This window comes from Chromobacterium sp. HL1, assembly GCF_057418835.1.
On the sequence record NZ_CP162399.1, the window covers coordinates 4,409,355 to 4,521,722 of the forward strand.

The 112,368-nt window shown below is 65.1% G+C and carries 107 protein-coding genes and 1 tRNA gene (2 of these 108 running past the window's edge); 49 read left to right on the top strand and 59 right to left on the bottom strand.

Annotation, left to right across the window (positions count from 1 at the left end; genetic code table 11):
* From AB1Z25_RS20070 to AB1Z25_RS20090, 5 genes are all read right to left on the bottom strand, one after another.
* A protein-coding gene (locus tag AB1Z25_RS20070) for a hypothetical protein (RefSeq protein ID WP_486636028.1) crosses the window boundary here: on the bottom strand, positions 1-124 show its start. It extends 266 nt beyond the left edge of the window; 124 of the gene's 390 nt are visible here — the first part of the coding sequence; the start codon lies at positions 122-124; its stop codon lies off the left edge, out of view.
* Between the two features lie 23 nt (positions 125-147).
* Positions 148-429 (bottom strand): DUF1484 family protein, encoded by a 282-nt coding sequence (locus AB1Z25_RS20075; RefSeq protein ID WP_486636029.1) that lies wholly within the window; start codon positions 427-429, stop codon positions 148-150.
* A 458-nt stretch (positions 430-887) separates the two neighbouring features.
* Positions 888-2,417 (bottom strand): hypothetical protein, encoded by a 1,530-nt coding sequence (locus tag AB1Z25_RS20080; protein WP_235086022.1) that lies wholly within the window; start codon positions 2,415-2,417, stop codon positions 888-890.
* A 175-nt stretch (positions 2,418-2,592) separates the two neighbouring features.
* Entirely contained in the window at positions 2,593-5,196 is a 2,604-nt protein-coding gene (locus AB1Z25_RS20085) for a hypothetical protein (RefSeq protein WP_486636030.1), read from the bottom strand.
* Positions 5,197-5,254: 58 nt separating this feature from the next.
* A complete protein-coding gene (locus tag AB1Z25_RS20090; RefSeq protein ID WP_486636031.1) occupies positions 5,255-5,656 on the bottom strand; it encodes a hypothetical protein in 402 nt (133 codons plus the stop codon).
* A gap of 614 nt (positions 5,657-6,270) precedes the next feature.
* Here AB1Z25_RS20090 and AB1Z25_RS20095 point away from each other — a divergent pair.
* The 10 genes from AB1Z25_RS20095 (at position 6,271) to AB1Z25_RS20140 (ending at position 13,710) form a co-directional block, all read left to right on the top strand.
* Positions 6,271-7,965 (top strand): HilA/EilA family virulence transcriptional regulator, encoded by a 1,695-nt coding sequence (locus AB1Z25_RS20095; protein WP_256477528.1) that lies wholly within the window; start codon positions 6,271-6,273, stop codon positions 7,963-7,965.
* Positions 7,962-8,426, top strand: coding sequence for a type III secretion system invasion protein IagB (iagB, locus tag AB1Z25_RS20100; protein WP_486636032.1), 465 nt, complete (start codon positions 7,962-7,964; stop codon positions 8,424-8,426). Before AB1Z25_RS20095 ends, iagB begins: the two co-directional genes overlap by 4 nt.
* Complete coding sequence (locus AB1Z25_RS20105) at positions 8,423-9,217, top strand: hypothetical protein (RefSeq protein WP_486636033.1); 795 nt, start codon at positions 8,423-8,425, stop codon at positions 9,215-9,217. Before iagB ends, AB1Z25_RS20105 begins: the two co-directional genes overlap by 4 nt.
* A gap of 192 nt (positions 9,218-9,409) precedes the next feature.
* Entirely contained in the window at positions 9,410-10,591 is a 1,182-nt protein-coding gene (locus tag AB1Z25_RS20110; protein ID WP_486636034.1) for a PrgH/EprH family type III secretion inner membrane ring protein, read from the top strand.
* Between the two features lie 17 nt (positions 10,592-10,608).
* The gene (locus tag AB1Z25_RS20115; protein WP_486636035.1) at positions 10,609-10,860 is read left to right on the top strand and encodes a type III secretion system needle complex protein; all 252 of its coding nucleotides are present in this window, start codon (positions 10,609-10,611) and stop codon (positions 10,858-10,860) included.
* A gap of 42 nt (positions 10,861-10,902) precedes the next feature.
* A complete protein-coding gene (sctI, locus tag AB1Z25_RS20120; protein WP_486636036.1) occupies positions 10,903-11,208 on the top strand; it encodes a type III secretion system inner rod subunit SctI in 306 nt (101 codons plus the stop codon).
* The gene (locus AB1Z25_RS20125) at positions 11,205-11,960 is read left to right on the top strand and encodes an EscJ/YscJ/HrcJ family type III secretion inner membrane ring protein (protein ID WP_486636037.1); all 756 of its coding nucleotides are present in this window, start codon (positions 11,205-11,207) and stop codon (positions 11,958-11,960) included. Before sctI ends, AB1Z25_RS20125 begins: the two co-directional genes overlap by 4 nt.
* Entirely contained in the window at positions 11,953-12,540 is a 588-nt protein-coding gene (locus AB1Z25_RS20130; RefSeq protein WP_486636038.1) for a type III secretion apparatus protein OrgA/MxiK, read from the top strand. Before AB1Z25_RS20125 ends, AB1Z25_RS20130 begins: the two co-directional genes overlap by 8 nt.
* Positions 12,497-13,192: an oxygen-regulated invasion protein OrgB gene (locus tag AB1Z25_RS20135; protein WP_146176733.1), complete on the top strand. Its 696-nt coding sequence runs from the start codon at positions 12,497-12,499 to the stop codon at positions 13,190-13,192. Before AB1Z25_RS20130 ends, AB1Z25_RS20135 begins: the two co-directional genes overlap by 44 nt.
* On the top strand, positions 13,189-13,710 hold the full coding sequence (locus AB1Z25_RS20140; RefSeq protein ID WP_486636039.1) for a hypothetical protein: 522 nt from the start codon (positions 13,189-13,191) through the stop codon (positions 13,708-13,710). The genes AB1Z25_RS20135 and AB1Z25_RS20140 overlap by 4 nt, the downstream gene beginning before the upstream one ends.
* Position 13,711: 1 nt before the next feature.
* On the opposite strand, the gene AB1Z25_RS20145 is transcribed toward AB1Z25_RS20140, so the two are convergent.
* Complete coding sequence (locus AB1Z25_RS20145) at positions 13,712-14,722, bottom strand: questin oxidase family protein (RefSeq protein WP_486636040.1); 1,011 nt, start codon at positions 14,720-14,722, stop codon at positions 13,712-13,714.
* Between the two features lie 72 nt (positions 14,723-14,794).
* Here AB1Z25_RS20145 and soxR point away from each other — a divergent pair, with 72 nt between their 5' ends.
* The 3 genes from soxR to AB1Z25_RS20160 all read left to right on the top strand — a co-directional run bounded on the left by soxR (position 14,795) and on the right by AB1Z25_RS20160 (position 16,908).
* Positions 14,795-15,289 (top strand): redox-sensitive transcriptional activator SoxR, encoded by a 495-nt coding sequence (soxR, locus tag AB1Z25_RS20150; RefSeq protein WP_486636041.1) that lies wholly within the window; start codon positions 14,795-14,797, stop codon positions 15,287-15,289.
* Between the two features lie 227 nt (positions 15,290-15,516).
* Complete coding sequence (locus tag AB1Z25_RS20155; RefSeq protein WP_486636042.1) at positions 15,517-16,410, top strand: hypothetical protein; 894 nt, start codon at positions 15,517-15,519, stop codon at positions 16,408-16,410.
* Between the two features lie 63 nt (positions 16,411-16,473).
* Positions 16,474-16,908 (top strand): CesT family type III secretion system chaperone, encoded by a 435-nt coding sequence (locus tag AB1Z25_RS20160; RefSeq protein ID WP_227105424.1) that lies wholly within the window; start codon positions 16,474-16,476, stop codon positions 16,906-16,908.
* A gap of 95 nt (positions 16,909-17,003) precedes the next feature.
* Here AB1Z25_RS20160 and AB1Z25_RS20165 read toward each other — a convergent pair whose 3' ends face one another.
* Positions 17,004-17,537 (bottom strand): carboxymuconolactone decarboxylase family protein, encoded by a 534-nt coding sequence (locus tag AB1Z25_RS20165; RefSeq protein ID WP_486636043.1) that lies wholly within the window; start codon positions 17,535-17,537, stop codon positions 17,004-17,006.
* 107 nt (positions 17,538-17,644) lie between these two features.
* Here AB1Z25_RS20165 and AB1Z25_RS20170 point away from each other — a divergent pair, with 107 nt between their 5' ends.
* Positions 17,645-18,472 (top strand): helix-turn-helix domain-containing protein, encoded by an 828-nt coding sequence (locus AB1Z25_RS20170; RefSeq protein WP_235085996.1) that lies wholly within the window; start codon positions 17,645-17,647, stop codon positions 18,470-18,472.
* Positions 18,473-18,568: 96 nt separating this feature from the next.
* The gene (blaOXA, locus tag AB1Z25_RS20175; protein WP_486636044.1) at positions 18,569-19,402 is read left to right on the top strand and encodes a class D beta-lactamase; all 834 of its coding nucleotides are present in this window, start codon (positions 18,569-18,571) and stop codon (positions 19,400-19,402) included.
* Here the strand turns inward: blaOXA and AB1Z25_RS20180 are convergent.
* Positions 19,384-21,423 carry a prolyl oligopeptidase family serine peptidase gene (locus AB1Z25_RS20180; RefSeq protein ID WP_486636045.1) on the bottom strand — a complete coding sequence of 680 codons (2,040 nt, stop codon included), beginning with the start codon at positions 21,421-21,423 and terminating at the stop codon, positions 19,384-19,386. The genes blaOXA and AB1Z25_RS20180 overlap by 19 nt on opposite strands.
* A gap of 89 nt (positions 21,424-21,512) precedes the next feature.
* A complete protein-coding gene (locus AB1Z25_RS20185; RefSeq protein ID WP_486636046.1) occupies positions 21,513-22,577 on the bottom strand; it encodes a saccharopine dehydrogenase NADP-binding domain-containing protein in 1,065 nt (354 codons plus the stop codon).
* Positions 22,578-22,683: 106 nt separating this feature from the next.
* Here AB1Z25_RS20185 and AB1Z25_RS20190 point away from each other — a divergent pair, with 106 nt between their 5' ends.
* A complete protein-coding gene (locus AB1Z25_RS20190; protein WP_486636047.1) occupies positions 22,684-23,265 on the top strand; it encodes a TetR/AcrR family transcriptional regulator in 582 nt (193 codons plus the stop codon).
* On the opposite strand, the gene AB1Z25_RS20195 is transcribed toward AB1Z25_RS20190, so the two are convergent.
* The 3 genes from AB1Z25_RS20195 to AB1Z25_RS20205 are packed head-to-tail and all read right to left on the bottom strand — an operon-like array spanning position 23,262 to position 25,680.
* Positions 23,262-23,966, bottom strand: coding sequence for a substrate-binding periplasmic protein (locus AB1Z25_RS20195; RefSeq protein WP_235085985.1), 705 nt, complete (start codon positions 23,964-23,966; stop codon positions 23,262-23,264). The genes AB1Z25_RS20190 and AB1Z25_RS20195 overlap by 4 nt on opposite strands.
* Before the next feature lie 55 nt (positions 23,967-24,021).
* Positions 24,022-25,050 carry a low-specificity L-threonine aldolase gene (gene ltaE / locus AB1Z25_RS20200; protein WP_107800859.1) on the bottom strand — a complete coding sequence of 343 codons (1,029 nt, stop codon included), beginning with the start codon at positions 25,048-25,050 and terminating at the stop codon, positions 24,022-24,024.
* A 15-nt stretch (positions 25,051-25,065) separates the two neighbouring features.
* The gene (locus AB1Z25_RS20205) at positions 25,066-25,680 is read right to left on the bottom strand and encodes a TetR/AcrR family transcriptional regulator (protein WP_486636048.1); all 615 of its coding nucleotides are present in this window, start codon (positions 25,678-25,680) and stop codon (positions 25,066-25,068) included.
* A 150-nt stretch (positions 25,681-25,830) separates the two neighbouring features.
* On the opposite strand from AB1Z25_RS20205, the gene AB1Z25_RS20210 reads away from it, so the two are divergent.
* Positions 25,831-26,175 (top strand): darcynin family protein, encoded by a 345-nt coding sequence (locus AB1Z25_RS20210; RefSeq protein WP_253315170.1) that lies wholly within the window; start codon positions 25,831-25,833, stop codon positions 26,173-26,175.
* Between the two features lie 133 nt (positions 26,176-26,308).
* Here the strand turns inward: AB1Z25_RS20210 and AB1Z25_RS20215 are convergent, their stop codons facing one another.
* The gene (locus AB1Z25_RS20215) at positions 26,309-26,533 is read right to left on the bottom strand and encodes a hypothetical protein (protein WP_048413080.1); all 225 of its coding nucleotides are present in this window, start codon (positions 26,531-26,533) and stop codon (positions 26,309-26,311) included.
* A 230-nt stretch (positions 26,534-26,763) separates the two neighbouring features.
* Between AB1Z25_RS20215 and tcdA the strand changes: the two genes are divergently transcribed.
* Positions 26,764-27,564, top strand: coding sequence for a tRNA cyclic N6-threonylcarbamoyladenosine(37) synthase TcdA (tcdA, locus tag AB1Z25_RS20220; protein WP_253315171.1), 801 nt, complete (start codon positions 26,764-26,766; stop codon positions 27,562-27,564).
* A gap of 25 nt (positions 27,565-27,589) precedes the next feature.
* On the opposite strand, the gene AB1Z25_RS20225 is transcribed toward tcdA, so the two are convergent.
* The 9 genes from AB1Z25_RS20225 to AB1Z25_RS20265 all read right to left on the bottom strand — a co-directional run bounded on the left by AB1Z25_RS20225 (position 27,590) and on the right by AB1Z25_RS20265 (position 36,474).
* Positions 27,590-28,243 (bottom strand): ATPase, encoded by a 654-nt coding sequence (locus AB1Z25_RS20225; protein ID WP_486636049.1) that lies wholly within the window; start codon positions 28,241-28,243, stop codon positions 27,590-27,592.
* Positions 28,240-28,566, bottom strand: a complete 327-nt coding sequence (locus AB1Z25_RS20230; RefSeq protein WP_199225935.1) for a type II toxin-antitoxin system prevent-host-death family antitoxin — start codon at positions 28,564-28,566, stop codon at positions 28,240-28,242. Before AB1Z25_RS20230 ends, AB1Z25_RS20225 begins: the two co-directional genes overlap by 4 nt.
* Positions 28,567-28,886: 320 nt before the next feature.
* Positions 28,887-29,630 carry a M48 family metallopeptidase gene (locus tag AB1Z25_RS20235; protein ID WP_107800865.1) on the bottom strand — a complete coding sequence of 248 codons (744 nt, stop codon included), beginning with the start codon at positions 29,628-29,630 and terminating at the stop codon, positions 28,887-28,889.
* A gap of 176 nt (positions 29,631-29,806) precedes the next feature.
* The gene (locus AB1Z25_RS20240; RefSeq protein WP_486636050.1) at positions 29,807-30,652 is read right to left on the bottom strand and encodes a CDP-diacylglycerol diphosphatase; all 846 of its coding nucleotides are present in this window, start codon (positions 30,650-30,652) and stop codon (positions 29,807-29,809) included.
* Positions 30,653-30,755: 103 nt separating this feature from the next.
* Entirely contained in the window at positions 30,756-31,748 is a 993-nt protein-coding gene (gene oppF, locus AB1Z25_RS20245) for a murein tripeptide/oligopeptide ABC transporter ATP binding protein OppF (protein ID WP_107800867.1), read from the bottom strand.
* Positions 31,741-32,742 (bottom strand): ABC transporter ATP-binding protein, encoded by a 1,002-nt coding sequence (locus AB1Z25_RS20250; RefSeq protein ID WP_107800868.1) that lies wholly within the window; start codon positions 32,740-32,742, stop codon positions 31,741-31,743. The genes oppF and AB1Z25_RS20250 overlap by 8 nt, the downstream gene beginning before the upstream one ends.
* Positions 32,743-32,760: 18 nt before the next feature.
* Complete coding sequence (locus tag AB1Z25_RS20255; protein WP_081575942.1) at positions 32,761-33,675, bottom strand: ABC transporter permease subunit; 915 nt, start codon at positions 33,673-33,675, stop codon at positions 32,761-32,763.
* Positions 33,676-33,700: 25 nt separating this feature from the next.
* On the bottom strand, positions 33,701-34,621 hold the full coding sequence (oppB, locus tag AB1Z25_RS20260) for an oligopeptide ABC transporter permease OppB (protein WP_227105445.1): 921 nt from the start codon (positions 34,619-34,621) through the stop codon (positions 33,701-33,703).
* Positions 34,622-34,857: 236 nt separating this feature from the next.
* Positions 34,858-36,474 (bottom strand): peptide ABC transporter substrate-binding protein, encoded by a 1,617-nt coding sequence (locus tag AB1Z25_RS20265; protein WP_107800870.1) that lies wholly within the window; start codon positions 36,472-36,474, stop codon positions 34,858-34,860.
* Between the two features lie 720 nt (positions 36,475-37,194).
* Here AB1Z25_RS20265 and AB1Z25_RS20270 point away from each other — a divergent pair.
* The 4 genes from AB1Z25_RS20270 to AB1Z25_RS20285 all read left to right on the top strand — a co-directional run bounded on the left by AB1Z25_RS20270 (position 37,195) and on the right by AB1Z25_RS20285 (position 42,200).
* The gene (locus tag AB1Z25_RS20270; RefSeq protein ID WP_158274363.1) at positions 37,195-38,328 is read left to right on the top strand and encodes an efflux RND transporter periplasmic adaptor subunit; all 1,134 of its coding nucleotides are present in this window, start codon (positions 37,195-37,197) and stop codon (positions 38,326-38,328) included.
* Entirely contained in the window at positions 38,328-41,414 is a 3,087-nt protein-coding gene (locus AB1Z25_RS20275; protein ID WP_107800872.1) for an efflux RND transporter permease subunit, read from the top strand. Before AB1Z25_RS20270 ends, AB1Z25_RS20275 begins: the two co-directional genes overlap by 1 nt.
* 153 nt (positions 41,415-41,567) lie before the next feature.
* Entirely contained in the window at positions 41,568-41,780 is a 213-nt protein-coding gene (locus AB1Z25_RS20280; protein ID WP_019103136.1) for a FitA-like ribbon-helix-helix domain-containing protein, read from the top strand.
* A 3-nt stretch (positions 41,781-41,783) separates the two neighbouring features.
* On the top strand, positions 41,784-42,200 hold the full coding sequence (locus AB1Z25_RS20285; RefSeq protein WP_227105451.1) for a type II toxin-antitoxin system VapC family toxin: 417 nt from the start codon (positions 41,784-41,786) through the stop codon (positions 42,198-42,200).
* A 5-nt stretch (positions 42,201-42,205) separates the two neighbouring features.
* Here the strand turns inward: AB1Z25_RS20285 and AB1Z25_RS20290 are convergent, their stop codons facing one another.
* Entirely contained in the window at positions 42,206-42,703 is a 498-nt protein-coding gene (locus AB1Z25_RS20290; protein WP_158274364.1) for a CNP1-like family protein, read from the bottom strand.
* A gap of 14 nt (positions 42,704-42,717) precedes the next feature.
* Positions 42,718-43,497 (bottom strand): NRDE family protein, encoded by a 780-nt coding sequence (locus tag AB1Z25_RS20295; RefSeq protein WP_107800874.1) that lies wholly within the window; start codon positions 43,495-43,497, stop codon positions 42,718-42,720.
* Between the two features lie 189 nt (positions 43,498-43,686).
* On the opposite strand from AB1Z25_RS20295, the gene AB1Z25_RS20300 reads away from it, so the two are divergent.
* Together AB1Z25_RS20300 and pyrC are read left to right on the top strand one after the other, a co-directional pair.
* A complete protein-coding gene (locus AB1Z25_RS20300; RefSeq protein ID WP_043589636.1) occupies positions 43,687-43,917 on the top strand; it encodes a sulfurtransferase TusA family protein in 231 nt (76 codons plus the stop codon).
* Positions 43,918-44,113: 196 nt separating this feature from the next.
* Positions 44,114-45,151 carry a dihydroorotase gene (pyrC, locus tag AB1Z25_RS20305; protein ID WP_486636051.1) on the top strand — a complete coding sequence of 346 codons (1,038 nt, stop codon included), beginning with the start codon at positions 44,114-44,116 and terminating at the stop codon, positions 45,149-45,151.
* A gap of 114 nt (positions 45,152-45,265) precedes the next feature.
* Here the strand turns inward: pyrC and AB1Z25_RS20310 are convergent, their stop codons facing one another.
* Complete coding sequence (locus tag AB1Z25_RS20310; RefSeq protein WP_486636052.1) at positions 45,266-45,607, bottom strand: FKBP-type peptidyl-prolyl cis-trans isomerase; 342 nt, start codon at positions 45,605-45,607, stop codon at positions 45,266-45,268.
* Between the two features lie 308 nt (positions 45,608-45,915).
* Between AB1Z25_RS20310 and AB1Z25_RS20315 the strand changes: the two genes are divergently transcribed.
* From AB1Z25_RS20315 to AB1Z25_RS20365, 11 genes are all read left to right on the top strand, one after another.
* Positions 45,916-46,665: a sulfite exporter TauE/SafE family protein gene (locus AB1Z25_RS20315; RefSeq protein WP_048413068.1), complete on the top strand. Its 750-nt coding sequence runs from the start codon at positions 45,916-45,918 to the stop codon at positions 46,663-46,665.
* Positions 46,666-46,825: 160 nt separating this feature from the next.
* Positions 46,826-48,352, top strand: a complete 1,527-nt coding sequence (locus AB1Z25_RS20320; protein ID WP_199225936.1) for a 4-hydroxyphenylacetate 3-hydroxylase family protein — start codon at positions 46,826-46,828, stop codon at positions 48,350-48,352.
* A gap of 23 nt (positions 48,353-48,375) precedes the next feature.
* Positions 48,376-49,422 (top strand): aromatic ring-hydroxylating dioxygenase subunit alpha, encoded by a 1,047-nt coding sequence (locus AB1Z25_RS20325; protein WP_235085969.1) that lies wholly within the window; start codon positions 48,376-48,378, stop codon positions 49,420-49,422.
* A gap of 13 nt (positions 49,423-49,435) precedes the next feature.
* On the top strand, positions 49,436-50,809 hold the full coding sequence (locus AB1Z25_RS20330) for a diaminobutyrate--2-oxoglutarate transaminase family protein (RefSeq protein ID WP_486636053.1): 1,374 nt from the start codon (positions 49,436-49,438) through the stop codon (positions 50,807-50,809).
* A 16-nt stretch (positions 50,810-50,825) separates the two neighbouring features.
* Positions 50,826-52,142 (top strand): lysine N(6)-hydroxylase/L-ornithine N(5)-oxygenase family protein, encoded by a 1,317-nt coding sequence (locus AB1Z25_RS20335; RefSeq protein WP_227105462.1) that lies wholly within the window; start codon positions 50,826-50,828, stop codon positions 52,140-52,142.
* Positions 52,123-53,424, top strand: coding sequence for an NAD(P)/FAD-dependent oxidoreductase (locus tag AB1Z25_RS20340; protein ID WP_486636054.1), 1,302 nt, complete (start codon positions 52,123-52,125; stop codon positions 53,422-53,424). The genes AB1Z25_RS20335 and AB1Z25_RS20340 overlap by 20 nt, the downstream gene beginning before the upstream one ends.
* The gene (locus AB1Z25_RS20345; RefSeq protein ID WP_486636055.1) at positions 53,421-54,053 is read left to right on the top strand and encodes an FMN-binding negative transcriptional regulator; all 633 of its coding nucleotides are present in this window, start codon (positions 53,421-53,423) and stop codon (positions 54,051-54,053) included. Before AB1Z25_RS20340 ends, AB1Z25_RS20345 begins: the two co-directional genes overlap by 4 nt.
* Complete coding sequence (zapE, locus tag AB1Z25_RS20350; protein ID WP_486636056.1) at positions 54,046-55,122, top strand: cell division protein ZapE; 1,077 nt, start codon at positions 54,046-54,048, stop codon at positions 55,120-55,122. Before AB1Z25_RS20345 ends, zapE begins: the two co-directional genes overlap by 8 nt.
* Positions 55,113-55,502 (top strand): tautomerase family protein, encoded by a 390-nt coding sequence (locus tag AB1Z25_RS20355; protein ID WP_107800885.1) that lies wholly within the window; start codon positions 55,113-55,115, stop codon positions 55,500-55,502. The genes zapE and AB1Z25_RS20355 overlap by 10 nt, the downstream gene beginning before the upstream one ends.
* 2 nt (positions 55,503-55,504) lie before the next feature.
* Entirely contained in the window at positions 55,505-56,008 is a 504-nt protein-coding gene (locus AB1Z25_RS20360) for a flavin reductase family protein (protein ID WP_107800886.1), read from the top strand.
* On the top strand, positions 56,005-56,886 hold the full coding sequence (locus AB1Z25_RS20365) for an isocitrate lyase/PEP mutase family protein (protein WP_235085959.1): 882 nt from the start codon (positions 56,005-56,007) through the stop codon (positions 56,884-56,886). Before AB1Z25_RS20360 ends, AB1Z25_RS20365 begins: the two co-directional genes overlap by 4 nt.
* Before the next feature lie 44 nt (positions 56,887-56,930).
* Here the strand turns inward: AB1Z25_RS20365 and AB1Z25_RS20370 are convergent, their stop codons facing one another.
* Positions 56,931-57,614 carry a response regulator transcription factor gene (locus AB1Z25_RS20370; protein WP_107800888.1) on the bottom strand — a complete coding sequence of 228 codons (684 nt, stop codon included), beginning with the start codon at positions 57,612-57,614 and terminating at the stop codon, positions 56,931-56,933.
* 479 nt (positions 57,615-58,093) lie between these two features.
* Here AB1Z25_RS20370 and AB1Z25_RS20375 point away from each other — a divergent pair, with 479 nt between their 5' ends.
* On the top strand, positions 58,094-60,556 hold the full coding sequence (locus tag AB1Z25_RS20375; protein WP_107800889.1) for an ATP-binding protein: 2,463 nt from the start codon (positions 58,094-58,096) through the stop codon (positions 60,554-60,556).
* Between the two features lie 137 nt (positions 60,557-60,693).
* On the opposite strand, the gene AB1Z25_RS20380 is transcribed toward AB1Z25_RS20375, so the two are convergent.
* The 9 genes from AB1Z25_RS20380 to AB1Z25_RS20420 all read right to left on the bottom strand — a co-directional run bounded on the left by AB1Z25_RS20380 (position 60,694) and on the right by AB1Z25_RS20420 (position 72,875).
* On the bottom strand, positions 60,694-61,356 hold the full coding sequence (locus tag AB1Z25_RS20380; RefSeq protein ID WP_486636057.1) for a fimbria/pilus periplasmic chaperone: 663 nt from the start codon (positions 61,354-61,356) through the stop codon (positions 60,694-60,696).
* Between the two features lie 60 nt (positions 61,357-61,416).
* Positions 61,417-66,126 carry a hypothetical protein gene (locus tag AB1Z25_RS20385; RefSeq protein WP_486636058.1) on the bottom strand — a complete coding sequence of 1,570 codons (4,710 nt, stop codon included), beginning with the start codon at positions 66,124-66,126 and terminating at the stop codon, positions 61,417-61,419.
* Positions 66,127-66,180: 54 nt separating this feature from the next.
* Positions 66,181-68,667 carry a TcfC E-set like domain-containing protein gene (locus AB1Z25_RS20390; protein WP_486636059.1) on the bottom strand — a complete coding sequence of 829 codons (2,487 nt, stop codon included), beginning with the start codon at positions 68,665-68,667 and terminating at the stop codon, positions 66,181-66,183.
* Positions 68,668-68,728: 61 nt separating this feature from the next.
* Complete coding sequence (locus AB1Z25_RS20395; RefSeq protein WP_486636060.1) at positions 68,729-69,424, bottom strand: EcpB family pilus assembly chaperone; 696 nt, start codon at positions 69,422-69,424, stop codon at positions 68,729-68,731.
* A 63-nt stretch (positions 69,425-69,487) separates the two neighbouring features.
* Positions 69,488-70,123: a hypothetical protein gene (locus tag AB1Z25_RS20400; protein WP_486636061.1), complete on the bottom strand. Its 636-nt coding sequence runs from the start codon at positions 70,121-70,123 to the stop codon at positions 69,488-69,490.
* Between the two features lie 325 nt (positions 70,124-70,448).
* A complete protein-coding gene (locus tag AB1Z25_RS20405; RefSeq protein WP_486636062.1) occupies positions 70,449-70,973 on the bottom strand; it encodes a hypothetical protein in 525 nt (174 codons plus the stop codon).
* A gap of 575 nt (positions 70,974-71,548) precedes the next feature.
* The gene (locus tag AB1Z25_RS20410; protein WP_486636063.1) at positions 71,549-72,136 is read right to left on the bottom strand and encodes an HD domain-containing protein; all 588 of its coding nucleotides are present in this window, start codon (positions 72,134-72,136) and stop codon (positions 71,549-71,551) included.
* 103 nt (positions 72,137-72,239) lie between these two features.
* Entirely contained in the window at positions 72,240-72,527 is a 288-nt protein-coding gene (locus AB1Z25_RS20415) for an HNH endonuclease (protein ID WP_486636064.1), read from the bottom strand.
* A 3-nt stretch (positions 72,528-72,530) separates the two neighbouring features.
* The gene (locus AB1Z25_RS20420; protein WP_486636065.1) at positions 72,531-72,875 is read right to left on the bottom strand and encodes a hypothetical protein; all 345 of its coding nucleotides are present in this window, start codon (positions 72,873-72,875) and stop codon (positions 72,531-72,533) included.
* A 335-nt stretch (positions 72,876-73,210) separates the two neighbouring features.
* On the opposite strand from AB1Z25_RS20420, the gene AB1Z25_RS20425 reads away from it, so the two are divergent.
* Complete coding sequence (locus tag AB1Z25_RS20425; protein ID WP_486636066.1) at positions 73,211-75,709, top strand: TIR domain-containing protein; 2,499 nt, start codon at positions 73,211-73,213, stop codon at positions 75,707-75,709.
* A gap of 183 nt (positions 75,710-75,892) precedes the next feature.
* Here AB1Z25_RS20425 and glmS read toward each other — a convergent pair whose 3' ends face one another.
* The 16 genes from glmS to mnmG form a co-directional block, all read right to left on the bottom strand.
* Positions 75,893-77,722, bottom strand: a complete 1,830-nt coding sequence (gene glmS, locus AB1Z25_RS20430; RefSeq protein WP_486636067.1) for a glutamine--fructose-6-phosphate transaminase (isomerizing) — start codon at positions 77,720-77,722, stop codon at positions 75,893-75,895.
* Positions 77,722-78,513 carry a DeoR/GlpR family DNA-binding transcription regulator gene (locus AB1Z25_RS20435; protein WP_227105517.1) on the bottom strand — a complete coding sequence of 264 codons (792 nt, stop codon included), beginning with the start codon at positions 78,511-78,513 and terminating at the stop codon, positions 77,722-77,724. The genes glmS and AB1Z25_RS20435 overlap by 1 nt, the downstream gene beginning before the upstream one ends.
* A gap of 174 nt (positions 78,514-78,687) precedes the next feature.
* On the bottom strand, positions 78,688-80,055 hold the full coding sequence (gene glmU / locus AB1Z25_RS20440; RefSeq protein ID WP_107800955.1) for a bifunctional UDP-N-acetylglucosamine diphosphorylase/glucosamine-1-phosphate N-acetyltransferase GlmU: 1,368 nt from the start codon (positions 80,053-80,055) through the stop codon (positions 78,688-78,690).
* A gap of 75 nt (positions 80,056-80,130) precedes the next feature.
* Positions 80,131-80,553: a F0F1 ATP synthase subunit epsilon gene (locus AB1Z25_RS20445; RefSeq protein ID WP_019103740.1), complete on the bottom strand. Its 423-nt coding sequence runs from the start codon at positions 80,551-80,553 to the stop codon at positions 80,131-80,133.
* An 11-nt stretch (positions 80,554-80,564) separates the two neighbouring features.
* Positions 80,565-81,962 carry a F0F1 ATP synthase subunit beta gene (atpD, locus tag AB1Z25_RS20450; protein ID WP_019103741.1) on the bottom strand — a complete coding sequence of 466 codons (1,398 nt, stop codon included), beginning with the start codon at positions 81,960-81,962 and terminating at the stop codon, positions 80,565-80,567.
* Positions 81,963-82,003: 41 nt separating this feature from the next.
* Positions 82,004-82,870, bottom strand: coding sequence for a F0F1 ATP synthase subunit gamma (atpG, locus tag AB1Z25_RS20455; protein WP_048410022.1), 867 nt, complete (start codon positions 82,868-82,870; stop codon positions 82,004-82,006).
* A gap of 43 nt (positions 82,871-82,913) precedes the next feature.
* Positions 82,914-84,458, bottom strand: a complete 1,545-nt coding sequence (gene atpA / locus AB1Z25_RS20460) for a F0F1 ATP synthase subunit alpha (RefSeq protein ID WP_107800956.1) — start codon at positions 84,456-84,458, stop codon at positions 82,914-82,916.
* 8 nt (positions 84,459-84,466) lie between these two features.
* On the bottom strand, positions 84,467-85,003 hold the full coding sequence (locus AB1Z25_RS20465; protein WP_043589588.1) for a F0F1 ATP synthase subunit delta: 537 nt from the start codon (positions 85,001-85,003) through the stop codon (positions 84,467-84,469).
* Between the two features lie 7 nt (positions 85,004-85,010).
* Positions 85,011-85,481, bottom strand: a complete 471-nt coding sequence (locus tag AB1Z25_RS20470; protein ID WP_048410019.1) for a F0F1 ATP synthase subunit B — start codon at positions 85,479-85,481, stop codon at positions 85,011-85,013.
* A gap of 50 nt (positions 85,482-85,531) precedes the next feature.
* On the bottom strand, positions 85,532-85,819 hold the full coding sequence (atpE, locus tag AB1Z25_RS20475; RefSeq protein WP_019101091.1) for a F0F1 ATP synthase subunit C: 288 nt from the start codon (positions 85,817-85,819) through the stop codon (positions 85,532-85,534).
* A 77-nt stretch (positions 85,820-85,896) separates the two neighbouring features.
* Positions 85,897-86,709 (bottom strand): F0F1 ATP synthase subunit A, encoded by an 813-nt coding sequence (atpB, locus tag AB1Z25_RS20480; RefSeq protein WP_048413016.1) that lies wholly within the window; start codon positions 86,707-86,709, stop codon positions 85,897-85,899.
* Positions 86,710-86,720: 11 nt separating this feature from the next.
* The gene (locus AB1Z25_RS20485; RefSeq protein ID WP_048413015.1) at positions 86,721-87,083 is read right to left on the bottom strand and encodes an ATP synthase subunit I; all 363 of its coding nucleotides are present in this window, start codon (positions 87,081-87,083) and stop codon (positions 86,721-86,723) included.
* A gap of 90 nt (positions 87,084-87,173) precedes the next feature.
* Positions 87,174-88,031 carry a ParB/RepB/Spo0J family partition protein gene (locus AB1Z25_RS20490; protein WP_227105520.1) on the bottom strand — a complete coding sequence of 286 codons (858 nt, stop codon included), beginning with the start codon at positions 88,029-88,031 and terminating at the stop codon, positions 87,174-87,176.
* Positions 88,032-88,036: 5 nt separating this feature from the next.
* Positions 88,037-88,828, bottom strand: coding sequence for a ParA family protein (locus tag AB1Z25_RS20495; protein WP_107800958.1), 792 nt, complete (start codon positions 88,826-88,828; stop codon positions 88,037-88,039).
* Positions 88,825-89,466, bottom strand: coding sequence for a 16S rRNA (guanine(527)-N(7))-methyltransferase RsmG (gene rsmG, locus AB1Z25_RS20500; RefSeq protein ID WP_048410014.1), 642 nt, complete (start codon positions 89,464-89,466; stop codon positions 88,825-88,827). The genes AB1Z25_RS20495 and rsmG overlap by 4 nt, the downstream gene beginning before the upstream one ends.
* The gene (gene mnmG, locus AB1Z25_RS20505; protein WP_227105522.1) at positions 89,463-91,358 is read right to left on the bottom strand and encodes a tRNA uridine-5-carboxymethylaminomethyl(34) synthesis enzyme MnmG; all 1,896 of its coding nucleotides are present in this window, start codon (positions 91,356-91,358) and stop codon (positions 89,463-89,465) included. The genes rsmG and mnmG overlap by 4 nt, the downstream gene beginning before the upstream one ends.
* A gap of 198 nt (positions 91,359-91,556) precedes the next feature.
* Here mnmG and AB1Z25_RS20510 point away from each other — a divergent pair, with 198 nt between their 5' ends.
* The 4 genes from AB1Z25_RS20510 (at position 91,557) to AB1Z25_RS20525 (ending at position 95,860) form a co-directional block, all read left to right on the top strand.
* On the top strand, positions 91,557-92,306 hold the full coding sequence (locus tag AB1Z25_RS20510; RefSeq protein ID WP_107800960.1) for a GNAT family N-acetyltransferase: 750 nt from the start codon (positions 91,557-91,559) through the stop codon (positions 92,304-92,306).
* Between the two features lie 468 nt (positions 92,307-92,774).
* On the top strand, positions 92,775-93,476 hold the full coding sequence (gene tsaA, locus AB1Z25_RS20515; protein WP_227105524.1) for a tRNA (N6-threonylcarbamoyladenosine(37)-N6)-methyltransferase TrmO: 702 nt from the start codon (positions 92,775-92,777) through the stop codon (positions 93,474-93,476).
* 56 nt (positions 93,477-93,532) lie between these two features.
* Positions 93,533-94,522 (top strand): Tim44 domain-containing protein, encoded by a 990-nt coding sequence (locus AB1Z25_RS20520; protein ID WP_486636068.1) that lies wholly within the window; start codon positions 93,533-93,535, stop codon positions 94,520-94,522.
* A 144-nt stretch (positions 94,523-94,666) separates the two neighbouring features.
* Positions 94,667-95,860, top strand: a complete 1,194-nt coding sequence (locus tag AB1Z25_RS20525) for a sensor domain-containing phosphodiesterase (RefSeq protein WP_107800963.1) — start codon at positions 94,667-94,669, stop codon at positions 95,858-95,860.
* A 17-nt stretch (positions 95,861-95,877) separates the two neighbouring features.
* Here AB1Z25_RS20525 and AB1Z25_RS20530 read toward each other — a convergent pair whose 3' ends face one another.
* The 5 genes from AB1Z25_RS20530 to AB1Z25_RS20550 form a co-directional block, all read right to left on the bottom strand.
* On the bottom strand, positions 95,878-96,675 hold the full coding sequence (locus AB1Z25_RS20530; protein WP_486636069.1) for a DNA-binding protein: 798 nt from the start codon (positions 96,673-96,675) through the stop codon (positions 95,878-95,880).
* A 235-nt stretch (positions 96,676-96,910) separates the two neighbouring features.
* Positions 96,911-97,492, bottom strand: coding sequence for a BON domain-containing protein (locus AB1Z25_RS20535; RefSeq protein WP_227105528.1), 582 nt, complete (start codon positions 97,490-97,492; stop codon positions 96,911-96,913).
* On the bottom strand, positions 97,492-98,082 hold the full coding sequence (locus tag AB1Z25_RS20540) for a phosphoheptose isomerase (RefSeq protein WP_107800966.1): 591 nt from the start codon (positions 98,080-98,082) through the stop codon (positions 97,492-97,494). Before AB1Z25_RS20540 ends, AB1Z25_RS20535 begins: the two co-directional genes overlap by 1 nt.
* A gap of 39 nt (positions 98,083-98,121) precedes the next feature.
* On the bottom strand, positions 98,122-98,457 hold the full coding sequence (locus tag AB1Z25_RS20545) for a YraN family protein (RefSeq protein WP_107800967.1): 336 nt from the start codon (positions 98,455-98,457) through the stop codon (positions 98,122-98,124).
* Entirely contained in the window at positions 98,457-99,575 is a 1,119-nt protein-coding gene (locus tag AB1Z25_RS20550; protein WP_253313909.1) for a penicillin-binding protein activator, read from the bottom strand. The genes AB1Z25_RS20545 and AB1Z25_RS20550 overlap by 1 nt, the downstream gene beginning before the upstream one ends.
* Here AB1Z25_RS20550 and rsmI point away from each other — a divergent pair.
* Both rsmI and AB1Z25_RS20560 read left to right on the top strand, forming a co-directional pair.
* Positions 99,570-100,466: a 16S rRNA (cytidine(1402)-2'-O)-methyltransferase gene (rsmI, locus tag AB1Z25_RS20555; protein ID WP_370646568.1), complete on the top strand. Its 897-nt coding sequence runs from the start codon at positions 99,570-99,572 to the stop codon at positions 100,464-100,466. The genes AB1Z25_RS20550 and rsmI overlap by 6 nt on opposite strands.
* A gap of 82 nt (positions 100,467-100,548) precedes the next feature.
* Positions 100,549-100,633, top strand: a tRNA-Leu gene (locus tag AB1Z25_RS20560).
* An 80-nt stretch (positions 100,634-100,713) separates the two neighbouring features.
* Here AB1Z25_RS20560 and AB1Z25_RS20565 read toward each other — a convergent pair.
* The 3 genes from AB1Z25_RS20565 to AB1Z25_RS20575 all read right to left on the bottom strand — a co-directional run bounded on the left by AB1Z25_RS20565 (position 100,714) and on the right by AB1Z25_RS20575 (position 104,381).
* Positions 100,714-101,274, bottom strand: coding sequence for a DUF2939 domain-containing protein (locus AB1Z25_RS20565; RefSeq protein WP_486636070.1), 561 nt, complete (start codon positions 101,272-101,274; stop codon positions 100,714-100,716).
* Between the two features lie 256 nt (positions 101,275-101,530).
* Positions 101,531-103,801, bottom strand: a complete 2,271-nt coding sequence (locus AB1Z25_RS20570) for a TonB-dependent receptor domain-containing protein (RefSeq protein WP_486636071.1) — start codon at positions 103,799-103,801, stop codon at positions 101,531-101,533.
* Positions 103,802-103,910: 109 nt separating this feature from the next.
* Positions 103,911-104,381: an Lrp/AsnC family transcriptional regulator gene (locus AB1Z25_RS20575; RefSeq protein WP_107800972.1), complete on the bottom strand. Its 471-nt coding sequence runs from the start codon at positions 104,379-104,381 to the stop codon at positions 103,911-103,913.
* Positions 104,382-104,521: 140 nt separating this feature from the next.
* Between AB1Z25_RS20575 and kynB the strand changes: the two genes are divergently transcribed.
* The 6 genes from kynB to AB1Z25_RS20605 all read left to right on the top strand — a co-directional run.
* The gene (gene kynB, locus AB1Z25_RS20580) at positions 104,522-105,175 is read left to right on the top strand and encodes an arylformamidase (protein ID WP_486636072.1); all 654 of its coding nucleotides are present in this window, start codon (positions 104,522-104,524) and stop codon (positions 105,173-105,175) included.
* Positions 105,176-105,183: 8 nt separating this feature from the next.
* A complete protein-coding gene (gene kynU / locus AB1Z25_RS20585) occupies positions 105,184-106,437 on the top strand; it encodes a kynureninase (RefSeq protein ID WP_486636073.1) in 1,254 nt (417 codons plus the stop codon).
* Positions 106,438-106,722: 285 nt separating this feature from the next.
* A complete protein-coding gene (locus AB1Z25_RS20590; RefSeq protein WP_227105538.1) occupies positions 106,723-108,111 on the top strand; it encodes an amino acid permease in 1,389 nt (462 codons plus the stop codon).
* A 143-nt stretch (positions 108,112-108,254) separates the two neighbouring features.
* Positions 108,255-110,027 (top strand): ABC transporter transmembrane domain-containing protein, encoded by a 1,773-nt coding sequence (locus AB1Z25_RS20595; protein WP_107800976.1) that lies wholly within the window; start codon positions 108,255-108,257, stop codon positions 110,025-110,027.
* Entirely contained in the window at positions 110,017-111,774 is a 1,758-nt protein-coding gene (locus tag AB1Z25_RS20600) for an ABC transporter ATP-binding protein (protein ID WP_107800977.1), read from the top strand. Before AB1Z25_RS20595 ends, AB1Z25_RS20600 begins: the two co-directional genes overlap by 11 nt.
* Before the next feature lie 18 nt (positions 111,775-111,792).
* On the top strand, positions 111,793-112,368 hold the 5' portion of the coding sequence (locus AB1Z25_RS20605; protein ID WP_107800978.1) for a TatD family hydrolase. It continues 219 nt past the right edge of the window; 576 of the gene's 795 nt are visible here — the first part of the coding sequence; its start codon is at positions 111,793-111,795; its stop codon lies beyond the right edge, outside the window.

The window sequence follows — 112,368 nt, forward strand, 5'->3', positions numbered from 1 at the left end:
TGTCGGCCGGATGGTCCGGGTGCTCGTCCGTCAACGCAATGGCCCCGATGCGCTCTTCATAGGCGGAGATCAAACTGGCGGCGCGTTTGAGGACGTCGTGGTGCTGGATCAGCAGCCTCATCATGACAATGCTCTCCTTGGCCGCCATCACAACACTCCGTTGACGTGCTCCAGACCGCGTTGCAAACGCTGCTGTATCGGCTCCAGCAAGGCCAGCGCCTCCTCGCTGCTGAACAGCAAGGGCTCGTCGCGGCGTTCCAACAAGGTGATCAAGGCTTGTAAACCAGTGTGGGCGGCGCGCATGTCCATCACGCCCCGCAGCAGGGCGGTGTCCAGTTCGATATAGCAATGGTCCAGTTGCCGGCCCAATTCGCCCAGTTTCGTCACATCGCCGGCGGCGGCGGGCAAACGCTGGGAACATGAATACAACTGCTCCATCACCGGCACAGTGGCGGGCGTGGGGTGTTGGCCTGCGCAGTGAGGACAGGCGGGCGGCGGCATGGCGGGGGAAAAGTAGAGAAGGTCATCACGGTCTCCATGTCATCTTTGGAAACCTGCCCAGGCGAGGCTGGGACAGGCACATGACAAGGTTGCAAAACCGGCTCGTTTAACCAATAGACCGGCAGTCCATAGGACTCCCTGCCACGGCCCATCCCGAATGGGTACTGCGTGGCAGCAGACGTAGCAGTGCCAAAGGCGGACGGCTCGTCTGCGGTTAAACGACTTTGGGTTTGCAAGCCCTGCGCTGTGTGATTGAGCACCGCGCGGAACCAAGCCTAAACAGGCTGGCGAAGGGCGTCAAGAACGCGGGACGGGGCCGCCCCCGCCCGCAGCGTGAAAAAGCCGCGGCGTGGAGGCCGCGGCCTTTCGGTGGCTGGAGTCGCCAATCAGGCGCGCCACTGCTCGATCTGCGCCGGTGTGCCGTGAAACTCGGCATCATGCGCACGCGGGCTCAAGTCCAGATCGGGATGCTGGCTCAGTAGCGGCGCCAGCGTGCCCACATGCGCACCCAAGAAACGCCCCATCTGCTCGCTGCCCTCCGGGCAATGCGTTTCCGCCGTCGCCTGCATGCGCTGGTACAACTCCGGCTGATTCACCGCGGCCAGATTGGTCGGCACATAGGGGCGGTTGGCGGCGGCGGCCTCGGCGATGGGGAAGGTTTCGGCAAAGGTATGATAGCCGCCAAAATTCATGAAGGCGGCAATCCCCAGGCCCGCCGGCAGCGCCAGTTCGGGCTTGCCGTAAATCCGTTCCTCGCCCAGGGTGTTGAGCGCCAGCAAAATATCGCAGGTGCCTCCGGATTGGGCACCGGCGGAAGGCAGACCCTGCTCATTGCTCTCCATCGCAAACGCGCCGAAGGGCTGCCAACGGTTGATGCCGGTGCCGTGCGTCATCGCGTGCTGTTCCAGCATCTGGCCGATGCCCAGCTGTGCGTAGGCCTCCGGCACCGCGCCCATATCCGCCTCCGACATGGTGAACGGACGGCTCAGGTCGGCGATCGGCGCGCCTTCGCGCGCAATCGCGTTGATGTTCTGGTTGCGGTCGCCCAAAGCCTGGCGCAAAGCCGCGTCGTCCGCGCCGTCAACGGTGCGCTGCACCACCTGGCCGAAACCCAGCCCGTATTTGGCGGCGTCTTCGTACACCCCATTCACCGCGCGCGCGCCGCCTTCGTCAGTGGCCACCATGGGCATGCGCTCGCTGCGCGCACGGCTCAATGGATTGTCGAAGCCTGGCGTGCGGGTCTTGCCGGCGAACTCCTTGAAACGAGCGGCGAAGTCATCCGCCTGCGCGGACAGCCCGGCCTCTCGCAGCAAGGCGCCGCAGGCGTCGGCGTTGGCCTGCTTGTGCTGGGAGAACAGCTCCGGCTTGGCCTGATTTTCCACCGGGTTCATCAATTGCCACACCGTGGTACCGAACGCGCTCAAGGTACGGATCTTGGTCAGCAGTTCGGCATGCCCTTGCTTGCCGGAACCATCGGCGCGGCCTTGCAACGGCGTGCTCAGGGTATCCAGCAACCAGGGCTGGAAGTCCTGGCCGCCGCCCATCTGCCGGCCGATCTGGTCGGACTCCGCCGACAGCGGCTTGATCGCCGCCTGCAGCACCGCGCCCAGCGTCTGCTCGCGGCCCTGGAAGTACACGGTGCGGCCGGCGGCTTCTCCCTGCCCATCCAGCGTGTGGCGCAACAGACCCGCCAATTGCCGCGCATGCTGATCGAACACATCGCCCATCTTGCCCGGCCGGTCCAGCAAGGACATGCTGGCGCCCGCTTCGAAAAACTTGCTGTTGCTGACCGCCTGCTGCTGGGCAGCCGACAAGGCCACGCCCTGGGGCCCGCTCTTGGCCGTCGCCTCCGGCTTGCCTTGGGCGTCCATGCCGAACACCGCGTTCAAGGTACCGCCTGATCTGGATACAAACATGGGGAGCTTCCTTTCAAGGTTGAATTCAGCCTCCAATCTCCCACCAAGCGCCAATGCAAACTTTCAGAAAAAGACCACTGCGACAAGAAGGCCAACCGCAGAACGGAATGCCGGCGCAATAAAACGGCGCGCCGATTGAGCGCGCCGCATTCTTCTTGCTTGTCCGCCACCGCCGCTAGCGCGCCAGCGGCAGTTCTTCCCAACCGGCGAAACTCTGCTTGTCCGCCTGCCATAAGGGAAGCTGGCGCTCCATCATCGCGTCCAGTTCCTTCAGCGCTGCGTCCCCGGCGGGCCTGGAGCCGCCGACAGCGTAAGCTTCCATCGCGGCGAAGAAATCCGCGCCGTCCGCGCCCTGGCGCCGCAGGTAGTAATCAGCCTCCCGCCGCACCGCCGAGCCCGGCTCGGCCAGCTTGCGGCACAAGGCTTCCAGCGCCGGGCGCTGCGCCTCTCTCATCGCAGGCCAACGCTCGCTCTCGTCCACCGCCTTCAGGTGCAGATAATGCATCAGCGGCGCGCTCAGGCTGTTGTCGCCCCAGCGCTCGCCCAGCACCGCGGTGGCGGAGGCGCCGGCGTTAAGGCCCAGCTCCAGGGACACGCCCGGCTGCAGCGGCACGCCGCCGGAGGCGGACAGGCCAAGGTTGCCGCTGGCGCTGACCCGGCTCAGTTGCAGCCGAAAGCCGGCGGCTTCTGCCGGGAAATCGGCCTGGGTCTGGTATTGCGGCCGATAAAAGCGCAGCAGCAGGGTCAGCGCGCCGCCGCCTTGCAGCCCCGCGGAACTTTGCAGGCCGGCCAGCGCCGCCGGCACTTCGGCGGCCAGGCCGTGCGGCGCCAGCTGCGCGCTCAGCGCGTCGCGCAAGGCGTCCAGCGGCCAAGAGCCGCTCAGATTGCCGGACAGGCTGATCCTCACGTCCTTGTAATCCCCGGCTCGCACCGGATTGTGATGCACCCGGGTGCGTTCGGTCAGCGAGGCTTCCGCTTTCAGGCCCAGCGGTCCCAGCGCGCCGCCCAGATCCAGCGCGATGCTGCGGTCGCGGATCTGCAGGCGCAGCACATCGTGGAAGCTGGTGCGCTTGGCCAGCGCCGCCGCGTCGTGACGGACGGGCGGCGCGTACAGCCGAGGCGCCAGCTCGTCCAGGCTCTGCAACAAGGCCTCGTCGCCCTTGCCCGCCGCGCTCAGGGTCAGCGCGGCGTGGGCCAGCGCCATATTGGCCAGCGTTTCCTCGCGGCTTCCCGCGCGCCAGGCGGCCTGGATGGAGCGTTCCACCGCCGCGCCGCCCTGACGCTTGCCGATGCCGGCGTCCAATTGCTGGGCGACGGCGCAGAAATGTTCGAATTCGGCGCGCAGGCCGTCCGCGGCGTCGCGCAGCCGCTCCGGCGTCTGTTCGCGCAGCGCCGCCATGCTCTGCGCGCCGCTGAGCCAGCTCAGCGGATGATTGCGCGCGTCCGCGCCCATCAGCGCGGCGGCTTTTTGTTCGATGCCGGCCAGCCGCTGTTGCGCAATCGTCGCGTTGCGCGCCGCGCCCTGCTCCTGGCGCAGGCCTTGCCAGATCGGGGTCAGCGCGTCGGCCTGGATGTCGATGCGCTCCACCGCCGCGCCAACGCCGACGCCGACGCCCGCGGCTTCGGCGCGCGCCGAGGCGCTGCCCTTGACGCTGTCCACCGTGCTGGGCGGCAGATAGGGCGTCTGCGCGCCGGGCAGGGACGCGGCGCTGTCGCGCTGCCCCAGCCAGCCCAGCAATACGCCCAGCCGCTGCTGCTGATCCGCCGCCTGCTGTTGCAATTGCTGATACTGACGCAATTCATTGCCGTGGCCGGGACGGAACAAGCGGATCAAGGCGCCCACCGCGGTGCGGGCGCTGACGCCCAGGGTGTCTCGGCGCGAGCCGTGAGCTAGTTGGTCCGCCTTCAGTTTGACGAAGGCGGTGGCGCTGGCGTATTCGGTCGCCACGGTGCGTTGGCGGCGCCCCTCCACCGCGCCGGACAAGGAGGCGACGCCGACGCCGCCCTGAATCCCGGCGCGCGCGGACACCGCCTTGCCCTGGTTCTGGAACACGAAGCCTTCGTCGTCGTTGTCCATGCCGCGGCTCCAGGCCAGGCCCACGCTGAAGGTGGCCTTGGCGCCGGCGCCGGCCTCGCCCAGTCCCAGGCCGACCCCGACCGAAGCGCCGACATTGCGCTCCTGGCTGGCGCCCGGCTGATCAAAGCGCTGGAATTGCGGCAGCAGCTGCGCTTCCGCCTCCGTCCGCGCCAACTGCGCCCAGGCCGCCTGGCCCAACAGGGCCAGCCGCTGGCCCAGTTCCGCCAGCGGGCTGCCCGGCCTCGCCGCGCGCGCCAGCGCTTCCATGTCCAACGACAGCCGCGCGCATTCTTTAATGTCCAGCGGCGTCTGCGCGTCGCCGGCCGCCAATTTCTGCCGCAAGCTTTCCACGATGGCCACCGTCTTGGGTGCCACCGCGTGGCTGCGCGGCAGGATGTTCAGCGCCTGCACCCAGCGCGGCCAGCGCGAGCGTTCCGGCTCCGCCTGGCGATACGCTTCGCGTTTCATCGCCAGCAGGGTCTGGCCCAGGTCTTCGCGCCGCAAGCGCAGCTTGTCGTCGCTGAGGATCACCTGGCTGCCGCGCGCCAGCGGCGCGTCTTCCACGCGGCGTTCCGCCGCGCCGCGCGCGCCGCTCAAGGCGGCGGCCAGGCCCTGCGCCGGCCGCGGCGCCGAAGATTCCGATAAGCGGCGGAAGCCCTGCAACCGCACCGTACCCGCCCCGCTTGCAACTGTGTCCAACATGGATGCCTCCTCGCGCCGCATCGCGGCTCAAACGCCGGGCCGGGCCCGGAGCGCCTGCCTAGTTTTCGCCGTTGCCGGCTTTCAAGTTCGCGGCCAACGCCAAGGGCGACGGCCTTTCCGCTTGCAACTCCCGCCCCATCTCCGTCCAGCCCAGCAGCAGCCCCTGCAATTGCCCGCGCGCCTCGGGACTGACTGCCCCGTCTTTCACGCCCTGGGCCGCCAAATCGCAATATTTAGCGCAGTCCCGAGCCAGCTCGGCCATCACGGCCTGCCAGGCGTCGGCCTGCTTGGACGCCGGCTTCTGTTCGACAGCCGGCGCCTGCGCCGTCATGCCGCCGCCGCGCAGCGCGGCCGCGAACGGGCTCTGCGCCGGCGCGGACGGCGCGCCTGGCTGCGGCTCGGACAGCGTCGCCAAACGGGGGGAATTGGCGGTCGGCTTCGACGAAACATTAAAAGACATTTCAAACGCTCCTGATTTGGCGGCGAGGCCAGAACAACGGTGATGAGGGGCCGCCGGCGCATGCTCGGCAACAGCGTCAAACTACCCCAACGCCGGTAACCGAACTTGCATAAATCGGCCGCGGCCTCGTCCGAGCCGCCCCCCTCGTTTTTGAGAGTTTTCCCATTTGTAGCAAGCACTCCCTCACGTAGTATTCCTACATACATCAATTTATGCGAAGGAAATCAAAAACCTCCCTAACAACCCGATGACATAACAACAGGACAAACAAGACCATGTCATTCGCTGAACATTTTTTGCAAGCTGGCCCTCGGCGGCAAAAGTACCATCCACTCTCTCTGTTTTTATGACCGGATAAAGGCTTTGAGCGCCAGTTGACGACACTGGCAATTCCAGGCGACAGCGGGCGGGAAGCGGCGGACACACGCCGCGCGATGCGAATCCGCAGCCGGCCCCAAGAACCAGCGCAAATCACCCAACAGATCCACCGAACAAAAAACACGCCGACATGCCGCGATGCTACGGGGAATAGCACACAAGTCGCGGCATTGGTCGACTCGATCCGCATGGTCCGCCATGCGCTATTGCGCCGTGCGCGCAAGAGGAACTAGAAGATGGCGTTACATAAAGATGGCTTCATGAACAGGCAATTTGTTTTTGGCGACTTCGTCCTTCACTTCGACGGCATGCTGCTGCACCGCGAGCAGCAGATCAGCATTCCGCCCAAGGAACTGGCTGTGCTGACCACCCTGCTGGAAGCGGCGGGAGAGCTGGTCAGCAAGGACGCGCTGCTGGACCGCGTCTGGCCGGACGGCGAAGTCAACGAAGAGTCGCTGACCCGCTGTATCTACGCGCTGCGGCGCATCCTGCTGGAAACCAAGGATTGCCGTTATATCGACACGGTGTACGGCAAGGGCTATCGCTTCAGCCGCCCGGTGGCCATGGTGTCCAAACCCACGCCGCTGGCGGCGCAATGCTCGGTGGCCGTGCTGCCCTTCCGCACCCATCCGCAGCTGGACGCGGTCAGCCTGCACAACGCTCTGGTGCAATGCCTGTCGCGCTACTCGCCGTTCGGCCTGATCGTGCTGCCGGCCACCATCACCCAAAACTGCCGCGACGTCACCGACATCGTGGCGATGATCGATCAGCTGCGCCCGGACTACTACCTGGCCGGCCAGACCCTGCAGCAAGGCGGCGTCTGGAAGCTGCGGGTGGAATTGGTGCGCGCCGCCGGCCATCAGCTGATCCACCATGAAAGCATAGAGCTGAGCCCGGAACAGCCGATCACCGCGCTGCAAACCCGGCTGGCCAGCCTGTTGCCGCAACGCATTCCCGGCCTGCGCTGGAATCAGGGCCAGAACAACGAGCTGGGCTCGCTGGACATGGCCATCACCTATCTGAACGGCCGCCACGAACTGCAGCAGCACACCCCGTCCAGCCTGCGTCGCGCGCTGATGCTGCTGCGCCAGTGCGTCAACGCCGGCCCCAGCCACGCGCTGCCTTACTGCAGCCTGGCCGAGTGCTATCTGACCCTGGCCCAGCTGGGCCTGTTCGACCAGGCCCAGGCGCTGATCCAGGCGCAACAGGCGGTGAACAAGGCGGTGGAACTGGACGCGGCCAACCCGCAGGCGCTGGGACTGCTGGCCTTGCTCAGCAGCATGCGCTCGGAGCAGGCGGTGGCCGAGGCGCTGTTCGAACAGGCGCGGCTGCTGGCGCCGGACGCCGTCGACATCCATTACTACCACGCCTGGCATTTATTCCTGTCCGGCAAGCTGGCCCAGGCGCAGCAGGCGCTGGACGCCTGCCTGGAACGCGACCCCTCGCGCATCTCCGCCAGCATTCTGAAGCTGTGGCTGACCTATTACGAACACCGCATCGACGACGCGGTGTCGCTGGGCAAACGCCAGCTCTGCCAATACGGCCAGAACCACCCGGTGCTGCAAAGCGTGCTGGCGCTGCTGCTGGGGCTGCAAGGCCAGCACGCGCAAGCCGACGAGCTAGTGCAGGCGGTGCGCGACTCCGGCGAGGAAGCCGGCCTGCTCGCCCTCAATCACAGCTACGTGGACTATTGCCGTCGCGGCGACGCCGCGGTGCCCGCCTTGCGCGCCTTCCTCGCCAAGGTGGACAGCCGCCAGGTGCGCTCCAGCCTGCTGCCGCTAATCCTGGCCGCGCAGGGCCCGGAGGCCGCGGTCCAGCATTGGCGCCAATTGCAGGCCGAAGGCTATCTGTGGATCAAGGCCTGGCGCCACGATCCGCGACTGAGCGAGCTGGCGGAACACGCTCAGCCCTGCCAGCCGGAGGCGGCGTGATCCGCGTCTGTCTGTTGTCCGCCCTCTTCTTGTGCGCCGGCGCGGCGCGGGCGGACTGCTGGGATCGCGCCGGCCGCATGTTCAATATCGCGCCGGACTTGCTCTACGCCGTCGCCCAGCAGGAGTCCGGGCTCAAGCCGGACGCGGTGGGCCGCAACCGCGACGGCAGCCGGGACCTGGGCCTGATGCAGATCAACAGCACCCATCTGCCGCGGCTGCGCCAGCTGGGCGTCACCGAACCACAGCTGATGGGCGACGCCTGTCTGTCCGTGGTCGTCGGCGCCTCCATCCTGGCCGAGATGATGAAACGTTACGGTTATTCCTGGGAGGCGGTGGGCGCTTACAACGCCGGCACCGCGCCCAGCCGCCGCGCCTTGCGCATGCGTTACGCCGAGCAAGTGTGGCGGCGCTACCAGAAGCTGCGCCAAGCCGCCCCACCCCCAAGCAAGGAGCTCTCATGATTCGCTCGCTTTCTCCCGCCCCGCGCGCGCTGTCCGCGACGCCGCCGCCCACCGCCCCCAAGCCCAGTCCCTCCTCGGCCTGGACCGCCCAGTTGCGCGGCGTCAGCCAGGGCGCTGCGCCCCAGCCCGCGCCGCGCACGGCGCAGCCCGGCCGCTCGGTAGGCCTGCTGCGGCAAGCTTTCCAGCAAGCCGCGCCCCAGGCCCGCGCGGAAACGTCGGCTCGGCCCATGGCCAAACTGCGGCAGCCCGCGCCCCTGGCGGACGGCGGCCCGGCCCGCGCCGACGCCGCGCCGACGCCCAAACGCGACCCGATGGCATTGCTGCGCCAACGCATGACGCCCGAGGCGCTCAAGGATTTCGAGCAGAAACTGGCGGACACCGCCGGCAAGCGCGCCCCGGCCAAGGCGCCTCAAGCGCCGGCCGCCGTCGTACAAGCCGCGCCGGCCGCGGTAGCCCCGCCAGCAGCCCCGCCAGCAGCCCCGGTCCTGGCCGCCGCGCCGCAGCCGACGCAGCCCGGTCAGATTCCACCGCCGCCTCCGCCTCCCCCACCACCGCCGCCGCCCGTCAACGCCGCGGCCCCGGCGGCCGGCCCGGCGCGCGCCTGGAACAAGATCGCGGCGGCCAGCGCGGCCGATATCCAGCAACTGCGCGACGAACAAAGCCAAAAACTGCGCAAGGAGCCGGGTTCCAAGCCCTCCGCCGCCTCGCCGGCGGGAGCGGAGCTCATCAACGAATTGAAAGAGCGACAGCAAAAAATGGCGGCGCGGGCCGCCGGCGCTCAGCTGCGGTAATTCCGCAACTCTCCCGATCCCCCTTTACATGGCGGCCGCCGCTTCCGCGGCACGCCGCCATGCTTTTTCCCTCCTCCCCGAATCTGATTCCCCTCCCGAGATTTCATCGGTTTTCCATCAGGAATCCGTCCCCGCATGTCCGTAAAGTGGATGCCAACATCGCAGAACCTTGCGCACTCACCGACAGACACCATGGCAGCTGAAGACATCACTCTCTCCGCGCCGGCGCCCATCGTGGTCCGCCTGCTCAACAGCCCGCTGCGCGGCTGCGAATTCCTGCTGCAGCCGGGCAAGACCCTGTTCCTGGTCGGCCCCGCCGCCGCCCTGACCGAGGCCGGCCAGTTGCCGGAATTGCCGGCAGACGCCCTGTTCATTCCTCTGGAGCAAGGCGGGGTCAATTTCGAAGTGCTGATCGACCGCGCCGAACCCGACCGGGTGACGCTGCGCGAACTGCGCGACGCCGGCGTGGACGAGCGTCCGGCCGAATTCAACCGCCCGCTGCGCATCGGCGCGCTGGAACTGGCCTTGCGGCCGGAGTACCTGTCCTGGTCGCCGGAAGTGCTGGGCCACGGCCAGGACGCGCCGCCGCCGGAACAAAAACCGGCGCGCCGCCACGCCGCCGCCGCGGTGGCGCTGGCGGTGATCGCCGCGCTATTGCTGGCCGGCGGCGGCTACTGGCTGTGGAACACCCCGCAACGCCAGGCCTCGGAATTGAACGCGCTGCTGGGACGAGACAGCCAGCGCTTCCAGGTGCTGCCCGGCCGCGACGGCGTGTTCTACGTCTCCGCCGCCAATGAGCGCGACAGCGCCTGGGCGCGGCAAGTGCTGGCGCGCGGCGACTACAACCGCCCGGCGCAGGTGCTCAGCCCTCAGCAGGAAAACGAACGCATGGGCCGCTGGCTGGCGGATAACTACCCCCACCTGCCCTATTACCGCTTGCAGCTGGACAACCCTCGCCGGCCGCAACTGTGGGTCAGCCAACAGCGCGCCGCGCTGGGCGGGCCGGCCAGCCAGGCGCTGTCGCAGCGGCTGGCCGAGCAGATGCCCTACGCCGACGCGGTGGACATCGTGCCGGTGGACGACGCCGCCGCCGCGAGCCAGGCCGAAACCGGCCTGTCGCGCCAGGCGCTGCCCTTCACCCGCAGCGAGCAGCCCAACGGCGTCACCTTCGTGATCCAGGGCGCGCTGGACGATGGCGAGCTGCTGCGCGCGCGCCGCTTCGTCGACGACTACTACCGCCAATGGGGCGGCCGCTACGTGCAATTCGCCATTGAATTGAAGGACGACTGGCTCAAGGGCAAGTCCTTCAAGTACGGCAACCAGGGTTACGTCAAGATGGCGACCGGCCACTGGTACTTCCCCAAACCCCTGTAAACAAAAGGCAAACCACCATGGCAATCGACCTCCCTTCCCAAAACTGGACGCTCAGCGATATGTCCGTCGCATTCGACAATGGCGTCGCGCAACTACAAGCCGACTTGAAAACCGCTCTGGATAATCTGAACAAGAACCCGTCCAACCCCAAGATTCTGGCCGACTACCAGAGCAAACTGTCCGAGTACAACCTGTACCGCAACGCGCAGTCCAACACCGTCAAGGTGTTCAAGGACATCGACGCGGCCATCATCCAGAACTTCCGTTAAACCCCGGCGCCGGCCACGCGCCGGCGCTCCTGGAACCTGCCCATGACCCCCATCGCCGCCCGCTCGCTGGATGCGCTGACCTCCCAGGTCAGCGACATCACCCGCTCCGAGCACAATCTCGTGTCGCTGGACGACCGCCTGATCCAGGCCTTCTCGCAAAACGCCGTTGGCGTAGGCATGGAGAAGGACTCCATCCTGCAACGGCTGGAACAGCCGGACCTGTTGAGCAATCCGGCCGTGCTGATGGAGCTGCAGCAGCGCACCTCCAATTACAACCTGGAGGTGTCCATGATCAGCACCCTCACCCGCAAGACCGTAGGCGCGGTAGAAAGCCTGCTGCGCTCATGATCCGCCCTGGTTTCAAAGCCGTATTGCTGGCCTTGCTGCTGACCGGCTGCCAGCAGAAGGACTTGCTCAAGGGCCTGGATCAGCAGCAGGCCAATGAAGTGATCGCCGTCTTGCAGCGCCACAATATCGAGGCCGACAAGACCGACCGCGGCAAGACCGGCTTCAGCATCGCCGTGGCGCAGCCGGACTTCGCCGCCGCCGTGGACTGGCTGAAGGCCTACAACCTGCCGTCGCGGCCACGGGTGGAAGTGGCGCAGATGTTCCCGGCGGATTCGCTGGTGTCCTCGCCGCGCGCGGAAAAGGCGCGGCTGTACTCCGCCATCGAGCAGCGGCTGGAGCAGTCGCTGCAAACCATGGACGGCGTGCTGTCCGCGCGCGTGCACGTCAGCTACGACCTGGATTCCGGCGAAGGCGGCCGCGCCGCCAAACCCATCCACCTGTCCGCGCTGGCGGTGTACGACCGCGACGTGGACCCAGAGCAAATGGTCAACGACATCAAGCGCTTCCTGAAGAACAGTTTCGCCGACATCGATTACGACAATATCTCGGTGGTGCTGTCGCGGCGCAGCGAGGCGCAGCAGCAGGCGCCCACCGCGCCGGCGGAAGAGCGCGGCTCCGGCCTGAGCTGGCTGATGGCCGGCGTGGCGCTGATCGCCCTCCTGGGCGCGGCGGCGGCCTGGCTGTGGCAGCGCCGCGCGCCCAAACCCGTTGCGCAGCCGCCGGCCGCCGAGCCGCAGGCCGGACATGAGTAGCCGGCCCGCGGCCCGCTCGCCGGCGCTGCAAGCGCTGCTGTACGACCCGCTGGCCTATCTGCACCCGCGGCGCTTGGTTCTGCCGCCGGCGCTGACCGCCTCCGCCGCCGCGCGCGCGGCGGCCAATGAGCTGCTGATCTCCGCCTATCGGCTGGACAGCGACTGCGCCGACGCCCAGTTGGACCCGCTGGCGCGGCAATGGCTGCGCCACTGGCGGCGCTTGCCGCAAACCGCCTATTTGCTGGGTTGCCACGCGCTGCGCGCCGGCCTGGGCTGGCAGGCGGGCCTGCTGCGGCTGCCGGACTGGGCGCAGGACTTCGCTGCCGTGGCGCTGCCGCCGGACGCCGCCGCCGCGCAGCGGCCGGCGCTCAGCCACGGCGCGCTGCTGCTGACCGGCTACGGCCACCTGCAGGCCTGGCGCGAGCGTCTGCCGCGCCCCTTGGCGCAACGCTTGCCGCTGCAGTTCCCGCCGGAGGCCGACGCCGCGCCGCCGCAGCCGCCCGCCGACGCCCTGATTCTGACCTTGGCCCTACAACATGCCCAGAGACATCCCCACATCCCGCCCTCCGACCGCCGCTGAAGGCGTGCTGGTGCGCCGCGGCCAGCTGCGCCGAGCCGAACGCGCCGATCAGCTGGAACGCGAGGCGCGACAACAGGCGCAGCGCGTGCTGCGCGACGCCGAGCGCCAGGCTGAAGCCCTGCGCCGGCAAGCCTGCCAGGACGGCTATCAGCAAGGCATGCTCGCCGCGCTGGAACACGCGGCCGCCCATCTGGCCGCCGGCCAGGCCATGGCCTGGAACTGGCGGGAGCGGCTGGAGCAAGAGGCCCGCGCCATGCTGAGCGCCGCCGTGGACCATCCGGACACCCTGCTGCTGCTGCTGGACGAATGGCTGCGCGGCCTGGATCAGCCGGACGCCACCCTCTATCTGCAGCTGCCCAAGCGCGCCCGCGCGCTGCAGCCGCAGTTGATGACGCTGCTAACGGAAAACTGGCCCGGCGCCATCCAGATCGACTATCACGCCGACACGCGCTTCATGATGCGCTGCGCGGACCAGGCGGCGGAATTCTCGCCGGAACAATACGTGGAGCCGGCCAGCCGCCAGTTGCTGCAATGCCTGGAGCCCTTGCCTCAGGACTGCCGCCGTTTGTCGGAGCAGGCGCTGCGCGGCTTGATCGCACAACTGGAACAAGACCTGGCGGCCTTGACCGCCGTAGACAGGAGCCCGGAATGATCCCCTCGCTGACCCCTTCCGCCATCGGCCGCGCCGCCGCGGCCGGCGACGACATCGTCCCGCTGCAGCAACGGCTGCTGGCCGCGGCGCCAAACACCGACGACGCCGCGCCGCCAACGGACACGCCAAAGACCGACGACGCCAAGCCGGTGGAGCCGCCGCACAAATGGCCGGACTTCCAGTCCGACCCGGTAGCGGTGGCCTTCCTCGCGGCGCTGCACGGGCTGCCGCCGCCGGCGTCCGACTCGCAAGAAGACAAACAGCGCTACGCCGACGCCGTCGGCAAGCTGCTGCGCGACTTCAAAGACCCGGCCACCGGCGAACTGGCCTTCACCACCTTGAAGCAGAAGAACGACATGATCCAGCGCACGCTGGAACAGATCGACGAGAACTCGCCGCTGCACACCGCATTACTGACATCGCTGGTGAGCAATATCGGCATTGAGAGCATGATGACTCAATGGATGCAGGACGCGATCCTATCCGGCGGCGTGCCCAAGGAGATGGAGGACTGGTGACTCACACCGCGTCCCACAAGGCCCTCCCCGCGGCCGCGTGATAAAAGACGTCGCCGCTGCGCTGGAACTCGCGATGGCAGGCGTACACCAGCTTGATCACATGCTCGTTGCGCACGTTCAGCACGCGCTGCAGCAATAAGGGCCAGGCCGGCTGCGCGTCCGGCAGTTCCTCCGACTCCAGCGCCGGCGCGCCGATGGACACATAGGCGACGCAGAAGGTCTGCCACAAAGCCGGGTACCAATCCTCCGCCGGCAAGCCGGGCAGATGCTCCAGCACGTCGCGCAGCGCCAGCGTCGCCGTCACCATGTGCAGCGCGGTGAAGTTGTCGGTCTGCCAGTACACCCGCAGCGCCGCCCGCGCCAGCGCGTCCAGCCAGTCCGGCGTTTGCGGCGCACTGGGCAAGGCGGCGGCAAAACGCGGATCGGCCAGCACCGCGTCGAAGCGATCGTGTATCCAGTAATCCGGGCTGTTCCAGCCGGCCAGCGCCCGCGACAGCCGCGCCAGCCCGTCCTCCGCCGAATCCGCCGGCGCTTGCGCGTCCAGGCCGGCGGGCAGGCGCAGATAGCCGCTCAGATAATAGGCCAGCCCCGCCGCCGCTTCGCCGGCGTGGCCGGCGCGCAGGGCGAAAGCCAGGCGGATCAGCGGGTGGAAGGCGCCGCCGCCCGGCGAGAACGGCAGGCTGGCCAACACTTGCCGCGCGGTGTCCTCCACCCCGCGCGCCGCCACCCGCTCCTCCATCACCCGGAGCAGCGCCGGGAAGGCGTCCAGCCGCCCCAAGGCCGCGTCCCAGCGGCCCCAGCCGATATCGTATTCCACCGGCTCCGCCGGCTCGGCGCGCTCGCTCTCCCAGAAGTCGAAGAATGCCCGCAGCTGATGCGGCTCCGCCCCCATTTCCGCCAGCGCGGTCAGCGCCATCGGACAATGGTTGGTGGTGTCGCTGTGCATCAGCGAAAACTCATGGTTGGCGTCCAACAAGGCATGCAGTTCAGTGTGACGGCTTGGCGCGTTCATGGCGTCCTCCTTGAAAAATCCATGCGCTTACGATAAAAGTTAAAGTCAACTTTAAGTCAAGCGAGTCCGCGCATGCCCGCAGCCCCCATGGCCAAACCCTCTCCCTGGCTCAGCATAGGCGAGCTGGCGAGCCGTTCCGGCGTCGCCGCCAGCGCCCTGCGCTACTACGAAACCCAGGGCCTGCTGCACAGCGTCCGTTCCGCCGGCGGCCAGCGCCGCTACCCGCGCGACGCGCTGCGCCGCATCGCCTTCATCCGCGCCGCTCAGATCGTGGGCATCAGCCTGGACGACATCCGCGGCTCGCTGGCCGCGCTGCCCAGCCAGCGCACGCCGACGCCGCGCGACTGGGAGGCCTTGTCCGCGGACTGGCTGCCGCGTTTGCAGCAGCGCATAGACGAGCTGACCCGGCTGCGAGACCGGCTGGGCAACTGCATAGGCTGCGGCTGCCTGTCTCTGAGCCAGTGCGCGCTGTACAACCCCGGCGACTGCGCGGCCAGCCTGGGCGACGGACCGCGTTACCTGATAGGCGAACCGCCGGCGGAAGCGCCGGGCCAACAACCGGGCTGAACGCCTGTTCTAAAGTCTCGCGTGCAAGAGCGAGACAAGGCGAAAACGAGCGAAAAAGCGGAATGTGCACGTGGTGCATGAGCATTTTGAGCTTGGTTTCAACGCCCATTTCTATCCATCCCGCCGACGCGCAGCAGATCGTAAACAGGTTCTGAGCGCTTCCTGAAAGCCGCTGTTGCAACGGCGCGGTGTAATAGCGCCCATTTCAACGCCACTGGAGCGCCACCATGCTATTGCCTCTCGGCTTTCCCTCCGTCCGGCCCAACGCCAGCCCCTCGCACGCCCCTGCCCAGGCCCCGGAGCCCCCCGTCGCCCAGACCGGCAGCCTCAAGGGCAAGCCGGTGCGCATAGACGACAGCGCCGAAAGCCGCGGCAAAGCCCATGCGGTCTTGAGCGAATGCCTGTCCGACGTGCGCCGCTTCTTCCAGCCGCTGAGCGGCCGGGTCGCCCGCTTCTTCGGCGCGATCCCGGACTGGGTGCGCAAGCTGACGGGCCAGGCCAAGCCGGCCGCGGCCAGCGCGCCGCAAGCGCCCGTGTCTCCTCTCACCGCGTCGTTCGCCGCCAATTTCTGCCGCCTGTGCGACACGTTCCAGGCCAGCCTGGCGGATAAGCGCAATATGGACGGCGCCTTCCGCGTGCCGGCATCGCACGAGAAATTGCAGAACGTGAAACAACAGATGGCGAATGGAGAGATGGCGCCGGACTCGCTCAGCCACATTGAGATTGCCGCGCTAATCAAGGACACCCTGAAACAATTGCCGCTGCCCAGCGATCAAGACCTGCACGCGCTGCACGCCAGCGGCGCAGACGTCACCCGCCTGCACCGCGAGATGTTGTCGCAATTGCCGGAAGGGCCGCTCAAGCAGTGCGGAAGCGCGGCGATGCGCACCCTGGCCTTGAGCCATCGCCATGCCGACGCCGGCACCGGCAGCGCGTTCAGCAAAACCTCCATCGAGGTTTCCGCGCCGCTGTGGCAGATGACCGAGCTCCAACTGGCCAAGACCATGCCCGCGATTGGCGGAGCGCTGCTGCAAGGCTGGCTGGATGAGCCATCCGCCCCGGCGGGCCCGCAAGCCGCGCTGATGCAGGAGCTGCGCGCCAAGCTGAACGCCGGACAGTAAGCACCATGCCGCCGGCCGCCGCGCGCGGCCGGCTTCCCTTCCCTCATCCAAAAAAGAAAAACCATGTCCACGCCTTTCCAACACGCCGTCGCCCAGCTTTGCCAGTCTCTGTCCCTGCAGCCGCCGGAACGGATGGACGACAGTCTGTTCACCTTGCAAGTGGGCGAACACGCGGTGCACCTGAGCGAACAGCCGGCGCGCCAGTTGCTGATGTTCTGCTGCCTGTCGCCGCAACAGGCGCAAACGGACGCGCCGCCGCTGCGGCAGAATCTGTTCAGCGACGATCCGCTCAAGCCGGTGATCGGCCAATCCGAGCACAGCCAGGACTGGGTGCTGTGGAACCGCCAGCCGCTGGCCGATTGCGACGCCGCCGCGCTGCAGCGGCAGTTGGAGCGCATCAGCGATTGCGCCGAACAGTGCTGCCGCGCGCCGGAACCGGCGGCGTCGACCTTCGCGCCGCAGGCGCTGCGTCAGCGCCACGCCCGGCTGCATTGCTGAGCAGGACAAAACCCGCACGAAAACGGCTGAGGCCGCCGGCATACCCCAGTACGCCGGTCAAGCCTCGGCCGCGCTCAATCAACGGCAAGCGCCGCCTACAAGTCCACCACCGGGAAATCGATCTCGGTGCCGGCGATCAGATTGGCGTAATTGGTCAGCGTGTTCAGCGCCACCGCGGCGATCACCTCCACCAGCAGGCCGTCGTCGACGCCGGCGGCGCGCGCCGCGGCCAGGTCCTGATCGGACAACACGCCGCGCTGGCTGACGATTTGCCCGGTCAGCCTGGCGATCGCGGCGGTCTGCGCGTCGGCGGCCTGGCCGGCCCGCGCCGCCTGGATGTCGGCCTCGCTCAGGCCCGCGCCCTTGCTCATCAGGGTATGGGCGGACAGGCAGTACTGGCAGGCGTTGGCCTGAGCGGCCGCCAAGGCGATCACTTCGCGCTGGCGCGCGCTGAGCTTGCCCTTGGCCAGGGCTTCGGAGAAGCCCAGATAAGCGTTCAACACCGCCGGAGACTGGGCGAAGGTGGCGAACAGATTGGGCACCTTGCCCAGCTTGGCCTTGACGGCGTCCAGGGCGGCGCTCAGTTCCGGGCTGGCTTGATGGCGGTCTACGGTGGGGATGCGGGGCATGATGGGCTCCTGACTCTCGAGTTGAACGACGATGGGGACTGCACAGAAGTCATCTTGCAATACAATCAGAAGCCTATCGTCTCGAAAACTTTGCAGATCGTATCGAAATGGACCTATTGACGCCCTTGCTGCAGCAAAGCGCCTTCTCCGCGCGCGTATTCCATCATGGCAATCTATGTCATCTGGCGGACTTCGACCCTGGCGCAATGGCCGGTCATCTGCATCTGCTCAAGGGCGGCCGCCTGCGCTGCACCTTGCGCGACGTCCTGGTGCTGGACACCGACCGCCCCTGCGCCTTGCTGTTTCCCCGCCCCAGCGCCCACATTCTGCTGCCGGAGGGCGAGCGCGGCGCCGACTTGGTCTGCGCCAAGCTGGACCTGGGCTTCCAGACCGGCGGGCCGCTGGCGCTGGCGCTGCCGGAATGCCTGGTGCTGTATCTGGACGATACGCCCAGCCTGCTGCCCACGCTGCGGCTGCTGTTCGACGAGGCCTTCTCCGAACGCTTCGCCCGCCAGGCGGCGCTGGATCGTTTGATGGAGTATTTCCTGATCCAGGCGATACGCGTGGTGATTGACGGCGGCCAGATCCACAGCGGCATCTTCGCCGCCATGTCCGACCCCAAATTGGCGCGCGCCGTCAACGCCATCCACGCGCGGCCGGAGCGCGGCTGGACCGTGGAACTGCTGGCGGAGCAGGCCGGCATGTCGCGCGCGCGTTTCGCCGCCCGCTTCCGGCAACAAGTCGGCCTCGCCCCGCTGGATTATCTGACCGACTGGCGGCTGGCCGTCGTCCGTCATCAGCTGCGCCAGGGCCAGCCGATCAAACGCATCGCCGCGCAAGTGGGCTACGCCAGCCCCGCCGCGCTCAGCCGGGTGTTTGCCCAGAGGCTGGGGCTGCCGCCCAGCGATTGGCTGAAGCGGCAAGCGGCCTCCTGAGCGGCCCGCGCGTGGAACTTTGGAATCCGGCGCCCCATCTGACTTCAGACCGCGCGGTCCAAGGGATGCCGCGCTGAATCCATCAAGGGAAACATCATGAACACACCACGCCTCGCCGGCGCCGCGCTGCTCTGCGCCGGCCTATTCAGTCTGCCCGTCCACGCCGCCACGCTATGCACGCTGCTGGCCGACGCCAAGAGCGGCGAAATCCTGCTGCGACAAGGCAGCTGCGAACAACGCTACACCCCGGCCTCCACGTTCAAGATTCCGCTCAGCGTGATGGGCTTCGATTCCGGCTTCCTCAAGAGCGAACACCAGCCGGCCTTGCCCTACCGGGACGGCTATGTGGACTGGGGCGGCGACAACTGGAAACAGCCCACCGATCCGGTGCGCTGGCTGAAGTATTCGGTGGTGTGGTATTCGCAGCAGATCGCCCAGTCGCTGGGCGAGGAGAAGCTAGGACGCTACGCCGACGCCTTCGGCTACGGCAACGCCGATTTCAGCGGCGACCCGGGCAAGCACAATGGACTGGAACGCGCCTGGATCGCCTCCTCGCTGCAGGTGTCGCCGCTGGAGCAACTGGCCTTCCTGCGCAAGCTGGTCAATCTTGAACTGCCGGTGTCCAAGCGCGCGCAGGAACTGACGATGAAGATCACCGAAACCAGCGCGGCGGCGGACGGCTGGCAGGCGCACGGCAAGACCGGCATGGCCTATCCGCGCAAGGCGGACGGCGAGTTCGACGAGGAACACCCGTACGGCTGGTACGTGGGCTGGGCCAATAAGGGCGAACGCTCGCTGGTCTTCGTGCGCCTGATCCAGGACGACAAGAAGGAACCTGGCACCGCCGGCGTGCGCTCGCGCGCGGCCTTCCTGGAGGAATTGCCGGCGCTCGCCGCAGCGCCCGCCCCCGCTCAATCCATCAGCCGCTGATACAGATAGACCAGCACCCGCGCCAACTCCTGCGCGGTCTGCTCCTGGCCGGCGTTGCCGCTATGGCCGCCGGCCTCGGTTTCCAGCAGCAGCGCGTCGTGGCCCAGCTCCCGCATCCGCGCCACCATCTTGCGCGCATGCGCCGGGTGCACGCGGTCGTCCTTGGCGCTGGTGGTGAACAGGGCCAGCGGATAGGCCAGATCGCCGCGTAGCCGGTGGTAGGGCGAATACGCCTCCAGCGCCGGCCGCTGCGCCGGGTCCTCCGGATCGCCGTATTCGTCTATCCAGCTGGCGCCGGCCAGCAGCTCGGTGTAGCGCAGCATGTCCAGCAGCGGCACTTCGCACACCACCGCGCCGAATAATTCCGGCCGCTGCGTCATGCAGGCGCCCACCAGCAGGCCGCCGTTGCTGCCACCCTCTATGCCCAGCTTGGCCGGCGCGGTCAGGCCGCGCGCCACCATGTCTTCCGCCACCGCGATGAAGTCGTCGAAGCCCACTTGGCGGTTCACGCCCTGCGCCGCCTGGTGCCAGCCGGGGCCGAACTCGCCGCCGCCGCGGATGCAGGCCAGCGCGAAAGCGCCGCCGCGTTGCAGCCAGTGCGGGCCGAAGTTCTCCACGTAGTAAGGCATCATCGGCACTTCGAAGCCGCCGTAGCCGTACAGCAAGGTGGGCGTGGCGCCGTCCAGCGGCGCGTCGCGGCGGCGCACCACGAAATAGGGAATGCTTTCGCCGTCCGGCGCGCGCGCCTGCCATTGCTCGGCGACGAAGTCGGCCGGATCGAAAGCCTCCGGCTGACGACGCAGACATTCCTGCTGACCGCTGGCCACGTCCAGCCGGTACAGGCCGGTGGGGGTCAGGAAATCGCTGAAGCTGTAGCACAGGATGTCGCTGTCCCAGGGCTGGTCGGCGAACTCGATCACCCCGCCACTGGGCGTGGGCAGCGCGCGCTCGCGCCAGACGCCGTCGATCTTGTCGAAGGCCAGCAGCCGGCTCTTGACCTGGTCCAGCAGATTGACCACCACGCTGGCGCGCGTGGTCTCCACCGACTCCACCGCCAGCCGAGGCTGCGGCGCCACCAGCAATTGCGCGTCTATCTGTCCCTGCCGCAGTGGCTCCAGCGCCACCGCCAGCAAGGCGCCGGCCGGATAGCGGGCCCCGGCGGCGTCCCAGTCCTCGGCCAGCTTGACGATCAGATCGCCGTGCAGATAGGCCTCCAGCTCCGCCTTGGGCGGCAAGGGCAGCGCGTGGGTTTCCAGCGCTTCGTCGATCAGATGGTAGGTCTTGCTGTAGAAGCTGTCCGAGCACTCGATCAGGTCCAGCGTCGCGCCGTCGGCGTCGAGGAAACGCCAGGCGGCCACCATCATCGCGTCTTCGCCGGCGGAGAACACCTGGCTCCAGGCATGCCGCCCTTCCTCGCCGCGCTCCACCAGCCACACTTCGCGCGGATAGCCGGAACGGGTCAGCGGCGCGCCCGGCCAGCCGGGGCAGGCCCAGGCGCTGTCCGGATCGCGCCAGGCCACATGGCTCTTGCCTTCCGGAAAACTGAAACCGTCCGGCCGCCACGCGCCGGCGGCCAGATCGTATTCGCGCGCGATGCCGGCGTCGCCGCCGCCCGCGGTCAGGTGCACCATGGCTTGCAGCGGCGCCAGCGTGCAGTGGGACACCCCGTCCAGATACCAGTCCTCACCGGCCTCGTCGGCCAGCGCGTCGATGTCCAGCACCGTCTGCCAGTCCTGCTCGGCGGCGCGGTAGGCCGCCAGCGTGCTGCGGCGGTAAATGCCGCGCGGATGGGCTTCGTCCTGGTGGAAGTTGTACAGCCAGCCCTCATGCTCGGCGCAGAACGGGATCTGGCGGGTATCGCGCAGATGGGCGAGGATTTCGTCGCGCAGGCCGGCGAAACGCGGGTCGGCGTCCAGCCGCGCCTGCGCGCGCGCGTTCTGCTCGGCCACCCATTCGGCGGCGGCGGGATCGTCCAGGTTTTCCAGCCAGGCGTGGGAATCGAGGGCGTTATAGTCGGACATCGGCGTCATCACAATTGCGGATCAATGGCCGCGAGGTTAGCACCCCGCGCCGCCAACGCCAAATGCGCCATGCCCGCTGCGCCCGAAGTTCAGACCGCGCTGATCTCCACCCCCTCCCCCCGCAGCTGGCGGCAGGCGTGCTCGGGGTCCAGCAGCGCTTCCCCCAGATAGACGCCGGCGGGCGGCGCGTCCGCCCCCAATAAATGCTCGATCTGCAAAACGGCGCCCAAGGCCGTCAGATGCGCTTGTCCCAAAGGGTCCGCCAGTTGCACGGTTTTTCCGCACGGCCTGCCGGCGGCGTCCTTGCCCTCGACGGCAATGCGGATGCGGTGAGCCGCGCCCGGCCCGGGGTTGTAGAGCAGCGCCTGCCGCGCGCTGTTGAACATCGGCCGCGACAGCAGCCGCCATACGCCGCTGCGCACCAGCACATGCAGCAAGGCAGTGGCTTTGCCGTCGTCGAAGCCGATGCGCGCATCCACCTGCGCGGCGCCGACGATGGCGGGCAGATTCGCTTGATCCGGGGTATCGAAACGGTAAACCCTGTGACGGCCGGCGGCGCCGAAGTCCGCGACGCGGCCATCGAGAAAACCGCCGCGCTTGACCCACTTCCCCCCTTCCATGGTGTGGAACGGTTCGGATAGGCGGTCCATGTATGCGGTCGAATTCGGCCCCGCCTGATCCGCCATCGCGAACAGGATGTCGATGCCGACGCGCTCGACCTCGGCGACGGCCCTCGCCGCGTCGCGCGCCGCCAGGCTGGCCGCGCCGGCCATCCAGGCCGATGACAAGACCACCGGCGCGCGGGGAGGCCCGTAGGCGGCCGTCGTCAGCAAGGCCTGCTTCAGCCGCTCCGTCCAGCGGGTGACGTCAAGGTAGGCGTGACCTTGGGCCAGGGCCAGGCGCAACAGCCGGTCATGCGCATCGTTGACCAAGCCCACGATGAGCGCGCCCTTGTGAGCCTCCGGCAGCGCCGGCGCGTCCACGTCCATCGCCATCGCCTCGGCGCCATATCGCTGCGCCACCGCCTGGGCCGCGTCGAGACGCCGGCCGGCGATGACGAGTTTGAGATCCGGCCTGCGCCGCGCCAGCAAGGACGCCACTTGCGCGCCCACCACGCCGCTGCCGCCGACAAGAACAACGCTGGAAGAAGTCATGCCCACCTCAGTTTTGGTCAATTGACCAATATTAAAACATGAACTTGGTCGTTTGAACAATTAAACTGGCGCTTCAGCCATGCCGGACGATCACGAAGGAGGAAAGATGTCGGCCAAAGGAGAGGAAAGACGGGAAGCGATTCTGCGCGCGGCGATGCGGGTGCTGACCCGCGACGGCGGGCAGGGCTTCCGCATGCGCGCCATCGCGGCGGAAGCCGGGGTGGGCATCAGCCATGTCCAGTACTACTTCAAGAATATCGACGCGATGATGGAAGGCGTCATGGTTCGTTACCTGGAAGACTGGGATGAACTGATGCTGGACGCGCCCGCCAGCCTGGCCGGCGCGCTGGACTTTGTGCTGGCGACCCAGCTTCAACACGGCGGCTGCGCCTTGCTCTGGGAGCTGTGGGCGCTGTCCAGCCGCAACGAGGCCGCCGATGCGGCGCTCAAGACCTTCTACGCCGGCTATACCGACCGGGTTTGCGCGCTGCTGCGCCGCGAGGCTCAGACGGACGCGCCCGACAGTGTCGTCAGGGAACGCGCGGCGCTCATCGTCGCCTTGATCGAAGGCCTCTCCATTCTGCGCGGCAACGGCCGCGAGCAAACGCTGGCGCCGCAAGGCCAGCGCCATGCCGTAGACGCCGCGCTGGCCTTGGCGGCCTTGCCGCTGCCGCCTGCCAAGGCCTAATCCGCGCTCCGCGCGGCGGCCTTGAAACGGGCGATCACCGCCGGCGCGGTGCCGCGGTTGAAGGCGGCGTACAGCGCGCTGTCCAGCTGCGCCAGCTTCATGCCGCGTCGCACCAGCGACGCGTCCAGCCCCAGGGACTTGAGCTTGCTGCGCATGCCTATCTCGGTGGCGGGCAGCAGATCGCAGCGGCCGGAAACCAGCTTTTTGACGTTGATGCTGGAGTCCGAGGTCGGGTCCAGTCTTGGAAAACCTTCCTCCTTCAGGTACTCCTGCCGGTAATCCCCCAGCACCACGCACACCGAATAGCGCTTGGCCGCCGCCAGCGTCGGCGCCTGGATGTCGCGTCGCGACGCCAGCTGATAAAAATACACGTCGGAATCCAGCAGCTTGACGGCGAAGTTCAGATGTTTGAGCCGCTCCCGGGTCTTGGCGATGGGAAAGATCGCCGCGCCCGGCCGGGTCTTGGCCTCCTCGTAGGCGCGCGCCCACGGCACCGTTTCAATCCGCGACGGCGGCAGGCCGAGCTTGCCCAGGATCGCCAGGACCGGCGCCACCGCCAGCCCGCCGCTGATCCGGCCGTCCGGCCCCAGCTCCACATAGGGCGGATCGCCGCTGCTGAACAAGCGCACTTCGTCCAGAGCCCCCGCCGGGGCCCCGCCGCAGGCCAGCGCGGCGCAGCAGGCGCCCAGCCATTGTTTCATTCCGCCCCCCCTTTTCCACGCCGCAGCTGCTTATTTATAGCCGCCGGGCCTCGGTTCAGTCGGACAGCACCCGTTGCAGCGTCTCCACCAGCCGGTCCAGGTCCTCGCGTCTCACCTGCCAATGGGTGACGATGCGCATCAGGCCGCCTTCAGGCGGATTGGCCTTGACCCCGGCCTGGCGCAGCGCGGCCATCAGTTCGGCCACGTCGATGTCGGCGGTGAAACGGAACCACACCATATTGATGTGCACGTCCTCCAGCCTCACCTCGACGCAGGGCAGCGCCGCCAGCCGCTCGGCCAGGTAGCGGGCGTTGGCGTGGTCGTCCTTGAGCCGGTCCACCATCTCGTTCAGCGCCACGATGCCGGGCGCGGCGATCACCCCGGCCTGGCGCATGCCGCCGCCCAGCAGCTTGCGGTTGCGGCGCGCGCGGGCGATGAAATCGGCGCTGCCGGCCAGAATGGAGCCCACCGGCGCGGCCAGGCCCTTGGACAGACAGAACATCACCGTGTCGGCGTATTGGGCGATCTCGCGCGCCTCGCAGCCCAGATGGGCGGCGGCGTTGAAGATGCGCGCGCCGTCCAGATGCACCGGCACCTGGTGGCGGCGCGCCACTTCGGCGCTGGCCGCCATCGCCGCCAAGGGAATCACGCGGCCGTTGCAGTGCGCGTTTTCCAGACAGATCAAGCCGGTGCGCGGCCAGTGGATGTCCTCGCCGACGCGGATGCGCTGCTCTATCGCCTCCGGCGCCATCACCCCGTCCACGCCGGCGACGGCGCGCAACTGCACGCCGCCTATCACCGCCGCGCCGCCGGTTTCGTGCCAGACGATGTGGCAGCTCTCTTCCAGAATCACCTCGTCGCCGCGCTGGCAGTGGGTGAAGATGGCCAGTTGGTTGCCGAAATTGCCGGTGGGCACGAACAGCGCCGCCTCCTTGCCCAGCTTCTCCGCGGCCAGCTGTTCCAGCGCTTGCACCGTGGGATCGTCGCCGTAGACGTCGTCGCCCACCTCGGCGTTGAACATCGCCTCGCGCATCGCCGGCGTCGGCTGGGTCACGGTATCGCTGCGCACATCAATCCATTGCATGGTCAACTCCTTCTCTTAAGGGGAAATCTCGGGGTCTTGCCGCGGCAAGGTCAGATAGGCGGCCAAGGCCGCCGCGACGCAGCGCGTCAGTTCCGCCTCGTCCGGCGCGTCTTCCAGCGCCAGGCCGTGAATCAGGCTGTCCGCCATCCGCAGCAGGCGCGGCGCGCGCTCGGCGGGCAGGCCGCAAGCGGCCAGCCACTCGGCCACGCAGTCCAGCAGCGCCGCGTCCAAGGGATTGTCCGCCGGCGGCGGGTCGAACTGCGGCCACTCCCGTTCCAATACCCGATGCAGCCCGGGCGCGGCCAGATGCAGACGCAGGCAGGCGGACACCAGGCTCTCCAGCTGCGCCGGCCACGGCAGGCCGGCGCTCAGCCGCAAGGCCTCCCGCACCGTGGCCAGGGTTTCCTCACCGTGGCGGCGGTGCAAGGCCGCCACCAGCGCCTGCTTGTTGGGGAAGTACTGGTACAAGGAGCCGATGCCGACGCCGGCCAGCTCCGCCGCCTTGTTGGTGCTCAGTCCGGCGTAGCCGTCGCGCTCCAGAATGCGAGCCGCCGCCTCCAGAATGGCGGCCACCACGTGGCGGGAGCGGGCTTGGCTGGGCTGTTTGCGGGCTTGCGGAATCATGGGCATGCGGCGGTCCGTAAGGGAGGAAGGCTTGCGCCGCGGTCATGGGGCCGACAGCAAAAAGACGGCGGCAAACGCTTAGCAAAACACGAGTTTTATCCGCTGACAAGGGCGGATACATTGAAAGCGTCGCCCATCCTCAATGAAAGCGGAACCATGAGCCAAAGCTACGCCTTCTTCGCGCTGCTGCGCGTCCACCCCAACTGGCTGCGCCTGAGCCGGCCGGAACGCCGCCGGTTCGAAGCGGAAACCCTGAAGCCGATCTACGCGCGCTATCCGGCGGTGCGCATGCGCTGGTTCGACGCCGAGGCCTTCACCGCCCGTTGCAGCGATATCGCGCTGTTCGAAACCGAATCGATCAAGGATTTCTATTATCTGATCGACGCGCTGCGCGACAGCCCGCTCCTCACCGAGCCCTATTTCGAATTCGTCGATATCCTGCCGGCGGTGGAAGACGGTTTCCGCGACTACGACGCGCAGTTGTCCGCAGGTGGATCATAGGCCGCTTAGCCTGCCGGCCAATACAAACGGCGACCTTGCGGTCGCCGTGTCGCTGCTGCGGGAGGCCGGGTTATGCCCGGCGAGTCCGGCCCGAAACGGCCGGCGGGGATACTCTCAGATTGTCAGCAGTGGCTTAATGGATTCGATAAGATTGCTTGATCTCGCTTACGCGGCGCTCGGCCTGTTGAACGGTCAGCGGGCTCATGGCCACATGGGCGCCGCAATGGCAGCGCAACACGCTGTCGGGATGCAGGGACTTGAGATGATGGCGGATTTCATGGCCGCATTCCTCGCAGGCGACCACGACGGTGGCGTTGTAATGCTTGTCCAGATCAATATCGAATCTTTGCTGCTTCATGGGAATCTCCCTTGCTGTGACAAAGGCCGGCCAGCCAGAGGAAGAGCAGGAAGCCCTTCATGACAGACCTGAAGAGAAGGATAGCTCCGCCGGCGAAAGGTTCCCAGCAATCAGCCACTTAACTGTAGTTTTTTTGACCGCGGGCAAGCCTCGCGCCCACGGCCGCCGCACTGGTCAGCAAGCGGGGCTTGCAGTATCCTTCGCCGATTTGATTGTTGACGATTGCAGCCATGGACACCCACAACGCAGATCTGGAACGCCGCTTCGGCGGCATCGCCCGTCTCTACGGGCCGGAGGCGCTGGCCCGCTTTCAGGCCTCCCACGTTTGCGTGGTCGGCGTCGGCGGCGTCGGCTCCTGGGCGGTGGAAGCGCTGGCGCGCAGCGCCGTCGGCAAGCTGACCCTGATAGACCTGGACAATGTGGCCGAGTCCAACACCAACCGCCAGTTGCCGGCGCTGGACCCCAATTACGGCATGGCCAAGGTCAGCGCGCTGGCCGAACGCGTGCGCGCGATCAATCCGGCCTGCGAGGTGATCGAGATCGAAGACTTCGTCACCGAAGACAATCTGGAACAGCTGCTGGGCCGGGACTACGACTTCATCATCGACTGCATAGACAGCCTGCGCATCAAGACCGCGATGGCGGCCTGGTGCGCGCGCCGCCGCCAGCCCTTCATCGTGTCCGGCGGCGCCGGCGGCCAGACCGATCCCACGCTGATCCGGGTGGCGGACCTGGGCGAGGTCACTTACGACCCGCTGCTGTCCAAGCTGCGCTACAACCTGCGCCGTCACCACCAGTTCAGCCGTGAAGCCGGCAAGAAGCTGCACGTTCCCTGCGTGTTCTCCACCGAACAACTGATCTATCCGGATACGGAGCAGCAGGCTTGCGACGCCGCGGAGCCGCGCGGCCCGCAGGGTCTGTCCTGCGCCGGCTTCGGCGCGGCGATGACGGTGACCGCCAGCTTCGGCCTGGTGGCGGTGGCGCAGGCCTTGAAGCACTTGGCCAAGCCGCCCAAGATCAAGCGCGGCTAACGCGGCGTAAACCCGGGCAGAGAGCTCAAGACAACGACAATTCGATGGCCGCTTGCACGATGGGCCTGGCCCAGACGGGAGTGGCGGCCAAGGCGGCAAGATCGTCCACCCCTGGCGACACCATCCGGCCATTGACGGTTTCCAACACCAGCACCGGGTCCGGAATCTCCTGCCCCGGCGCCGCTTCAGCGCTATTGTCGAATACTTGCAGCCGGGCCAGTCTCGGCAATAAGCGGATCAGATTAAGACGCGAGCTGACCCAGCGCTCGTGAATCTTGTGCTCCGGGATGTCGTGGCCCCCATGGGCGACACGCAAGCCTACCCGCGCAATGTGTCGTTCCGGCGAGTCCAGGCCGCAAAACAACATCATGACATTGTGACTGCCCGCCGCTGCGGCGAGCATGTCCGCCATCGTCCGGCCTCCCAGCGTGGTTTCGAACGCAAAGTTGCGGCCCTCTCGGATGGCGGCCTCCAGCCGGGAGCGGCCGTATTCCCACGCCTGCCCATTGGCCTTGTCCAGGTCCAAACCCAGTTGTCCGACCAGTTCGCGCGCATAGCTGTCCGGGTTGTACCAGGACAAGCCGTGCTTGGCCAGCAGGCTGCCGCCCACCGAACTCTTGCCTGCGCCGTTCACGCCGGCAAGCACTAGGATAAAGGGACGCGCGGCGGCGGCGATCAAAACGCGTCGCCGGCCTTGGGCCGCGAGCCTAACTTGCCCTGGGCCTTGAACAGACTATCGACGTTTTGTGCCGTGCCCGCTTGTTGCAATTGGGCCAGCCGAGCATCGAAGCGCTGATTCAGCGCGTCCAACGCCGCTTGCTCGCGCTGCTTCAGCGCCTGAATGGCATCCTCCAGCCGCCGGTAGGTGGCGGCGTCCAGCAACACCATCTCCACGGTCGAATGGTTGGTGACAGCCACGCTGCCCTGTTGATGAACCAGGCGCACGACCTCCCCCCATTTGTTTTTGACCTGAGAGGCGTTTTGACGCGGCAAGGCGTCCAAGCTGGGCAATTCCGTAATCATCGCAGCCCCACCGGGAAAATAATGACGATAAGGCAATAATAGCCCCAATCTGAAAAAATGTCTTTTTTAGCCATTTTTACCGGCCATATGCGGCTAACACGCTCAAAGAAGCCGTTCGCGATCTGGCGAGCCAAGGCGAAACCAGGTGCTGCGACTGAGCAAGCGCAGGATGCACACGCAACAAGTCGCACTCACCGTGCGACGGCTCGCGACGCGCGGCGCGTTTTGAACAGCGGCTGACGCGGCCATGAAAAAAGCACCGCCTAGGCGGTGCTTTTTCATGTGCGGGCGGATGCCGCTTACATGCTCTGGATCTGTTTTTCCAGTTTCACCGCGCGGTCGCCCGGCGCCGGGTGGCTGGACAGCAGGCTGCTGTCGTTGCCGTACAGATCGGCCAGCTTGCGCAGCGCGGCCGGACCGCCTTGAACGTTGTAGTTGTGACGCTTGAGGAAACCCACCGAGTAGCCGTCGGCGTCGCTTTCCTGAGACTGGGAGAACTGCGCGTTCACCACGGCTTCGGCGAAGCCACCGAGCTCGGATTCGGACAAGCTGCTGGCGACGCTGTTGCCGCTGCCGGCCGCGCCCTTGCGCGCCGCGGAAGTGGCGTAGGCCAGTTGCATGGCTTTCTTGGTGTGGCCCAGTTTCACATGGCCGATTTCATGACCGATGACGAAGCGCACTTCATCGTCGTTCATCTTGTCCATCAGGCCGCTGTACACGCGTACGGTGCCGTCGGCCATTGCGAAGGCGTTGACTTCCTTGGTCAGATAAACCTTGAAGTTCAGCTTGGTGCCGTCTTCGCTGTCCAGGCCCTTAACCATCTTGGCCAGGCGCTTGGAATAGGCGTTGGAGGCCGGAGCCACCTTGTTTTTCTTGTCCATCACAACGCTGGATTCGGCGGCCATGGCTTTGACGTCGGCGTCGCTGAGGGTGGCGGACTTCACCAGGTCGGAGCCGGCGCTGATCATGGAGCCCAGATCGAAAGCGTGCACCGGGGCGGAAAGGCAAGCAGCAGCCAGAACGGTCAGAGCGAATTTTTTCATTGTGTCAGTCTCATTTAATTTACAAATTCAATTTACAAATAAAGCAGACGGATGCTATCCGCTTTGCCTCCTCTTGAAAAGCGATTGGCATAACTCCCACCCATTGCCGATTCACGCCCCCTCAGACCTTACCGCCGGCAAGCCCTTGCCAACGCAAAGGTTTTTCCGGAACCGCTCTAGACCGGCGGCGAAGCGGGCTGCGAATGGTTGTCGCGGCGACGCAACGCATCCGAACCATTAGCGGACGCGCCCCGCAGCGCCGGACACGCATGATCTTGCAATTCCTCGACCGAGGCGCGGTTGGCGCCGATCAGACTCGCGCGGCTGCTCAGCAGAATGAAACCGTCGCGGCCGTCGGCCAGCCGCGTCGCCACCAGCGCCAGGCCGTAGCGGCCCATGTCCAGGCCGGCCTCCGGCTGTCCGGCCGCCAGCGCCTTGAACGGGTCCACCTCCGGGCCGCCGTCGGCCTTGGCCGCCACCGCGCGCGCCCAGTAGGCGTGGCCTTGCAGCTCCACCGGCAACTCGCGCCACTCCTCGCTCAGGCTGTCCTTCAGGTCCTCCAGCTGCTGGCGCACGGTGGCGTCGGTGCAGGAGATGTGGATGTGCAACTGATTCTGGGTGCGTCCGTACTGGGAATTGATGGTCAACGACAGCAGTTCGCGCGGAATCGGCCGGCCGTAACGCTGCTCCAGAAAGCCGCGCGCGCGCCAGGCCGCCCCCCAGTAATCCGGCGCGCGCTCGCTCAGCAGTTCCGGGCTTTCGATGCCGCTGACGCGGACGGTGGGAATCAGCAGGTATTGCAGCCAGCCGTTGCGGTCTTTCAGCACCGCGTAGCCGCCGGCCTCGCCGCTGCCCGGCTCCACCGCGGCGCAGGGCGCCGGCTGGCCGCTCGCCTGCTGATTGGGCAGGCATTGCCGGCTGACGATATTCCACAAGGCGTCGGAATCGGCCCACAACAGCGCCGAGTACCCCAAGGCCAGCGCGGCCAACAGGCCGGTGGCGATTTTGAGCGTGGTTTTCATGTTTGGATTTTTGCTTGATGCCACTCCGCCACTATAGCGAAGGCCGGGCCCGGACATGAAAAAACCGCCCCTAGGGGCGGTTTGGCGCGGGACAGGGTCCGGCTCAGGCCAGCAGGCAGGAAGACTGACTCTGCTCGCTGACGCGGCGCAGCGGCGTGGCCTGCTGAGCGCAGCGCGTCTCCGCCTGCGGGCAACGGGTGCGGAACACGCAGCCGGACGGCGGATTGATCGGGCTGGGCAGGTCGCCTTGCAGGATCTGGATCACCTTGTTCTTTTCCAGCTTCGGGTCCGGGATGGGAATCGCCGACAGCAAGGCGCGGGTGTACGGGTGCGAAGGCGCGTCGTACAAAGCGGACTTTTCCGCCAGCTCCATTTCGCGGCCCAGATACATCACCAGGATGCGGTCGGAGATGTGCTTGACCACGGCCAGATCGTGGGCGATGAAGATCAGCGCCAGCCCCATCTCACGCTGCAACTCCTTGAGCAGGTTGATGATCTGCGCCTGGATGGACACGTCCAGCGCCGACACCGGCTCGTCGCAGATGATGAGCTTGGGCTCCAGGATCAGCGCGCGGGCAATGCCGATGCGCTGGCACTGGCCGCCGGAGAACTCGTGCGGATAGCGGTTGATCATCTGCTCGCGCAGACCCACCTTGGCCATCATCGCCTTGACCCGGCGCATCACTTCCTCCGGACCCAGCTCCGGCTTGTGCACGCGCAGCGGCTCGCCGATGATGTGGGCCACCGTCATCCGCGGATTGAGCGAGGCCAGCGGATCCTGGAAGATCATCTGGATGTCCTTGCGCACCGCCAGCCAGTCCTTGTCGCTGCCCTTGCGCAAATCCTTGCCCATCCAGACGATTTCGCCGTCGGTGGCGGGAATCAGATTCAGGATGGCGCGGCTGAGCGTGGACTTGCCGCAGCCGGATTCGCCCACCACGCCCAGGGTTTCCCCGGCGTAGAGGTCGAAACTGACGCCGTCCACCGCTTTCAGCGTTTTCTTGGGGCTCCACGGCCAACTGTCGTTGCCCTTGACCTGGAAGTGCACTTTGACGTCGCGCACAGAAAGAATGGCCTGTTTGGCTTGTTCAGACATGGGCCACCTCCTGGGCTGCTTGCGCCAGCTCGACGGCCGGCTTGTGACAGGCGCGGATCACCTGCGGATTGTGGCTGCTGGCCTGCAGCAGCGGCAGTTCGTCGGCGCAGCGCTCGGTGCTGTGCTGGCAACGTTCGGAGAACGGGCAGCCCTTGGGCATGTGCGCCATATTGGGCGGATTGCCGGGAATGCTGACCAGCTCGCTGCCGTCGTGGTCCAGCCGCGGCAGCGCGCCCAGCAGGCCGATGGTGTAAGGATGGCTGGGGTGGTAGAAGATGCTGTCGGCGTCGCCGTATTCCATCACCCGGCCGCCGTACATCACCATCACTTTTTCGCACAGGCCAGCCACCACGCCCAAGTCGTGGGTGATCATGATGATGGAGGTGCCGAAGTCCCGCTGCAGGTCTTTCAGCAGGGTCAGGATCTGCGCCTGCACCGTCACGTCCAGCGCGGTGGTGGGTTCGTCGGCGATCAAGACCTCCGGCTCGCACAGCAGCGCCATCGCGATCATCACGCGCTGGCGCATGCCGCCGGAGAATTCATGCGGATACATGTCCACGCGGCGCGCCGCTTCCGGAATGCGCACCGCTTCCAACAGCTCGATCGCGCGCTTCTTGGCCGCGCGCCGGCTCATGCCCTTGTGCAGCTCCAGCACCTCGGTCATCTGCCGCTCCACCGTCAGGTAGGGGTTCAGCGAGGTCATCGGGTCCTGGAAGATCATGGACACGCGGTCGCCGCGGATGGCGTTCAGTTCCGGCGCGCCCATCTTCAGCAGGTCTTTGCCGTGGAACAGCACTTCGCCGCTGGTGGAGCCGTTGCGGGCCAGCAGGCCCATGATGGACAGCACGGTCTGGCTCTTGCCGGAGCCGGACTCGCCGACGATGCCCAGGGTCTGCCCCTTGTCCAGTTCGAAGCTGACGCCGTTGACGGCGTTGACCATGCCGTCGTTGGTCTGGAACTGGACCCCGAGATTGCTGACTTTCAAAATGCTCATAGTGGTTCTACCTCGGGCTCATCGATCTTTCGGGTCCAGCGCGTCGCGCAGGCCGTCGCCGATATAGTTGGCGCAGTACAAGGTCAGCGACAACATGCCGGCGGGGAACAACAGCTGCCAGGGCTGGGTTTCCATGGTCTTGGTGCCGTCGCCGATCAACACCCCCCAGCTGGTCATCGGCTCTTGCACGCCCAGGCCCAGGAAGGACAACACGGATTCGGTCAGAATCACGCCCGGCACCGTTACCGTAGTGTAGATCACCACGATGCCCAGCAGATTGGGCACGATGTGGCGGGCGATGATGGTGGCGGTGGACACGCCGATGGCGCGCGCGGCCTCCACGTACTCCTTGGACTTGATCGACAGCGTCTGGCCGCGCACCACGCGCGCCATGTCCATCCAGCCCAGGATGGTGATGGTCAGCACCACCAGATAGAACTCGCGGCCCAGCAGGGTCACCATCAGGATGGCGATCAGCAGATAGGGCACCGCGTACATCATGTCCACGATGCGCATCATCAGATTGTCTATCTTGCCGCCGAGGAAGCCGGCGCTGGCCCCCCAGAGCACGCCGATGATCACCGCGGCGACAGTGGCCAGCGCGCCCACCATCAGCGAGATGCGGCCACCTATCAGGGTGCGCACCAGCAGGTCGCGGCCCAGGTCGTCGGTGCCGAACCAGTGCATGCCCTGCCAGGTGGGCGCCAGGCTGATGGCGTCCCAGTCGGTGTCGTCATAGGTATGGGGCAGGAACATCGGCCCGAAAATACAGGCCAGCACGATCAGCGACAGGATGATCAGGCTGACCACGGCCGCGCGGTTGCGGAAAAAGCGGATGCGGGCGTCGCGCCACGGGCTGCGTCCCTCTACGGCGGCGTCGTCCAGACGGGTCTCCAGCGCGATCGCCGCTTGCTTCTGTTTGCTTCTCAACATGGGAAATCCTTCGCGGTCACGCGCGTCAATAGCGAATCTTGGGATCGAGGAAGGCGTAAGCCAGATCGACCAGCAGATTGAGCAGCACGGCAATCACCGTCACCAGCACCACCAGGCCCAGCACCAGCGTGTAGTCGCGGTTGGCCGCGCCGTTGACAATGAGCTTGCCCAGGCCGGGCAGGGAGAAGATGGACTCGGTGACCACGGCGGAGGTGATGGAGGAGATGGTCAGCGGCCCCAGCAGCGTCACCACCGGCATCAAGGCCGGCTTCAAGGCGTGGCGGACGATGATGGTGCGCATCGGCAAGCCCTTGGCGCGCGCGGTGCGGATGAAGTTGCTGCCCAGCACCTCGATCAGGCTGCCGCGCATCACCCGGCCGATGGTGGCCACGTTGATGAAGGTCAGCAGCGCCACCGGCAGGATCATGAAGCGCGGATCGAAATCGTTCCAGCCGCCGGACGGCAGCCATTGCAGGGTGACGGCGAAGATCAGCACCAGCACCGGGCCGATGATGAAGGACGGGAAAGCGCTGCCCATATTGCTGATCAGCATCACCAGGTAATCCACCGCGCTGTTCTGACGCAGCGCGGCGACGATGCCCAGCGCCACGCCTATCACCAGCGAAATCAGGATGGCGCTGCCGCCTATCGCCGCCGACACCGGCAGCGCCTTGGCCACCAGATCGTTGACGCTCCAGTCCGAATAACGGAAGGAGGCGCCCAGATCGCCTTGCAGCAGACTCTTCAGGTAATACAGGTATTGCTGCCACAGGGGCAGGTCGAGATGGTATTTGGCCTGCAGATTGGCCAATACCGCCTCGGAAACTTTGCGCTCCCCGTCAAAGGGGCCGCCAGGGGTCATGTGCAGCAGCAGATAACAGACGGTGATGACGGCCAACACGGTGGGGATCGTCAACAGCACGCGTCGTAAGGTGTAGGACCACATTGCAAATTACTCCGACTCGCCGCGCCCGCCGCGCCGGCGCGATGCGCGGGCTGCGGACGGACCAACGGCGATTGACACCGACAGTCACGGGCGGGCGGCGCCGTCAGCGACGACCGCCCGCTCAACACACCGGGGTTGCCCCCGTTTCCAGATCAGGGCCGAACGCGCGTCCGCCCGCGCGCCTCCGGTCCCCTGCGGGACGGGAGGCGTTCAGGGCGGCGGCGCGAGGCCGGCGATCAATGCTGGATGATGTAGAGTTCCTTGCTGCGGTAACGATCCACCGGGTTCTTCAGCGAGTAGCCGCCCACATACGGTTTCACCAGGCGCGGCAGCGTGTACTGCAGCACCGGGATCATCGGGTAGTCGTCCATCGCCAGCTTGGTGGCCTGAGTCAGCAATTGGGTGCGCTTGGCTTGATCGGTGCTTTCATTGCCCTGCTTGATCAACTCTTCCGCTTTCTTGTTGCAGTTGAAGTTGTCGTTCTGGGTATTTCCGCACTGGACCAGCGCCAGGAAGGTGGTGGCGTCGTTATAGTCGGCCAACCAGCCGTTGCGCGCCACCTGGTAGTCGCCGTCGTGGCGTTTCTTCAGGAAGACCTTGAACTCCATGTTTTCCATGGAGGTGTTGAAGCCCAGCTTGCTCTTCCACTCGGAGGCCACGAAGATGGCCATCTTCTTGTGGTAGTCGCTGGTGTTGTAGGACAGCTTGAGCGTGGTGCCCGGCTTGACGCCGGCCTGGGCCAGCAGCTTCTTGGCCTCGTCCACGCGCTTGGCCATCGGCCATTGCGCCCAGTCGTAGCTGGTCGGCAGGCCGCCGTGCACGCCTTTGACCATCACGCTATAGGACGGCAGCTGGCCGTCGCCGGTGATTTTCTTGGCCATCAGGTCGCGGTCCACCACCATGGACAGCGCCTTGCGCACGCGCACGTCCTTCAGCAGCGGATCCTTGTTGTTCAGGCTGTAATAGCGCAGGCCCAGGATGGTGGAGGTTTTCAGATCCTTGGGCATGGCGCTCTTGAGCTTGTCGAAGCTGCCCGGCGGGATCTCGTAAGTCATGTCGGTCTGACCGGACTGGTACAGCTTCTGGTCGGCGTTCTGATCTTCGATGGGCAGGAAGCTGACGCGGGTCAGCTGCACGCTCTTGGCGTTCCAGTACTGCGCGTTCTTCTCGATCACCACCTTGCTGTTGACTTGCCAGTCTTTCAGCACAAAGGGGCCGTTGCTGACCATCTTGCCCGGCTTGACCCAGTCCTTGCCGAACTTGTCGATCACCGCCTTGGGCGCCGGGCCCAGTTGGGCGTTGGACATCAGTTCCGGCAGGTAGGACACCGGGAAGGCGGTGTCCACTTGCACGGTGTATTTGTCCAGCGCCTTGACGCCGATGGCGGTCACCGGCTTCTTGCCGGCCACGATGGCCTCGCCGTTCAGGAAGAAGATGCCGAAGGTGCCGGCGTAGGGAGCGGCCAGCTTGGGGTCCACCAGGCGGCGGATGCCGTAGACGAAGTCGTCGGCGGTGACGCCGCTGCCGTCGGACCATTTGGCGTTCTTGCGCAGCTTGAACACCCAGGTGGTGGGCGCGGTCTGTTTCCAGGACTCGGCCACGCCGGGCTGCAGCCTGCCTTCGTTGTCGGTGGCGGTCAGGCCTTCGAACAAGTCGTGGGTGATGATGTTGGCGGGCACGCCCTCCACCACCATGGGATCCAGCGATTCCGGTTCGGAGCCGTTGGAGCGCACCAGTTCCTGCTTGGCGGCCAGCTTGGTGCCCGGCGGCACAATGGCGGCCAGGGCCGCGCCGGAAGTCAGGGCCAGCGCCACGGCGGCCGTGATTGTCTGTAGCGATTTTTTATCAGCCATCTCGCCTACTCTCCTAAGTATTGCCGCTCCCGTCGACTATCGCGGGGCGATCAGAATCTTCACTCGATTGTATCCAGAGTGGTTGGCGGCCATTATGCGCTGAGGATTTTGAATACTTCAAGTGCTAAGCACGGCGCGACGGCGGGCGATTTAACGTTTTTGTCGCAAATTGACTATCCATGCCCGCATTAGCTGTCACAGCTTGCTGATTTCACATTGTTTTTCCACCATTATTTCGTTTCTCATTCTAAAAATTAATGCCTCTCATACACATTGCTCATGACATTGAAAATAAGCCTATACAATTACCCTGTTCAAATATTACAAAAAGCTTATTTTTAATTTGCCGGCTTTTCCCAAAATCATTAACGCTTTTGCGCTTGGCGAAAACGGAAGGGCTTGAGTAAGCTCGATCCGACGCATGCCGCGCGCCAGCCCCGCCCCCCGGCCCCACGCTCCTGAGCCCAGGCCGCGCCGCCAACGCATCTTCCTGATCCGCAAGCCTTATTCGGCCCTATCATTCCAATATGCGGACAGAATCCGGCCCGGTTTTCCGGGCCGCGCGACCAGCGGCGGAGGGACGCCCTGGAAACGCGGCCCGCCGCCGGATGGATGTCCGCGGCAAGCGGCGACGCCGGCATGCGCCAGCAGGTATCGATGGGACGACGCCTGGCATCCACACGGCGGGCTAGGCGCCCGCCCCAAGAGCGAGAAGAAAAGATGAAGAAACGAGTCGTTGCAAGCGCTGCCGCGCTTGCTCTGGCTGCGGCCGGCCTGGCCGGCTGGTATGGCTCCAGGACGAGCGCCGCCGCGTCCAAAACCGCGGCGCGCCCGCCGATTGCCGTTGGCATCGCCAAAGTGGCGGCGGAGGATCTGCCGATAGAACTGAGCGCCACCGGCAATGTCACCGCCATTGAAAAGGTGGAGGTCAAGCCGCAAGTGTCCGGCGTGGTGGCCAAGGTCCACGTCAAGGAAGGCCAGAGCGTAAGCCCGGGCCAATTGCTGTTCACGCTGGACGCGGCGGCGGAAACCGCGCAGCTGAAAAAGGCTCAGGCGCAGACGCTCAGCGACCAGGCCCAGCTGAAAAACGCCGAACGCGACCTGGCGCGCAGCCGCGACCTGCTGGCGAAAAACTTCGTCTCGCAAAGCGTGGTGGACGCCAACCAGTCCAAGGCCGACGCGCTCAGCGCCACCGTGGCCGCGGACCGCGCCCAGGTGGAGGCGGCCCGCGTGGCGCTGGACTACAAAACGCTGCGAGCCTCCATCGGCGGACGCATCGGCGTGATCGGCGTCTATCCGGGCACCCTGGTACAGCCGGGCATGGCCGCGGCGATGCTGACCATCACCCGCATCCATCCGATCAACGCCACCTTCACCCTGCCCGAGCGCGAACTGGGCGCGGTGCGCGCCGCCGAGGCCGCCGGCAAGCTGCTGGTGCGCGCCACGCTGCCGGACAGCGGCGACAGCGTGGACGGCAAACTGGTCTTCATCGACAGCGCGGTGGACAGCGCCAACGGCACGCTGACGCTGAAAGCCGAGTTTTCCAATCCGGACGGCAAGCTGTGGCCGGGCCAATTCGTCACCGTCTCGCTTAACGCCGGCCGCTACCGGCAGGCCACCACCATTCCGGTGGCGGCGCTGCTGACCGGGCCGGAAGGCAAATTCAGCTACGCGGTGCAGGCCGACGGCAGCGTCAAGCGTGTGCCGGTGGAACTGCTGGCCATCCATAAGGAAAAAGCCGTCGTCAAAGGGCTGAGCGTAGGCGAGGCCGTGGTGTCCAACGGCGGCCTCAACCTGCGCCCCGGCGACAAGGTGCGCGCGGCCAAGGCCGGCCAGGCCAGCGGAGGCCAGTGATGCAAATCTCCGAGCTCTGCATCCGCCGTCCGGTGATGACGGTGCTGCTGTGCCTATCCCTGGTGGTGGCCGGCCTGATCGCCTATCAGAAACTGCCCATCGCCGCGCTGCCCAGCTTCGACACCCCCACCATCAACGTTTCCGCCAGCCTGCCCGGCGCCAGCCCGGACAGCATGGCCTCCTCGGTGGCCGCGCCGCTGGAAAAGCAGTTTTCCACCATTCCCGGCATCGCGGTGATCAGTTCGTCCAGCACCCTGGGCAGCACCTCGATCACGCTGGAGTTCGACAACGACCGCAATATCGATCTGGCGGCGGTGGACGTGCAGGCGGCGCTGCTGCGCGCGCAGCGCTCGCTGCCGACGGAAATGACCTCGACGCCGTCCTACCGCAAGGTCAACCCGGCGGATTCGCCGGTGCTGCTGCTGGCGCTCAATTCGCCGGCGATGTCGCTGTCCGACCTCAACGACTACGCCGAAAACTGGATATCGCCCAATATCTCCACCCTCAAGGGCGTGGCCCAGGTCAATATCTTCGGCCAGAAGCGCTACGCGGTGCGGATCAAGGCCGATCCGGGCAAGCTGGCCTCGCGCAATCTGACGCTGGACGACGTGGCCGCCAGCATCCGCGCCGCCAACGTCAACACCCCGGTGGGCACGCTGGAGGGCAAATCGCAGCTGATGACGGTGGAAGCCAACCGCCAGCTGCAAAACGCCGCCCAGTTCGCCAACCTGGTGATCGCCAGCCGCAACGGCCTGCCGGTGAGGCTGTCCGACGTGGCCGCGGTGGAAGACAGCGTGGAAAACCTCAAAAGCGGCAGCTGGGTCAACGGCGAGCGCTCCATCGTGCTGGCGGTGATGCGGCAGAGCGACGCCAACACCGTGGCGGTGGTGGACGCCATCCGCAAGGAACTGCCGCAATTGCAGGCGCAGTTGCCCGGCTCGGTGCGGCTGAACCTACTGAACGACCGCTCGCAGTCCATCCGCGAAGCCATCCACGACGTCAAGCTGACCCTGCTGCTCACCATCGCGCTGGTGATCATGGTGATCTTCATGTTCCTGCAGCGCATGGCGGCCACGGTGATCCCGGCGCTGTCGCTGCCGATCTCGCTGATCGGCACCATAGGCCTGATGTACTGGCTGGGCTACAGCCTGGACAATATCTCGCTGCTGGGCATCACGCTGGCGGTGGGCCTGGTGGTGGACGACGCCATCGTGATGCTGGAAAACATCGTCCGCTACATTGAGGAAGGACTGTCGCCGATGGAGGCGGCGCTGAGGGGCTCGCGCGAGATCGCCTTCACCATCGTGTCGATCTCCTTGTCGCTGGTGGCCATCTTCATTCCCATCTTCTTCATGCAGGGCGTGATCGGCCTGCTGTTCCATGAGTTCGCCGTGGTGGTGTCGCTGGCGGTACTGGTGTCGGCGGCGGTGTCGCTGACCCTGATCCCGCTGCTGTCCTCGCGCTTTCTCAGCGCCGACTCGATCGGACACCAGGCCCGGCGCGGCCGGCTGGCCGCCGCGCTGGAAGGCGGCTTCGACGCGGTGCTGGCCGGCTATCGCCGCACGCTGGACCTGGCGCTCAAGCATCGCCGCCTGACCCTGGCCGGCGCGCTGTCCACCTTCGTCCTGACCGCGCTGATGTTCAACGGCATTCCCAAGGGCTTCTTCCCCACCGAGGACACCGGCCAGATCATGGCCAGCACCGAGGCGGCGCAGGACATCTCCTACGAGGCCATGCTCAAGCTGCAGCAACGCGCCGCGGCCATCACCCAGGCCAATCCCAACGTCGCCTTCGCCACCTCCTCGCTGTCCGGCGGCAACACCGGCCGCATGTTCATCCAGCTCAAACCGCGCGGCGAGCGCGCCAAGCTGGACCCGACCATGGAAAGCCTGCGCCGCGACCTGCGCGCGGTGCCGGGGCTCAGCGTCTATCTGAACCCGACGCAGAACCTGCGCCTGGGCGGACGCCAGAGCAAGAGCCGCTACCAGTACACCTTGCAAGGCATTCAGGCGGAAAGTCTGAACACCTGGTCCGACAAACTCTTGCAGCAGATGCAGGCCGATCCCATCTTCCGCGACGTCACCAGCGACTCCCAGCTCAAGGGCCTGCAAGCCAAGCTGAACATAGACCGCGACAAGGCCAATCTGCTGGGCGTGGACATCCAGAGCATACGCAGCGCGCTGTACAGCGCCTTCGGCGAACGACAGATTTCCACCATCTACACCGCCAGCGACAACTATCAGGTCATCCTGCAGGCGGACGACCCGTTCAAGGTCAACGAGTTCGACTTCTCGCGGCTGCGCGTGCGCGCCGCCGACGGCCAGCTGGTGCCATTGTCCAGCATCGCCTCGGTGGAGCGCACCGTCGGCCCGATCTCGGTCAACCACCAGGGCCAGTTGCAGGCGGTGACGCTGTCCTTCAACCTGGCGCCCGGCATCCCGCTGAGCCAGGCCGATCAACACCTGCGCCAGCTCAAGGACCGCATCTCGCTGCCGCCCTCCATCGCCACCAGCTATAGCGGCGACGCCGCCGCCTTCGAGGAAACCCAGGGCAGCCAGATCCTGTTGCTGGGCATCGCGGTGGCGGTGATCTACGTGCTGCTGGGGGTGCTGTACGAAAGCTACATCCACCCGCTGACGATTCTGTCCGGCCTGCCCTCCGCCGCCATCGGCGCGCTGGGCACGCTGATGCTGTTCGGCCAGGAACTGACCGTGATCGCCAGCATCGGCATCCTGATGCTGATCGGCATCGTCAAAAAGAACGCCATCATGATGATCGATTTCGCGCTGGAGGCTCAGCGCAAACAGGGCATGTCGCCGGAACAGGCCATCCACGCCGCCTGTCTGCTGCGCTTCCGGCCCATCATGATGACCACGCTGGCGGCGCTGATGGGCGCGCTGCCCATCGCGCTGGGCCTGGGCGCCGGCGCCGAGTTGCGCCAGCCCTTGGGCCTGGCGGTGGTGGGCGGCCTGGTGTTCTCCCAGGTGGTCACGCTCTACATCACCCCGGTGCTCTATCTGTATTTCGACGCGCTGGCGCAACGCCATGCGGCCTGGCGGGAAAAACGGCGCGCGCTGCGCGCCTGACGCGACAAGGCCCGCGCCGGAGTCCGGCGCGGGCCTTGCTCTAAAAGTCTCACGAGCAAAAGCGAGACAAGGCGAATAAGCCGCGCCCTCCTTGCAATCCCCCTCTAGCCGGGCATAATGCAATCATTGCTATCAAGTACGGGGAGGCAGACCATGGCCAATCTGATCGTGCGCAATATCGACGATGAAGTCGCCGCGGAGCTCAAACGTCGCGCGGCGGCCCACGGCGTCAGCGCCGAAGCCGAGCATCGCCGCATTCTGCGCAGCGCCTTGCTCGCTCAACCCAAACGCCGCAGCTTTGCCGAAGTCCTGGCCAATATGCCCGACGTGGGCGAAGACGCCGACTTCGAACGCAGCCGGGAATAGGCCGTGTATCTGGTGGACACCAATATCGTCAGCGAAGCTCGCAAAGGCGGCAAAGCCAATGCAGGCGTGCTCGCCTTCTGGCGATCGGCGGACACGGATAGCCTCTATCTGTCCGCCATCAGCGTGGGGGAAATTCGCCGCGGCATCGAGAATCTCAAGCACCGCGGCGACCTCAAGCAGGCCGGCCTGCTGGAACAATGGCTGGACACCATCACCCAGGAATTTTCCCAACGCATTCTGAACTTCGATGCCGATTGCGCCCAGGTATGGGGCAAGTTGATGTCCCCTCACCCCCAGAACGCCGTCGACAAGCAAATCGCCGCCATCGCGCTGATCCACGACCTGACGATCGTGACCCGCAATAGCGGCGATTTTGCCGGCACCGGCGTCAAACTATTGAACCCGTTCGCTCCGATCTAAAAAGCTCAGCCCTGACGCAAGCGCTTCAACGCCTCCTCGGCGTCGCGCGGCGCGCGCTTGTCCGGGCAGGCCAGATCGCGCAGCGAACGGCGCAGCTTGTCGTCGCGCTCTATCTTGCGCCACACCGCCTTGTTGGAGCGGATCCAGTTTTTATCGATGCTGTTGCCAAAAGCGTAAGCGCGGTAGCTGCCCTCATTGCACAGTAGGCCCTCGAAACTCAGGTTCTCGCCGCCGGCCGGGCTTTTCACCCGCACGATCATCCGCACCACGCCGTCCTCGCCCGCGCTCAGGGTCTTGGCGTCGACGAAATACTGATTGACCTGCAGATTGTCGGTGCTGACCGCGATCCAGTCCGGCTGCGCCGGATACGGCGGCAACTGGTAATCGCCCTCCTGCCACGGCACCTCCGGCGCAAAATCTATATTCTTCTTGATCTTGTTGTCGGCCAGCGCCGGCTGCGCGGCGCAGAGGGCCAGCACGATGATGGCGGCAAAGGTCTTCAAATCACTACTCCTCGTCAACGCGCCGGGGCCGCGCTTGGCTGGCCCGGACGCAAGGTGAAACGGCGGCGGCCGGTTTCCCTGCCGGCCAGGCCCCAACTCAATTCCGAAAACTGCATATCGCCGCGCGCCGACACCGTCAGCAGCATGGACGCGCGGGTGCCGTAGTCGCGGCCCTTGATGAAGATGGGCGACAGCACCCGCTCCAGCGCGGAACCGATGCGGGTGTTCGGCAACTGTCCCGGCGGCGCCGGCGTGCCGTCGGACAGGGCGATGAAAGCCTGATCCTCGGTGGGCACGCGCTGAAACTCGCGCAAATACTCCGCCAGCCGCTCGCTCTTGAACCACGGCGTGTCCAGCGTGGCGTTGGACAAGGTGTGAATGCCCGGCGTCACCCGCGCGATCTGGCCGCCGCGGCTGTGGAAATGAAACAGGTCCGAGGTATAGCCGAACAGCAGGTTAAACGGCGCATAGCGGCCTTGCTCGGCGCGCAGCCAGTCCGCGAAGGCGAACGGGTCCTCGTCGCCGGCGACGAAGCGCTCCACCAGTTCGCCGCGCGAGCGCTCCGCCTTGACCGGATGGCCGTCGCGGATATTGGTCACCGCGGCGATGCGGCCGCGGCCGTCCACCATCAGCCAGCCGCCGCCGGATTCGGCGTCGCGGCCGCCCAGCGTATTCTGATATTGCGGCCACCAATCCAGCGGTTCGGTCGGACGCGCATAGTATTCGTCCCGGTTGGCCAGCAACACCAGCTGGCCCAGTCCGGGGGTCTTGTAGGCAAAAGCGATCACGCACATGATGAAGACCGATTTGAGGATGGCTTGGCGACTCGCGTAAACTTAGGGTTTAGGGAGCAGCCGCGGACAGTTCCGACCAGGCCTGTATTCCGCTCAATATCCGCCTCGCGTCGGCGATGCGGCCTTGAACGGGTTCCAAGCGGCCGGGCTTCCCTCCATTGTAACTGATAAGGCTGAGGAAGCCGGACCATGAATTTCGACAAGACCATAGACCTCTCCGGCCTCAACTGCCCGCTGCCCATCCTGCGCGCCAAGAAGGCGCTGGCGGAAATGGACAGCGGCGCGGTGCTGGAGGTGATCGCCACCGATCCCGGCGCGCCCAAGGACTTCGAAGCCTTCTGCCGTCAGACCGGCAATGCGCTGTTGACCTCGGACACCACGGCGGAAGGCAAATTCCGCATGGTGCTGAAACGGAAATAATTTCGATGGCTCGGAGCCTGTTTACCCGCTCGCCGGCAAAGACGAGACCAGGCGAAAGCGGCTGAAGAAGCGGAATGCACATAGCGTACATGAGCATTCTGAAGAGACTTTCAACGCCGTATCGCCGACGCGCAGCAGCTTGTAAACAGGTTCTTTTTGGCCGCCGCCTTTTTCACCGCTACCCGCAGGCAAGACCATGACGCAAACCCTGACCCTGATCCGCCCCGATGACTGGCATCTGCACGTGCGCGACGGCGCGGCGCTGGCCGCCGTATTGCCCGACACCTGTCGCCAGATGGGCCGCGCCATCATCATGCCCAATCTCAAGCCGCCGGTGACCACCGTGGACGCCGCCGCCGCCTACCGCGAGCGCATCCTGGCCGCGCGCCCGGCCGGCAGCCGCTTCGAGCCGCTGATGACGCTCTACCTGACCGACAACACCTCGCCGGCGGAAATCCGCAAGGCCAAGGCCAGCGGTTTCGTCCACGCGGTCAAGCTCTACCCGGCCGGCGCCACCACCAATTCCGATTTCGGCGTGTCCGACGTCAACAAGGCCATGCCGGCGCTGGAGGCCATGGCCGAGGCCGGGCTGCCGCTGCTGGTGCACGGCGAAGTCACCGATCCGGCCATCGACGTGTTCGACCGCGAAGCGGTGTTCATCGAGCAAGTGTTCCAACCGCTGCTGGCCAAGCTGCCCGCGCTGCGGGTGGTGTTCGAGCACATCACCACCCGCGACGCCGCCGAATACGTGGCCGCCGCGCCGGACAACGTCGCCGCCACCATCACCGCCCACCACCTGCTGATGAACCGCAACGCGCTGTTCGTCGGCGGCATCCGCCCGCATCATTACTGCCTGCCGGTGCTCAAGCGCGAGCTGCACCGCCAGGCGCTGCTCAAGGCCGCCACCAGCGGCTCCGCCAAATTCTTCCTCGGCACCGACAGCGCGCCGCACGCGCGCCACGCCAAGGAGAGCAGCTGCGGCTGCGCCGGCATGTACACCGCCAACGCCACCATCGAGCTGTACGCGGAGGCCTTCGAGGCCGCCGGCGCGCTGGACCAGCTGGAAGCCTTCGCCAGCCTCAACGGCCCGGCCTTCTACCGCCTGCCGGTCAACGAGGAGCGCGTGACCCTGGCCAAGCAGGCGTGGACCGTGCCGGACACGCTGCCCTACGACGGCGACGCGCTGGTGCCGCTGCGCGCCGGCGAGAGCATTGCCTGGAAGCTGCTGGACTAAGAAGCTGTTTACGATCTGCTGCGCGTCGGCGATACGGCGTTGAAAACAGACTCTTAAAGAGCAATGGCGAACAACACCCGGTCCCAGCGCCGGTCTGTTGTTCGCCGCGCCGCCTCAATCGTCGCGGGTCAGCACTTCCAGCAGCTCGATCTCGAACAGGAGATTGGAATTGGGCTTGATCAGCGCGCCGATCTGGCGCTCGCCGTAAGCCAGGCGCGCCGGCACGTACAGCCGGCGCTTGCCGCCAGCCTTCATGCCCATCAAGCCCTGATCCCAGCCCTTGATCACGCGGCCGGTGCCGATCACGCACTGGAACGGCCGTCCCTTCGCGTAGGACGAATCGAACTCGGTGCCGTCCTCCAGCCAGCCGGTGTACTGCGTGGTGATCAAGGCGCCCTTGACCACCTCCTTGCCCGTGCCCTCCACCAGATCGGTGATGTGCAGTTCATCGCTCATATGGCTTCCTCGCCTTCAATCTGCCGCGGATGATAGCGGACTCGTCCCGCCGCGGCGAGCCCGGCTCGCCGGCCGGCGCGGTAGTCGCGCGTAAAACTTTTTCTACAAATATATTAATCATTAAATGCAATTCAAATACTACAAGGGCAAACTTTCCCATTTGACATACATCATGACAAATCAGTAGGATGCAAACACTTGAGAACGGCTGATCCCATACAAAATAGCCGTCGGAGAAATAGCAGGAGCCGTCAGGCCAACGCCCGGGAAAGTATTCCAAGCGTGGCAGGCAGGCCAGGAGAACCCCTATGTTGCTGGATTTGCCATGGCAGGACCTGAGCGCCATCTTTGCGGCGGTCACCATTGCTTACGTGATTTTCGGCGTGGCCGGTTTCGGCACCGCCCTGGTCGCCAGCCCGGTGCTGGCCATTTTCATCCCGGTGGCCAAGATCGTGCCGCTGCTGGCGCTGATGGATATGTTCGCCGCCTTCAGCAACATCCTGCGCGACGGCAGCAAGGCGGACCTGGGCGAACTGAAGCGGCTGATCCCGCTGATGGTGGCCGGCAGCCTGATCGGCGCCGCCATCCTGCTGAAAACCCGGCCTGACGCGCTGCTGCTGGCCTTGGGCGTGTTCGTGGTGGCCTACTCGCTGTATTCGCTCAGCGGCCTCAGCCCCAAGCGGCAATTCCAGCCCCGCGCCGCGGTGCCCTTCGGCCTGGTGGGCGGCGTCTTCAGCGCGCTGTTCGGCAGCGGCGGCTTCATCTACGCCATTTATCTGTCCGGCCGCATCGAGCAGAAAGAACATCTGCGCATCACCCAGACCACGCTGATCGGCCTGAGCACCCTGACCCGGGTGGTGCTGTTCGCGCTGGCCGGCGTTTATATGGACGCCTCCCTGCTGCTGCTGGCGCTGATCCTGGCGCCGGCCATGCTGTGCGGGGTGTTCGCCGGCCGACACATCACCCTGCGGCTGACCCGCGAACAATTCATCCGGGTGATCAATACCGTCGTCCTGTTTTCCGGCATCGTCCTGCTGGGCCGTTACTTCAGCCACTGAGCGGCCCCACTACTCAATACCCGCCGTAGCCATCCGCCGGCCGTGACCACGCGCGGCCGCGCCCATGGCGTCGATTCTCTCATCCCTGACGGGAGGGCGTCGTGTCGCCCGCAGTCCGGGAATGTGTTTGCTGCTCTTAAATGACGATGAGGAGTGCCAAGTGAATCATGCTGCATTGAACGAAATGATGACGCCGGAGGAGTACCTGGCCAGTCTCAACGATGGCCGCGAAGTCTACATCTACGGCCAGAAAGTGGCGGACGTCAGCCGGCACCCGGCTTTCCGCAACAGCGCTTACTCGATGTCGCGGCTGTACGAGGCGCTGCACCATCCGGACAGCCAGGAGCTGATGACCGACATCGATCCGGAAGGCTATCGCACCCACCGCTATTTCATGCCCAGCCGCTCCTGTGAGGACTTGCTCAAGGCCCGCGACGCCATCGCCCACTGGTCGCGGCTGACTTACGGCTTCATGGGCCGCACCCCGGACTACAAGGCCGGCTTCACCGCCACGCTGAAATCCGACCCTCATCTGTACGCGCCCTTCCACGACAACGCGCTGAACTGGTATCGCCAGAGCGCGCGCAAAGTGCTGTTCCTCAACCACGTGCTGGTGAACCCGCCGGCGGGCCGCGCCCGCGCCGCCTCGGAGATGCGCGATCTTTACCTGCACGTGGAGAGGGAAACCGACGCCGGCATCATCGTGCGCGGCGCCAAGATGGTGGCCACCAGCGCGGCCATCTCCAACGCCACCTTCGTCGCCCAGAACAGCGCCGCCCAATACCAGGCCGGCGGCGAGGAGGACTTCGCGCTGTGCTTCATCCTGCCGATGAACGCGCCCAATCTCAAGATCATCTGCCGCCGCTCTTACGAAGCCGCGGCGCTCAGCCCCTTCGACAACCCGCTGTCCAGCCGCTTCGACGAAAACGACTCGGTGCTGATTTTCGACGGCGTGTTCGTGCCCTGGGAAAACGTGCTGATCTACCGCGACATCGAGCGCGCGCGCAGCTTCTATTCCGCCTCCGGCTTCCTCAACCGCTATCCGCTGCAATCCGGCACCCGGCTGGCGGTGAAGATGGATTTCATCTGCGGCCTGCTGGCCAAGGTGCTGGAATCCAACGGCAGCGACGGCTTCCGCGGCGTGCGCGCCCGGCTGGCCGACATCGTGGCGCTGCGCAATCTGATGTGGTCGCTGACCGAATCGCTGTGTCACAACCCGGAACCGCGCCGCGACGGTTCGGTGGTGCCGCGGCTGGAAGCCGCCGCCACGGTGCGCTATTTCGGCACCCAGATGATGTCCCAGCTCAAACCGGTGTTCAACACCATACTCGGCGGCTCGCCCATCATGCAGGTGTCCAGCTGGCTGGACCTGGCCAATCCGGAACTCAAGGACCTGATCGGCTGCTACTTCCAGGGCACCGATCAAGAGGCGGTGGACCGGCTCAAGCTGATCAAGCTGCTGTGGGACGCGCTGGGCAGCGAGTTCGGCGGCCGCCACGAGCTGTACGAGCACAACTACGCCGGCAACAACGAGCAAGTGCGGCTGGACATGCTGCGCCACTGCGAGAGCAGCGGCGTGCTGGAGCAATGCCGCGCGCTGGTGGACGACTGCATGGCCGACTACACGCCGGACGGCTGGGCGCGTCCGGGCTGGCAGTTCGACGGCGCTTGCCGCGACCGCGCGTGAACCGGACCGGAAAGGAGGCAAGCATGCTGTACGCAGGCAAATGGGACCGCGCCGGTCTGGACTACCAGGCCTTGAAGAACCAATGGCACGTGGTGGCGCGCGCCGACGAAGTCAGCGCAGAACGCCCCAAGGCGGTGCGGCTGCTGGGCGAGGAACTGGTGCTGTGGCGCGACGGCGCCGGCCAGATCCACGCCTGGAAAGATTATTGCGGCCACCGCGGCGCCAAGCTGTCGCTGGGCTGCGTCAAAAAGGGCGAGATCGAATGCCCGTACCACGGCTGGCGCTTTGACGCCGGCGGCCAATGCACGCGGGTGCCGGCCCACCCGGACCAGGCCACGCCCTCGTCGGCGCGGCTGATCTTCCGCCACCACGCGGCCGAACGCTACGGCCTGATCTGGGCCAGCCTGGACGCGCCGCAACGGCCGCTGCCGGTGTTCCCGGAATGGGAGGACGACAGCTTCCGCAAGGTCTTCGCCGGCCCCTATCGCTATATGGGCAACGCCTTGCGCTCGGTGGAAAACTTCCTCGACGCCTCGCACTTCCCCTTCGTCCACGCCAATCTCAACGGCGACCCGGACGCGCCGGAGCCCTTGCCGGACTACCAGGTGTTCAAGGACGAACACGGGCTGCGCACCTCGGAAATCTCGGTGTTCCAGCCCTATGGCGACCACCGCGGCATCCCGGTCACCGCACGCTACACCTACTCGGTGTTCAACCCCACCACCGCCTACTTCGTCAAGAAGACCGGCGACACCGAGCGCTTCTGCACCTTCCTCAACGCCACCCCGGTGGACGAGGCCGAGTGCGTGATCTGGCTGATCGTCGCCATCAACTTCGGCGCCGACTTGAGCGAGGAAAAAATCCTCTATCGCCAGGACATGGTGTTCGAGCAGGACCGGCTGATCGTGGAATCGCAGCGCCCGGCGCGGCTGCCGCTGGACCTCCAGCAGGAAATGCATGTGCGCAGCGACCGCTTGGGCATCGAATACCGGCGCTGGATCAAGGAACTGGGTCAGCGCGCCGACGCGCAGGACCACGCCGAGCCGCGCGCCGCGGCCTTGCTGAACTGACAGGGAGTAAACGATGGACGCCTTTGAACCCCGCCGCCTGCAACTGGCCGAGCGCGAATCCAACGCCCGCACCTACGCGCGCGGCATAGACCGCGTGATCAGCCGCGGCGAACTGGCCCGAGTTTACGACAGCGAGGGCCGCGAATACCTGGACTGCCTGGCCTGCGCCGGCGCGCTGCCGCTGGGCCACAACCACCCCTTCGTCCAACAGCGGGTGGCCGATTTTCTGCAGTCCGGCCAGTTGCAGCAGGCGCTGGACATCGCCACCCCGGCCAAGCTCGCCTTCGTGGAACAGCTGTACCAGGCCCTGCCGGCCGCCTTCGCCGAACACGCCAAAGTGCAGTTCTGCGGCCCGTCCGGCTCCGACGCGGTGGAAGCCGCGCTCAAATTGTTCAAGACCGCCACCGGCCGCCGCCCAGTGCTGGCCTTCCAGGGCGCCTACCACGGCATGACCATGGGCGCGCTGGGCATGATGGGCAATCTGGGGCCGAAACAGGCGGTCAGCGGCTACCCGGCGGAAATCCAGTTCCTGCCGTTTCCCTACGCCTACCGCAGCCCCTTCGGCGCCGACGCCGCCGACACCGAGCGCCTGTCGCTGGCCTATCTGGAAAACCTGCTGTCCGACCCGGAAAGCGGCGTAGGCAAGCCGGCCATGCTGCTGGTGGAACCCATCCAGGGCGAAGGCGGCTGCATTCCGGCCAGCGCGGAATGGCTGCGCGGCCTGCGCGAGATCACCGCGCGCCACGATGTGCCGCTGGTGATGGACGAGGTGCAGACCGGCTTCGGCCGCAGCGGCGACATGTTCGCCCATGAATGGGCCGGCATCGTGCCGGACGCCGTCATCCTGTCCAAGGCGGTGGGCGGCGGCTACCCGCTGGCCCTGGTGGCCTACCACCGGAAATACGACCGCTGGGCGCCCGGCGCCCACGCCGGCACCTTCCGCGGCAACCAGATCGCCCTGGTCAGCGGCGCGGCCACGCTGGAATACCTGCGCCGGCCCGGCGTGCTGGAGCAGGTGCGGGAAGTGGGCCAGCTGCTGCGCCGGCGCTTGCAGGCGCTGCAAACGCGCTTCTCCTGCATCGGCGAGGTGCGCGGCCGCGGCCTGATGCTGGGCGTGGAACTGATAGACCCCAACGGCGCGCCGGACGCGCTGGGCCACCCGCCGGCCAACGGCCTGCTGGCCAAGGCGCTGAAACGCGCCTGTCTGGAACACGGCCTGATCCTGGAGAGCGGCGGCCGCCACGGCGCGGTGATGCGGCTGCTGCCGCCGCTGATCATCAGCGCCGACGACGCGGAGGAGATCGTCCGCCGTTTTGAAACCGCGCTGGCCAGCCTGTGGCCCGCCGCCCCGGCCGCCGCGCACGCCCCGGCCGCAATGGCATTCTGAACCCTGGAGCGACAGCATGACGCACACCGTACACGACATCATCGGCATCGGCTTCGGCCCCGCCAACATCGCGCTGGCCATCGCGCTGGAAGAACTGGCGCCGCAGCTGTCCGTGCGCTTCCTCGAGCGGCGGCCCTCCGCCGCCTGGCAGCCCGGCATGCTGCTGGAAGGCTCGGACATCCAGAACCACCCGCTGCGCGACCTGGTCACCCCGCGCAACCCGCGCAGCCGCTACACCTTCACCAACTTCCTGCACGAGCACAACCGGCTCTACGAGCACCTGAACCTGCCGCTGCACTACCCGCTGCGGCTGGAGTACGCGCAATACGTCAGCTGGGCCGCCGGCTGCTTCCAGCACCTGGTGGAATACCAGCGCGAAGTCATCGACATCCTGCCGGTCAGCGACAGCGACGGCGCGCTCAGCCATTACCGCGTGCTCTGCGCCGACGGCCGCGAATACCTGGCGCTCAGCGTGGTGCTGGCGCCGGGCCGCACCCCCAACATCCCGGAACCGTTCCAGCGCGCGCCGGACCCGCGCGTGGTCCACCTCAACCACTACCTGCCGGCGCTGGAACGATTGAAAGCCAAGGGCGGCGGCCGGGTGGCGGTGATAGGCGGCAGCCAGAGCGCGGTGGAAATCCTGCTGCACGCCAGCGCCGAGCCGGCGCTGACGCGGGTGGTCGGCGTCACCCGCAACTTCGGCTACCGTCAGAAAGACACCAGCCCCTTCTCCGACGAGGTGTATTTCCCCGCCTTCGTCGACGCCTTCTTCGCCGCCAGCCCGGAACACAAGACCCGGCTGCGCCAGGAACTGGTGTTCACCAATTATTCGGCCGCCGACATCGACGTGCTCAACCAGCTCTACGTCAAGCAATACGCCAACCGGCTGCAGGACAAGGACAGCCTGGCCCTGCTCACCTGCATGGACACCGAGGCCTGCGAACCCGGCGCCGACGGCGTCACCCTGCGGCTGCGCCACTTCCTGGGCGGAGAAGTCGTCAGCGAAACCGTGGACCTGGTGATCTTGGCCACCGGCTTCCTGGATCTGGGGCGCGGCCCCAAGCGCGAACCCTGGCCGCGCGTATTGGAAACGCTGGCGCCGCAGCTGTGCGCCGAGCGCGACACCGTGGACATCGCGCTGGACTACCGCGTGCGCCTGCAGGGCGAGGCCGACCGCGGCGCGCCGCTCTACCTGAACGGCCTGTGCGAATCCTCCCACGGCATGGGCGACGCCGGCTCCTTCAGCCTGCTGGCGCTGCGCTCGCAGGCCATCGTGCAATCGCTGACGGCGCGGCTGGAACAAGGATCGCGGCATGACGGCGCCCGCGCTTGAGGCCTTGCTGAGCGCCGCCAGCGGCTGGCAGGCGCGCGCGCCGCGGCTGCTGGCGGCCAAGGCCGACGCGCTGCCGGTCAGTTGCGAACTGGCGGTGATAGGCGCCGGCCTCACCGGGCTGTCGGCGGCGCTGGCCGCCGCCGAGGCCGGCTGCTCGGTGGTGGTGCTGGAGGCCGACGCCGTCGGCGGCGGCGCCACCGGCCGCAACTCCGGCTTCGTGGTGCCGGTGCCCGCGCGCTGCGGCCCGCCGGAACTGCGCGCCTGGCTGGGGCCGCAGGCCGACGGCTATCTGGCCGGCCTGAGCGAGGCCGCGGCCGAACTGCTGGCGCTGCCCGAAGCCAGCCCGGTGCGCAAAGGCTGGATGCAATTGTTCGCCGCCCCCGGCTCCGCGCCGGCCGCCGCCCTGGCCTGGCGCAGGCTGGGCGTGCGCGCCCGCGCGCTGGACGCCGAGCAGGCTCGGGCGCTGAGCGCCGCCGCCGGCTACCACGGCGGTCTGCTGTTCGAAGACGGCGGCCAGATCGACCCGCTGGCGCTGGCGCGCGGCCTGGCCGAACGCTGCCGCCGGCGCGGCGTGGTGCTGCTGGAGCGCTGCCCGGCCAAGCTGGTGGAAGCCAGCCCGCGCGACGGCATGCACGTGATCCGCACCCCGCGCGGCAGCCTGCGCGCCGGCCGCGTGCTGATGGCGGGCAACGCCTACAGCCGCGACGGCGTCGCCGAAGTCGCCCGCCACAGCGTGCCGCTGACGCTGGCGCTCGGACAGTTCGAACTGAGCCCGGAACAACAGGCGCGGGTGCTGCCCGCCGACATCCCCTTCTCCGACAACCGCCGCGACATGTGGTTTTTCCGCAAAATGCCGGAAGGCCAATTGCTGACCGGCCTGTTCGCGCTGCGCGCCGACGCCGAAGCGGAGCAATACGCCGCCGCCTTGCGCCAGCGCGTCCGCGCCGTCTTCGGGCTGGAGCTCGACGCCGCGCCGCGGCTATGGGCCGGTCAGGTCGGCCTCACCCCGTCCGGCCTGCCCAGCCTGCGCCGCGTCGGCGACGGCGTCCTGGCCTGGACCGGCTGCAACGGCCGCGGCCTGGCGCTGTCCTTCATGCTGGGCCGAACCCTGGCGCGCCAGCTGATAGGCGCCGGCCCGACCCTCTTGCCCTTCAACTCGCGACCGCTGCGCGGCCGCGCGCTGCTAAAGTGGATGGCCGAAACAGCCATCGCCCACGACCGCCGCCGGCGCGCCCGGCTCGCGCAGACCGAAGCGCCTACGCAAAAGGACACCCTCCAGTGAGTTCATGCGCCTTCCATTACCAGGAATACTGCTGTAGCCGCCCCGAGCTGATAGACCGGATGATCGCCCGCTACCCGCTGGCGCTGATCAGCAGCGAACACCAGGGCCGGCTGCACGCCAGCCACATCCCGCTGTTCCGCGTCGCGGACCGCAGCCTGTTCGGCCACGTCGACCGCCGCAACCCCCAATTCCAGGGCCGCGGCCGCTTTCCCGCGCATCTGGTGTTCATGGGCCCGCAAAGCTATATCCCGCCGGAAGCCTACCGCAGCCGGCTGCTGCCCACCTGGAACTACGTCGCCGTGCATATGGACGTCGAAATCGAAGTGCTGGACGACCTGGAATCCGCCCGCCGCGCGCTGAGCGACACCTGCGAGCGGCTGCAGCCGCCGCAAGCGCCGTTCCAGTACGAGGCCGCCGATCCCCGGGTGATCGCCAACGCGCCGCACATCCTCGGCCTGCGCGTCCATGTGCTGCGCGAGGAAGGCCGCTTCAAGCTATCGCAGGATAAAAAACCGGAAGACCAGCAGGCGGCGCTGGACCATCTGCTGCGCCGCGACGAAGCCAGCGAGCGCGCGCTGCTGGACGCCTTGCTGCGCTTCGTCGAAACCGCGGAGCCGGCGCATGGCTGAACCCTCCGCCCTGAGCCGGCGCTTCATCGATCAGGGCGTCGTGCTGGACCCCGGCCAGCGCCGCGCCGCCGACGCGCTGGACGCGCTGCGCGTCCAGGCGCGGCCCGGCCCCGCCTGGCCGCTGCGCCGGCCGTCGCCGCAAACCGGCGCCTATCTGTGGGGCGAGCCCGGCCGCGGCAAAACCATGCTGATGGACGGCCTGTTCGCCTTGTCCGCCGAGCCGGCGCAGCGCATCCATTACCACCAGTTCCTGCGCGATCTGCACCGCGGCCTGGCCCAGGCCGGCGGCGAGCAAGCCAATTACCTGCCGGCGCTGGCGCGGCGCGTGGCCGCGCAAAGCCGTTTGTTCTGCCTGGACGAATTCCATCTGCACGACATCGCCGACGCCATCCTGATGGAGCGCTTCCTAACCGTGCTGCTGGAAGAGCGGGTGCGGGTGATCCTGACCTCCAACTACGCGCCGGAACAACTGCTGCCGGACCCGCAGCTGCACCGTTACGCGCTGCGGGTGATCGCGCTGATCCAGCGCCATATGCAAGTGCTGCACCTGGACGGCGAGCGCGACTACCGCTACCGCGAAGCCGCCGCCGGCGAACACTATCTGCACCCCTGCGGCGCGGACACGGAACAACACCTGCGCCGGCTGCTGCAAGAACAGGGCCGGACCGTGGGCCCCGCCGCCGCCGTCTCCCTGTCCGGCCGGCCGCTGCCCGCGCGGGCCCATAGCCCGGACTGCGTCTGGTTCGATTTCGAAACCCTCTGCCTGGGCCCGCGCTCGCATCTGGATTACCTGGAAATGTCGGAACGCTGGCACACCGTGGTCGTCTCCGACATCGTCCAGGCGCAGCTGAACAAGGCGGACGGCCTGCGCCGCTTCATCTGGCTGGTGGACGTGCTCTACGACCGCCGCCAGCGCCTGCTGCTGATCTCGGAACGCCCGATCGAAACCATGTTGCGCGAAATCACGCTGTCGGCGGACACCCACCGCACGCTGAGCCGGCTCGCCGAAATGCAATCCGCCTCCTTCGCCGCCGCCACCGCCATCGAAATGAGCCCCCTATGCCAATAGTCAGAATCGAAGACGCCGCCGCGCGCACGCCGGCCCAGCGCCAAGCCATCGTCCACTGCGTCTACGACGCGCTGCGCGCCGTGTTCGGCGTCAGCGACGAAGAGCTGCAAGCGCGCTATCAGCGCTACGCGCCGGAAGACCTGCTGCCGCCGGGCGGCGATCCGGACTACCTGCACATCGAAATCACCGTCTTCGCCGGCCGCAAGCCGGAAACCAAGAAAAAGCTCTACGCCAGGCTGGCCGCGGATCTGGCCGCGCTGCTGAACATCGCGCCCGCCTCGGTGCTGATCCTGCTGCGCGAAGAAGCCGCCGACAACTGGGGCATGCGCGGCGGCCAGGCCGCCAGCGAAATCGATTTCGGCTACGCCATCGCCGTCTGACGATGGGCCAAGACCAGCAGGCCCTGCGCCAAACCCTGGGCAGCTTCGCCACCGGCGTCGCCGTCGCCTCCGTCCTGGACCCCGAGCGCGGCCCGCTGGGGCTGACCATCAACGCCTTCAGCGCGCTGTCCCTGGAGCCGCCGCTGATCCTGTGGTGCCTGCGCCGGCAATCGCGCGCCGCCGCCAGCTTTCTCTCCGCCGATCGCTTCGGCATCCAGGTGCTGAGCCGGCAACAACTGGACCTGTGCCGGCTGTTCGCCGGCCCCGATCTCGACGAGCGCAAGCGCGCCCAGTTCACGCTGCGGCGCCACGGCGCGCCGCTGATCGACGGCGCCGCCGCCTGGCTGGCCTGCCGCCGCAAAAGCCATTACGAAGAAGGCGACCACCTGATCTTCATCGGCGAGGTGCTGGAAACCCATCACGACCCCGCGCGCCAGCCGCTGGTCTACTGGCGCGGCCGCTACCATCAAACCCATCCCCTAGCCCCTCTGGAACCGCAAACATGACGCAAAACAGCAAACACGTCCTGCGCAGCCTGATAGCAAGCCGCTCCGGCCTGCTGGTGCCCGGCGCCTACAACGCCCTCAGCGCGCGCCTCGTCGAAGACCTCGGCTTCGGCGCCCTCTATCTGACCGGCGCCGGACTGACCAATATGCAGCTGGGTCTGCCCGACCTGGGCTTCGTCGGCCTGAAGGAAGTGGCGGACCAGACCGCCGCCATCCGCGACGCGGTGTCCATCCCCATCATCGTCGACGCCGACACCGGCTTCGGCAACGCGCTCAACGTGCGCCGCACCGTGCGCGTGCTGGAACGCGCCGGCGCCGACGCCATCCAGCTGGAAGACCAGGTCCTGCCCAAGAAATGCGGCCATTTCGCCGGCCAGAGCCTGATCAGCGCCGCCGAAATGTGCGGCAAGCTTCAGGCGGCGGCGGACGCGCGCCAGGATGAGAACCTGCTGATCATCGCCCGCACCGACGCCTGCGCGGTGGACGGCATAGACGCCGCCATCGAACGCGCCGGCCGCTACGCCGAGGCCGGCGCCGACGTGCTGTTCATCGAAGCGGTGCGCGAGCTGGACGACATCCGCCGGCTGCCGGCGCTGTTCGACCGCCCCTTGCTGATGAATATCGTCATCGGCGGCAAGACCCCGGCGCTCAGCGCCGCCGATCTGAAAGAACTGGGCTACGGTCTGGTGCTGTACGCCAACGCCGCGCTGCAAGGCGCGGTGCTCGGCATGCAGCGGGCGCTGGGCGCGCTGTCCCGCGACGGCATTCTGCAAGAAGACCCGCAACTGGTGGCCCCGTTCGCCGAACGTCAGCGCCTGGTCAACAAGCCGCTCTACGACGAACTGGACGCGCGCTACGGCGCGGCCGGGCGGGAGTGAGCGCGGCCGGGCCGCGACGAAGGGCGGGCGCCCAGCCCGCCCGTCTATTGGATTTCGTCCTTGATGAAATACAGCTCGTGGTCCGACTTCAGACCCAGCTTCTTGATCGCGGCCTGTTTCTGGCCGCTGATGGTCTTGATGCTTTTGGAGAACTTGTCCGCGATTTCGCTGACCGTCATGCCTTCCAGAAAACAGCGCAGCACCTCCAGCTCCCGCGGCGACAAGGCGGACAGGCGGACCACCCGGTCCATCGCGTCCGGCGCATGCGTGGAACTGTCGGCGGGCACGCTGTCCGCCTGCTGGGCCTGCGCCAATTCCAGCGCCATTTCCGCGGTCAGATACACGCGCCCGGACGCCGCCACCCGGACCGCCCGCACCAGTTCGTCCAGGTCCTGCTGTTTGCCGACGAAGCCGCGCGCGCCGGCCCTCAAAGCCAGGGACACCGTGGCCGTGTTGTAATAAGAGGACATGATCAGGATCACCACCTCGGGAAAACGCGCGCGGATGGCGCGGATCAGGTTCAAACCGTCCATGTCCTGAGGCTGCAGCGCGTAATCCAGCACCAGCACGTCCGGCCGCTCATGATTCAAGGCCGCCAGAAAAGAGCGGCTGTCGCCGAAGCTGCCCGCCAAGACGATATCGCCCTCCTGCGACAATCTAAAGCCCAAGCCCTGTCTAACCACCTCATGGTCGTCCAATAACATCACTTTGATTTTTCTTTTCTTCATTCCTCCTCCATGGCGATAAAAATCACTTCAGCATCAATTCAAACTCCCGCTCTTTGAAAAGCACGTCCCAATATAGCATGCGCCGTCAGCGCGCCGCAGCCGGCCCCTCTCTCTTTCAAAATCCGCCGCAATATTTCAAGCGCCGACTTTGACCCATGATAAAACAAGGCAAAACAATAAGACGCCGGACACCAATATCATGCAATAAAATCAAGCAAAATAAATATTTCTCAAAAGATCAAAATACAAAAACATACTCTGCGCGCGCAAACGCGCTTGCGCGCCGGATTGATAAAAAATGCTAAATGCCCGGACAAATCGGCGTCAACAAGACCATTCTCAAAGCCGGGCGTTCGCTAAGCGCTTATTTCCCAGGTAAAATAAGCCGCATGCAATTAACCGCCTTCCAGAACGCCGCATCGCCAAAACGGCCGGACCGACTATAATGCCCAAGAAAACACAGCAAAGACGGCGGCCGCATGGCAAACAATACAGCTAAGCAATCTATTCTCCCCTTTGCCGCCCCGCCCCTGCGCCCGCTCCTTAATACCGCGTTTCACGCCCTGCTCTGGTCCGCGCTGTTTATTATCTGGCTGGGCGCGTCCAGCGCGGCCAGTCAGGCGGAGCCGCCGTCCTATACCGCGGAAGAAATCGCCTGGATCAAACAGCACCCCACCATCTACTATTCCATCGATCCCTACTGGCCGCTGGAATATATTGAAAACGGCAGCCACAAGGGGCTGAGCTGCGCCTACCTGAAAGCCATTGCCCAAAAGAGCGGCCTGCGGTTTCAATTAGTCGCCGCGGCGAACACCCAGGACATGATAGGCAAGTTGAAAAGCGGGCAGATCTATCTGGCCACCATGGGCGCGACGCAGCTGATTCCCAAGGAATATGGCATACCGCTGCTGAATAGCCAGCCCTACGCCTCCACCGCCACCATCATCATCACCAAGGCCGGCGCCGAAGGCTTGTTCAACCCGTCCCAACTGGAACGCAAGGCCGTCGCGGTCAAGGGCGGGGGCGGTTATGAGCAGTATCTGCGCGCACACTACCCTTATCTGCAACTGGTGCTGATCAACGACCCGGTGGCGGCCTTGAAGGCCGTCGCCGACGGCAAGGTGTTCGCCGCCATCGGCGCGGAAATCGTGTTCCGCCCGGTGTTGCAGGGACGCTTCCCCAAAACCCTGCAAATCTCCGGCACCATGCCGGAAATGTTCACCGGCCTGAACATCAAGGTGGCGCAGCAATATCCGGAGCTGCGCTCCATCATCGACAAGTCCCTGCTCCAGCTCAGCCCGTCCGAGACCGACGAGATTTTTGACGATTGGGTCGCCGACATCGACTTCGGCAAACCGTCCATGCATCAGATCAGCCGCTACTACCTGCCGGAAATCCTGCTGGTGATCTGCGTGCTGTCGGTGATGGTCTTCCTGTTCACGCAGGCCCGCTGGGCCAAACGCCGGGCGGTGGCCAGCGAGGAGGCGAAGTCGAAATTCATCGCCATGATGAGCCACGAAATCAGAACGCCGATGAATGCGATACTCGCCGCCATCGAACTCCTGCAGCAAACCCGGCAAAGCAAGCAGCAGCAGGAGCTCGCCGCGCTGGCCGGCTCCTCCGCCCTCAATCTGCTGGAGCTGCTGGACGATGTGCTGGACACCGCCAAGCTGGAAGCGCGGCATCTGGCGCTGGAAACACTGCCCACCGATCTGCTGGAACTGGCCAGAGGGATCAGCGACAGCCAGCGCCTGAGCGCCAGCCGCAAAGGACTGGAACTGACCCTGGCCGCGGACGGGCTGGAAAACCGCCTGTTGATCCTGGACCCGTTGCGCATGCGTCAGATCATGACCAATCTGCTGTCCAACGCCATCAAATTCACCGATCGCGGCGAGGTGGCGCTCTTGATGCAGTTCAATCTGCAAAGCGCCAAATCCGGGAAGCTTCTGGTCACGGTGCGCGACACCGGCGTCGGCATCGCCAAGGCGCAACAGGAAAAACTCTTCCGCGCCTACAGCCAGGCGGAACGCTCCACCAGCCGCCGCTACGGCGGCAGCGGCCTGGGCCTGAGCATCTGCAAGCAATTGATCGAGCTGATGGGCGGCAGCATTCTGCTGGAGAGCGCCGAGGGCAAGGGCACCGCCGTCAGCTTTGTCCTGCATGTCGATGTCGCCGAACCCTCCGCCGCCGACGCGCAGGCCCCCGTCTCCGGACCCGCGCCCGACGCCCTGCCGCCGCAACGCCTGCTGGTGGTGGAAGACATGGAGGTGAACCAGCAGGCCATCCGCCGGCAGCTCGCGCAGCTGGGCTGCGACGCCGTCATCGCGGAAGACGGCCAGACCGCCTTGCGGCTGCTGCGGCAAGGCGAAGCCTTCGCGATGATCCTGATGGACTGCAATCTGCCCGGCATCGACGGCTACGAAACCGCCAGGCGCATCCGCCAGTTGGAGGCGGAACGGAATCTGACCTTCACCCCCGTCATCGCCATCTCCGCGATCACCGATCTGGCGCACAAGAACCGCTGTATCGCCAGCGGCATGGACGGCATGCTGTCCAAGCCGCTCAGCCTGCGGGATATCGAGGACATATTGCGTTTGTGGTTGACGACGGAAGGCGCCGCGCCGCCGCCGCTCGCCCTGCCCGCCTCGGCGCTGGACCTGGCCCGGCTGTACAGCCGCAGCGCGCGGCAGGACCTGCTCCAGTTCCGGCAAGCCGCCGCCGACCAGCTGCCGGACATCATGCTCCACCATGTGCACCGGCTCAAAGGCGGCGCGCTGACGGTGGGCGCGGAGCCCCTGGCGCGGCTGGCCGCCCGGATGGAGCACGCGCTGCGGACGGAAGGCGAGCGCCCGGAGGAGGAAGCGCTGCTGGCCTGGCATCGGGAGTTCGAGCAGGCCTTGGCGCAATGGCGGCGGCAAGAAGCGCCCGAGGACGACGCCTAAAGCCGTTCAAAGCCTCGCAAGCAAGGACGAGACAAGGCCTTGCGGCGGAAGAAGCGGAATGGCCGGACGGCGCATGGGCGTTTCGAAGCGGTTTTCAACGCCGTATCGCCGACGCGCGGCAGATCGTAAACAGGCTCTTAACCCTGCTCGCCCGCGCACTGATCCACCACCACCCGGATCTCGTCGCCCAGGCCCACCCGCACCAGCGAGCGCCCCGTCAGCGGCGCCAATCGCGCCGCGCTGCCGGGCGCCTGTATCTTGGTGCTGCCGGTTTTGCCGCCGCAGGCCTCGTCCTGCAGCAGCCAGAAGGCCGCGTTGCCGGTATTGCGCAAAACCCCGTGATCCAGATGGAAGTCCAGATAGGCCGCGCGCGGCCGGACAATCAACACGCTGCCCAGCGCCAGCGGATAATCCGCCCAAGCCCCGGCCCGGCGCGCGCCCTGCGCGCCGGCCGCCGCGTCCTCCACCACTTGCAAATGATAGTAGCGCTCCCGCCCCTCCATCGCCGCGCCGCGGTAATGCAGCTTGATCGCGCCGCTGGCGCCGGCCTTCAAGCTCAAACGCGTCGGCGCCGCGTCCACCGTGGCCGGTTCGGCGTCCTCGCCCGCGCCGGCCTCCAGGCCGGCCAAGGGCCGCAGAACGATGCGGTAGCTGTGCGGCTGCCGGGAATCGTTTTTCAACTCCACCCGCATCTCGCTCCGGTCGGCGTCCAACTCGATCACCGGGGCCATCTGCAAGGACCAGGCCGACATCGCCGGCAAGGCGCACAGCAGCGCCGGCAAGGCCTTTCGCATATTCATGAACATCTTCGTTTCCTTCCGCCGACGCGCGGGCCGAGACGGCCGCGCGCATCCGCCTGCTTATTGGGCGAGCTCCAGGCTCATGTCCACCCGCACCGCGCCCGAGCCCAGCGCGCGGCCATACCACGGCGCGCCCTCGGTGGTCAGCAGCGACACCGGATCGTCCAGCTGGAACCACAGGCTGAACGGCAGCTTCCGTTTCTCCAGCCCTTGGGCGGGATCGCTGCCCTCGTCCAGCCAGGCGCCGGCGCTCAAATCGTGGCTTACCGTACCGGAACAATTGTCCGGCTCGCGCCGGCCGCCGCCGTCGGCGTCGAAGGTGAGCCAGGCCGGGAACAGCACCCCTTGCTGCGCATCGCTTTGCAGCGCGAAACGGCACATGCCCTCCCGCTGGCTCGCGCCGTGCTTGCCGTCCAGCGACAAGCTCGCCTTGACCGCGCCCAGGCCGCGCTGACTCAGGTAGCGCCGCGTCGCGCCGCGCTCCGGCCCGCCCGCCGGCGGCAGATTGGCCATTTGCGCGCGGATCAGATAATCCAGCCGAATCCGGCCGTCCGGCGCGCCCACCCAGCCGCTGCCGCGATTCGAACCCTCGCTGGCCGGCAATACCGAAACACTGGGCTTGGGCTGATAAATCCGCCCGATGGCGTATTTGGCGGCGGGCGGTTCCGCCTCCGGCTTGTCTTCGCTCAAGGCCGCGCCCAGCTCAAGCGCGCGCGTGTTGCGGACGCCATCGTCAAAGCTTCGCGTCGGCACCTCCACCACCATGCTCTCGCTGCCCTGCGGCAGAGTCACCGCGCCCCAATCGCCGGTGTTCAGCGCAGCGGCCAACACCTTGTCCCCGTCCTTCACCGTCACCCGGCCGCCCTCGTAGCCATCGTCCACGGCCTGGCCGTCCTGAGGCCGGGTCCGCAGCCACAGGGTCAGCGCCTGGGCCGCCGGCGCGTTCAAGCGCAGCCGGTAACGCAGCGGCGCCCCGGCCGCCACATCGCCGCTGGACACCAGCGACTCCAGCGCCCAGTTCGGCACAATGGAGAAATCCTTGTCCAAGGTCTTGTCCCCCTCCAGGCTGACCGCGATATGGTAGGCGTCGCGGCGGCTGCTGACCGATTTGCCCTTGATGCCCAGCTGAAGCGTCCCCTTATTGCCCTTGGCGGGCTTGAAAGTGAATACGCAATCCTTGCCGCATTGCGGCTTGATCTCGGTCTCGCCGAAATGGAGCGTGGGGATGTCCAGCCCCCAGGGCACGTCCTTGCCCGCCACGGTAACGGTCAGATTGCGCTTTCCAAGGGAGACCCCATCGGTGAAGATCCGGTATTCCAAATCCTCCCCAACCCGGCCCTCGGCCGGCCCCTCGATCGAGGCCAGACTCAGGTCTTCCTTAACGGCCTTCACCGAGGGATAGGACCAGCCGGAATAGTTGTACTCGCAAGACAATCTAACAAGGCCTGGTTTTTCCCCAGCCTTGGTGCGCAAGGAGAACTTCACCGGGAACGAATATTGGCTGGGCAAAACTTCCAGTGTTTGGCGGCCCTTCAAGGGCAGCCTGCCGATAAACGTTCCATTGCTATCCATGAGCTCGACAAAGTCGAGATCGCCAAACAAATCCTTGGCAGTGCCCAGATCGCACTCCAGCTTGTGGTCATTCGTCCCCGCGCCAAGCCCATCGGCGATATCGATGGCGAACTCGACGTTGGTCTCCACAGCGGTGTTGACCCTATCCGGGCTGACGCTAACCTTATTGATTCTCGCCGCGGGCTTCTCAAACCAGCGGAACCATGGCGGTTGAGCGACTCCCCGGCCGTTGAAGGTCACCCCGACCTCCTTGGTTCCGGAACCCTTATCGATTGTGCACTCCTTCTTTTCATTCTTTTCAAAGCAGGCATGCTTAAAGTCGAAACTCAGCGCCTCGGTGCCTACCGGCAGTTTCAGCGTCTCGAGCAGTGAAATGTCTTGGTCGCCGAGCATGGCCGGCAAAAACGTCACATGCGCTTTTTTCTCCAATACCGAGTCGCTGACGCCGGCAAACCGGATCTCGTTCGGCCCGCCCGCCACCACCGACTCATTCAGCATCAGAGTGATGGAAGCCGGCACCGTTTTCATCATGCCCTCGTGACTGGAGCCGAAGACGAAGTCCACCTCGCCGCCCGCCGCCTCTGGCTTGGGCGCGTCTAGCGGCAAGACCAGAACATCGTCGCGCTCCCCGGAATAAAACACGGCCTCCATCCCCTGCGCCTGGCGGCCGCGCCCGGCCGGCGGCAGAAACAGCTCCACCGCCTTGGCGCCGGCGAACTCCGCCGCTTCCACGCTCTCGCCCAGCCGGCGCCAAGGCTGCGTCCCCACCCGGAAACGCGCCTTGGCCGAGATCTGCGGGCCGCGGACGCTGAAGCGGACGCCGCCGCCGCTCTGCGCCTGGGACTCGCCCGCGACCGAGCGCAGCGCGCAGACCCGTCCCGCCATCCCGTCCACCGTCTCCAGACGGCAAGCGGCCTGCGGCGGACCCAGGCGCAACATCGCGCTTTTTTCCGCCTGCGCCCGCACCGTCACCGGCTGGCCGCCGCGCTCCGCCTCCAGCGTCAGCAACTGGCGGCCGCCCAGGGGCAGACGCAGCCATTCCGCAAAGGCGCGCTCATTGAATACCGGATGGATTTGCCCCGGCTGCCGCATGGCGCGGCCGACGCTGACCCGCCCTTGGCGGTCGGAGAAACCGGCGATCAAGGCCGCGGGCAGCGCCTGTCTGGCTTGCAGCTCGCCGCTTCGTCCGCTGGCCGTCTCCGCCTCCACATACCAGGTGGCGGCGCGCTGGCCCGCCCGCGGTCGCCGCGCGCCGTACAGGCTTTGCCCCGGCTCGGCTTGCAAGGTGGTGATGTAGTGTTGCTGGCTGGGTTCGTCCTCTATCGTCAGCAGCTTGAGCGCGCCGGCCTTGGCCTGCGGCGCCGGCAGATAGCCGTCCCTCAAGCTCAGCGCGAAGCGGTCCCCCTGGTGCTGGCGGCCGCTGGAATAGAAATAGGCCTCCACCAGCGAGGACAGCGCCTGCCCGCCCGCCGGCGCCGACGGCCCGCGCAGCAAGCCGGACGCGGCCGGCAGGAACAGCTCCAACTCACGGGCGCCGCTCAATTCGGCAACGGCCGCGCTCTCGCCCAGCCGGCGCCACTCCCGGCCCGTGCGGAAGCGCCCTCCGGGCAAGGGGCGCTTGGCGCGGATCAAGAGGCGGATGTCGCCGCCCGCGCGGCTCTCCGCCGCCAGCCGCCGCAACACGCAGCGCTGGCCGGCCACGCCGTCCACCGTGTCCGGCCGGCAAGCCGGCCCCTCCGGCGCGGCCAGGGTCAGCCTGGCCTGCTGGCTGGCGTTCAATTGGTAGCTGACCGCCTCCCCGCCGCTGCGCAAGCCCTCCACCGTCAAGCGCTGTTGCCCGCCCAAGGGCTGGTGCAGCAGCGCGGCGAACGCGGCCTCGCTGAACACCGGATTGAGATAGGGCGCGGCGGCGCTGAGGCCGCCCCGCACCTGGCCCTGAGCGTCGGCAAAACCGGCGAAACCGCCGGCGGGGCTGGCGCGGCCCAGCTGCTGCAGCGCGAACAAGGGCGGTCTCGCGCCGGCTTCCAGATACCAGGCGGCGGCGCGGCTGCCGTCTTGCGGATGGCGCTCGCCGTAAATGGCCTGGTCCCGGCTGCCGCTGACCGTGGTCACGTACTGACGGCCGCTGGACTGATCGTCGATCAACAACAGACCCAGCCGCGAATAGCGCCGCTGGACCGGCGGCTTGCCCCCGCCCATGGCGGGCAATTGCAGATTGAAGCGGTCGCCGCGGAACAAGCGCGAGCGCGAGTAAAAGCCGGCCTCCACCAAGCTATCCAGCCGGATCTTGGGATGGGCGGTCATAAAGGCTTGCAACTGCTCCGCCGGCGGCGGCACAAAGAAGACCTCCACCGCCCTGGCGCGGGCGAAGGCGGCGATGGGCACGCTGTCGTTGATATGCCGCCATTCCCCGCCCACCCGGAAGCGGGCCTTGGGCGTTGCCAGCATCTTGGCGCGGACCGTGAACATCAGATCGCCGCCGCTGCCGGCATTGCTTTGGCCGGCAATGGTCCGCAACACGCACAGCTTGCCGGCGACGCCGTCCACCGTTTCATTGCGGCAGCTATTGGCCGGCGCGGGATTGAGGATCAGATGGGCGCGTTTGCTGAGCTGGGTCACAAAGCGGCGTTCGCCGCCGCCGGCCAGGGTTTCCACGAAGGACAGCTCGCGCGACGCGCCCGGCGCCGCTTTGGCGATGGTGTCGAAAGCCAGTTCGCTCAACACCGGGTTGACCTGGCGGCCCTGCGCCGGCCTGAAGCCGTCGCCGCTCAGGCCCATGGCCGCGCCGTGCGCGTCCGCCATGCCGCGGAAAGCCTGCAGCGGCTGCAACTGGCGGATCTCCCGCACCTGGGCGTCCGGCTGATGGGTATACCAAATGGCCACTTTCTTGGCGCCGCCGCGCGGCGCGCGCGCGCCGAAAACGGCCTGGGCCTGGCTGCCGGGCAGGATGCCGCCGCTGCTGCCCAGGGTGCTCAGATACTGAGTGCCGGCCAGCCGGTCTTCAATCAGGATCAAGTCCTGCTGGCTGCGCCACTCCTGCCGGCCCAAGGGTTCCGGCGGCTTGGCCGGCGCCGGAAGGGGCCGCACCGGGAGAAATCCCGCGCCGGGCGCGGCCTGCGAAACGCCGGCCGGCGCCGCTTGCGCCAGCCCCGCGCCGAGGCCGGCCATGAAGATCAGAGTTGAGATCCAGTATTTCATTTCAGTCCGTCTGTCCTGCTGGGATAGGGTGATGAGGGGATTGCGCACGCCGGCTCAGCCTTCGTCTTCGCGCAAGGGCGCGTAAATCCGGTCCGCGTCCCGGCCATAGACGATCTTGCCCAGCCAGGCCGTGGCGCCAGCGTCCTTCAAATCCAGATTGACCCGGAAGCGTTCCGCCGCGCCGGGTTCGACGCTGACCTCCGGATAACGCTGATCCACGTCGATGGCGAAGTTGCCCTGCTCGTCGGTCCGGGCCTGGCCGATATGGTTGCGCACCATGACATGCCGCAGCGGCGCGCCGTCGACGCCGGTCAGCTGACCGAACACCGTCACCATCCGTTTGATCTTGGGCGTCACCCGCACCACATTGCCCGGGTACAGCGTGTACTCATGGTCGGTGTCGGACACCTCGTAGCTGGCCTGCCCGCTTTCCGCGTCGCGCACATAGAAGTGATAAGTGTTGTAGGCCGGCGCCGCGATCCAATTGCGCCCCTGGCGCAAGCTGTGGCTTTGCTCGTTCAGCACCGCCTCCAGCGCGCCGCCCGGCACTCCCGGCACATCAACGACGATGCCGGCCTCGTCCTGCCCGCCGCCGGCGGCGACCGCGCCGCCGCCCCAGGCCAGGCCGCCCTGCATATTGACGCTGGCGCTGCGACTGTCCCGCTCCGCGTCCACCGACACATTGCCCTGGCCGTAGCGGCCGTTGAAGCCGACGTAAGCGCCGAAGCTGGAAGACTGGCCGCCTGCGCCTTCGCGGCTGATGCTGGCATTGGCGCCCACATCGTCGATCACGCTGTTTTCAAACGACTTGCTGGCCGACAGGTCCAGCGTGTCGCCGCCGTCTCGATGCGACATGCCCACGCTGAAATTGCCGTCCATGGCCAGGTTGAAAGTCAGCATCGCGTAATACTGCTGATCCACCGAGCCGCCGTTGAGATTGCGGCTGCTGCCGAGCTGCAACTGAGCGCCGCCCCATTTGCCGTTGTACATCTGCCGCGAATAATCGGCGCGCATATAGCGATAACCGCTGCTCCGGTCCCGGTCGTAACTGAGGTTGATCGACCCGGCGTCCACGCCCCAACCGTGCAAATTGAAATTGGCGCCCAGCGAATCGTAATCCCGGGCGTAGAAATTCAGACGCCGGCCCTTGGCGCCGCGCTCCCCGGTCAGCCACAGGCTGCCGATGCCGCGAGGCAGCGCCAGATTGAGCGTGCCCACCCGGCGCCGGGCGCCGTCGCTGGCCAACAGGTTTTGCACGCTGGCGCGCAGCGCGCTGGACAGCTGCCAAGAGGCGAAACCTTCCTGCACCGTGGTCTTATCGTTTTGATACAGGGTCAGATTCCAGTCCACCTCATGCCACAGCGCCCCCGCCGACACACCGAACAAGGGCCGGTAAGCCCCGCCCTCGTCCTCCGGCGCGCCCTGATCGCCGTAGCGGGCCATCGCCTCCCCGGCGCCGCCCCACAGCTGCCAGTTCAAGCCGTCGCGCAGGCTGGAGCCGCCCACCGGCTTGTTGATCCGGTACACGCGGCGGCTCTGCACCTGGCCGGCCACCAGTATCTCCACCTCCACGTCGTAAACGCCGGCCTGCAAGGCCGAGGTGTCCAGCCGGTGATTGCCCATGCCCAGCCTTTGCGTGCTCAACAAGCGGCCTTCGCGCTTGACGCGCACCTCCCCGGTGGCCGGCAGATAGACATCGATGGGATTCAAGGACTGGCCGGGGTCCAGCTTCAGAGTCTGGCTGACGTTGCCGTAGGAGAACCCGTACATCCGGCTGCCGTTCAAGGTGGACACATTGCCCAGGCTTTGCAGGTTCCAGCCGTCCACCATGCCCAGCGCCAGCCGCTTGCCGTCGATATCGCGCTCATACATGACGCGGTCCAGCGTTACGGACTGATCCGCCGCCGAATCGTCCAGATAGGCGGAGCCCATCACATTGACGTGGTCCACGCCCAAGGACGTGGTGTCGTCGAAAGCGAGATAGCCGGAAGAATGGCCGCGCCCCTGATTGCGCGAGCTATAGCCGTTGAACGCGTACTTGAGCACGCTGGACAGCCCGCCCGAGGACGGCGCCTGCAACACGGACTCCCGCAGATGCGCGTCGTCGGCGGCGAAACCGGCCGGCTCCAGAAACAGATCCACCCGCATCGCCATCATGTCCAGCTGCAAGCGCTCGGCGTCGCCCAGACTCAAGGCCCCGCCCGGCGAAAACGTCCGCCCCGTCGCCTGCCGCAAGGCCTGGACCGCGGACGGGCTCAACACGCTCTTGTTGTTGGCCAGCAGCGGTTGGACCTTGTCCAGCCGCATCGAACCGTCGGCCTGCAGCCTCACCGTCAGCGTGGCCGACACCACGCCCTCGTCCGAGGCTTGCCGCGCCGAACGCGCCACCAGCGGCATGGACACGCCTTCGCGCAGCAGGTCCTTGATCTCCGCCGACAAGGCAAGCTTGTTTAACTGCACTTGCTGCGCCAAGGGCCGCCGCTCGGCATCCGCCGCCGCCAGCGCCGTCTCCGCCAACAGCAGCGCACTTAAAAAAGCCATCCCGTTTTTAAGAACGATATCCCGCGCACGCTTCATCTCGCCTCACCCACCGTCGTCGCCGTCATGCGTCGTCAAGCGGCGCATCTTTCTCCGCGTCCAAGAATTTTCCATCCCGCTGCAACATCACTTTGTCCTGGCCCTGGCTGCTGTCTATCGTCTTGAAATTCACCGCGTAGCCCGGCCCAATCCAATAGCGCTCCTTGCAGACCTCGCCCAGCCGCTTTTGCTTGCACGGCCCGTAGGCAATCGCCTGAAACGACACATTGCCCCGGTTTTCCAGATGGCCGCGCCGATAGGCGTAGTCAAAACGCGGCTGCTTCGGCAGCACCAGCAGATTGGTCCTGATGCCGGTCAAAAACTCGACGTCGCCGCTTTTCTCGGAATCCGCGCCCTCGTCCGCCAAGCCCAGCAAGGCGTTCTTCCAGGTCACCTTGTAATAGCGCTCCCTGTCGTCCTTGGGGCCGCTGTAGATGAAGCGGACCGCCTGATCCTGCCCCGCCGCCAGCAACACCCGCGCCGGCGTGAATTGCAGGCTGGCGCCGTCCGTATTCAGCTCGCGCGCGCCCTCGTATGGAGAGTCCACCTGCGTCACGCTCACCGACAGCAAAGACGCCCGCTGCTCGGTGTTTCTGGCGTGGATCGTGACCGCCCCTTTATTGGACGGCATCGCCGCCGTCATATCGGAAACCTGAATCGCCCCGGCCCATGCCGGCAGCAGCAAACAGGCCAAAGCGTAAAATCTGAAGCACCATGGCATAAGCGGAAACTCCTAAAAATAAAAAGGGAGCTAGGCTCCCTTTTTTGGCGCTACCCTTTGAAATCAGCGAACGGAGACTTGAGTATTCTCTTCTTCGGCTTTGGCTGTTTTCTGCCAGGAGGCATCCAGAATCAAATCGAATTTGCCCACATATTGGCCATCGCTCAATTTAGACGCTTCGGTCACCATGACGCCGCTGGAATCCTTGCCGCCGGCAAACTCCGCTTTCAGCTGAGAAGTGCCTTTATTCTCTCCGGCGATGGAAGCCACTTTCGCGAATTCGCCAAAACCGGACAGGCCGTCCAGATCCTTCGGTTCGGCCGACAGTTTCACCTGCTTGCCGGCATGGTCCGTCACGCTGAGGTCAAAATCCATTTCCCCGATGGACGCGGTATGGCTCAGCTGATGCTGGACCGAGGAGGCTTTTACCTTATAGCCGCTGATGGTGTATTCATCCGAATTCAGCATGCGGATATCGAAATCCAGGTTTTTGGATTCAATGGTTTTGGAAATCGGGCTGTACACGAAATGCACATTCGGCTTTTTAGCCGTGATTTCGATAGCGTGCGAGCTATCCTTATCCGCGGTCACATCCCATTCGGCGGAAGCGCGAGTGGAACCAGGAATGGGGTCGGCGGCATGGGCGCCGACGCTGAATACCGCAGCCAGCAATGCAGGCAGCACGACTTTATTCATCATTTCGCTTTCAAGAGAGGTCTATAAAATAAAACCTGCAAATACGGCCTTAAGCTGTACTTGGCACGTCATTATCGAAAAGCCGCCGATCAAACTCTATAAGAGCACTCTCAAAACACCCGGCGGACGAGAACGCGCGAATGCCATCCGCCCCTCTCGACTCAGAGCGAATTGACTCTCTGAGTACAAGACAAGGCGAAAAGCATGAAGAAAGCCGGATGAAAGCGGAATAAAGATGGGATGAAAGCGGAATGCGGAAGCGGGATAAAAGCCTGTCCAAGAGGGCACTCACAGCCAGTCTCGCAGGGCCGGCAGCGCCCTCCCCGGCTTAGCGCCTCTTCTTCCGCCCCAGCTTGCGCGGCAGGGCGTCCAACTCGTCCAGGCTCAGATAGAGCTGCTGCACCGCCGCCACATGCCGCGGCAGATCAATCTGCGCCACGCCCAGGCTCAACAACATCTCCAGATAATTGAAGAAGCTCTTGCACATGCTGCGGCGGTGGCTGTGGTCGCGGAAATCCATATCGCAAGCGATGCGGAACAACAGCCCGCGCGCGGCGTGCTGGCGGTTGAGTTTCAGCAGCTGCGCCAGATGGGCGGCGTATTGACGGCCCAAGGCGCTGGCCTCGAACGCATTCTCCGCCTCGGCCGGCTGCCAGTAATGCGGATAAGTGCGGCCTTTGACGCGGCGGACAAAGGGCAGACTGAGGTCTTTGGCTTCGCTGCCGACAAAACGGTAACGCGAGCGCGGTCCTAGCGGCGGGAGTGGGGATGCGACGTCCTGACGGATGTCTTGAGTTTCAGCAGGGGACGAAGAGAGATCGATGCCAAGCACCGGATGGACAAGCTTTACCATTTGCAACCTCCTGAGCAGAAGGGCCATGCCGCAAGGCGGCAAGGCGGGCACATGACAAGAGTTGGTCTACCGGTGAATGCTTGCATAAGCCGGTGCGCCCATAAGGACGCCACTTGCCACGGCCCGCCCGGATAGGCAAAGCAATGGCAACGGATACGCTGTGGAAACAGCGCATCCGCAACAAGCATTCATAATCGGGAGACCAATCCCGAGCGCCGCGATTGCTGCGGCGCGGGGGCTATTGTTGGGGAGGAGCGGGAGAGCGTCAAGCCGGCGGCACCCGGCAGCACAAGAAAGCCGCGCCTGGCGCGCCGCGCGCGGCGGAGGCAAGCCATCGCTTGGGCGCTGAAGCCGATCTGAATAGCGTTAAGAGCCGCTCACAAAACTCAGTTTTACGGCTAAGAACCTGTTTACGATCTCGCGAGCAAGGGCGAGGCAAGGCGTTGCGGCTGAAAAAGCGGAGTGTACATCCGGTACATGAGCATTTTGAAGATGTTTTCAACGCTGTATCGCCGACGCGCAGCAGATCGTAAACAGGTTCGCGCAATACAGCATCAGGGGTTTGGTTAGCGACCCTAAACAGACTGCCCCGCAAAATGCCGGCGCACCCACTGCTCGCACAACAGCCAAAGCTGCGGCGCGCCTTTTTGGATTACCGGGCCGTAACGGGACAGCACCTGCTCCAGCGAGACATCGTTCTGCGTCCAGGTCCCGCCGCCGGTGAAGACATTGATCAGTAAAGGCTGGAAACGGTCCAGCGCCTTGGCGAAACAGGCATCGGCGCTTTCCGCGCGCTCAAACTCCCGCCACAGCGCCAGCAATTCAGCGCCCTGCTCCACCGGCAGCAAGCCAAACAAATGCTCCGCCGCCCTCGCCTCCGCTTCCGCCTGCGCCCCAGACACGGCCTGGCCGTGGATGGGAAAGTCTCCCGCGTCCACCTCCACCACATCGTGCAGCAGCAGCATCTTGATCACCCGCTCGGTGTTGACCGGGCCGCTGGCGTAATCGCCCAGCAGCAAGGCGTACATCGCCAAATGCCAGGAGTGCTCGGCCGAGTTCTCCCGGCGGCTCTGGTCCAGCAATGGCGATTGCCGCAGCACCGACTTCAAGCGGTCTATCTCTCTCAGAAAATTCAGTTGCCGTTCCAAGGCCGATACTTGCATCGCTTATCCCGCATTCAGATCTGTTTCGCCACGGAGGGGGATTATAGCTGTGGTCTGGGTCTTGGAGCGGCGGCAGCGGTGAGCTCCCATTTCCCAAACTGGTTCAGGACGCTCTCCGGTTGAAAATCTCCCGGTGCTCCGCGAGGTAGCGACATAACTCCGGGCTAGGTTTCTTGCGCAGCCGGGCCGGGAGCCTCAACATGCTCCGCTGCCTGTCCGTGATTGATGCGCAGACGAGCATCTCGCCGGTGTCTTCGAACGATATCAGATAGCCATCGAAGAGAGCGTCAATGGTGGCCACTCGCAGTAGCCCGTTATGCGGATCAAGCCGCTCCCTGTTCTTGCTGTCCCTCCACGGCTTAACATGCGAGGCCCGCAAGACCTGAACCACATCTCAGCCTGTGATTGAGCAGGCATCGCCCCATAGCCGCATCAGATCGTCACGGAATTTTCCCTGGCCAAGCCGAGCTTGCACCAGCACTTCGCGCGTGGTCGAATCGAGCGCCTCGTCGCGCTTAATGGTGGCGATGTCGGTGGCGCAATCGTCCTCGTCAGAGCCGAGCCGGGCGAGGATGTTGGACAATCCCAAGCAGGGCTTGCCAAGGGGGATGGAGCCCGCAATAAAGGCCGCAGTAGTACGCGATATCGCTTGGTAGCTGCCAAACATCTTGATGAGGCTGCTCTTACCCAAAATCTCGCGAGGATTCAGGAGCATCGGCTCGTCGAGCCAGTGGAACAACTCCGGCTGGCAAATCCAGTTGACGGACCATTGCAGCTCCTTGCTGGGCCTAGTGTGAGACTCTTGAGGTGTCTAGGAAAGGAGGGGCGATTCACTACTTATTACGATTGGTCTTGGGCAGAAGCCGAATGTCCCAGATCACCCCAGAGCTGGACGTTCAAATTTCACCATAAAAGCAGACTATCGCAGTCAGCTTGGAGTATGCTGATAACTTAAACCTGGATTCGCTCCTGTTGCAAAATTTGATACGGATGCTTCGCCAATACTGACACGCACCAAGCAAGTTTCCAGCATACAAGTAAAACGCTTATTTCCACATACGGAGATCTATATCAATGCTTTATCGTGCATTTCTGTCGCACTCCTCAACCGATAAAGAATTTGTCCGTGCAGTTGCCCACGAACTTGGCAGGCAGTTCTGTCTCTTCGACGAACAGGTTTTTGAGGATGGCGAACAATTCAAGGATGCGATCGAGACTATGCTGGACGAAAGCGCAATATTCGTCCTGTTTGTCAGTGAAGCTACACTTGCGCGAATCTGGGTGCAGTTCGAAATCGATGAAGCATGGTATCGGAAACTCGAGGGCCATATTTCCAAGGCGTTGGTTTTCCTTCTGAGTCCTTCCATTCAGTTTGGCTCGCTTCCAAAGTGGCTCAGTCGAGCGAAAATCTCCAACGTTGTCTCTGCCAAGGTAACAGCACGAGAAATCCGCCACCACCAGGATGAATTGCTTCGATCCCACCAACAGGCCTACTTTGAAGGCCGCAGTGCGGACATCGCTAACCTCCAAAGGATATTGACGCCGCTTGGCCAGCGTCCTCCTCGAATTATCGGTGTGTATGGCCTTCCGAGTGTGGGACGAAGAACATTCGTCAACAAAGCAGCTCAGTTAAGCCTCTCTTACCCCAAGACCCTCGAAGTACTAGTGTCAGATGGTGATACGTTGGTAGACGTATCGATCAAACTCGCAAACCTGTTGGAACCGTTCTCTACAAAGGAGGGATTCGATGCAATCGTCGAGTCAATTCGCCGGCAGAACGAGGAGGAGATACTTGAAAGAGACATAGCTAACCTGCGCGCCGCGACGGGCCATAAGGAACTACCCGTTCTGGTTGATGCTGGTGGGATGCTTACTCCTGACGGTTCGTTCACAGAACCCATTCAAAAGCTGATTTCGACGGTTGAAGGCGAGGACGATCTCTATCTGTTCTTTGTCTCAAGCAGGAAACCACCATCAACAACTCCATCCATGAACCTGCGACCTTTAGCGGAAGAAGACACGCAACGACTAATTGCTAAAATCGCAGGCGTTGAGGATGTTGCACTAACAGCAAGTCAGATTAGAGAAATTGCAGAATATGTAAACGGGTATCCGCCCTGCGCATACTTTGCCGTCGATCAGGCGAAAGCCTACGGTGTCCAGTCCGTGATCATGGATAAGAACCGCCTGGTTCAGTTCAGAACATCCGCTTTCGTCAAGTTTCTGAAAGAAAAGCAACTTACAAAAGAGCAGCGCTCTATCTTGATCATGTTGGCCAGGTACAGTCCGGTTCCAGCACAGGTACTAGCAAAGTCACTCTCCTTAGACGAGAAGAGCCTAATCGAGAACTTAGTTGCATTAGTTGATCACTCACTTGTTGTTCCGGATACCAATGGGCTCTATGAGGTTGCCGGTCCGGTTTCAGAGGCAGTGCTCAACCAATTCCGAGATGATTCAGAAATTGATCATGGGAGAGTGTTCTCTACCCTCAAGGATCTCTTGGCTGCGGATGAAGAGGAGCTACCGCGGCTACAGTTGTACCGCCAGTTATTCAAGGCTGCTCTCCGTACCGGGATGCACAAAGACGATGTCTTTCACCTCACCAGTGACCTGATCTCGTTTGCCGAAGACTTTTACCACAGGCGAGAATACCGACAGTGCATAGATGCAGCACGACTTGCCGTTGCCGAGTCACCTACTTCGGTGAGTGGGAGGGACTTCCTGATTCGAGCACTGGTTCAAGAGGGCTTATGGACAGAAGCAGAGGAGGAGCTCCGAACTTTCGCATCTTATGCTCCTGTTCGTGACTACCACTTCCTTAACGGCTTCTACCATCGTAAGGCCGGACACCTGAAGCCTGCTCTGGATGACTTTCATCTCGCAGAGAAGCATGGCCGTAGAGGGACTGCCTTGCACCGTGAGATTGCGAACTGCTACTTCTTGCTGGGTGACTTACCGAAGGCGAAACAGTATGTCGATGACGGTTTGCGAATCAGGGAGAATCGGTTCCTCGTTGATCTCAAAATCCAGATCGCAATTGCAGAGAAGCAAGAGCAAGACGCTCGGGCGGCACTCGTTCAGCTTGAGGCCATCGATTCTGAGGCCTTTGTCTGGCACCGACTCTCGACAGTAGAGCTTCGGTTTGGGAATAGCAGTGACGCACTCCACGCAGCGGAGAGGGCTTTAGTGACTGTAGAGGGCCTCCCACCTTTTGGCATGCTGGCACAATTAACAACGTGCCAGATTCGAGCAGGGCAGCACGCGGAGGCAGACACAACCTTGCAGAGGCTTAATCGCTTTTATAGCAATCAAAAGGGCGACATAAAATTGGGCCTGGAGTGCCGCCTTGAGATCGAGAGACACCGATACAGTAAAGCATTGTCAGTGTTTGCTCGGATTCACGATGCATCAGCCTCTGTATACATATCGATGAAGCGGGATGCTCTGGCTGGCATTCTCAATTCAGCCATCAAAGATGCCGAGCGCAGGGAGTACGGCGAGGAACTCGCAAAGTTAAATAAACAGCTTCAAGACTTCGACCCCACTGCAGCATGGCTCTCGCTAATACTATGACTTACTGGAGCTAGGTTCGCAGCTACTTGCCATATTTAGCGGCTCGTTGTTAGAGCATTCAAGATAAAAGCCCGGCAAGCAAGCTTGCCGGGCTTTGTTACATCTTTATTGTCTGAGATACATCTTTATTATTTAGGCGAGATGTTTACTGTCTGCAAACAGTCACAGCACCAACCGCAAACCTCACTCCACCGTCACGCTCTTGGCCAGGTTGCGCGGCTTGTCGACATCGGTGCCACGCGCCAGCGCCACATGGTAGGCCAGCATCTGCACCGGGATGGCGTGCACCACCGGGCTGAGCACGCCGACATGGCGCGGGGTGCGGATCACGTGCACGCCGTCGGATTCGCTGAAATGGCTGTCCAGATCAGCAAACACGAACAGCTCGCCGCCGCGCGCGCGCACTTCCTGCATATTGGATTTCACCTTTTCCAATAGCGCGTCGTTGGGGGCGATTACCACCACCGGCATGTCTTCGTCCACCAGCGCCAGCGGGCCGTGCTTGAGCTCGCCGGCCGGGTAGGCTTCGGCGTGGATGTAGGAGATTTCCTTCAGCTTGAGCGCGCCTTCCAGCGCGATGGGGAAATGCAGACCGCGGCCCAGGAACAGCGCATTGTCCTTGGCGGCGAACTTGTCGGCCCAAGCCTTGATCTGCGGTTCCAGGTTCAGCGCGTGCTGCACGCTGCCCGGCAGGTGGCGCAGTTCGTCCAGGTAGCGCGCCTCGTCGGCCGCGCTGACCTTGCCGCGCATCTTGCCCAGGGTCACCGCCAGCGCGAACAGGCCCACCAATTGGGTGGTGAAGGCCTTGGTAGAAGCCACGCCGATCTCGGCGCCAGCGCGGGTGAAGAACACCAGTTCGCTGGCGCGCGGAATCGCGGATTCGCGCACATTGCAGATAGACAGCGCGTAGCGGTGGCCCAGTTCCTTGGCGTATTTCAGCGCTTCCATGGTGTCCAGCGTCTCGCCGGATTGGGAGATGGTGGTCACCAGGTAATTGGGGTTGGCCCAGGCGTTGCGGTAGCGGTATTCGCTGGCGATTTCCACGTCGCACTGCACGCCGGCGATGGTTTCGATCCAGTATTTGGCGGTCAGGCCGGCGTAGTAGCTGGTGCCGCAGGCCAGGATCTTGACGCCTTCCAGCTGCGGCAGCACTTCGCCGGCGCGCTCGCCGAACAGCTCGGGATTGAAGCCGTAGTCCTGCACCGCGTCTATGGTGTCGGACAGCGCCTTCGGCTGTTCGTGGATTTCCTTCTGCATGAAGTGGCTGTACGGGCCCAGTTCCAGCGAGGCCAGCGACACGTCGGACACGTGCACCGGGCGCTGCGCCGGCTGGTCGTCCTTGTCCAGCAGTTCCACGCCGTCGCGGGTCAGCCTGCCGATATCGCCCTCTTCCAGGAAGATCACGCGGCGGGTGGCGGATACGATGGCGGAGACGTCGGAGGCGATGAAGTTCTCGCCGTCGCCCAGGCCCACCAGCAGCGGGCAGCCCATGCGCGCGCACACCAGTTCGTCCGGGCGGTCCACCGCGATCACGCCGATGGCGTAAGCGCCAGTCAGCTCGCGGCTGGCGCGCTTGACCGCGTCGAACAGGCTGTCGCCGGCCTGGTAGTAGTGATGCACCAGGTGGGCGATGACTTCGGTGTCGGTCTGGGATTCGAAGGCGTAACCCAGGCCTTTCAGGCGTTCGCGCTGCTCTTCGTGGTTTTCGATGATGCCGTTGTGCACCACGGCGATCTTGCCGAAGGATACGTGCGGGTGGGCGTTGGGTTCGGTGACGCCGCCATGAGTGGCCCAGCGGGTGTGGCCGATGCCCACCTGACCTTGCAGGCTTTCTTCCGCCGCGGCGTTTTCCATCTCCGCAACGCGGCCGACGCGGCGCACGCGACGGATGGCGTCGCCGGCCAAGACCGCCACGCCGGCGGAGTCGTAGCCGCGGTATTCCAGCCGCTTCAGGCCGTCCACCAATACCGGAACCACATTACGCGCCGCGATGGCGCCGACAATGCCGCACATTACTTTCTCCTTGGACTATCAGCGGGCGAGGACGCGCAGATCAGTGCAATGCCCTTCGCCTGAATTTGGGTTCTGGCCTCCGCCGACAAGGCGTCGTCGGTCACCAGGGTATGAATGCGCTCCCACGGCAATTCCAGATTGGGGATGCGCCGGCCTATCTTTTCCGACTCCACCATCACGATGACTTCACGCGCCACTTCGGCCATCACGCGCGACAAGCCCACCAGTTCGTTGAAGGTGGTGGTGCCGCGCTCCAGGTCGATGCCGTCCGCGCCGATGAACAGCTGATCAAAATCATAGGAACGCAGCACCTGTTCCGCCACCTGGCCCTGGAAGGATTCGGAATGCGGGTCCCAGGTGCCGCCGGTCATCAGCAGCGTGGGTTCGTTCTCCAGTTCGCGCAGCGCGCCGGCCACGTTCAGGGAGTTGGTCATCACCACCAGGCCGCGCTTATTGCCCAGCAGCGGGATCATCGCGCTGGTGGTGGTGCCGCTGTCTATGATCACGCGGTTGTGGTCGCGCAGCCGCTCGGCGGCGGCGCGGGCGATGGCGATCTTTCGTTTTGAAACCTGCTCCGCGTCTTCTTCGACCACCATCTCCGACGGCAAGGACACCGCGCCGCCGTAGCGGCGCAGCAGCAGGCCGCCGGTTTCCAGCAGGGCCAGGTCTTTGCGTATGGTCACTTCGGAGGTGGAGAAGCGCTTGGTCAGCTCGTCCACGCTGACCTCGCCGCGTTCCTGCACCAGGGCGGCGATGGCGTGACGGCGTTGCTGAGTGTTTCGCTTGGTCATTTTATGTTTCGTTTCGAAAGTTTCGCGATCATAGCAGCGCCGCTTCGGCTTTGACAAGCGCCGGCCGCGGAAGCGTCGCGCCGCGGCAAGGGGTTGTCGCAAGAATGCCGCCATGAAAAACGGCGCCCATCCTCCAAATCAGGAGAATGGGCGCCGCATGGCGACGGAAGGGAATCAGTCGGTTTTTTTCTGCGGCCGCTTCCAGCCCGGCACCGTGACCTGGCGCGCGCGCGCCACCGTCAGTTCGCCGGCCGGCGCGGTCCGGCTGATCACCGAGCCGGCGCCTATGGTGCTGTAGGATTCCAGCGTCACCGGCGCCACCATCAGGGTGCCGGAGCCGACGAAGACGTTGTCGCCGATCACGGTCTTGAACTTGTTGATGCCGTCGTAATTGCAGGTCACCGAGCCGGCGCCCACATTCACCTTGCCGCCGATCTCGGCGTCGCCGATATAGCTCAGGTGGTTGACCTTGGAGCCTTCGCCGATCACGCTTTTCTTCACTTCGACGAAGTTGCCGATATGCACGTGGCCGGCCAGTTTCGCGCCGGGGCGCAGCCGGGCGTAAGGCCCGATCCGGCATCCCTCGCCCACCACCGCGTCTTCCAGATGCGAGAACGGGGCGATCTTGGTGCCGGCGGCCACTTTGACGTTTTTCAGCACGCAGTGCGCGCCGATGTCCACTTGCTCGCCCAGCTCCACCACGCCTTCGAACACGCAGCCCACGTCTATGCTCACGTCCATGCCGTGGCTAAGTTCGCCGCGGATGTCGATGCGCGCCGGGTCCGCCAGCGTGACGCCGGCTTCCAGCAAGGCTTGCGCCTGGTTGCGCTGCAGGATGCGCTCCAGCTCGGCCAGCTGCACCTTGTTGTTGACGCCGGCGGCTTCCCAGCTGGCGTCCACGCTGGCGCTGTCCACGCTCACGCCGTCCGCCACCGCCAGGGCCAGCACGTCGGTCAGATAGTATTCGCCCTGGGCGTTGCCGTTATTGAGCGCGGCAAGCCAGCCGGCCAGCCGCGCATTGGGCAGGGCCATCATGCCGGTGTTGATTTCACGGATCGCCAGTTGCGCCGGCGTACAGTCCTTGTGCTCGACGATGGCTTGGAGCTTGCCGTCCGCGCCGCGCACCATGCGGCCGTAGCCGCTGGCGTCGTCCAGCACGTCGGTCAGCACCGCCATGCCGGCGCCGGCGGCGCCGGACAAGCGATGCAGCGTGTCCGCCTTGGTCAGCGGCACGTCGCCGTACAACACCATGGTCTTGCCGTCCTTCGGCAGGTGCGGCAGGGCCATCTTCAGCGCGTGGCCGGTGCCCAGCTGCTCGGCCTGCTCGGCCCAGATCAGGTCCGCGTCCGGGATGGCCGCCCGCACCTGTTCGCCGCCGTGGCCGTACACCACGATCAGACGCGCAGGCTTCAAGGCGCGCGCAGTGCGGATCACCCGCGCCAGCATCGGCTCGCCGCCTATGGGGTGCAATACCTTGGGTTTGGAGGAGTACATGCGCTTGCCCTTGCCGGCAGCGAGAATGACGATGCTGAGACTGTCCATGGTTTTTTCACGACTCGAAAACGGAAAAAGGCTGCCACTTGCGTGGCAGCCTACTATACACGATTACATCTCTTATCAGTGGGCGCGCTTCTTGAGGAAATCCAGCGCCTTCAACTCCGCGATGGCCACTGCCAGAGCAGCGTGCGCCTTCGCGGTGGAGAGGTCGTCGGTGGCACGCTTGAGAGAATCCTCCGCAGCGCGTTTTGCCTCATTGGCGCGGGCCTCGTCGAGATCCTCGCCGCGAATCGCCGTATCGGCCAGCACGGTGATCAGGCTGGGCTGCACTTCCATCATGCCGCCAGACACTGCCACCAGTACTTCTTCGCTGCTGCCCGGCACTTTCAGACGCAGTACGCCGGGCTTGATACGGGTCAGGAGCGGCACGTGTTGGGGATACACACCGATCTCGCCTTCGGTAGCCGGCGCAACCACGAACTCAGCTTCGCCGGAGAAGATCATTTGCTCGGTGCTGACCACTTCCACACGCATCTTGGACATCAGCCCTCTCCTTAGTTAAGGGTCTTGGCTTTCTCGGCAGCTTCTTCAATGGAGCCAACCATGTAGAACGCTTGTTCCGGCAGATGGTCGTACTCGCCAGCGAGAATGGCCTTGAAACCCTTGATGGTTTCGCGCAGCGGCACGTATTTGCCCGGCGAGCCGGTAAATACTTCAGCCACGTGGAACGGCTGGGACAGGAAGCGCTGGATCTTACGGGCGCGAGCCACGACCAGTTTGTCTTCCTCGGACAGTTCGTCCATACCCAGAATCGCGATGATGTCGCGCAGTTCCTTGTAACGCTGCAGCGTGGACTGCACGCCACGGGCTACCGTGTAGTGCTCGTCGCCTACCACCAGCGGATCCAGCTGACGCGAGGTGGAGTCGAGCGGATCCACCGCCGGGTAGATACCCAGCGAAGCGATGTCGCGCGACAGAACCACGGTGGCGTCCAAGTGGGCGAAGGTGGTCGCCGGGGACGGATCGGTCAAGTCATCCGCAGGCACGTATACGGCCTGGATGGAGGTGATCGAGCCATCGCGGGTCGAAGTAATGCGCTCTTGCAGACGGCCCATTTCTTCCGCCAGCGTCGGCTGATAGCCCACGGCGGAAGGCATACGGCCCAGCAGAGCGGATACTTCGGTACCGGCCAGGGTGTAGCGGTAGATGTTGTCCACGAAGAACAGCACGTCGCGGCCTTTGCCGCTTTCGTCTTTCTCGTCGCGGAAGTGCTCGGCCATGGTCAGACCGGTCAGGGCCACGCGCAGACGGTTGCCCGGCGGCTCGTTCATCTGGCCGTACACCATCGCCACTTTGTCCAGTACGTTGGAGTCCTTCATCTCGTGATAGAAGTCGTTGCCTTCACGAGTGCGCTCACCAACGCCGGCAAACACGGACAAACCGGAGTGTGCCTTGGCGATGTTGTTGATCAGTTCCATCATGTTCACGGTCTTGCCCACGCCGGCGCCGCCGAACAGGCCCACTTTGCCGCCTTTGGCGAACGGGCACAGCAGGTCGATCACCTTGATGCCGGTTTCCAGCAGGTCGGTGGCGGGGGACAGTTCGTCGAACTTCGGAGCGGGCTGGTGGATGGCGCGGCGAACATCGGTCGCTACCGCGCCGGCTTCGTCCACCGGGTTGCCCAAGACATCCATGATGCGGCCCAGGGTGGCGCTGCCCACCGGCACCGAGATCGGTGCGCCGGTGTTGACTACGCTCATGCCACGCTTCAGGCCGTCAGAGCTGCCCATGGCGATGGTGCGCGCTACGCCGTCGCCCAGCTGCTGCTGGACTTCGAGCGTCAGGTCGGCATCAACCAGCTTCAGGGCATCATAAACCTTTGGCATGGCGTCGCGCGGAAACTCCACGTCGATCACCGCGCCAATGATTTGTACGATTTTACCTTGGCTCATTATCGGTTCCTAAACATTAAACTTTTTCAGTCTGCGACGGCTTACACCGCTGCGGCGCCTGCCACGATTTCAGACAATTCGGTAGTGATCGCCGCCTGACGAGCCTTGTTGTACACAAGTCGCAGTTGCTTGATCGTGTTACCGGCGTTGTCCGTGGCGGATTTCATCGCCACCATGCGGGCAGCTTGCTCGGAGGCCATGTTCTCGGCCATCGCCTCGAACACAACCGACTCGATATAGCGTTTGACCAGGAACTCCATCACGGCAAGGGCGCTCGGCTCGTACAGGTAATCCCACGAGTGCGAGTGCTCCACCACCATGTGTTCCGAGGTCAACGGCAGCAGCTGTTCAGTCGCCGGCTCCTGCTTCATCGTGTTGATGAAACGGGAGTAAACGATGTAGAGCGCGTCCAGTTCGCCTTCGGCGTACTGCTTGAACAGCACCGTAAGCGGGCCAATCAGTTTTTCCATCTTCGGCACATCGCCGAGCTGGGTTGCGCTGGCCACAACGTTGAGGCGCGCGCGCTGGCATGCCGCCAGGCCTTTCTGGCCCAGGCAGCAGACATCCACTTCGATGCCCTGGTCCTGCAGATCCTTGACTTGGGCGAAGAAGCGCTTGAGCGTGTTCACGTTCAAGCCGCCGCACAGGCCCTTGTCGGAGGTCATCAGGATGATGCCGGCGCGTTTGACTACGTCGCGGCTTTGCAACAGCGGGTGCTCAAGATCCGTGTTCGCCTGAGCAAGGTGCGCCATGACTGTGCGCACCTTCTCGGCGTAAGGACGGGCAGCGCGCATACGCTCTTGCGTTTTGCGCATCTTGGAGGTCGCCACCATTTGCATTGCGCGAGTGATCTTCTGCGTGTTTTGCACGCTTCGGATCTTGGTGAGAATCTCTTTGCCGACTGCCATTCCTGAACCTTTCCTAGTAACTGTTTGCGTTAACCGAAAAGACTCAGTTGTAGCTGAAGCCAGCCTTGAACGATTCCATCGCCTTGGCCAGGATTTTCTCGTTGTCGCCGGACAGATCGCCGGAAGCGTTCACCGCGGCCAACACGTCGTGGTGGTTCGCGCGCACATAGGCGAGGAACGCCGCTTCGAAAGCCAGGGCTTTCTTCACCGGAACGTCTTCGTAGCTGCCCTTGTTCACCGCCCACAGGGTCAACGCCATTTCGGCGGTGGCCAGCGGCAGGAACTGCTTCTGCTTCATCAGCTCGGTCACCACTTCGCCGTGTTGCAGTTGCTTGCGGGTAGCCTCGTCCAGATCGGAAGCGAACTGCGAGAACGCAGCCAATTCACGGTACTGGGCCAGGGCCAGACGGATACCGCCGCCCAGCTTCTTGATCACCTTGGTCTGCGCGGCGCCGCCAACGCGGGATACCGAGATACCGGCGTTGATGGCCGGGCGGATGCCTGCGTTGAAGAGGTCGGTTTCCAGGAAGATCTGACCGTCGGTGATCGAGATCACGTTGGTCGGCACGAAGGCGGAAACGTCGCCGGCCTGGGTTTCGATGATAGGCAGCGCGGTCAGGGAACCGGTCTTGCCTTTCACTTCGCCGTTGGTCAGCTTGGCCACTTCGTCTTCATTGATGCGGGAAGCGCGTTCCAGCAGACGGGAGTGCAGATAGAACACGTCGCCGGGGTAGGCTTCGCGGCCCGGCGGACGGCGCAGCAGCAGCGAAATCTGACGGTAGGCGACGGCTTGCTTGGACAAGTCGTCGTACACGATCAGCGCGTCTTCGCCGATGTCGCGGAAGTATTCGCCCATCGCGCAGCCGGAGTACGGGGCGATGAACTGCAGCGCGGCGGCTTCGGAAGCGGTCGCGGCCACCACGATGGTGTGGCCCAGCGCGCCGTGTTCTTCCAGCTTGCGCACCACGTTGGCGATGGAGGAGGCCTTTTGGCCAATCGCCACGTAGATGCACACTACGCCGGTGCCTTTTTGGTTGATGATCGCATCCAGCGCCACCGCGGTCTTGCCGGTCTGGCGGTCGCCGATGATCAGCTCGCGCTGACCGCGGCCAACCGGAACCATCGAGTCGATGGCCTTCAGGCCGGTCTGCATCGGCTGGGATACCGATTGACGCGCAATCACGCCCGGCGCGATCTTTTCGATCGGGCTGGACAGCTTGGCGTTAACCGGGCCCTTGCCGTCGATCGGCTGACCCAGGGCGTTGACCACGCGGCCAACCAGTTCCGGACCTACCGGAACTTCCAGAATGCGACCGGTACAAGTAACTTCGTCGCCTTCCGAGATGTGCTCGTACTCGCCCAGAACCACGGCGCCGACAGAGTCGCGCTCCAGGTTCATCGCGAGGCCGAAGGTGTTGCCCGGGAATTCGAGCATTTCACCCTGCATCACGTCTGCCAGGCCATGGATACGAACGATGCCGTCGGTCACGGAAATCACGGTACCTTTGGTACGGGTTTCTGCGCCTTCGGCCAGGTTCTGAATCTTCGCCTTGATCAGATCGCTGATTTCAGAGGGGTTCAACTGCATGATCTCTCCTAATTCTTGAGGCTTACTGCCATGGCTTGCAGTTTGCCGCGCACGGAAGCGTCGATGACATCGTCGCCTACCAACACACGAACCCCGCCGATCAGGTCAGGGTTGTCACGCACATCAATCCGTACGGATTTGCCGTACTTCTTGGAAAGCGTGTCGGTCAGTTCGGCTTGCTGTGCATCGTTCATTGCAAACGCCGTTTCCACCACGGCATCCACAACGCCTTCCGCTTGCGCCTTGAACACTTCAAACTGTTCGGCGATTTGCGGCAGCAGCGTCAAACGGTTGTTCTCGATCAGCGCGGCCAGAAAACGTTTTACGTCTTCGTTGCCGCGCGCGCCCAGAACATCCAGCATCAGCGCCTCAAGCTCTTGTGCGGTATGTTTCGGATTGGTGATGACGGCTTCCAAATCCGGGTTCTTCACCATGGCAGCCAGCCACGACAGCGATTCCGACCATTGCTGGGTGGCGTGCTGCTCGGTGGCGAGGCTGTATACCGCTTCGGCATAGGGCCTAGCTACGGTAATGAGTTCTGCCATGAGTTAATTAAAACTCCGCTTTGATGGAGGCAAGCAGATCAGCGTGCTTGGCCGAGTCGATCTCTTTGCGCAGGATCTTCTCTGCGCCCGCAACCGCCAGGTCGGCCACTTGCGCGCGCAGGGTTTCCTTGGCGCGCAGGACTTCCTGATCGATCTCAGACTTGGCGTCGGCCACAATGCGCGCGCCTTCAACGCGTGCGGCATCCTTGGCTTCGTCCACGATCTGGCTGGCGCGCTTTTCAGCGGCCATCACGATTTCGGTCGCTTGCTGTTTGGCCTTGCGGAGTTCGTCCGCAACGCGCTTTTCAGCGGCTTCCAGATCTTGCTTGCCACGCTCGCCGGCGGCCAGGCCGTCTGCGATGCGCTTGGCGCGCTCATCCATCATGTTGGTAAGCGGAGGCCAAACAAACTTCATGGTGAACCATACCAGGATGGCGAACGTGATCGCCTGGCCCAGTAGTGTTACGTTGAATTCCACGCTTGTTTTCCTCCAGTAGTATTACTGCAACAACCAATTCCGCTTAAAAATTAAGCGCCGGCTTTCAGAGCGGCCAGGGCGGCGGACAGGAACGGGTTATTGAAGGTGTACAGCATGGCGATACCAACACCGATCATGGAGATGGCGTCCAGCAGACCGGCCAGAATGAACAGTTTGGTTTGCAGAACCGGGATCATTTCCGGTTGACGGGCGGAGGACTCGAGGAATTTGCCACCCAGGATGGCAAAACCCAGAGCAGTACCGATGGCGCCCAGGCCAATGATCAGGGCAGCGGCCAGTACGGTCATGGACTGGATCTGAGAAACGAGTGCTTCCATTGTGTATCTCCTAAGACTTAATCAAGGATGGTTGGTAAAAAAGCTAAAAAAACAAAGGTAAAACAAAGAAACCGGTATTAGTGCGCTTCCACCGCCAGGCTCAGGTACACGATGGTCAGCATCATGAACACGAAGGCCTGCAGGGTGATGATCAGAATATGGAAGATCGCCCACGGCGCGCCCAGCAGCCATTGCAGGCCCCAGGGCAGCAGCGCGATCAGGATGAAGATCATTTCGCCGGCGTACATATTGCCGAACAAACGCAGGGACAGCGAAATCGGCTTGGCCAGCAGTTCCACCATCTGCAACAGGAAGTTGGCCGGGGCCAGCAGGATCTTGCCCACGGTGCCTTCCGCGTGGAAAGGCGCGGTGAACAGTTCCTTGGTGTAGCCGCCCACGCCCTTGGCGCTAATGGAGAAGCCGATGATGCAGAACATCACGGACAAGGACATCGCGAAGGTGGCGTTGACGTCGGCGGACGGCACGACGCGGAAGTAAACATGATGCGGCTCGGCGCCGAAGAAGGTGTAACCCACCCACTGGGCCAGCGTCGGCAGCAGATCCACCGGCAGCAGGTCCATGAAGTTCATCAGGAAGATCCAGCAGAAAATGGTCAGCGCCAGCGGAGCGATCACCTTGCTCTGGCCGTGGAATACGTCGCGCACCTGCTTGTCCACCATCTCCACGATGCTTTCCACAAACAGCTGCAGCCGGCCCGGATTCTCCAGCTTGGCCTTGCGCGCCACGACGGCGAACACGCCGGCGAAGATGAAGGCGAGAACCAGCGAAATGGAGAAGGTATCAAGGTGCAGGCTCCAGAAGCCGGCGGAAGGATCCGAATTCCAGAAGGTGAGGTGGTGCTTGATGTAGTCAGTTGCGTTGCTTGCCATCGCTCATTTTCTCAATTTTTGATTAAAAGCCCGAACCAGTAGCCGGATACGGCGGCAAAAAATCCGCCAAAAAGACCGACTATCGATAAATCCTTGAAAAATACCAAAGTCGCACCAAATATCAGGATGGTGAGGACGTATTTGACGGCCTCTGCCCTGAAATGCGCTTTCATCAGTTCCGCGGGAGCGACATGGCGCTTGGCGTAGGCGATTCTGGCGTACACCAGAGCCGGCACCAAGGCCGACAATCCGCCAAGCAAGACAGAAACCGGAACGGCCAGGTTTCCTCCCCCTGCAACCATTCCGATCAGCAGCGCGACCCCCACCAGGGTGCACTGCAGGCGCAGTATACGCTTAACTTCTGGATTAACCATGTTTACCCAGCAAAAAAACCGCCGAATTATAGGCTTCACGCTTGATTTGCGTCAACTTGCCTGTCATTGACATGCTGCGTTGCAACAGTCTCATTTGCTTGAAGTTTTCTGCAGCTTTTCCAGCAAGCCTTCCAGCTCGTCCAGCGTTGCATATTCTATGACCAGCCTGCCGTTGCCGCGGTTTGCGTGACGGATGCTGACGCGCGCGCCTATGCGTTCCGACACCTGTTCCGCCAGCCGGCTCACGTCCGGGTCTGTCTGTTTTTGCTGCGGTGCAACTGTGGTTTTTTCCACAGCTTTCTGCTGTACCCTGCGCTCCACCTCGCGCACGGACAGGCCTTTCTCGCCCACCTCCTGCGCCAGACCCAGCTGCTCAACCACCGGCAGCGCCAGCAAGGCGCGCGCATGGCCCATCTCCAGCCGCCCCTGATGCAGCATGGTCTGCACCGGCTCCGGCAGGGCCAGCAGGCGCAATAGATTGCTGACCGCGCTGCGCGAACGGCCCACCGCGTCGGCGGCGGCCTCGTGGGTCAGGCCGAACTCGTCGATCAGGCGCTTGAGGCCCTGGGCCTCCTCGATGGGGTCCAGTTCCTGGCGCTGAATGTTTTCGATCAGCGCCATTGCCAGCGCCGCTTCGTCCGGCACGCTCTTGATCACCGCGGGCACTTCGGACAAGCCGGCCTTGCGCGAGGCGCGCCAGCGCCGCTCGCCGGCGATCAGTTCGTAATCGCCAAAGCCGATTTCGCGCACCACCAGCGGCTGAATCACGCCCTGGGAGCGAATGGACGCGGCCAATTCGTCCAGCGCGCCCTCGTCCATGAAGCTGCGCGGCTGGTATTTGCCGGGACGGATGCTGTCGATGGGAAGGGAAGTCAATCTGTCGTCCACTGTCTCGGCAGTGGACAGGAGCGCGTCCAGGCCGCGCCCCAATCCTTTTAATTTGGCCATATCGCTTAGACGGAGGGGGTTGTGGTTGCGGGCTCTAGCCTGTCCGCCAGCTCTTGCGCCAGCGCAAGATAGGCTTGCGCGCCGCGCGAGGCGCGATCGTAGACCAGGCCAGGCAAGCCGTGGCTGGGCGCTTCCGCCAGCCGCACATTGCGCGGTATCACGGTGTCGAACACCTTGGCGCCGAAATGGCGGGCCAGTTGCTCGGACACCTGCTGCGACAAATTATTGCGCGCGTCGAACATGGTGCGCAGCAGGCCCATGATCTCGATCTTGGGATTCACCGCCACTCGCACCTTGCGCAAGGTCGCCACCAGGTCGGACAGGCCTTCCAGCGCGTAGTATTCGCACACCATCGGGATCAGCACGCTGTGCGCCGCCACCAGCCCGTTCAGGGTCAGCAGGTTCAGCGAGGGCGGGCAGTCTATCAGCACGTAGTCGTACTGCTCCTCCACCGCCTGCAGCGCGTTCTTCAGCCGCGCCTCGCGCGCCAGCTCGTTGACCAGTTCCAGCTCCGCGCCGCCCAGATCGCGGTTGGCGGGCAGCACGTCGTAACCGCCCTCCTTCGCCGGCTGACGCGCGTCTTCGATCGAAGCCTCGCCCAGCAGCACGTCGTAGCCGGACAGTTTCAGGGATTGCTTGGCGATGCCGCTACCCATGGTGGCATTGCCCTGCGGGTCGAGATCGACAATCAGCACGCGCCGGCCCAAGTCGGCCAGGCCCGCCGCCAGATTCACCACAGTCGTGGTCTTGCCGACCCCGCCCTTCTGGTTGGCGACCGCGATCACCCTTGAATTCATTGCGCACCCACCCCTTCCAGGCGCATTCTCACCAGGTGCCGTTCAGCATCCAGGCCCGGCACTGTCACCGGCAATACTTCGGAAACCACCGTACCCTGCGGCAACAAGGCGATTTCCTCGTAAGGATAGACACCCTTCATTGCTACATATTGACCGTGATCCGCCAGCAAGTGGCGGGTCAGCTTGACGAACTCGGCCAGCTCGGAAAACGCCCGGCTGGTGATGCGGTCGAACTTCTGTTCCGGCTGGTAAGCCTCCACCCGCTCGGTCATCACCTGCACATTGGGCAGGCCCAGTTCCACCACCACCTGACGCAGGAAGGTGGTTTTCTTATGGTTGGAATCCAGCAGCACCACTTGCAGATCCGGGCGGGCGATCGCCGCCGGGATGCCGGGCATGCCGCCGCCGGAGCCGACGTCCAGCAGGCGGCTGCCGCCGTCCAGATGCGGCACCAGGCTCAGGCTGTCCAGCAGATGGTAGCTGACCATGCGCTTTTCCTCGCGCACCGCGGTCAGGTTATAGGTCTGGTTCCACTTGGCCAGCAGCGCCAGATAGCGGTCCAGCAAATCGATTTGCGCGTCGCTCAGTTCCAGTTTCAGCTGCGACAGGCCTTGTTGTAGTTCTGCGTTATGTGTCATGCGGTTTTCGTTGCGTCGGCAAAGCCGCGTTTCAGGTGGACCATCAAAAGAGCAACCGCCGCCGGGGTAATGCCCTGGATGCGCGAAGCCTGCCCCAGGGTTTCCGGGCGTTGCTGGTTCAGTTTCTGCTGCACTTCCTTGGACAGGCCCTTGACCAGACCGTAGTCGATGTCGGCCGGCAGGCGCACGTCTTCAAGGTTGTCGCGGCGCGCCAGTTCTTCGTTCTGGCGGTTGATATAGCCTTGGTATTTGACCTGAATTTCCACCTGCTCGGCAACCGCCTCGTCCGCCACCGCGCCGCCGGCCTCCGGCAGCGTCATCAAATCGGCGTAGGCGACATTGGGCCGCTTCAGCAAATCGTACAGGCTGTATTCGCGCTCTATCGCCTTGCCCAGCAACGCTTGCAGCGCGGCGGCGTCGCTCAGCCGCGCCGGATGCAGCCAGGTGGCCTTCAGGCGGGCCTTCTCCGCCTCCACCGCGTCGCGTTTGCGGCAGAAGCTGTCCCATTGGGCATCGCCGATCAGGCCGTGTTGGCGGGCAATCTCGGTCAGGCGCAGGTCGGCGTTGTCTTCGCGCAACTGCAGGCGGAATTCGGCGCGGCTGGTGAACATGCGGTAAGGCTCGGCCACGCCCTTGGTGATCAGATCGTCCACCAATACGCCCAGATAGGCTTCATCGCGGCGCGGACACCAGCTAGCCTGGTCCCGAGCGAACAGGGCGGCGTTCATGCCGGCCAGCAGGCCCTGGGCGGCGGCTTCTTCATAGCCGGTGGTGCCGTTGATCTGGCCGGCGAAGAACAGACCCTGGATCGCCTTGGTCTCCAGCGAGGCCTTCAGGCCGCGCGGGTCGAAGTAGTCGTATTCGATCGCGTAGCCGGGCCGCAGGATGTGGGCGTTCTCCATGCCGCGGATCGAACGCACCGCCGCCAGCTGGATGTCGAAGGGCAGGCTGGTGGAAATCCCGTTGGGGTAGAACTCGTGCGTGGTCAGGCCTTCCGGCTCCAGGAAGACCTGGTGGCTGTCCTTGTCGGCGAAGCGGTTGATCTTGTCTTCGATGGACGGGCAGTAACGCGGGCCAACGCCTTCTATCACCCCGGTGAACATCGGGCTGCGGTCGAAGCCGGAGCGGATGATCTCGTGGGTGCGTTCATTGGTGTGGGTGATCCAGCACGGCAGTTGCTTGGGATGCAGCGCGCGGCTGCCGCGGTAGGAGAACACCGGCTCCGGCGTGTCGCCCGGCTGCTCTTCCATCACCGAAAAATCGACGCTGCGGCCGTCGATGCGCGGCGGCGTGCCGGTTTTCAGCCGTCCCACCGGCAGGGCCAGTTCGCGCAAGCGCGCGCCCAGCGTGGACGCGGCCTGATCGCCGGCGCGGCCGCCGGTGTAGTTCTCCATGCCGACATGGATCTTGCCGGACAGGAAGGTGCCGGCGGTCAACACCACGGTCTTGGCGCGGAAGGTGATGCCGATGGCGGTGATGGCGCCGGCGACGCGGTCGCCCTCTATCAGCAGATCGTCCACCGGCTGCTGGAACAGCGTCAGATTGGGCTGGTTCTCCAGCATCTCGCGGATCGCCGCCTTGTACAGGATGCGGTCGGCCTGGGCGCGGGTAGCGCGCACCGCCGGGCCCTTGGAGGCGTTGAGGGTGCGGAACTGGATGCCGCCAATGTCGGTGGCTAGCGCCATCGCGCCGCCCAGGGCATCCACTTCCTTGACCAGATGGCCCTTGCCGATGCCGCCGATCGACGGATTGCACGACATCTGACCCAAGGTCTCGATGTTGTGCGTCAAAAGAAGGGTGTCGCAGCCCATGCGCGCGGCCGCCAGCGCGGCCTCGGTGCCGGCATGGCCGCCGCCCACCACTATCACGTCGAAGTTTGTCGGATAAATCATGGCTTTGTCGGAAAGAGCAAATCGAACGGAAAAACGGCCTATTCTACGCCAAATCCTGAACCAGCGTAAGTCGTTGATTTCAATAAATCCAGCCGGTAACGACGGCGTCAAGCGCCGGTCACCCGATAGTCATATTAAAGACATCGCCGCGTCAAACAAGCTGCCTAGCATGGGACTCACCACAAAAGGGAGCAAAACATGCTGCTAAATGAACAGCTTGCCGTGAGCGCCAAACCGCGCCTAAGCGTGCGCGTGGCCAGTGAAGCGCGGGATATCCGCCGCGCGCAGAAGCTGCGCTTCGATGTGTTCGCCGGGGAAATGGGCGCGGAGCTCGGCTCCCGCGACCTGGGCATCGATTGCGACGAATACGACGAGTTGTGCGATCACCTGATCGTGGAAGACGCCGCCAGCGGCCTGGTGGTGGGCACTTACCGCATGCTGTCCCCGGCCATGGCGCGCCGCGCGCCCAGCCTGTATTCCGAACACGAATTCGATCTGACCCGGCTGGCCCACCTGCGCGCCGGCCTGATCGAAGTGGGCCGCTCCTGCGTGCACCGCGACTTCCGCTCCGGCGCGGTGATCGCCCTGCTCTGGTCCGGCCTCGCCGATTACGTGCAACAGCACGGCGGCCAATACCTGGCCGGCTGCGCCAGCGTGTCGCTGAGCGACGGCGGCCACCAGGCGGTCAGCCTGTACCGCCAACTGGAGGCCAAGCATCTGTCGCCGCCGGAATGGCGGGTGTTCCCCCACCTGCCGCTGCCGCTGGACCGGGTCCGCGACGATGCCCCCTCCGCGCCGCTGCCGGCGCTGATCAAGGGCTATCTGCGCGCCGGCGCCTATATCTGCGGCGAACCGGCCTGGGACCCGGACTTCAACTGCGCGGATTTCTTCATGCTGCTGCCCATGGGCCGGCTGAGCAGCCGCTACAACAAGCACTTCGTCGGCTGATCTGTACCAAGCTGCCAATGTAGATGCGCCGTCAGGCGCATCTTTCATTTTGCAGCCACAAGCCGCATGATGGACGAATTCACTGTCCGCCCAGCACCATCATGCCCAGGCCTCCCTCGGTAACCCGCGCCATTGCGCCCATCCTGCTCTTGCTCCTAATCCTCGCCAGCCTGCTCCAGAGCGCTTACCCGATGCTACGCGGCTGCGCCCTCATCGCCTTGCTGCTTTTTCTTGCTTGTGCCTCCCTGAGCCATACCCGCACAGCCATCCATACCGGTGTATTCCATGATTACAGATCACGGACAAACATCTTGAGACAAGACCGGTCCTTCCGTTTCTGGCTCCACGTTTCGATCGCTCTGATATTGGGCATAGGCGCATTGGCGGCTGCCGTTGCTTTACTTGCGCGGCTGTTCTCTTCGGCATAGAGGGAATAAAGCGGTGGGGCCGCAATGCTACAATCCGGCCATGAGCTACACCTTCGACACGGTGGGCGTGATCCGCTCGCCCTACCGCGAAAAATTCGGCATCCCGCGCCAGCCCTCGCTGGTCAACGCCGCCCGCATCACGCTGGAGCTGCTGCCGCCCTACGACCACCCCGACATGGTGCGCGGGCTGGACGCGTTTTCCCACGTCTGGATCAGCTTCGTGTTCCATCAAACCGCCGAGCGCGGCTGGCAGCCGCTGGTGCGGCCGCCGCGCCTGGGCGGCAACGCCAAGGTCGGCGTGTTCGCCAGCCGCGCCACCCATCGCCCCAATCCGCTGGGCCTGTCCCTGGTGCGGCTGCTGCGCGTGGACACCCAGCCCAAGGTGGTGCTGACGCTGGAGGGCGCCGATCTGCTGGACGGCACCCCGGTGCTGGACATCAAGCCCTATATTCCCTTCGTCGAAGCCCGGCCGGAAGCCCGCGGCGGCTTTGTCGACGGCCCGCCGCCGCAATTGAGCGTGGGCTGGGACCCCGCCGCGCGCGCGCAGCTGGCCGCCGAAGCCGGCCTGCCCGGCGATTTCGCCGCGCTGGTGGAACAGGTGCTGGCCCAGGACCCGCGCCCGGCCTATCAAGACGACCCGCAGCGGGTCTACGGCGTGGCGCTGCACCACTGGAATGTGCGTTTCCGCGTGGAAAAAAACCATGCGCAAGTCATTGAAATTCAGCCGTTGACCCCGAACTAATCTTTTGCGCCCCAGTCATACCGGGGCGATACCAACCACTCAGGAAAAAAGCAAATATGACCACCCGCGCGAAGACGATCATGCTCGCCTTCACCATGGTTTCCATGTTGGCCGCTCCGTTCGCGGAAGCGGCCCGCCTAGGTAAAGGCAAGAGCGCCGGCATGCAGCGCTCGGCCCCCACCCGTTCTTACCAACAACAAGCGCCGGCGCGCCCGGTTGCGCCGCCCGCGCAAGCGCCCGCTCCGGTTCAAGCTCAACCCAAATCCGGCCCCGGCATCGGCACCGCCGTAGCCGCAGGCGCCGCGGGCGCGGCCGCCGGCTATATGCTGGGCTCCGCCATGAGCGACAAAGGCGGCCAGCAACAAGCGCCGGCCGCGGCCAACGGCAACGCCGATCCGGCGCTGGCGGCGCAAGCCCAAGGTCAGCAGCCGCAGAAGAGCGGCGGCATGCCCTGGGGCACGCTGGCCCTGCTGGGCCTGGTGCTGGCAGGCGGCTACATGTTCTTCCGCCGCAAGGCCGGCGCGGCGCGTCCGGCCATGGCTGCGCCGCAAGCAGCGGGCATGCCGCAGAATATGGGCGGCTATCAAGAACCGGCCCGTTTCGACTCCATCCCGAAAATCGGCTCCGGCCTGGGCGGCGCGCAAGCCGGCTTTGGCGGCGGCGCGCTCAGCGAGGCGCCCGCGCGCCTGCCGGACGGCACCGAGACCCCGCACTTCCTGCGTCAGGCCAAGGCCACCTTCTTGCACCTGCAAAACCTGAACAGCACAGAAAGCCTGGAAGAAGTGCGCAAGTACATGACGCCGGATCTGTTCAACGCGCTGCGCGAAGACATTGCCGCCAACACCGAGGTGGCCGATTTCCCGCAACTGGACTGCCAGCTGTCCGAAGCCAGCATGGAAGGCGGCCGCTACATCGCCAGCGTGCGCTTCTCCGGCACGGTCAGCGAGGCCGTGGGCGCATCGGCGGAGCCGTTCTCCGAATACTGGCACTACATCAAGGACGACAGCACCAACGGCAAGTGGTTGGTGGCGGGCATCCAACAGTAGCAAGCTTCTTAACATCTTTATCCAAACGGGCCGCATGGCCCGTTTTTTATTTTTAATGGCGATGCACTAAACTGGAATGCCGATTGCTTCAGGCAAAAAAATAATACCGGCCGTAGAGTCCGCGCCACGGAGGGCAGCTATTCCATGAAAGAATTCGAGCATGCCGGCTTGAAACTCGGCAGTCACTTCCAGCCTATCTACAGTCTGGCGCATCGCCGCACGATAGGCATGGAAGCTTTGCTGCGCGCTAGACAGGACACGTCCCCGCTGACGCCGGCGGAGGCTTTTTATTCCGTCGTCTCGCCCGAACGCCGCCACCAGCTGGATCTGGCGGTGAGCGAAGCCCATGCCGTCCGTTTCAGCCAGATGCAAAGCGATCATCCCTGCTGGCTGTTTCTCAATATCGACGCCGCGTCCTTGTCGCGGCCGGAACGCGCGATGGCGCTTGCCAACGGCATCAAGGCCGCCGGGCTGGACCCCAGCCAAGTGGTGCTGGAAGTGCTGGAACATGTGCTGGAAGTGGACGAGGCCTTGATCGAAGGCGTCAATGTGCTGAAAAGCAGCGGCTTCCTGATCGCCATCGACGACTTCGGCGTCGGCCATTCCAATCTGGACCGCGTCTGCCAGCTGGAGCCGGACCTGGTCAAATTCGACCGCCACCTGCTGCGCGCCGCCGTCCACCAGCCGCGCACCCGCAACCTGCTGGCCAAGCTGGTGCGGCTGATGCACGAAATTGGTGCCTTGGTGGTGGAGGAAGGGATAGAAACCGATCAGGACGTGCTGATCGCGCTGGAATCGGGCTGCGATTTGGTGCAAGGCTATTTCGTCGCCCACCCCAGCGATCAGCCGGATCAGGACCACGTCATCACGCCGCGCATCGACGAACGCTGGGACGAGCTGATGGCGCGCGAGCTGCTCAAACGCAAACTGACGCGACGCCAGATCGAGCTGGCGCGGCAATCCTTCGTGCAAAGCGCCATCTCGCTGATGCAGGGCACGCCGTTCGATCTGGCCGCCAAGCCCATGCTGGCGCTGCCGGACGTGGTGCGTTGCTTCCTGCTGGACAGCGCCGGACGCCAGATCGGCCGCAACCTGAACAGCCGCCAGCCGCGGGCCGCCGCCAATCCCAAGTTCGCGCCGCTGGTGGACACCACCGGCGCGGTCTGGTCGCGGCGCAGCTACTTTCAACACGCGGTGGATCAGCCCGGCGTGCTGTATATGAGCGAGCCTTATCTGTCCATGACCGACACCCGCTCCTGCGTCACCATCTCGATGGCGATAGAAATCGACGAGATCATGCACGTGCTGTGCGCCGACGTGCTGATTCCCCAGCACTGACGGCGGCCGCGCCAGGATCAGCGAAACTTCAGGATGTCCTCGGCCGCGGGCTGCGGCGTGTAGGCGGCCTTCAAGGATTCGTCCTCCTCGCCGGCCTCCGGCGCGGCGCCCGGCTTGGGCGACATCTTGATCCGGGCCACTTCCGCCTTCATCGCGGCGCTGGCGCTGGATTGCAGCAATTCGCCGCGCAGTTTGGCCAGCGCCGTTTCCGCCGCCTGGCCGTCGGCGGCGCTCAGGCGCAACTCGTACTGAGACCGCAACAACAGGCTTTTCGCCTCGGACAGCTCCCGCTCCAGTTCGCCGACCCGGACCTCGGCCTTGTCCATGCGCTCCCGAAACGCCTCCGCCTGCGGCTGCGCCACCGCCAGGTCCTGCGCCTGCTGCGCGGTCAAGGCCAGGGAGGCCGACAACTGGCGGCGCGTGGCGTCCAGCTCCGCCGCCTGACGTTCAAAAGCGCCGGCGAGTTCGGCGCGCAGATGATCCAGTTCGGCCCGCTCGCGCTCCCAGGCCGCCTGGGCGGCGCTCAGGCTGTCGTTGGCCAGCGCCTTGGCCTGGGTCCAGATCGCCTCCAGCGCGGCCATCCCCGCCTGGCTGACGCCTTCCGGCACCTCGCCGTCCAGGGCCGCCGCCGTCGCCGGCTGTACCCGTCGCCAGTCTTTCAGCACCACGCTGGCGGCGTCCATGTCCACCCCCGCCAGCTGGCGGACCTGGTCGACGGCAGGGTGCCGCTGGCGGCCGGACTTCTCGTATAGTTCCGTCGCCGCCGCGATGATGCGCTCCCGCGCCTCCGCCGATATCTTGCCCGCCTGGTTCATAAAGCCGCGTCCTCGCCCATCTTTGCCAACTGCGTTGCCGGTACCGCCCGGCCAAAACCGGGCGTCAGAAATTGCGCCGAAACGCGAGGTTTCGGCAGCAAGGCAGATTGCAGCAGAAGCGCCGGCGAGCGGACATAGGATTTTTCCTAAAAAACCCAGGAATTCTCCGCCGCCCCGCCGCCGAACAATGAAAAAGCCCGGCCTAAGCCGGGCTTGTGATCGCGGGACATCCGCCTTACTGCGCGATGTCGTTGATGTATTCGAACAAGGTCACCACTTTCTGCACGCCGGAGGTCTCGCTGACCACCTTGGCCGCCGCCGCGCCTTCCGCCTGGGTCACCATGCCCAGCATGTAGACCACGCCGCGCTCGGTCACCACTTTGACGTTGTTCGGGTTATAGCCCTTGCCGTCCAGCAGACGGGTGCGCGCCTTGCTGGTCACCCAGGTGTCGCTGCTGCGCTCGGAGAAGCCGGACGCCGGCGCCACCACGGTGTAGTTGAACACGCGGCGCACATTGGGGATGCCGCGCGCGGTCAGCTCCGCCTGCTGGCGCGCCTGCTCGCTGGGCACTTCGCCGGTCAGCAACACCGCGCGGTTGAAGCTGGTGGTGTTGACGTGGGCGGACGGCAGCAGCTTGCCGATCTGGTCGGCGGCTTTCAATTCTATGCCCTGGTCGTCCACATAGGCGCCGCTGGTGCGGCGATCCGTGGCCACCAAGGCGCCGCCGGCCGCGCCCGCCGCCACTACGCCGAAACAACCGCTCAGAGCGCTGCTGAAGCCAGCAGCCAGCAATACCGCGAATACGCGACGCTTCATCATTCACCTCCCAACAACATGTAATCGATGGTGTCGCACAGGGCGTGGACCATCAGGGTGTGCACTTCCTGAATCCGGCAGCGACGCAGCGCCGGCACAATCAGCTGTATGTCTTCCGGCGACAGGATTTCGGCCACCTTGCCGCCGTCCATGCCGGTCAGGGCGATCACGCTCATGCCGCGCTCATGCGCCGCGTAGATGGCCTCGATCACATTGGCGGCGTTGCCGGACGCGGAAATCGCCAGCAGCAGGTCGTTGGTGTGGCCCAAGGCCCTGACCTGTTTGGAAAACACCATGTCGAAATCGTAATCGTTGCCGATCGCGCTCAGGACCGAGCTGTCAGTGGCCAATGAAATCGCCGCCAGGCCCGGACGTTCCTTCTCGAAGCGCCCGACCATTTCCGCGGCGAAGTTCTGCGCGTCCGCCGCCGAACCGCCGTTGCCGCAGGTCAAAATCTTGCCTTCGTTCATCAGGCAAGCCACCATCTGTTCCGCCGCCGCGGCTATCGCCGGCGACAACAACTCCATCGCCTCTTGCTTGACGGCGATGCTTTCCAGGAAATGCCCGCTGACGCGGTCAATCAAATCCATGGGACATCCTTATCTTTTAGGGTCGGTCGACCCATCGCACTACATGAAAATATTCTGCAACCACTGCGGCTCCGCCTCGCCCACGGTCAATACCGCGTCAAAACGGCATGGCGCGTCTATTCCCTTTTGGGACAGATAGACCTCGGCGGCCAGCATGAGTTTCCTTTGCTTGGCCGCCCCTATGCTGGCGGCCGCGCCGCCGAAGGCCGCGCTGGCGCGATGGCGCACCTCGATAAACACCCAGTAACGCCCATCGCGCATGATCAGATCGATTTCGCCGCCGCGGCAGGACCAGTTGCGCTCCACCAGCGTCAGGCCCCGCCTCAGCAGCCAGGCCAGCGCCTTGTCCTCGGCAAGCCGGCCTTGAAGATTCACTACGGCTGCTCCACGCTCAGCACCGCCATCGGCAGCTGGCGCTCGAACAGGCGGTCGCGCCCCAGCCTCAAATCGCCGGTGACGCCGTCCAGCCTCAGGCCCAGCGGCTGCCGCGCGCCCGCCAGCAGCACCGCCAGCCGCCAGGCGTCCACGCCCAGCGCGTACAGGCGCTCGGTCTGCATCGTCAACGCCGCCGCCGGCCGCGGATAGCGTTTCACCGCCGGATGCTCCGGCATCAGGAACCAGGGCATGTCTATCACCCTCACCCCGGCCAGCGCCACCGCGCTGCCGCGGCCATTGAGCTGGGAGGTGCCGTACACCGGCAGTTCCGGCGCCAGCGCGGCCTTGACGATGCCGGCCTCGTGCGCGTCCAGCGCCATGAACACGGCGTCGGCGCCGGCCGCCGCCTGCAGAATCGCCGGCAGGCTGTCCGGCTTGGCTTCCAGCGCCATCGGGGATTTGCCGCGGCTCAGGCTTCGCCATTCGTCGATGAAGGCCTGGCGCAGCCGCTGCGACAGGCTGTCCGCGCCGAACAACAGCAAGGGGTTGGCGCGGCCGTCTTCGTACATCAGGCGCGCCACCTGGCGCGCCTCGCCCTCGACGATCAGCGACAGCGAGAACAGCTTGGGATTGGCCGGCACTTCGCGGCCTATCGAGTTCAAAGCCAGCGTAGGCACCGTGACCGCGGGCGCCACCGCGGCGATGGCCCCGCGCGACAGCGGGCCGATCACCACATTGACCCCGCTGGCCAAGGCCTGTTTGTAGCCGGCCACGGCGGTGTCCTCGGACGCCTCGATGGGCACCAGCTCGGCGTTTTGATCCACGCGCGCCGCCGCCTCCACACCGCTGCGCACCACCGCGGCGGCCTCGCCCAGGGTGGCGGAGCCGGTGGGCAGCAGCAGGCCGACGCGCAGGCGGCCGCCGGCCGGCTGCGGTTTCGCCGCCGTCGCGCTGGCGTCCCGCGGCGCAGTCGCCGGCACGGCCGGTTTCGGCGCCTGCTGGCCCAACAACTTGAGCGGCGCGGTATTGCTTTGGATGATATAGTCCGGGGTTTGCGCCATTGTCGGCGTCAACCAAGTCATCAAGACGCCAACCAACAGCGGAGTCAGTCTTTGCATACTTCGTTCGCTCATCTGCTTGAATCAGCCAGGGAAAGTTTCTGTCGCGGCACATTATATGTGGTGGCCACGCCCATTGGAAATCTGGCCGACATCAGCGCCCGCGCCTTGGCCGCTTTCAGCGCCGCCGACGTGGTCTGCGCCGAGGACACCCGCGTGACCGGACAGCTGTTGTCCGCCTACGGCATTCACGCCAAACGCCTGGTCAGCCTGCGCGAGCACAATGAGCGCGGCATGGCCGAGCAAGTGGTGCGCTGGCTGTCCGAAGACCAGATCGTGGTGCAGGTGTCCGACGCCGGCACGCCGGCGGTGTCCGATCCCGGCGCGCGGCTGGCGGAGGCGGTGCGCGCCGCCGGCCTGCCGGTGCGGCCGGTGCCCGGCTCCAGCGCGGTGATCGCCGCCCTGTCCGCCAGCGGCCTGACCGCGCCGTCCTTCCTGTTCCACGGCTTCTTGCCGCCCAAGAGCGGCGAGCGCCGCAAGACGCTGCGCCAATGGCTGTCCGCGCCGCATCTGACCGTGTGCTACGAGGCGCCGCACCGCATCGTCGACACCTTGCGCGACATCGTCGCGGAACTGGGCGCGGAGCGCCGGCTGCTGCTGGCGCGCGAGTTGACCAAGACTTTCGAAACCTTCCGCAATCTGCCGGCCCAGGACATGCTGGAGTGGGTGGAGTCAGACTCCAATCAGCAGCGCGGCGAGATCGTGCTGATTCTGGACGCCGCGCCGGCGCGCGAGGACGCCGACGACGCGGTGCCGGAAGACACCGTGCGCGTGCTCAAGCTGCTGGCGGCGGAACTGCCCACCAAGCAGGCGGCGTCGCTGACCGCGCAGATCTGCGACGGCAACCGCAAACAGCTCTACGACTTGGCGCTTAAATTGAAGCAGGAGTGAACCGCGGCCAAGCGCCGGGGAAAAAAGGATTTACAAAGCGATTTGCTATCGCTATTATTCTCCTTCTCGGAATGCCGAAGACGCCCGGATGGCGAAATTGGTAGACGCAGGGGATTCAAAATCCCCCGCCGCAAGGTGTGTCGGTTCGAGTCCGACTCTGGGCACCAGCGATTTTGGCAGGCCGAAACATCAAAAACCCCGCACAGCGCGAGCTCTGCGGGTTTTTTGTTGTCTCAAGAAACCGTTCTTATTCCGGCAGGCGCACCGCCGACAGTTTCCAGCCCAACCAGCCGTCGCGCTTGAACACCAGACCCAGCGACTGTTCGGCTTTGTCTTTCTGCTTGACCGTCACCACGAAACGATCGATGTCTTCATAGCCCATGGCCGTGTCGACGCCGGCGCGCTGCTCCGTCGACGCTGCGCCGCCTCCGCCGGCCGCCGGCTCATCCGCGCCGCCTTGCGGCAGGCCCGGCTTGGGCTTGATCCCTCGCATCATCAAAGCCAGGCTTTCCGGCGTCACCATGGCGTCCACCACCGGGGCGACCACCGCGTCGGCAATGGCCGCGCCCATCGCCGCCAGCGGGTTCTTGTCCTTGGATTGGTTCAGGTCCAGCACCGATTTGGGCACGACGGACTCTTTCAGGCTGTTGCGCAAGGCCGGGTAGTCCACATAGCCGGACAGTTTGGCCGCGTCGCGTGCGTCCAAGGCCTGCTGCATGCCCCGCACCGCCAAATACGGCGTCGCGTAGAACCACGCCCCCAGGGCCACGACCGCCGCGCCCAGCGTCAACTTCATTTTCATGCTCATGTTTATCCCCCTGAATCAAGCGGCCGCCTCATGCGGCTCATAAAGTCTACAGACCGTCGGCCGTCGCGCAGATTCCCGCCGGCCGCGGCAAAAAACGCGCGGCCGGCGGCTCAGAGCCTGTTCAACGTCTCGCGAGCCAGAGCGAGACAAGGCGAAAACGAGCGAAAAAGCGGAATGTACGAGGGGTACATGAGCATTTTGAGCTTGTACTCGCCGTGCAACGCTCCACGAAGCACAGCGGACTCTGAACAGGTTCTCAGAAGCGCGCTTCCATCCCCATCCGTATGGTCCGCCCCGGTATCGGCATGCTGATCACGGAACCTGTATCCACCGCATAGCGGTTGGTCAGGTTGTCCACATTGAAATTCAGATTGATCTGCTTGTTCAGCCGGTACTCGATGAACAGGTCCACCAGCCGCTCGGACGCCAGTTCCAGCACCGGTTGCGCGCCGGTGCCTTTCAGCCACCCGGCCGGATTGGTCTTGCCGGCATGGTATTTCAGGCGGCCGCCCACGGTCAGGTCGCCGTTCAGCCAATGCTTGCCGGCGGAAATCACGTACACGCTCTTGGGCGGGATGCGGGTCGGAATCAGGCTCCAGGCGAAGCCGTTCTGATTGCACACCGCGGCGTCGCGCCGGCTCGCCTGGTTCACCGAGCACACTTCCGGGTCCAGGTAGCGCGTGGCGGCGGCCTCCACGAAGAAGGACGGGCTGTGGTAGTCCACGCCGAACTCGAAGCCGCGCAGCTCCACCTTGTCGTAGTTGAGGAAGGTCAGATTGCCCTGCCACGACGGCATGCCCGGCGTCCGGTCCAGCCAGGCGCTGGAAATATAATCCGCCACCTTGTTGTTGAAATAAGCGGCCTTGAAGCCGATGCGTTCCTGATCGCGGAACACGTCCTGGAAGCTCGCCTTCAAGCCCAGTTCCAGGTTCAGCGAACGTTCCGGCCGCAAGGGGTTGTACGGGTTGTAGCTGAACACCTCGGAGGAGGTGGTGGTTTCATACAGGCTGGGAGTGCGATAGGCGCGGCCGCCCTTGGCGTAGACATCCAGCCACTTGGCCAGGTGCACGTCGACCTGGCCGGTCAAATCCAGCTTGGGCGCGTAATCCGCTTCCAGATTGGTCGCATAGTCGCGCGTGGTCGAACCATGCAGATTCGCGCCCAGGGAGAAGCTGGCCCAGCGATAGGACAGCACGGCGTTGCCGAACAGGCTGCGCTCGTTGCGCACGCCGTTGCGCGAGGCCACCAGCGTCCGCGGCTGCTCGGTGTAGCGGCTGGTGGGCTGGGTGCGCTCCTGCTGGAAGGCCAGGCCGTAGCTCAGGCTCAAGGGCAGCGCCTCCAGTTCCGAGCGGTTGAGCAAATTGAAGCCATGGCGCTTGTTGTTGTAGGCATGCATGTACTGATCGCCGTAGGACGCGCCGGGACGGCCGGCCCACAAGCCGTTGTGCTGGTCCAGATCCGCCTCGGTGGCCCACAGGCCCAGGTTCAGGTCGATCAGCTTGTTGTCGCTCGGCGTATAGCTGTAGTTGGCGCTGTAGGCGTGCACGACGGCGCTGCCCAGCGCCCATTGCGGCATGGACTCCACGCCCGGCGGCAGTTCCTGGAAGTTCTTGTCGTTGGAGTTCTTGTACCAGTAGGCGGCCAGCAGTTCGCCGGCCTGCTGGCGGTGGCGGCGGAAGATCAGCTTCAGTCGCTGCGCGTCGTTCAGCGCGAAGCCCAGCTTGGCCAGCAGCGAATCGCTTTCGTAACTGGTGTTCACCACTTCCTGGCCGCGCGACACCACCGCCTCCGGGTAGCCGTCGAAACCGTGGCTGCCGGCGAAGTAATTGCCGGTGCGCCGCTTGCTGTAGGCCAGCAAGGCGTCCAGGCCGGGCTGCCGATAGGCCAGCGCCAGCGTGGCCGAGCCGTTGTTGAAGGTGCGCGGGCTGAGGCCGTTGTTGAGCTGGTAATACACCTGATCGCGCTCATCGTCCGGCACCCGGGGCGTCTTGTTGTTGTTGTACACGCTGCCCTTCAGCAGCACGCCGAAATCCTTGCCCGGGCGCAGCACGTCCTCGACGCCCAAGGTGCGCATCTGCACCAGGCCTCCGATCGCGCCGCTGGAGAAGGCGCCGTTGCTGGCGCCCTCCTCCACGCTGACCTTGCTGATCAGGTCCGAATCGATATAGGTGCGGTCGCTGGTGCCCTGGTAGCCGCGGGCGGTGTGGGTGGATTGCAGACTGCCGTCTATCAAGACCGGCACCCGGCCTTCGCCTTGCAGGCCGCGGATGCCCAGATCGATGGCGCCGGCTTCGTTGCGGATATTGTTGACCTGCACGCTGGGCAGGCCGGAGAAGATGTCGGCGTTGCCGGTGCCGCGCGCGCGGCGCAATTGCTCCGCGTCCAGCACCTCGCCATGCGAGAGCGCGGCTTTGCGCTCGGCGTTGACGTGGACGGTTTCCATTTGCGGCGCGGGTTCGGCGGCCAGCAGGGTTTGCGGATGGGCTGCCGACAATAACAGGCAGGCGGAAAGGCTCCGGTATTTCATGGCGTGGGTGGGGTGGGGTTCAGGAGCGCCGAAGTTAATGCTAATGATTCTCATTAACAATGGTAATTATACCAAGCCCTTCTCCGCGCCGGCCCCACCCGGCACGCGGCTATTTACCGTCCAGCGGCACTTGCCAGCGCTGATCCTTGAGCGTGCGCATCACAATATAGGAGCAGATGTCGCGCATGCCGGGAATGCGGTTCAGCCGCTCCACGATGAAGCCGCTGAAGGCGGCCAGATTGCGGCAACGGACATGCAGCACGTAGTTGCTGGGACCGGCGACGATGTAGGCGGCGGCGATTTCCTCAAACTGCCGGATGCGCTCCATGAAGTCTTCATGCCAGTCTTCGCGCGCCCGATCCAGCGTCACGTGGACGATGGCTTCCAGCTCGTAGCCGAGCAGGGCCGGGTCCAGTTGGGCGTGATAGCCGCGGATCAGTCCCTGGCTTTCCAGCGCGCGCACCCGCCGCAGACAGGCGGACGGAGACAGGGCCACCTGGTCGGCCAGATCCTGATTGCTGAGCCTGGCGTTGTGCTGCAATGCGGAAAGAATCCGGCAATCTATCGCGTCAAGCTGCATTTGCAATTTCCCATCGTTATCTGTCTGCTCCGCTGCAGTTCCTGCGAAAAGCATGCCATTAGCAAGACCAACTTGCAATTTCTGGCGGATGCCTTGGTGCTAGCATGATTCCAGGCTTCTTACCGCTCAGGAACCGCTCCATGTTGCTCGATATCAGCCCCCCGCTGCGCGCCGGCCTGCCTGTCTGGCCCGGCGACACCGCCTTCGACGCCAGCCCCGCCTGGCAGCTGGACGCCCACTGTCCGGTCAATGTGGCGCGGCTGACGCTGTCGCCTCACAGCGGCGCGCACGCCGACGCGCCGGCTCACTTCCAGGCCGCCGGCCAGGGCATAGGCCAGGTGGCGCTGGACGCCTATCTGGGGCCGTGCCGGCTGATCCATTGCCTGTCCCCCGGCCCGCTGATCCGGCTGGAGCAGATCCGCGCGCGGCTTGAGGCCCGGTCCGGCCCGCTGCCCCCGCGGCTGCTGATCCGCAGTTACGCGCGCTATCCGCTGGAGGCCTGGGACGCGGACTTCCCCGGCGTGGAGGCCGCCGCCATCGACTGGCTGGGCGGCCAGGGCGTGCGGCTGATAGGCGTGGACACCGCCTCGCTGGACCCGATGGACAGCAAGACCATGGACGCCCATCACGCCACCGCGCGCCAGCGCATGGCCATCCTGGAACAGCTGCTGCTGGATCACGCGCCGGAGGGCGATTACGAGTTGATCGCGCTGCCGCTGAAGTTGATGAATCTGGACGCCAGCCCGGTGCGCGCCGTGCTGCGGCCCTTGCCCGTTTCCACCCCTCTCGTGTAGGACCCGCCATGAAACACACTCGCGAAGCTTGTCTCATCGCCGATCAGCAAGACCCGCTGGCCGGCTTCCGCCAGCGGTTCGATCTGCCGGCCAACACTTTCTATCTGGACGGCAACTCGCTGGGCGTGCTGCCCAAGGGCGCGCTGGAGCGCAGCCGGCAGGTGATCACCGGCGAATGGGGCCATGATCTGATCCGCAGCTGGAACACCGCCGGCTGGTTCGACATGCCGACGCGTCTGGGCGACAAGCTGGCGCCGCTCTTGGGCGCCGGTCCCGGTGAAACCGTGGTCACCGACACCACCTCGCTGAATCTGTTCAAGGCGCTGGCGGCGGCCCTGCGCATCCAGCGGCAAGCTCATCCGGAGCGCAAGGTGATCCTGTCCGAGCGCGACAACTTCCCCACCGATCTCTACATGATCCAGGGCATGATCGAATTCCTGCAGCAGGGCTATGAATTGCGTCTGATCGACGAGGCGCTGCCGCTGGAACAGGCGCTGGACGAGGACGTGGCGGTGCTGCTGCTGTCCCACGTCAATTACCGCACCGGTTATTTGTACGATATGGCCGCGGTCACCCGCAGCGCCCATCAGCGCGGCGCGCTGGCGATCTGGGACCTGGCGCACTCGGCCGGCGCGCTGCAAGTGGACCTGAACGGCGCGGACGCCGATTTCGCCGTGGGCTGCACCTACAAATACCTGAACGGCGGACCGGGCTCACCCGCCTTCATCTGGGTGGCCCCGCGCCATCAGAACGCTTTCTGGCAGCCTTTGTCCGGCTGGTGGGGCCACGCCAAGCCCTTCGAGATGGCGGCCGACTACGCGCCGGCCCAGGGCATACGCCGCTTCCTGTGCGGCACCCAGCCCATCGTGTCGCTGGCCTTGGTGGAATGCGGTCTGGACGTGGCGCGCCAGGTGGATGCCCAGCAGCTGCGCGCCAAATCGCTGGCGCTGACCGATCTCTTCATCGAGCTGGTGGAACAGCGCTGCGGCGGCCACCCGCTGACCCTGATCACCCCGCGCGAGCACGCGCGCCGCGGCAGCCACATCAGCTTCCGCCATCCGCAAGGCTTCGCGGTGATGCAGGCCTTGATCGCCAACGGCGTCATCGGCGATTACCGCGAGCCGGAAGTGCTGCGCTTCGGCATCACTCCGCTCTACCTGAGCCATGCCGACATCTGGGACGCGGTGGAAATCCTGCGCGAGATTCTGGACAGCGGTAGCTGGGACAAGCCTGAGTTCCACCGCCGCGGCGCGGTGACCTGAGAACCTGTTTACGATCTGCTGCGCTTCGTGGAGCGTTGCACGGTGAGTACAAGCTCAAAATGCTCATGTACCCCTCGTACATTCCGCTTTTTCGCTCGTTTTCGCCTTGTCTCGCCCTAGCTCGCGAGATCGTCAGCACGTTCTGAGAGCTGTTCAAAACCTGCATGGCGCGCGGCTTGGCCGCGCGCCGCATCAAACCGCCGCCGGCAGCCCCGCGCGGCGGCGCCATAGCGCAAGGGACGTCAGATCCCGCCAGACCGCGCCGCATAGACAGAGGAGAACATCATGAGCAGTTTCCAGGACATCAAGGATAGGGAACAGGGCCTGCAGCGCCGGCTCAGCGCCGGACAGATGAGCATGATCGCCATCGGCGGCGCCATCGGCACCGGTCTGTTCCTAGGCAGCAAGTTCGCCATCGGCTTCGCCGGCCCCAGCGTGGTGCTCAGTTACGCCATAGGCGGCCTGATCACCCTGTTGCTGATGGGCTGCCTGGCGGAGATGACGGTGGCGCACGCCACTTCCGGCTCCTTCGGCGCCTACGCCGAGCACTACGTCAGCCCGCTGGCCGGCTTCCTGGTGCGCTACAGCTATTGGGCCTGCGTGGTGCTAGCGGTGGGCACCGAAATCACCGCCGTGGCCGAATACATGCGCTACTGGTTTCCCGACACCCCGCCCTGGATCTGGATTCTGCTGTTCTCCAGCGCGCTGATCGGCGTCAACGCCACCAGCGTCAAGGCCTTCGGCACGGTGGAGTACTGGTTCTCCACCATCAAGATCTTCGCCATCGTCGCCTTCATCCTGATGGGCTGCTATGTGGTGTGGGGCAGCGGCAACCCCGCTTACGGCGCGCGCAACTTCAGCGCCGACGGCGGCTTCTTCCCCAACGGGGTCTGGGGCATGTGGGTGGCGGTGGTGATTTCCATCTTCAGTTATCTGAGCGTGGAGATGATCGCGGTGGCCGCCGGCGAGGCGGAAAACCCGGAACAGGCGGTGCGCCAGGCTTTCCGCGCCACCATCGCGCGGCTGGTGGTGTTCTATCTGCTGTCCTTGAGCCTGATCATCGCCATCGTGCCCTGGGGCCGGATCGGCGCCGGCAACAGCCCCTTCGTCACCGTGATGCAGGTGCTGAACATCCCCTACGCCGCCGGCATTCTCAACTTCGTGGTGGTGGTGGCCGCGCTGTCGGCGATGAACAGCCAGCTCTACATCACCACCCGCATGATGTTCAGCCTGTCCCGCGCCGGCGACGCGCCGATCGGGCTGGGCAAACTGAACCAGCGCGGCATCCCGGTCAACGCGCTCCTGCTGTCCACCAGCGGCATCGCGCTGGCGGCGGTGCTGTACGTCTTGTTTCCGCAACAGGCGTTCACGCTGATGATTGCGCTGTCGATGTTCGGCGCGCTGTTCACCTGGCTGATGATTTTCTACACCCATCTGCGTTTCCGCCGCCATCACGATCAGGCCGGCGGCCTGGATCTGCCGTTCAAGATGCGCCTGTTTCCCTACACCACGCTGGCCGGCCTGGTGTTGATGCTGGCGATCATGATCACCACCGCCTTCACCGAGGTGTTCCGGCTGACCCTGGTCTTCGGCCTGCCCTTCCTGCTGCTGCTGGTCGTGTTGTTCCACACCGTGCGCAAGCCGCGGCCCAAGCCGGCGGCGCAACAGGGCTAGACCGTCATACGAGGGCCCGCCCGAGAGCCGCTTCAGGATCCGCCGCGCTTCGCGCGATACGGGCTTGAAGCGGTTCTGACACCGCGATCGGATTCGGCATAGAATATTCGGCTCGCACCCAATCCGGATAATCCGCCCCCGCCATGTCACGCCCGTCCGCTCTCGCCCCCGGCGCCAGCCTGTCCGCGCTGCTGCGCGACTTCGTCCTCCGTCATTGGCCTTACTATCTGCGCGCGGCGCTGATGCTGGCCGCCGTGGCGGTGCTCACCGTGCTGATTCCGCGCCAGATCGGAGAAATCGTCGACCTGCTGGCCAAGGGCCAGCTCGGCGCCCCGCAACTCATGCGCGAGCTGGGCTGGCTGCTGCTCTTCGGCGTGGTGATCTATCTGCTGCGCGCCGGCTGGCGGCTGCAGCTCTTCGCCGCCGCCTACCAACTGGGCGTGGAATTGCGCACCCGGCTGTATCAGCGGCTGAGCCGCCAGGGGCCGGGCTTCTACCATCACCAGCGCACCGGCGATCTGATGGCGCGCGCCACCAACGATATCGACGCGGTGGAAATGGCCGCCGGCGAGGCGATGCTGGCCGGCTTCGACGGCAGCCTGACCCTGGTGATGGTGCTGGCGATGATGACCTTGGGCATAGACTGGCGGCTGGCCGCCGCCGCGCTGCTGCCCTTCCCGCTGATGGCCTTCGCCTTCTGGCGCATCACCCGCCGCGTGCACCAGGCCTGGGCCGGCTCGCTGCAAAGCTTCAGCCGGCTCAACGACCACGTGCAGGAAACGCTGAGCGGAGTGCGCACGCTGCGCACCCTGGGCCTGGAGGAACGCAATAGCCGCGAGCTGGCCGGCCTGGCCGCCTCCGCCGCCGACAACAGCCTGGAGGCGCAACGCTGGGAGGCGGCGTTCGAACCGGTGGTGGGGCTGACCCTGAGCACCGCGGCGGCGGCCACGCTGGGCATCGGCGGCTATCTGGTGTGGCAGCAGCAGCTGACCATAGGCGCGCTGACCAGCTTCAGCATGTATCTGGGCCAGCTGATCTGGCCGATGTTCGCCGCCGGCTGGGTGCTGTCGCTGCTGGAACGCGGCCGCGCCGGCTGGAACCGGCTGGAGCCGGTGCTGAGCGCGCCCGAGTCCGTGGACGACAGCGGCGTCAACGCCACGGAGCCGGCCGGCGAACTGCGCTGGCGCGACCTGAACTTCACTTATCCGGGGCAAAGCGCGCCGGCCTTGCGCGCGATCGATCTGCGCCTGGGCCGCGGCCAGACCCTGGGCATCGTCGGCCCCACCGGCAGCGGCAAATCCACGCTGCTGCGCCTGCTGCTGCGCCAGTACCCGCTGCCGGCCGGCAGCGTCAGCTGGAACGGCGTGCCGCTGGAGGAATACAAGATGGACGCCTTGCGCGCGGCGATCAGCTGGGTGCCGCAGGAGTCCTTTCTGTTCTCCGCCTCGGTGGCCGACAATATCGCGCTGACGCGCCCGGACGCCGCCGAACGCGAGATCGAACGCGTGGCGCGGCTGGCGGCGGTGCACGAGGACATCCTGCGCCTGGCCCAGGGCTACGCCACCCCGGTGGGCGAAAAAGGCGTGGCCTTGTCCGGCGGCCAGCGCCAACGGCTGGCCATCGCCCGCGCCTTGCTGGCGGACGCGCCGCTGCTGCTGCTGGACGACGCCTTGTCCGCGGTGGACACCCAGACCGAGACCCAGATTCTGCAACATCTGCGCGAGGCGCGCCGCGGCCGCAGCGTGATCATCGCCAGCCACCGGCTGTCGGCGGTGGCGGACGCCGACCACATCGTCGTGCTGCAGCACGGCGGCATCGCCGAAGCCGGCAGCCACGAGGCGCTGCTGCAATTGAACGGCTGGTACGCCAGCCAGTGGCGCTATCAACAACTGGAGGCCAGCCTGGATGAAATCTGATCAATCCGCGATCAACCGCAGCCGGGCGGTGGCCCTGCTGCGCCACTCCGCCGCGCCGGAAAAGCGCCATGTGCTGTGGGGCACGCTGTGGCTGATCGCCGCCGCGCTGATGGAGGCGCTGTCGCCGCTGCTGGGCAAGGTGTTCATCGACCGCTATCTGCTGCCGCGCGCGCCGCAATGGCTGGAAATGGGCCTGCTGCTGCTCGCCTGTCTGATGGCCGGCTACGCCGCGTCCAGCCTGCGCTATCTGCAGCTGGTGCGCCTGTCCGGCGTGGCGATGCGCTCGGTGCAAAGACTGCGCGAACAGGTTTACCGCCACGTGATCCGGCTGCCGATGGCCTTTTTCGACAAGGCGATCACCGGCCAGCTGGTCAGCCGCGTCACCAACGACACCGAATCAGTGAAGGCCTTGTACGTGCAGGTGCTGTTCGTGATGCTGGACAGCAGCATCGTGGTCATCGGGGTGATGGCGGCGATGGCCTGGCTGGACTGGCGGCTGATGCTGCTGGCGGCGCTGCTGCTGCCGGCGATGCTGGCCATCGTCTGGCTCTACCAGCGCTGGAGCGCGCCGTCGGTGACGCGCGCCCGCGCGCTGCGCAGCGACATCAACGCCCAGATGGCCGAGTCCATCTCCGGCATGAGCGTGTTGCAGGCCGCCAACGCCACCGGCCGCTTCGCCGCGCGTTTCGATCAGGCCAACCACAATTACTACCGGGCGCGGATCGCGGAGTTGAGCGCCAACGCCTGGCTATTGCGTCCGGCGCTGGACCTGCTGAAAGTGCTGTTGCTGGCCGGGGTGATCTACAGCTTCAGCCAGCGGCCGCTGGGCGCGCTGCAGATCGGCGTGCTCTACGCCTTCATCAGCTATATCGGCCGCATGGTGGACCCGCTGATCCAGATCACCATGCAGTTCAGCCAGCTGCAGCAGGCGGTGGTGGCGGCGGCGCGGGTGGACGCGCTGCTGCAGGAGCCGGCGGCGGCGGCCGGCCACGGCCAGGGCCGCATCGAGCGGGGCGCGGTCAGCTTCCGCCGGGTGAGCTTCGGCTATCAGCCTGAGCGGCCGGTATTGCCCGATCTTTCGCTGGAGATTCCGGCCGGCGGCTTCATCGGCATCGTCGGCCACACCGGCAGCGGCAAATCCACGCTGCTGTCGCTGCTGCTGCGCTTCTACGCGCCGCAAGGCGGCGAGATCCTGATCGACGAGCAGCCGCTGGCCGCCTTCGACGACGCCGCCTTCCGCGACGGCGTCGGCCTGGTGCCGCAGGAGCCCTTTCTGCTGGCCGCCAGCGCGCGCGACAATATCGCCATGGGCCGGCCGTTGACGCAGCAGCAGATCGAGGACGCCGCGCGCGCGGCCGGCGCGCACGATCTGATCCTGGCCCTGGAGCAGGGCTACGACACCGATATGGGCGAGAGCGGCTCGCGGCTGTCCAGCGGCCAGAAGCAGCTGATCGCCATCGCCCGCGCGCTGGCGGGCAAGCCGCGCATCCTGCTGCTGGACGAGGCCACCTCCCACATCGACAGCGAAACCGAACAACTGGTGCAAGGAGCGCTGGAACAGCTGCGCGGCCAGATCACCCTGATCTCCATCGCCCACCGGCTGTCCACCATCCGCGACGCCGACCGCATCATCGTGCTCAACCACGGCCAGATCGCCGAAACCGGCAATCACGAGGCCTTGATGACCGAGGGCGGCATCTACCAACGGCTATACTTGCTGCAGCAATTGCAGCCGGAAGCCGGCTGAGCGAACGACGAATCCGCCATGCACCGTTTCCCCGCCCTGCCCGCGCCCGGCGCGCTGATCGACACCCACTGCCATCTGGACGCGCCGGAATTGGCGCCCATGCTGTCCGCCGTGCTGGAGCGCGCGCGCGCCGCCGGCGTCGGCCAGATCCTGGTGCCGGCGGTGCGCGCCGACACCTTCGACGCGGCCGCCGCCATGCGCCGCGATCACGGCTGCTGGATAGGCTTCGGCCTGCATCCCATCTATCTGGAACGGCATCTGGACGAGCATCTGGAGCAGCTGGAGCGCGCGCTGCGCGAGCAGCGGCCGGAGGCGGTGGGAGAGATAGGCCTGGACTTCTATCTGCCGGAGCTGGATCCGGCGCGGCAGGAGGCCTTGTTCGTCGAACAGCTGAAGCTGGCGCGCAAATACGCGCTGCCGGTGGTGCTGCACGTGCGCCGATCAGTGGACCGCGTGCTCAAGCATCTGCGCGAGCAGCGCGTCGAGCGGGGCATCGCCCACGCCTTCAACGGCAGCCCGCAGCAAGCGGACGCGATGCTGCGCCAGGGCATGAAGCTGGGCTTCGGCGGCGCGATGACCTACTCCGGCTCCCAG

Bases quoted from the DNA above. Each gene is read 5' to 3' on its own strand.
- AB1Z25_RS20080 (WP_235086022.1), bottom strand. From the start codon at position 2,417: ATGTTTGTATCCAGATCAGGCGGTACCTTGAACGCGGTGTTCGGCATG.
- AB1Z25_RS20085 (WP_486636030.1), bottom strand. From the start codon at position 5,196: ATGTTGGACACAGTTGCAAGCGGGGCGGGTACGGTGCGGTTGCAGGGC.
- AB1Z25_RS20090 (WP_486636031.1), bottom strand. From the start codon at position 5,656: ATGTCTTTTAATGTTTCGTCGAAGCCGACCGCCAATTCCCCCCGTTTG.
- AB1Z25_RS20095 (WP_256477528.1), top strand. From the start codon at position 6,271: ATGGCGTTACATAAAGATGGCTTCATGAACAGGCAATTTGTTTTTGGC.
- AB1Z25_RS20105 (WP_486636033.1), top strand. From the start codon at position 8,423: ATGATTCGCTCGCTTTCTCCCGCCCCGCGCGCGCTGTCCGCGACGCCG.
- AB1Z25_RS20110 (WP_486636034.1), top strand. From the start codon at position 9,410: ATGGCAGCTGAAGACATCACTCTCTCCGCGCCGGCGCCCATCGTGGTC.
- AB1Z25_RS20115 (WP_486636035.1), top strand. From the start codon at position 10,609: ATGGCAATCGACCTCCCTTCCCAAAACTGGACGCTCAGCGATATGTCC.
- sctI (WP_486636036.1), top strand. From the start codon at position 10,903: ATGACCCCCATCGCCGCCCGCTCGCTGGATGCGCTGACCTCCCAGGTC.
- AB1Z25_RS20125 (WP_486636037.1), top strand. From the start codon at position 11,205: ATGATCCGCCCTGGTTTCAAAGCCGTATTGCTGGCCTTGCTGCTGACC.
- AB1Z25_RS20130 (WP_486636038.1), top strand. From the start codon at position 11,953: ATGAGTAGCCGGCCCGCGGCCCGCTCGCCGGCGCTGCAAGCGCTGCTG.
- AB1Z25_RS20135 (WP_146176733.1), top strand. From the start codon at position 12,497: ATGCCCAGAGACATCCCCACATCCCGCCCTCCGACCGCCGCTGAAGGC.
- AB1Z25_RS20140 (WP_486636039.1), top strand. From the start codon at position 13,189: ATGATCCCCTCGCTGACCCCTTCCGCCATCGGCCGCGCCGCCGCGGCC.
- AB1Z25_RS20145 (WP_486636040.1), bottom strand. From the start codon at position 14,722: ATGAACGCGCCAAGCCGTCACACTGAACTGCATGCCTTGTTGGACGCC.
- soxR (WP_486636041.1), top strand. From the start codon at position 14,795: ATGCCCGCAGCCCCCATGGCCAAACCCTCTCCCTGGCTCAGCATAGGC.
- AB1Z25_RS20155 (WP_486636042.1), top strand. From the start codon at position 15,517: ATGCTATTGCCTCTCGGCTTTCCCTCCGTCCGGCCCAACGCCAGCCCC.
- AB1Z25_RS20160 (WP_227105424.1), top strand. From the start codon at position 16,474: ATGTCCACGCCTTTCCAACACGCCGTCGCCCAGCTTTGCCAGTCTCTG.
- AB1Z25_RS20165 (WP_486636043.1), bottom strand. From the start codon at position 17,537: ATGCCCCGCATCCCCACCGTAGACCGCCATCAAGCCAGCCCGGAACTG.
- AB1Z25_RS20170 (WP_235085996.1), top strand. From the start codon at position 17,645: ATGGACCTATTGACGCCCTTGCTGCAGCAAAGCGCCTTCTCCGCGCGC.
- blaOXA (WP_486636044.1), top strand. From the start codon at position 18,569: ATGAACACACCACGCCTCGCCGGCGCCGCGCTGCTCTGCGCCGGCCTA.
- AB1Z25_RS20180 (WP_486636045.1), bottom strand. From the start codon at position 21,423: ATGTCCGACTATAACGCCCTCGATTCCCACGCCTGGCTGGAAAACCTG.
- AB1Z25_RS20185 (WP_486636046.1), bottom strand. From the start codon at position 22,577: ATGACTTCTTCCAGCGTTGTTCTTGTCGGCGGCAGCGGCGTGGTGGGC.
- AB1Z25_RS20190 (WP_486636047.1), top strand. From the start codon at position 22,684: ATGTCGGCCAAAGGAGAGGAAAGACGGGAAGCGATTCTGCGCGCGGCG.
- AB1Z25_RS20195 (WP_235085985.1), bottom strand. From the start codon at position 23,966: ATGAAACAATGGCTGGGCGCCTGCTGCGCCGCGCTGGCCTGCGGCGGG.
- ltaE (WP_107800859.1), bottom strand. From the start codon at position 25,050: ATGCAATGGATTGATGTGCGCAGCGATACCGTGACCCAGCCGACGCCG.
- AB1Z25_RS20205 (WP_486636048.1), bottom strand. From the start codon at position 25,680: ATGCCCATGATTCCGCAAGCCCGCAAACAGCCCAGCCAAGCCCGCTCC.
- AB1Z25_RS20210 (WP_253315170.1), top strand. From the start codon at position 25,831: ATGAGCCAAAGCTACGCCTTCTTCGCGCTGCTGCGCGTCCACCCCAAC.
- AB1Z25_RS20215 (WP_048413080.1), bottom strand. From the start codon at position 26,533: ATGAAGCAGCAAAGATTCGATATTGATCTGGACAAGCATTACAACGCC.
- tcdA (WP_253315171.1), top strand. From the start codon at position 26,764: ATGGACACCCACAACGCAGATCTGGAACGCCGCTTCGGCGGCATCGCC.
- AB1Z25_RS20235 (WP_107800865.1), bottom strand. From the start codon at position 29,630: ATGAAAAAATTCGCTCTGACCGTTCTGGCTGCTGCTTGCCTTTCCGCC.
- AB1Z25_RS20240 (WP_486636050.1), bottom strand. From the start codon at position 30,652: ATGAAAACCACGCTCAAAATCGCCACCGGCCTGTTGGCCGCGCTGGCC.
- oppF (WP_107800867.1), bottom strand. From the start codon at position 31,748: ATGTCTGAACAAGCCAAACAGGCCATTCTTTCTGTGCGCGACGTCAAA.
- AB1Z25_RS20250 (WP_107800868.1), bottom strand. From the start codon at position 32,742: ATGAGCATTTTGAAAGTCAGCAATCTCGGGGTCCAGTTCCAGACCAAC.
- AB1Z25_RS20255 (WP_081575942.1), bottom strand. From the start codon at position 33,675: ATGTTGAGAAGCAAACAGAAGCAAGCGGCGATCGCGCTGGAGACCCGT.
- oppB (WP_227105445.1), bottom strand. From the start codon at position 34,621: ATGTGGTCCTACACCTTACGACGCGTGCTGTTGACGATCCCCACCGTG.
- AB1Z25_RS20265 (WP_107800870.1), bottom strand. From the start codon at position 36,474: ATGGCTGATAAAAAATCGCTACAGACAATCACGGCCGCCGTGGCGCTG.
- AB1Z25_RS20270 (WP_158274363.1), top strand. From the start codon at position 37,195: ATGAAGAAACGAGTCGTTGCAAGCGCTGCCGCGCTTGCTCTGGCTGCG.
- AB1Z25_RS20275 (WP_107800872.1), top strand. From the start codon at position 38,328: ATGCAAATCTCCGAGCTCTGCATCCGCCGTCCGGTGATGACGGTGCTG.
- AB1Z25_RS20280 (WP_019103136.1), top strand. From the start codon at position 41,568: ATGGCCAATCTGATCGTGCGCAATATCGACGATGAAGTCGCCGCGGAG.
- AB1Z25_RS20295 (WP_107800874.1), bottom strand. From the start codon at position 43,497: ATGTGCGTGATCGCTTTTGCCTACAAGACCCCCGGACTGGGCCAGCTG.
- AB1Z25_RS20300 (WP_043589636.1), top strand. From the start codon at position 43,687: ATGAATTTCGACAAGACCATAGACCTCTCCGGCCTCAACTGCCCGCTG.
- pyrC (WP_486636051.1), top strand. From the start codon at position 44,114: ATGACGCAAACCCTGACCCTGATCCGCCCCGATGACTGGCATCTGCAC.
- AB1Z25_RS20310 (WP_486636052.1), bottom strand. From the start codon at position 45,607: ATGAGCGATGAACTGCACATCACCGATCTGGTGGAGGGCACGGGCAAG.
- AB1Z25_RS20315 (WP_048413068.1), top strand. From the start codon at position 45,916: ATGTTGCTGGATTTGCCATGGCAGGACCTGAGCGCCATCTTTGCGGCG.
- AB1Z25_RS20325 (WP_235085969.1), top strand. From the start codon at position 48,376: ATGCTGTACGCAGGCAAATGGGACCGCGCCGGTCTGGACTACCAGGCC.
- AB1Z25_RS20330 (WP_486636053.1), top strand. From the start codon at position 49,436: ATGGACGCCTTTGAACCCCGCCGCCTGCAACTGGCCGAGCGCGAATCC.
- AB1Z25_RS20335 (WP_227105462.1), top strand. From the start codon at position 50,826: ATGACGCACACCGTACACGACATCATCGGCATCGGCTTCGGCCCCGCC.
- AB1Z25_RS20340 (WP_486636054.1), top strand. From the start codon at position 52,123: ATGACGGCGCCCGCGCTTGAGGCCTTGCTGAGCGCCGCCAGCGGCTGG.
- zapE (WP_486636056.1), top strand. From the start codon at position 54,046: ATGGCTGAACCCTCCGCCCTGAGCCGGCGCTTCATCGATCAGGGCGTC.
- AB1Z25_RS20355 (WP_107800885.1), top strand. From the start codon at position 55,113: ATGCCAATAGTCAGAATCGAAGACGCCGCCGCGCGCACGCCGGCCCAG.
- AB1Z25_RS20360 (WP_107800886.1), top strand. From the start codon at position 55,505: ATGGGCCAAGACCAGCAGGCCCTGCGCCAAACCCTGGGCAGCTTCGCC.
- AB1Z25_RS20365 (WP_235085959.1), top strand. From the start codon at position 56,005: ATGACGCAAAACAGCAAACACGTCCTGCGCAGCCTGATAGCAAGCCGC.
- AB1Z25_RS20370 (WP_107800888.1), bottom strand. From the start codon at position 57,614: ATGAAGAAAAGAAAAATCAAAGTGATGTTATTGGACGACCATGAGGTG.
- AB1Z25_RS20375 (WP_107800889.1), top strand. From the start codon at position 58,094: ATGGCAAACAATACAGCTAAGCAATCTATTCTCCCCTTTGCCGCCCCG.
- AB1Z25_RS20380 (WP_486636057.1), bottom strand. From the start codon at position 61,356: ATGAATATGCGAAAGGCCTTGCCGGCGCTGCTGTGCGCCTTGCCGGCG.
- AB1Z25_RS20385 (WP_486636058.1), bottom strand. From the start codon at position 66,126: ATGAAATACTGGATCTCAACTCTGATCTTCATGGCCGGCCTCGGCGCG.
- AB1Z25_RS20390 (WP_486636059.1), bottom strand. From the start codon at position 68,667: ATGGCTTTTTTAAGTGCGCTGCTGTTGGCGGAGACGGCGCTGGCGGCG.
- AB1Z25_RS20395 (WP_486636060.1), bottom strand. From the start codon at position 69,424: ATGCCATGGTGCTTCAGATTTTACGCTTTGGCCTGTTTGCTGCTGCCG.
- AB1Z25_RS20400 (WP_486636061.1), bottom strand. From the start codon at position 70,123: ATGATGAATAAAGTCGTGCTGCCTGCATTGCTGGCTGCGGTATTCAGC.
- AB1Z25_RS20405 (WP_486636062.1), bottom strand. From the start codon at position 70,973: ATGGTAAAGCTTGTCCATCCGGTGCTTGGCATCGATCTCTCTTCGTCC.
- AB1Z25_RS20410 (WP_486636063.1), bottom strand. From the start codon at position 72,136: ATGCAAGTATCGGCCTTGGAACGGCAACTGAATTTTCTGAGAGAGATA.
- AB1Z25_RS20425 (WP_486636066.1), top strand. From the start codon at position 73,211: ATGCTTTATCGTGCATTTCTGTCGCACTCCTCAACCGATAAAGAATTT.
- glmS (WP_486636067.1), bottom strand. From the start codon at position 77,722: ATGTGCGGCATTGTCGGCGCCATCGCGGCGCGTAATGTGGTTCCGGTA.
- AB1Z25_RS20435 (WP_227105517.1), bottom strand. From the start codon at position 78,513: ATGACCAAGCGAAACACTCAGCAACGCCGTCACGCCATCGCCGCCCTG.
- glmU (WP_107800955.1), bottom strand. From the start codon at position 80,055: ATGGACAGTCTCAGCATCGTCATTCTCGCTGCCGGCAAGGGCAAGCGC.
- AB1Z25_RS20445 (WP_019103740.1), bottom strand. From the start codon at position 80,553: ATGTCCAAGATGCGTGTGGAAGTGGTCAGCACCGAGCAAATGATCTTC.
- atpD (WP_019103741.1), bottom strand. From the start codon at position 81,962: ATGAGCCAAGGTAAAATCGTACAAATCATTGGCGCGGTGATCGACGTG.
- atpG (WP_048410022.1), bottom strand. From the start codon at position 82,870: ATGGCAGTCGGCAAAGAGATTCTCACCAAGATCCGAAGCGTGCAAAAC.
- atpA (WP_107800956.1), bottom strand. From the start codon at position 84,458: ATGCAGTTGAACCCCTCTGAAATCAGCGATCTGATCAAGGCGAAGATT.
- AB1Z25_RS20465 (WP_043589588.1), bottom strand. From the start codon at position 85,003: ATGGCAGAACTCATTACCGTAGCTAGGCCCTATGCCGAAGCGGTATAC.
- atpE (WP_019101091.1), bottom strand. From the start codon at position 85,819: ATGGAAGCACTCGTTTCTCAGATCCAGTCCATGACCGTACTGGCCGCT.
- atpB (WP_048413016.1), bottom strand. From the start codon at position 86,709: ATGGCAAGCAACGCAACTGACTACATCAAGCACCACCTCACCTTCTGG.
- AB1Z25_RS20485 (WP_048413015.1), bottom strand. From the start codon at position 87,083: ATGGTTAATCCAGAAGTTAAGCGTATACTGCGCCTGCAGTGCACCCTG.
- AB1Z25_RS20490 (WP_227105520.1), bottom strand. From the start codon at position 88,031: ATGGCCAAATTAAAAGGATTGGGGCGCGGCCTGGACGCGCTCCTGTCC.
- AB1Z25_RS20495 (WP_107800958.1), bottom strand. From the start codon at position 88,828: ATGAATTCAAGGGTGATCGCGGTCGCCAACCAGAAGGGCGGGGTCGGC.
- rsmG (WP_048410014.1), bottom strand. From the start codon at position 89,466: ATGACACATAACGCAGAACTACAACAAGGCCTGTCGCAGCTGAAACTG.
- mnmG (WP_227105522.1), bottom strand. From the start codon at position 91,358: ATGATTTATCCGACAAACTTCGACGTGATAGTGGTGGGCGGCGGCCAT.
- AB1Z25_RS20510 (WP_107800960.1), top strand. From the start codon at position 91,557: ATGCTGCTAAATGAACAGCTTGCCGTGAGCGCCAAACCGCGCCTAAGC.
- tsaA (WP_227105524.1), top strand. From the start codon at position 92,775: ATGAGCTACACCTTCGACACGGTGGGCGTGATCCGCTCGCCCTACCGC.
- AB1Z25_RS20520 (WP_486636068.1), top strand. From the start codon at position 93,533: ATGACCACCCGCGCGAAGACGATCATGCTCGCCTTCACCATGGTTTCC.
- AB1Z25_RS20525 (WP_107800963.1), top strand. From the start codon at position 94,667: ATGAAAGAATTCGAGCATGCCGGCTTGAAACTCGGCAGTCACTTCCAG.
- AB1Z25_RS20530 (WP_486636069.1), bottom strand. From the start codon at position 96,675: ATGAACCAGGCGGGCAAGATATCGGCGGAGGCGCGGGAGCGCATCATC.
- AB1Z25_RS20535 (WP_227105528.1), bottom strand. From the start codon at position 97,492: ATGAAGCGTCGCGTATTCGCGGTATTGCTGGCTGCTGGCTTCAGCAGC.
- AB1Z25_RS20540 (WP_107800966.1), bottom strand. From the start codon at position 98,082: ATGGATTTGATTGACCGCGTCAGCGGGCATTTCCTGGAAAGCATCGCC.
- AB1Z25_RS20550 (WP_253313909.1), bottom strand. From the start codon at position 99,575: ATGCAAAGACTGACTCCGCTGTTGGTTGGCGTCTTGATGACTTGGTTG.
- AB1Z25_RS20565 (WP_486636070.1), bottom strand. From the start codon at position 101,274: ATGAGCATGAAAATGAAGTTGACGCTGGGCGCGGCGGTCGTGGCCCTG.
- AB1Z25_RS20570 (WP_486636071.1), bottom strand. From the start codon at position 103,801: ATGAAATACCGGAGCCTTTCCGCCTGCCTGTTATTGTCGGCAGCCCAT.
- AB1Z25_RS20575 (WP_107800972.1), bottom strand. From the start codon at position 104,381: ATGCAGCTTGACGCGATAGATTGCCGGATTCTTTCCGCATTGCAGCAC.
- kynB (WP_486636072.1), top strand. From the start codon at position 104,522: ATGTTGCTCGATATCAGCCCCCCGCTGCGCGCCGGCCTGCCTGTCTGG.
- kynU (WP_486636073.1), top strand. From the start codon at position 105,184: ATGAAACACACTCGCGAAGCTTGTCTCATCGCCGATCAGCAAGACCCG.
- AB1Z25_RS20590 (WP_227105538.1), top strand. From the start codon at position 106,723: ATGAGCAGTTTCCAGGACATCAAGGATAGGGAACAGGGCCTGCAGCGC.
- AB1Z25_RS20595 (WP_107800976.1), top strand. From the start codon at position 108,255: ATGTCACGCCCGTCCGCTCTCGCCCCCGGCGCCAGCCTGTCCGCGCTG.
- AB1Z25_RS20600 (WP_107800977.1), top strand. From the start codon at position 110,017: ATGAAATCTGATCAATCCGCGATCAACCGCAGCCGGGCGGTGGCCCTG.